This is a genomic window from Kumtagia ephedrae (genome assembly GCF_003012745.1).
GTDB lineage: Bacteria > Pseudomonadota > Alphaproteobacteria > Rhizobiales > Rhizobiaceae > Kumtagia > Kumtagia ephedrae.
In genome coordinates this window covers 57,055-140,496 of the sequence record NZ_PXYK01000020.1, presented here as the reverse complement: position 1 = coordinate 140,496, position 83,442 = coordinate 57,055, and the positions used below count along the sequence as shown (strand labels likewise).

The window sequence follows — 83,442 nt, the reverse complement described above, 5'->3', positions numbered from 1 at the left end:
CGCACCCCTGAAAGAACCTCTAGCCGACGGCGAAAGGCGCGGCCGAAAAGCCTCGAAGGAGACGCGGCGGCAGCAGCTGATCGAGGCGACGATCGATTCGCTCGCCAAGCGCGGCTATTCGGAAACGACGATGGCTGATGTCGCCGACGGCGCCGGCCTGTCGCGCGGCATCGTCAATTTCCATTTCGAGAGCAAGGAAAAGCTGCTCGTCGCCACGCTGCAATACATGGCCGACGAGTATTCGGCGCATTGGCGCGCGGCGCTGGAAAAGGCCGGCGACGATCCGGCACGCCAGCTCGCCGCTCTGGTGGCCGCCGATTTCGACCGTGCGATCTGCAACAAGCGCAAGCTGGCCGCCTGGTGCGCATTCTGGGGCGAGGCGAAGTCGCGCCCGACCTACCAGATGCTGTGCGGCGCCAATGACGAGGCCTATCAGCAGGTCTTCATAGATCTCTGCCGGCGGCTGAAGGAGGACGGCGGCTACGACTTCGATGCGTTTTCCACGGCGCTGGGGCTGAGCGCCATGCTCGAGGGGCTGTGGCTGCGCCTCATGATGGGCACCGAAAACGCCACGCGCGAAAGCGCTCGGCATGCGGCATCCGACTATCTCGCCTCGGCGTTTCCGCGGCATTTCAAGCGCGAGGCGCCGCCGGCGAGAAAGGTCGACTGAACAACAAGAACCACAGAGGATGGAACGACAATGACTTCTACTCGACGCATTATTTTGACGGTCGCACTCGCCGCGACGCTGTCGGCTTCCGCGCCGGCACTCGTTGCCGCCGCGGACTCGGAACTGACCATTTTCGACTGGTCCGGCTACGAAGCCGAACAGTTCCATCCCGACTATGTGGCGAAACACGGCGATTCCCCGACCTTCACCTTCTTCGGCGACGAGGACGAGGCGTTCGAGAAAATCCGCTCCGGCTTCAAGACCGACCTGGCGCATCCCTGCTCGCAGAGCGTGGTGAAGTGGCGCGACGCTGGGCTGATTGAACCCCTCGACACATCCAAGATCGCGGCCTGGAAGGACCTCAACCCCGGCATCATGGCGATGAAGGATCTCGCCACCACGGCCGACGGGACCGCTTGGTTCATGCCGTGGGACTGGGGCAACACGCTGGTGACCTACAATTCGGAGAAGGTCGACGAGAAGGACATCCAGTCGCTGAAGGCCTTCGCCGAACCGAAATTCAAGGATCGCGTGTCGATCGGCGACAATGTCGACGACGCCTACGCGCTGGCCTCGCTGGTCATCGGGCTGAAAGACTGGACGCAGATGACCGACGAGCAGTTCAAGCAGGCGTCGGACTTTTTGCGCGAGGTGCACAAGAACGTGCGGCTCTACTGGACCGACAATACCGACATCGTGCAGGCGATGAGCGGCGGCGAGGTCGACCTCGCCTGGGCCTGGGACGACGCCAGCGTGCAGTCGGCACTGGCCGGCGCGCCGATCAAGGCGAAAAAGGATACAGACGAGGGTCTGTCGACCTGGGTGTGCGGCTATGTCCGACTGAAGGGCGCGCCGGGGAATATCGACAAGACCTACGATTTCCTGAATTCGATCAACACCGATCCGGTCGCGCAGTTCCTGCTGTCGGACTGGGGCTATGGCCACGCCAACGCCAAGGCGATGCAGTCGATCGACCCGAAGGTGCTGGCCGAGAAGGGTTATGACAATGTCGAGAAATTCGTGGACAAGACGCTGTTCCAGTCGCCTGTGCCGGCGGAGCTGAAGCAGAAGATGATCGCCGAGTTCGAGAAGATCAAGGCGGGGTACTGAGCCGACGCGGGGCGTGAGCCGGTTTTTTCCGGCGCTCGGCGGCCCGGTCGCATACCTTTGGAGGCCGGGGTTTTCCCGGCCTTTTCATCGATGGATCAGGCGGCGGCCTCTTGCGCCTCTTCCGCGGCCTCACCGGCGCGCTCGGCTGCCTCTTCGCACTTCTTGCGGATTTCCTCGAGCTCGCTCTCGGTCAGGTGCTCGATGCCGATGAAATGATTCTTTGCCTTGGAACTGCGGATCAGTTCGTCGAGCTTGGTCTGCAGGGCGGCGCTGTCCCGGTTCTGCGTGTTCTGGATCAAAAACACCATCAGGAAGGTGATAATCGTCGTGCCGGTGTTGATGATCAGCTGCCAGGTGTCGGAGAAACCGAACAGCGGCCCGCTCACTGCCCACACTATGATGATCCCGGCGCAGAGGATGAAGGTCCCCGGTTTGCCGGCCGCGTAGGCGATGGCGTTCGCGATTCTCGTAAAATGCTTTTCCACGGCATCCTCCTGTGACCTATTCCGGCCTGCCAGGGAGGTCGGCGCGGCTAAGGCCCTGGAATAACAATCAACATCCTCCCGAAGTTCCCTTCGTGTGGGCCGTGGCCGCTGGAACGACGGCCGCTCCGGTGCGTTTTGCCGCGACCAATTGGAGAGCCGATCGATGGTTACGTTCAGGGAAATGAAGGTGCGGGAGATCGTCGAGGACGGGTCGCTCAACACCCGCCAGAAGATCGAGAGGTTGAGGGAGATCGAATCGGAGGCGCGCGGGCTGCAGCGGGCCGCCAGCGAAAGCCCGATGAATCCCGGCGATGGGTGGGACAACGAGCTGCGTGAAGTGCGGAAGGCATTGGCCAAACTCGGCGCGAAGCGACTGCGGAAGGGCGCCGCGACGCTGTGACGACAATGGCTCCGATTTGGCCGGCCGGCTGGAATGGCTGCGTTGGCCACATCGGCGCCGCGGAATCACCAGGTCGGCAAAATCCCGATGCGCCAGCACCATGGCCATGGACATTAACCATGCGTCATCGGAAAATGACAAGGGGGAGCGGCCCGGGAGTGGCCGCTCGGGAATGGCAGGTCGGGCTGCCGGAATGGCCAGGCAGGGGGCAGGCAATTGAGTGCGAGGGTCGTTCGGTCGCAGGTGATCGTCATCGGAGCCGGGTTCACCGGCCTGTCGGCAGCGCATGTCCTCAAAGCGGCTGGGATCGACGTCGTTGTCCTCGAGGCACGGGATCGGGTCGGCGGACGGGTGGAATCGATGTCGAACGGGCTCGGCGAGCGCGTTGACGTCGGCGGCCAGTATTACTGCGACGACATGCCGGAGATTTCGGCGCTGGCGGATGCCTATGGCAAGACGCGGGTGAACGGGCTGTTTCCTGGAAAGTGGCTGATCGAGCCGGCGACGATCGTCGGCACGGTCGAAGACCTTTACCGCCGTTCCGCGAGGATCCGTGACCGGGCGAACGCTCTCGACCCCGACGATCCTGCCATCGCCAACCTCTCGGTGCGCGGCTGGGCGGAGGCGCAGCCCGACGCGCATGACGCGCAATGGGCCTTCCTCGGTTCGATCGAGGGCCTGTGGTGCCAGCCGGCGGACCTTCTGCCGCTCTGGTATTTCGTTTCCAACGACCGGCGCATCACCAACGAGGCGCCTGAGTTGCAATATTTCCTGAAGGAGACGATGCATTCGCTGGCCGAGGATCTCGGGCACCAACTCGGCTCAGGGCTGCGCCTCGGCGAGGCGGTACGCAGCATCCGGCACGGTCCGGGGAAAGTCAGCCTCCGCACGGACGCGGGGCTCTACGAGGCCGAACACGCCATCCTCGCCGTGCCGCCGGTGATGGCGCGCCGGCTCACCTACGATCCGCCGCTCCCGGTCGAGCTCTGTCAGGCGACTTCGGTGTGGCGCAGCGGCAAGGTGATTAAGGCGCTGCTGCGCTACGAAAGACCGTTCTGGCGCGACAAGGGGCTGAGCGGCAGTGTGTTCTTCCTCGATCCGCTGGGTCTTTATGCCTGCGACGCAAGCCGCGACGACGATCACGCGGCGATCGTCGTTTTCGCCGGGGGCAGCCTTGCCGAGCGTTGGCGGCGGATGGGGCATGAGGCTGTCAAGCTGGCGATCCTGGAAAAGCTCCGCGCGGCGTTAGGGCACGAGGCGAAGACGCCGCTCGACGTCACGATGCGCGACTGGACGGACGACAAATGGAGCGGCGGCGGCTATTCCGACACGATCATGGATTTTTCGGCGAAGGACGCCGAAGCCATCCTGCGGCGCGGTCTGTCCTCCGTGGCATTCGCCTCGTCGGAACTGTCGCCGTCTTTTCCCGGCTACATCGAGGGCGCCATCGTCGCCGGCAGGGCGGCGGCGATCGGCGTGATCGAATCCCTTCAATCCGCCATGGCGACCAGCGCGTCGGGATCGTAGCCCAGCCGGATCGGCGCGCCGAGCGGCAGGTCGTCGGCGCCGAAATCGTTGGTCTCGGTGACTGACAACGGCTTGTCCATGCCGGGCACCTCGACGACGAGGTGGGTGATCTCGCCGAAATAATGCCGTTCCACGACCGTGCCCGCCACCTCGTGCCTGGCGCTGGCATCGTCCCACAGGACGCGCAGCCGCTCGGGGCGGATGCCGATGGTCGCGGCCGAGCCGTTCTTGACATAGGCGGCCGGTTTGTCAGTCCTGACGCGGCCGAAGCCCAGCGTGTCGACGACGATGGACGTGCCGGCGTCGTCGACGATCTCGGCCTTGATGAAATTCATGCCGCCCAGAAAATCCGCCACCTGGCGGTTGACCGGCCGCTGATAGATTTCCTTTGGGGCCGCCACCTGCGCGATTTTTCCGCCGAACATGACGGCGATGCGGTCTGACATGGCGAGCGCTTCGTACTGGTCGTGGGTGACCAGGATGAAGGTGATGCCGACGGCCTTCTGCAGCCGGCGCAACTCGACCTGCATCTGCTCGCGCAGCTTCTTGTCGAGTGCCGACAGCGGCTCGTCGAGCAGCAGAACCTTTGGCCGCATCACCAGGGCTCGCGCCAGCGCGACGCGCTGCCTTTGGCCGCCGGAGAGTTCGGTGGCGCCCCGCTTGCCCAGCCCGGCGAGCGACACCATGGCCAGCGCTTCCTCGACGCGGCGCTTTTCTTCCGCGGCCTCGAGCTTCATGCGCTTGAGCCCATAGGCGACGTTCTGCTCGACGTTCAAATGCGGGAAGATGGCATAGCTCTGGAACACCATGTTGGTGGGGCGGCGGTTGGCCGGAATGCCATCCATCGGCTGGCCGTCGACGAGGATCGAGCCGCCGGTCGGGGTATCGAAGCCGGCGATCATCCTGAGCAGCGTGGTCTTGCCGCAGCCGGATGGGCCGAGCAGCGAAAAGAACTCGCCCTCGCGAATGGCGAGATTGGCGTCGTCCAGGGCCTTGAACGTCCCGTAGCTGCGGGTGACGTTCCTGATTTCGATCATGGTACGGTCAGGCAAGGGACACCCCCGGCGCTTGGGTGCGCCGCTCGGCGCGGCGGCGCAGGATTTCGGCAATGGTGAGCAGGGCGAAGGAACCAACCAGCAGCAGCGTGCCGAGCGCCAGCACGCTGGGCAGTTTTGCGGCGAAACGCAACTGGCCCCAGATGTAGATCGGCAAGGTCGCATCCGTGCCGCCGAGGAAGAAGGCGATGATGAAATCGTCGAGCGAGATGGTGAAGGAGACCAGCAGCGACGAGATGATGGCCGGCGCCACCATGGGCAGCGTCACGCGCCGGAACGTGCCCCACGCCGTCTCGCCGAGATCCGCCGAGGCCTCCTCCAGGCTCGCGTCGAAACCCTCGAAGGCCGCCGTCAGCACGCTGACGGAATAGGGAATGCAGATCAGGATGTGCCCCAGCACGACGGTGAACAGCGACAGGCTGAGGCCAAGCCGCAGAAGCACCAGCAGCATCGAGACTGCGACGATGATCTCCGGCAGGACCAGCGGCGCCATGATCAGGCCATGGGCCGTCCCGCGTCCGGGAAAACGGTAGCGGGTGATGGCGCGCGCCGCGCAGATGCCGAGCACCGTTGCCAGCATGGCGGAGGCGACGCCGACGACGAGGCTGTTCCACGCCGCGTCGAGCAGAGCCTGGGTGCGCGGCAGTTCCTCGTACCATTTGAGCGTATAGCCGGTGAGCGGAAATTTCGGCACCGCCGACGCGTTGATCGAGAAGACCGGCAGCAGAAGTACCGGCAGATAGAGGAAGATCACGTAAAGAATGGCATAGGCCGGCAGCCATCGTTCGAGCAGGCGTTTCATCGGGCACGCCTCGCCGCCAGCTTGAGCAGGAGGACCGAGGCCGCCGCCATCGCGGTCACCACCACCATCGTGGTGACCGACAGCGCCGCGCCGAGCGGCCAGTTCAGCGCCTTGCCGAATTGCGCCTGGATGGCGTTGGAGATCATCACGCCGTCCTTGCCGCCGACGAGCTTCGGCGTGACGTAGTCACCGACGGTCGGGATCATGACGATCAGCAGTGCCGAAATGACGCCGGGCATCGACAGCGGCAGCGTTACCCGCAGGAAGCTGCGGATGGGGCCGTCGCCGAGGTCGGTGGCGGCCTCGATCAGCGTGCGGTCGACCTTCTCCAGCGACACGAAGATCGGCAGGATGGCGAAGGCGGCCCAGGCATGGGTCAGCGTGATGATCACGGCACTTGAATTGTAGAGCAGCGCCGTCGACGGTTCGTCGATGATGCCGAGGCCGAGCAGGCCGGAATTCAGCACGCCGTTGTAGCCGAGGATCACCTTCCACGACATGACGCGCAGCAGGTAGCTGGTCCAGAACGGGATGGTGATCAGGAACAGCCAGAGGCTCTTGTACCGGCCACCGCGGAAGGAGATGTAGTAGGCGATCGGATAGGCGAGCGCGACCGTGAGAACGCTGACCGAGAAGGAGATGAACAGCGAGCGCAGCAGCAGGTCACGATAGATCGGCTCGGTCAGAGCGATGCGGTACTGTTCGAGCGTGAAGGTCCGGTCGATGGTGAGATAGTTCTGGGTCCAGAAGCTGTGGGCGATCACCACTAGGATCGGCACGACCAGCAGCACGAGCGCGTAGAGCAGGGGTGGACTGACCAGCGCCAGGCCGCGGGCAGTTTCCGATTGCAGAAGGGGTTTCGAGCCGGGCCGCGCCTTGCGGTACGCGATTTCCCCTTCCGCGGCAGCCGTCATTGCAACGGCTCGCCTGTCGCGGATCGCGTGAACTCACGTTCCATGGCTGCTCTCATGCCGGCCGGGCGTTCCCTTGTTTCCGGGCTTTCCGTCATCATGAGCGCAAGAGCGGATTGAAATCAAGCCGCATTTCTGGAATATTGATTGAACGGATATTCAGAAAGAATTCGATAACGTATTTTTTACGGCTATTTAAATGCGTCGCCGGTCCGGATGCCGGAGAAAAGGAGATCGATATGGCGGCGGTCAGGGACAGCAGCTTCGAGCGACAGGCCCCGGAGGCGGACGCGGAAGAACTGGCGAGGCGCCATCTCGTGCAGCCGTGGCCTTATGCCGGCTCCATCGGCAGCGAGGCACGCGGCCTGATCGGCAGCGGCGACGGCATCTACGTCACCGATGGCGAGGGCAGGCGGCTGATCGACGGGCCGGCCGGCATGTGGTGCGTCAATGCCGGTCATCGCCGCGAGGAACTGGCTGGGGTGATGTACGAGCAGGCGATGCGGCTCTCCTACAACACGCCCTGGTACACGATGAACGAGCCGTCGGCGGTGCTTGCCGAGCGCATCGCGGCTCACGCGCCGGGCGACCTCAGTCATGTGTTCTTTACGACCGGGGGATCGTCGGCGGTGGAAAGCGCGCTGCGCTTCATGCAGTTCTACAACAACGTGCGCGGTTGGCCGGAGAAGAAGCTGCTGCTGTCGCGCGGCGGCGCCTATCACGGCTCGACCTATCTGTCGGCCTCGCTCAACGGCCGCCCGCGCGATCGCGACTGGATGGATGTCGCCGACGGGCTGGTGGTAAAGCTGTCGTCGCCGGACCCATTCCGTCGCCCCGAGGGCATGACAGTGGAGGCGTTCGCCGACCAGCTCGTCGACGAGTTCGCCGAAACGGTGGCGCGGATCGGCGCCGACAAGATCGGCGCTTTTGTCGGCGAACCGGTGCAGGCATCCGGCGGAGTGATCGTGCCGCCGCCGGGCTACCTGCCGCGTATCCGTGAAATCTGCCGCGACAACGACATTCTTTACGTGTCGGACGAGGTGGTGACGGGTTTCGGCCGGCTCGGCGAGATATTCGCCTCGCAGGACGTGTTCGGCATCGATCCCGACATCATCACCTTCGCCAAGGGCGTGACTTCCGGCTATTTTCCGCTCGGCGGGATGCTGGTGTCGGAACGGCTGCTCGCCGACCTGCGCCGTTCCAACCACCCGGATGCCATGTATGCGCACGGGCTGACCTACACCAGCCACCCGGTCGGCTGCGCGGTGGCGCTCGCCAATCTCGACCTGCTCGAAGGCGGCATCCTCGACCATGCGCGTGCCGTTGCGCCGTATTTTCAGGAGCGGCTGAAGACTTTGGAGGAACTGCCGCTGGTCGGCGAGGTGCGCGGCGTAGGCCTGATGGCCTGCGTTGAATGCGTCGCCGATCGGGAGAGCAACGATCCGCTGAAGCTCGACTACGAAGTGGGAAAACGCATCGACGCGCACTGCCACTCGCTCGGCCTGCTGGTGCGGCCGCTCATCCACATGTGCGTGATGTCGCCGCCGCTGATCATTTCGCGCAGCCAGATCGACGACATGGTGGCGATCCTGCGCGAGGGCATTTCGCGGACCATGGACGATCTCGCCACGGAAGGTGTCTGGCAAGGGTGATCATGCCCGCGCCGCCCGCCGGGCGCTCCTCCCCTATCAATGAAAGTTGCCGCGCTCCCTTCGGCCTGAGCTTGCGAAGGGAGCGCGGCGCGGCGCCATTGGGGCCGGGCGCCGATCACGGGTCTGCGGGTCCGCCGCGCCTGCGCACGCAGGGCGTTCCGAATCGGCACGCCGAAAATCTACTTGCCTGCGCGACGCATTGCTGATGGCAATGCGGGGCATATCGGGGCATCTGGGTGGACATGGCGGCGCTGGACGGGCGCAACGGGGCGGAAAGGCCGCTGAAGAGCTGGAAGGAGATCGCCAGCTTCTTCGGCCGCGACGAGCGGACGGTGAAGCGCTGGGAGGCAGAACGCGGCCTGCCGGTGCATCGCGTGCCGGGCCAGACGCGGGCGTCGGTCTATGCCTATCCCTCCGAGCTGGAAGCTCGACCAGAACCTTGCCGCGGCGCATGCGGCGCTAGGCTTCACGGTCTTCTACTGGGACCGCGACTTCGTTCGCTCGCGGGCGCTGTTCGACCGCGCCCTCGAACTGGATCCCGGCTCGCCCGACAACAATCACTGGCTGGCGTTGACGACCATGCAGACGGGTGCCTTTGACGTGGCGCTCGACGCCATTCGCCGGGCCCAGGAACGCGATCCGAACTCACGGCCATCCTCGCCAACAAGGCGCTCATCCTGTATCACGCCGGTCAAGTGGAGGAATCCGGCAGGCTACTGAGGGAATTCGCTGAAAGCGCCCCGGACTATCCGGCGCCGCATTTCTATCTCGCCGACATCTATTTCGACCAGGGCCGCTACCGGGAGTCGCTCGCTGAATCACTGGAAGCGGCGCGGATCGTCGGGGAGGAGGGCATGGCGAAGATCTACCGGGCGGCGCAGCAGGGCTATGCCGCCGATGGCCGGGAAGGCCTGCTGGAGGCGATGCTGGCCGAACAGCTTGGGCAGCATGCGCAGGGCAAGGTATCGGCCTACAAGGTCGCGCGCACGCTGGCGTTTCTCGACCGGACCGAGCCGGCCCTCACCCATCTCGCGCTCGCCGTCGCCGAGCGCGAGCCGGACAGCCTAGGTATAAAGATCGATTCGGCGTTCCGCAGCCTGCACGGCAATGCCCGCTTCCGCGGGATACTCGCGCAGGCGGGACACGCAATGTCCTTTTCCGGAGAAGCCGTCGAAATGGCGGTCGATGCGGTCAGGAGCGGGACCGAAGCGCCTCGTTGAGCCCCCACATATCCTTCTCCTCCGGCGCCGTCTCCAGTTCCAGCACCGGCAGGAGCCCGCGCAAATGGTCGTGGTGGCTGCGCACGCCGTATTCGAGATCGGACAGATAGAAGCCGGAGAAAGCATCCGACAGCATGGATTCGTTCGACCACACGGTGAGCTGGATGTCCTCGGCGGTGGTCTCGCGGTCGATGCGCCAGGCCAGATAGCGCGCCGCCGCCTGCTGGCGCGTCTCGTCGGCATAGCGGTATATGGCGCCGCGCAGCAGCGTCTGACCGGTGGAGAGCGGGAATTCCTGGTAGAACTGCGCCGTCTCCGGCGTGACGGCGATCACCGCGTTGGGGAAGAGGCCGTAATAGATCCAGGCCTTGCGCAGAGTCTCAGGCAGGCGCTCCGGCTGGGGCGCGATGCGGACATAGTTGCGCACGCTCCAACGCCGCCCGGCATGCGGATTGTAGGTGGCGAAGGAGCGCGAAACGCCGTTGGCGAAGGGCTCGTCGAAATAGGTCGCGCCGTAGAGATCCTGCAGGGCCGGGTGCGCCATGGCGACATGGTAGCCCTCGTTGTCGACGTCACGCACCGACTTCCAGTTGACCGGTGTCTTCTGCGTCCACACGCCATAGGCCGGCACCATGCCGGCAATACCGTAAGGGGCGATCTCCGCCTCGACCGGACTGAGGAGTTCGGCGACCGAGGGTTGCGGCCCTTGTCGGAAGCGTACGAAGATGAAGCCCATCCAGATCTCAAGCTCGAGCGGCGACAGCCCGAACTCGGCCTTGTCGAGATCCGGAAAGGAGCCCGGCCGCGCCGCGCCGCGCAGGGTGCCGTCGAGATTATAGACCCAGCCGTGGAAGGGGCAGACCAGCGCATTGCGGCAGGTGCCCTTGTCCTCGGCGACGACGCGGGAGCCGCGATGCCGGCACATGTTGTGGAAGGCCCGCACCACGCCGTCCTTGCCGCGCACGACCAGGGCGCGTTCGCCGACGACGTCCATGGCGAGGTAGTCGCCGGCATTGGGCACGTCGGAGACGTGGCCGACGATCTGCCAGTGATTGCGGAAGACGTGTTCCTTCTCCAGGTCGAGAAGAGCGGGGCTATGATAGCTCCAGCCCGGCAACCCCCGGCGGTCCCAATCGTTGGGGATGGCCACGTCACGGCTGTGCAGGTTCATAATAGGCTCTGTTTTGTTTGAACGCTCATTCAATATAATCATGTTTTTCTATTTTTTGCAATGTGTTGCGGGTTGCGTTCGTGTCTTTGTTGGTGGACAGGATGCCTCGCTCCCTACCCGGAAGCGCCGGCGAGGCAAGTGAAAGCTGGGCATTCCCAGCGGCTTAGCCGACCACACGCGCGGGAGCCCTGCCTCGGAATCGCGAACTCGATCCGACGGCAAATGATCCGTCTTCGGACGAGTCATGCATGGTAGGTCAGGGCTAACGAGCGGACTTCCGCGATTTTTGGCGACGAACCGCTCGCGCTGCTCAATCAATCGGATCGGCTGCAGCGCCGGCGGTGGCCAGCCCTCATGTCAGCCTGATGGCCGACGTCCGCCAATGCCTGCCGCCGCTACTTCGCGTGGAGCGAAGGCAAGGCCTGCCCATCCTGGCGGAAGAGGTGGCAGGACGCCGGGGCGATATCCAGGGCGATCGGACTATGGAGAGGCGTCGCGTCGCCGCCGTCTGCCTGCACGACCAGCGTAACCTCAGGTGCGACCTTCACATGCAGGATGGTCAGGCTGCCCAGTCTTTCGGCGAGCATGGCCTCGCCCCTGAACTGCCCGTCCGGCGCCACGCGCAGATGTTCCGGGCGGATGCCGAGCAGCACCTCGTCGCCGACACTGACCGTATCGGCGGTGGCGGGAACGGTAATCGTGTGGCCGCCGGGCAACGTGACCGACACGCCGTCGGGGCCGGTCGAAGCCACCGCCGTCGTCAAGAAATTCATCTTGGGCGAGCCGATGAAGCCGGCGACGAAAATGTTCGCTGGCCGGTGGTAGAGGTCGAGCGGCGAGCCGACCTGCTCGATCTGGCCGCCGTTCAGCACCACGATCTTGTCGGCCATGGTCATCGCCTCGATCTGGTCGTGGGTGACGTAGATCATGGTGGCGGCCAGTTGCTCGTGCAGGCGCATCAGCTCGAGCCGCATGCTGACGCGCAAGGCGGCGTCGAGGTTGGACAGCGGCTCGTCGAACAGGAACACTTTCGGATTGCGCACGATGGCGCGGCCGATGGCGACGCGCTGGCGCTGGCCGCCCGACAGTTCCTTGGGCCGGCGGTCGAGCAGTTGCGAAAGCTGCAGAGCTTCGGCTGCCTCCAGCACCTTGCGGCTCCGCTCCTCCAGGGACACGCCGGCGATCTTCAGGGCAAAGCCCATGTTCTCGGCCACCGTCATATGCGGATAGAGCGCGTAGGACTGGAACACCATGGCGAGCCCGCGCTCGGACGGATCGATGTCGTTGGCGCGCTCGCCGTCGATGACGAGATCCCCGGCGGTGATCTTTTCCAGACCGGCTATCATGCGCAGCAGCGTCGATTTTCCGCAGCCTGACGGGCCGACGAAGACCACGAACTCGCGGTCTTCGACGTCAAGGTCGACGCCCTTGATGATCTCGACGGCGCCGTACGACTTGCGCGCGCCGCGCAGCTTGAGTTCAGCCATGGTGTGCCTCGCCGGAAACGGGGTTTTCGGATGCGTCCTCGTCCTGCACGATCGCGATCGGTGCGCCGGGCTCGCCTTCCCACAGGATCAGGCTGGCGGCGCCCACCAACCCGGCATTGCCGCCGAGCTGCGCAGGCATGATGGGGACATCGCGATAGGCGGGCATCGCACGCCGGCTGACGGTCCGCCGGAGAGTGCCGATCAGCAGGTCGAAGCCGTTGGCAAGACCGCCGCCCATCACCAGCACGTCCGGCGAATAGAGATGCAGCAGGTTGGTGAAGCCGATGCCGAGCCACTGCGCCTCGTCCTCGATCAGCGCCAGCGCCGCATGGTCGCCGGCGCGCGCCGCCTCGACCACATGCCGCGCCGTGACGTCGCCGTTCGCCGATAGCCGCCGCATAGGCGAGCCGTCGCCGGATGCGGACAGCGCCGTGGCGCGGCGACCGAGCGCCGTGCCGGAGGCGACGGCCTCGAAGCAGCCTACGGCGCCGCAGAAGCAGCGCTCGCCCTCGCCGGTGATGGTCATGTGGCCGATCTCGGCGGCGAGCCCGCGCCGGCCATGGTAGAGACGGCCTTCGGCGATGACGCCGCCGCCGATGCCGGTCGATACGGTGACGAAGACCAGCGACTCCGCTCCGCGCCCGGCGCCGAAGCGCAATTCGCCCAGCGCGGCGGCGTTGGCATCGTTTTCGAGCCGCACCGGCAGGCCGAACCGGCTGATGAGGATGTCCATCAGCGGCACCTCGTGCCAGCCCGCCAGCGTCGGCGGGCCGATGACGATGCCGGCCTTTGGATCGAGCGGACCCGGCGCGCCGAGCCCGATGCCCGCCACCTCCGCATCCGGCCGCATCGCCCGCAACTCGCCGGCGAGCCCGACGATCTGGCCGATCACCGCTTCCGATCCGGCCAGCGCCAGTGTCGGCGCCGAGGCGGAAGCGAGGATGCGCCCGCCGCTCTCGACGAGCGCGCCGCGCAGCTCAGTGCCGCCGAGGTCGAAGGCGAGGGCGACCTTTGGCATCAGGCGGCGACCTTCAGCCTGTGCAGCCAGGCCATCCGTTGCGCGAGGTCGGGGGCGCCGAAGGCGAGCGATCCCAGCACGACCGTCTCGGCACCGGCGGCGCGCAGCCGCGGCACCGTCTCGTCACGGATGCCGCCGTCGGCAGCGAGCACGACCTCGGCTTCGCGGCCGGCTTCCCGTAGCAGCTTGCGCGCGGCGATCAGCCGGTCGCAGGCATTGTCGGCAAGGCCGACGCCCTTTATGCCGATGGAGGTGCCGAGCAAGGTGACGAACTCGACCTCGGAGAGGAACGGTTTGACCGCCTCGACCGGCGTCTCCAGCTTGAGCACGACGCCGGCCGCGGCGCCACGCTCGCGCGCCAGCCGCACCGCGCGCAGCCCAGCCTCGCCGTTTTCGGCATGCACGCTGACCAGATCGGCGCCAGCCTCGATGAACTGGCGGGTTTGCTCCTCGACGATGTCCGCTTCGACCATGAGATGAACATGGACCGGCTTCGCCGTCAGGTTCGCGATGCGCGCGACGAAGTCGGGGAAGAACAGCAGGCCTGGCGTGAAGCGGGCGTCGGCGACGTCGATATGCTGGAGATCGACATGCGCCTCGATGCGGTTGAGGTCGCGCTCCATGTTGGCGAGGTCGGCCGACCACAGCGAGAACTCGCCGATGAGCCGGTTGCGGGGCAGGGCGGCGATGGCGGCGCGGCCGGAAAGGGTTTTGGTCGTCATGAGGATGCACCGTTGGGGATGTCGAAATGGCTGCGCAGGAAGGCTGCGATCGCCGCCTGCACCTCCGCGAAATGGCGGTTCTTGTCACTCGCCTTGGGCGTGACGATTCGGATGGCGGCGCCGGGGATGGCGGCGGCAAGTGTTTGAGCCATCGGCAGCGGATGGATCGCGTCCAGCTCGTTGCCGATCACCAGCGTGGGGATGGCAAGTGCGGCCGCATCCTGTTCCGAGACGTCGGGCCCGTCGCTGGAAATATCCTCCAGCACCTCGGCGAACCGAAGGATGTCCGGACGGTCGAAATAGCCGAGCAGCGAGTTCAGATTGTCGGGAGCCTCAACCTTCAGCCGCACCGCCGTCTGCGACCGCTCGAAGTTGGCGCGGGCCTCGGCGAGCGGGTGGCTGCGCACCAGCCGCGCGACTTCGGCGATCGGCGCGAGGTTTTCGGGAGCGGCGGAAAATGCCCAGGCGGGGCGCACCAGGAGGAGCCCGCTCACGCGATCCGGATGACGGATGGCGAGGCGCAGCGCCAAGCCCGCGCCCATGGAAATGCCGCCGGCGACGAAGCGCTCGATACCCGCTTGCTCGGCGGCGGCGACGATGTCGTCGGCGAACATGGCGAAGGAGAAAGGACGCTTGCCGCCGAGGCTGGAGCCGCCATGGCCCCGGCACTCCAGCGTCAGCCGCCGGCAGGAGAGCGATCCCGGAAAAGTCTGCGCCACCTGCGCCTCGTCGCCGCCAAGACCGTGCTGGAGCAGCACGGCCGGACCTCGCCCAAGGTCGAAGATTTTTAGCAGCGCGCCGCCGCGTTCGAGCGTGGTGACGGTCATCGCACCAGCTCCTTCAGGAAGCAGGCGACGCCGGGCGCCTCCCCGGCGGAGAGGCCGTGGGTGACCAGCGGGCCGTCGAAGCCGGTTGCTTTCAGCCGGGCGACGAAATCGGAGAAGTCGACGATTCCATGCCCGGCGGTGGCGAAGCGGCCGTCGGCAAAGCGGTCTTTCGCATGGGCCACGGCGACATGGCCGGCGCTGCGCTCCACGGCATCCGCCACGACGGCGCGGGCCTGGCCAGGTGTCGCGCGTTCGAACAGGTTCGCGGGGTCGAGCACGATCTTCAGCCTGCGGGAGCCCATATTGGCGATCAGGCGCATGGCCTCGGCGGCCGACGTGACTATGTTCGCCTGCTCCGGCTCGATGCCGAGGTCGACGCCGTGCCGCTCTGCAAGCGCCAGCGCCTTTTCCATCTCGCGCGCCATGTCGACCCAGGCGGAGGAATCGGCGTTGTCCGGATGGTGCGCCCACTGATCATGGGGATCGCGGGTGCCGGTGCACAGCGTGACCAGCGGTATGGACAGCGTCGCCGCCGCCTCGATCACCACGGCCAGCCGGCGTAGGCCGTCTTCACGCACCGCCGTGTCGGGATGGGCCATGTTGTAGGTGCCGGAGAGCGCCGCCAGCGACACGCCCGTCGTCTCGGCCGCTCTTGCTATCGCGGCTATCGTTTCCGCCGGTACCACGTCCGGCATGGAGGACAGGCCGGCGCAGGCGAGATTGAACTGCGTGGTCGCATAACCCGCCCCACTCACGGCTGCCAGCACGCTGGCAGGATCGGTGCCGGGAAAGGTCTTCGCGAAAATCCCGACCTGCATCAGACTGCGCCCGTCACCGAGGCGAGCTCGACGCGCTCGCCGCTTTCCACCGAGCGGGCGATCGCCACCATGGCGCGGATCGAGGCGATACCGTCCTCGACGTCGGCGCCGCGCATCGGCGTCCCGGTGAGCACCGTGTCGGCAAGACCCTCGAGCTGGCGGCGATAGAAATGTCCGTCGGCGCCGAGCGGTTTTCTGATCGTCGCGTCTTTCTCGTGAAAAATTTCCACCTCGCTGGAGCGGAAGAACCAGGGGTTGAAGGTTTTGGCGATCACCGAGCCGTTCTGGCCGTAGAGCTGGAAACCCTCGTGCCAGTCCATGCGCACGGCGACGGTGAGGTCGAGATGGCCGAGCGCGCCGCTGGCGAATTCCGTCTCGACGAACCAGCAATAGGCGCCGAAACGCTCGTGAAGGCGGGCGCGCACGGCGACGATGTCGCCGCACAGGAAGCGCGCCGTATCGACCAGATGCGAGCCGTGCGCCAGCATGAAATATTGCCGCAGATCGGCCTTCGGGTTGCCGGACGGTTTTCTGGCCAGCTTGCTGGTGACCGGAAGCGGCTGCACGGCGTCCGTGTTGGTGTAGCGGTGGGTGGAATCGCAGTACCATGCCTTCAGCGCCAGCACCTCGCCGATCTCGTCGCGGATGAAATCGCGCGCCACCTCGATCGGCTGGTCGAAACGTTTCATATGGCCGACCTGGAGGATTTTGCCCGTCCGCCTCACTGCCTCCGCGAGTTGTTCGCCTTCCTCGACGGAGACGCCGATCGGTTTTTCGCACAGCACATGCTTGCCGGCCTCCAGCGCCTTGATCGACATCGGCACGTGATAAGCGTCGGAGGTGGCGACGATCACCGCTTCCAGCTCGGGATCGGCGAGCATCCGGTCGTAATCGTCATAGAGCTTTTGCGGCTCCCAGGTACCGCCCATGCGCTGGAGAAGATCGGGCGCGACATCGCAGATGGCGTAGAGCTCGGCGTTCCTGGCCTTGGCGCAGGATTCGAAATGCGCGAACTGGGCGATCGGCCCGGCGCCCAGCACCCCGACGCGAAGACGACGTTCGTCCTTCCTGATCATCGCCGGTCCTCAGTAGCCATAGCTGCGCATGGTTTCGCGGTTGGTCTTCACCGCGCCCGCGGGGTCGGCGGCGGCAGTTTCGGATTCCTCCTCCAGCACCAGCCAGCCGTTGAAGTTCGGCGCCGCGGTGACGATGTCGATGACCGCCGGCGTGTCGCAGATACCCTTGCCGAGCATGGCCCAGGTGCCGGCCGCGTCGACGTCCTTCAGATGCAGGTAGCGGATGCGGTCCCGGTAGGTGCGCAGCGTGTCCAGCATGTCGGCATGGCCGCGCAGGATGTGGCCGGTGTCGGGCACCCAGCCAACGAGAGAGGGATCGAGCAGGCCGAAGATGCGGTCGTAGTCGGGACGATCGTAGAGCAGCGTGTTGTGGTGCGAGCTTGGATGCACGGCTACCTGCACGCCGGCCTTGCGGCCGAGCTCGCCGGCGCGGTTATAAGCCTCCGCGGCTATGGCGAACTTTTCCTCGCGCGGTCCGTCGGAAACCACTGTCGCCGATCCCATGGACACCAGCGCGCCCGGGAAATTGGCGGCGAAATCGATCCAGCGCCGGGCGCTTTCGAGATCGGCGTCGATCTCTTCCCTGACGGTAAAGCCGCTGTCCGAGCCGAAGGCGAAGGAGACCAGCGTCAGCCCCGCCTGCTTCAGCGTTGTGGCGAACTCCACCGGCTTGCCGGCATAGCGGCCGATCATCGTGTCGGTGATCTCGATGCCGGAATAGCCGCCGTCCGAGATCGCCCGGACCAGATCGTCCGGGCCGCCGGCAAAGCGATCCCCGAGCATTTCCCAGGTAAAGGTCTGGCAGCCGACCTTGAGGCTTCTGGCAGTCATTTCATCATTCCTTGATGCCGCCCTGGGTCAGGCCTTCGATGATGTGGCGCTGGAAGAACAGCACCAGCACGATCAGCGGCACGGTCACCACGGCGGAGGCCGCGGCGATGTCGCCCCAGGGCACGTAATATTGGTTGGTGAAGTTGGCGATGCCGACCGGAATCGTCTGGCGGTCGATATTGGAGGTGAAGGCGAGCGCGAACAGGAATTCGTTCCACGCGGTGATGAAGGCAAGCAGGCCGGTGGTGACGAGGCTGGGCAGCGACATCGGCAGGATGATGTGCCAGAGCAGGCCGAGCACGCCGACCCCATCCATGCGCGCCGCCTCGTCGATCTCGCGCGGCAGCGTCTCGAAATAGCCGAACAGCACCCAGGTTACGAGCGGCAGACCGAGCGCCAGGTAGGTGATGATCAGCGCCGTGTAGGTGTCGAGCAGGCCGAGATTGCTCGCCACCAGATAGAGCGGCCCGACCAGCGCGATCTGCGGAAACATCGACACCGACAGGATGACCATCAATATGCCGAACCGGCCCCTGACGTTCAGCCGCGACAGCGCGAAGGCGGCGAGCGAGCCGACGAACAGGCAGAGGAAGGTGGTGGCGAGCGACACGACCAGCGAGTTCCAGACATAACGGTGAAGCTGCTTTTCGACAAAGGCGTTGTAGTAGTGCTCGAAGGTCAGCGGATCGGGGATCAGCGACGGTGTGCCGGAGGTCAGCGCCTTGTCGAGCTGGAACGATGTCGAGAACTGCCAGATGAAGGGCCCGGCCGACCACAGCAGGATCAGGGCCGCGCCGAGATAGAGGACGAAGCTGCGCAGGGGCGACGAGAGGCCGGTCATCGCGCCCTCCTGATCTGCCGCATCAGATAGAGGCAGAAGGCCACCGCTATGGCGAGCTCGGTAACAAACATGGCCGTCGACACGGCCGAGCCGTAGCCGAATTCCAGCGTGGAGAAGAGCACCTTGTAGGACAGCGTCGACAGCGTCTCGGTCGAATCGGCCGGACCGCCGCCGGTGAGCACATAGACCAGATCGAAGACCCGAAAGGCGTCGAGCGCCCGGAACAGGCCGGCGATCAGCAAGGTCGGCATGAGCAGAGGCAGGCGGATGTGCCAGAAGGTGGTCCACGCCTTCGCGCCGTCCATGCGGGCGGCTTCGAGCAGCGATGTCGGCACGGTCTGCAAGCCTGTAAGCAAAAGCAGCGCCATGAAGGGCGTGGTCTTCCACACATCGGCGATGATGATGGTGGTCATGGCGGTGTCGGGAGAGCCGTACCAGTTGACGTTCTGGTCGATCAGGCCGGCATGCAGCAGGATGTAGTTGATGATGCCGTGCTGGCCGTCGAACAGCCAGCCGAACATTTTTGACGTCACCACGGTCGGCATCGCCCAGGGAACCAGCATGGCGGCGCGCACCAGCCCCCGTCCCTTGAACGCCTCGCACAGGATGAGCGCCATGCCGAGCCCGATCACCGTCTCCAGCACCGTCGACGCGAAGGTGAACCACATGGTGTGCCACCAGGCGTTCCAGAACTGCGCGTCGCTCCAGAGCCGCAGGAAATTGGAAAAACCGGTGAACTCCTGCTCCTGGGTGATCAGGGAGGTGTTGGTGAATGAAAGATAGAAGCCGTTGACGATCGGGTAGAAGGAAACCGACGCCAGCGAGACGATCGCTGGCGTCAGGAGGATCAGCGGCCAGAGCGCGGCCGGCAGCAGCTTCGAACGTCGGCGCGGCCAGCCGCTTGCTGATGAACTGACCGCCGCCGACATCGGATCAGCCGACGATGCCGTCGATCTGGGTCGCCAGCGCATCCATCTCTTCCTGGACCTTGCCGGAAACCAGCGCCTTGGAGATGCCGGACTGCAGGGCGAGCGTCACCTTGGCATATTCCGGCGTGATCGGGCGCGCCGTGGCGCCGGTGAACACTTTTTCCAGGCTCGCCATGAACGGCTGCTCGGTCTTGATCTTCTCGTCCTGGAACAGCGCAGGCCGCGTCGGCGCGAGGCCGAAATTCAGTGCGATGCGGTGCTGGGTTTCCGGCGATGACAGCCAGGTGAGCAGCTCGATCGCGGCTTCGCGCTGCTTCGAGTTGGCGTTGACGCCGAGCTGGTAGCCGCCGAGGCAGGCCGAGCTCTTGCCGCCCGGGAAGGACGGAAGCGGCGCGACGCCGACCTTGTCGACCACCTGCGAGGCCTTCGGATCCTGGGCGATCGGATAGACGTAGGACCAGTTGCGCATGAACATCGCCTTGCCCGAGGTGAAGGGCTGGCGCGACGGCTCCTCGTCCCAGGACAGCACGTCCTGCGGGCTGATCTTGGTGGTGTTGATGGTGTCGTGGAGGAACTGGATGGCCTCGACGGCTTCCTTCTTGTTGATCAGCGACGACTTGCCGTCCGGCGCCAGGATCGAGCCGTTGTTGGAGGTGATGATCTCGACCGCGTCGCAGACCAGCACTTCGGCCTGCTTGCCCTGCCAGAGATAGCCGAAGTCGACGTCGCCGCCCTTCTGCGCGGCGGCGGCGATGGTCGCCATGTCGGCCCAGGTCTCCGGAACCTTGCCGCCATGCTTCTCCAGCACGTCCTTGCGGTAATAGAACATGCCCGAATCCATGAACCAGGGCAGGGCGGTCAGCTTGCCGTCATAGGTACAGGCGCTGAGGGTGCCGGAGAAGTAGGCGTCGCGCTTGTCGGCGGGGAAATATTCGTCGAGCGGCAGCGCCCAGCCCGCGGATGCGAAGCCGGCGATCCAGATCACGTCCTGGCTGAACACGTCCGGCGTGCCGTTGCGGCGGGCGAGCTGCTGGACGAGACCCTGATAGACCTCGGTCGACGAGCTCGGGGGCGGCAGCTCGATGTTCTTGACCAGCACCCGGTCCTGGGATTCGTTGAAGGTCTTGATCAGGTCGCCGAACGTCTCCTTGCCGAAGAAGGCGGCGCTGGCGAAGCTGATTTCGGCGCGTCCCTGGGCTCGGGCCGGGCGAGTACCAAGCCCGGTGCCAATGCCGAGCGCGGCGGCGCCGAGCAGCCCGGCGCTTCCGATGAGAAATTGCCGGCGGTCGGCCTTGGTCACATGAGCGACGAGTTTCGAGCCGGAGCGCGGCCCCTTTCCGGTGTCAGACATTGCTTCCTCCCTGAAAGCTGGCGGCGTCACCAGCATTGCCGCATGTTCGATAAAAAATTAACGCGCGTCAATATTTAAAGTGTTCCATAGTGATTTTTAGCTGTTCGCCGCCGGGCAAAAGGAGTATCGGACAGAGCGTCCGCGACGTCGGGAGGAGCTTGGAATGCATGGAAAATCAGTGGCGGCGCTGGGAATAGGCGTCGTCGGATGCGGCAACATCTCGATGACCTATCTGCGCAACGCGGCGCTGTTCGATGGCGTGGAACTGCGGGCCTGCGCCGATATCTCCGCCGACATGGCGGCCCGGCGCGCCGGCGAGTACGGCATTCGCGCAATGAGCGTCGACGCACTGCTGGCCGATCCGGAAGTCGACCTCGTGCTCAACCTGACCATCCCCGCCGCGCATTTCGACGTGACGCTGTCGGCGCTTTCCGCCGGGAAACATGTTTTTACCGAAAAGCCGCTGGCGACCTCAGCCGCCGACGGCCGGCGCCTGGTCGCGGAGGCGGAGAAGCGCGGCCTGCTGATCGGCTCGGCCCCGGACACGTTCCTGGGTGCGGCCGGCCGCCGCGCCCGCCGGCTGATCGACGAGGGCGCCATCGGCCGCCCGGTCACCGGCACCGCCTTCATGATGGGGCGCGGCATGGAGCACTGGCACCCCAATCCGCAATTCTACTACCAGCCGGGCGGCGGCCCGGTGTTCGACATGGGACCGTATTACCTGACCATGCTGGTCAATCTGCTAGGCCCGGTCGCCGGCGTCATGGCGATGGCGACCAGCGGCCAGGAGGAGCGGCTGATCACCGCCGACGGGCCGTTCAGGAACACCACCTTCAAGGTCGGCACGCCCACCACCGTGCAGTCGCTGCTCGAATTCCGCTCCGGCGCGACGGTGACTTTCGGCGCGTCGTGGGACGTGTTCCGGCACTCCAGCCACCCGATCGAGCTGCACGGCACCGAAGGGTCGCTGCGCCTGCCCGATCCCGATACGTTCGGCGGTACCGTGTCGCTGTCGGAGCGCGGCGCCGAGTGGAAGGATTTCCACAGCGAGGAAGAACTCTACGGCGCGCGCAACTGGCCTTTCGCCGCACCGGACCGCGCCAACTACCGCATGCTCGGCGTTGCCGACCTGGCACGGGCCTTGACCACCGGCGCCGCCCCGCGCGCTTCGGGCAGGCTGGCTCTGCATGTGCTGGAGATCATGGAGGCTATTCTCGTGTCGGGTGAAAGCCGCGAGGCCGTTGCCATTGTCGAGGGGCCGACCGTCCAGCCGCCACTGCTCGGCGAGGAAGAGGCTGGTAGTCTGCTTGCGTGACCTGCCGGCCGGAGGAGCCAGCCATGTCGATATTGCCTTCTGTTGACCTCGATCCGGGTGCCCGGCACGTGCTGGAACTCGGAAGGGAGGCCGCCCTCCCACCCTTCGAGACCGGAACGCCAGCCGAAGCCAGGCGCGCCTACGATGCCGGCGTTCCGACGCTGCAAGGCGAGCGCGAGCCTGTCGCCTCTGTCGGGGAGCGCGTCTTCGCCGGACCCGGCGGAGCGCTGACCGTCAGGCTCTATCGCGGGCAGGGCGCGCCGGAGACAGATGCGTCGGCGCTGCTTTATCTGCATGGCGGCGGCTGGGTGATCGGCAATCTCGAGTCGCATGACGAGGTCTGCCGCTGGTTCGCCAACATCGCCGGATGCGTCGTCGTCTGCCCGGATTATCGGCTGGCGCCCGAGCACAAGTTTCCGGCCGCCGTCGAGGACTGTCTTGCGGCGCTCTCCTTCATGCGCGATTCCGCCGATGCGCTCGGCATCGATAGGCGACGCATTGCGGTTGCCGGCGACAGCGCCGGCGGCAATCTTGCCGCGATCGTCGCGCTGACGGCGCGCGATACACGGGACGCTCCGCTGACGGCGCAACTGCTCCTCTACCCCAATACGGATGCCTCGCAGACGGCCGACAGCTATCGCCGCTTCGCCGAGGGTTTCGGCCTGACGGCCGCGACCATGGCCTGGTTCCGCGACCACTACATCCGCGACAAGGCGGACATCGACGACTGGCGCGTGTCGCCGCTGAAGGTGAAAAGCCTCGTCGGAGCGGCGCCGGCCTTCGTCGCCATCGCCGGTCACGACATATTGGCCGACGAGGGTGAGGCCTATGCGCGGCGGCTTGCCGAAGACGGTGTGGAGACCGTCCTGCGCCACTGGCCGGATCAAATCCATGGTTTTGTGTCCATGGGCCGCCATATCCCGGCGGCGCGTGAAGCTGTCGAGGCCGCCGTCGATGCCTGGCGCGGCTTCGATCGGGGTTTCGCGCGAGAATAGGCGCCGCCCCGCCGCGATTCACGCGGACTGGCGCATCACCAGAGTGGCGTCGAGAGCGAGCTTGCCGGCGGCCTTGCCATTGTCATCCTCCAGCAGCGACAGCAGCGTCTCGACGCCGCGGCCGGCCATGGCCGCAAAATCCTGCGCCATGGTGGTCAGCGCCGGGCAGGTGTAGCGGCTGAGCGGGTGGTCGTCATGCGCGGCGACACGCAGGTCGCAATCGCCCTTCCGCCCGACCTTGAGCCCGTGCGAGAAGGCGGCGGCCATGACGCCGAAGGCCAGCCGGTCATTGGCGCAGAGTAGGGTCTTCGGCAGCCCGCCTTTGGACAGCATCGCCTGCGTCTGCTCGTGGCCGATCCGCTCGAAATCCCAGGTGTAATCGCGTGTATTGCCGATCACTACAGGCTCGTGCCCCAGCCTTTCCATCGTGCCGACATAGCTTTGCAGCCGTTCCGGGGAGTTGTGGTTGACGTGCGGTATATCGAAATAGACGGGAGCGTCGCCGGACCGGCAGAGATAGTCGACCATGGTCGACACGCTTTGCGTGTTGTTGTTGCCGACGAAGGGCGTGTCGCCTTCGACAAAAGTGTCGAAATAGACGGTCGGTATCGTCCTGGTCAGCTTCTCGAGCACGCGTTGATCCGACCGCAGCCCCAGAGGGGCGACCAGCGCGCCCGAGACTTTCAGCGACAGCATGGTGCGGGTCGCCTCGACCTCCAGTTCGCGCGAGCCATGCGAAGAAATGACGATGGGCCAATAGCCATCGCCGCGCAAGCGCAGTTCGATGCGATTGACCATCTCGGAATAGAACGGGTCGGCGATGGTCGGCACGACGATGCCGATATTGCGGGTCTTCTTGCGGTTGAGGTTCCGGGCATAGAGATTGGGCTGGTAGTCCGACGAACGCAGCGCGGCCTCGATCCGCTCTCTGGTCGCCGGCTTGACGCTGGTCGGATCGTCGAAATATTTCGACAGCGTCGGCCGCGATACGCCGCAGGATTTCGCGAAATCCTCCATCGTCTTGTGCGTCATTGTTCGATAGCCCTGGACGCCCGCGTTGCCGAAACCATGGCGCTTAGATAGAGCGCGGTGACGAGAGGCCGCAAGGCAAAATTTTACACAAAACGTCGACGTCTTTGGTGCGTAGCCTAAAATCTTGTCATGCGTAAATTTGCTGAGTGCCACGGCCGCAAGTCGTACGACTCATACGAGTGTCGGTCGAGCGTCTCGTCCGTCCGCCGCGAGATGGAGTTCGCAGCCGATCGCAGCAGCGTTCCGAACTCTAACTTTACGCACGTTGGTTTCAATATTGACACGAGTAAATTTGTGACTGATTGTGCAGCCACTGCGCGGGGCCGCAAAGCCCCAAGCGTCCTTTCAAGCGAAACCGGGAAGTCGCCATGTCCGAAATGACCACCTCCGAACGCCGCGGCTACCAGCAGATATGCGGGGCGAACGGCGTGATCATGGCGATCGCCTGCGACCAGCGCGGCGGCATCCGCAAGCTGCTCGCCGCGACGCCCGAGGAAGAAGCGAAAATCACTGACGGCATGCTGGGCGACACCAAGGCCGACGTGGTGCGATATCTCGCCAGCCACGCGCCCTGCATATTGCTCGACGCGGTCTGCGCGGTGCCGCGCGTCGTCGACGAGGGCGTGCTGCCGCGCGACGTGGCGCTGCTCATCGGCCTCGACGCTTCCGGCTACGACACCGACGCAAACGGTTATTGGCTGTCGCGGCTTACGCCTGGCCTGACCGCGCGGCGTGTCCGCGAGCTGGGCGGCACGGGCGGCAAGATCATGGTTTATCTGCGCTCCGACCGGCCGGAGGCCAATCGCCACAACATGGCGATCATCGAGCAGTGCATCGCTGATTTCGCCCGCGAGGATCTGCTGCTGGTGGTGGAATTCCTGACCTACGCGCTGCCCGGCGAGGACAAGGCGGCCTATGCGGAAAAGTTTCCGTCGCTGATCGAGGGCGGCACGCGGCTTTGCCTCGATGCCGGTGCAAAAGTGCTGAAGCTGCCCTATCCCGGCAGTGAAGAGTCCTGCGCGGCGATCACCGCCATGTGCGGGTCGGTGCCCTGGTCGGTCCTGTCGGCCGGGGTAGATCACGAGACGTTTCTCGGCCAGGTCGAGATCGCCATGGCGAACGGCGCCGCGGGCGTCATCGCCGGACGCGCGCTGTGGAAGGACTGCGTCTCGCTCGACCGCGATCGCCAGCGCGAGCTGCTGGTGAGCCGGGCGGTGCCGCGGCTCAGGCAGATCCAGGCGGTGCTGGATCGCTATCCCCGCACCGGCGCGGCCGCCTGATCCCATGGCCACCGCGGTCGGCGTCGATGTCGGCGGAACCCGCATCCGCGCCGCGCGGATCGACGCGGCCGGTGCGGTGCTGGCCCGGCTGGAACAGCCGACGGCGGGCGCGCCGGAGCTGGTCTGCGCGCAGATAGAAGACCTCGTGCGCGCCCTCGACGATGCGACGGTGGACGCGGTCGGCATCGGCGTGCCGGGACGCGTCGACATCAGGCATAATCGCATGATGTCCGGCGGCTACGTCGATCTCTCCGGCATCGATCTCGGCAACATCCTCGGCAAAACCTTCGGTCGGCCGGTCGTGCTCGACAACGACGGCAACATGGCGCTTTTGGCCGAGCATGCCGTAGGTTCCGCCCGGTCGGCCGGAACGGCTGTCATGTTCACCATCGGCACCGGCATCGGCGGCGCCGTGCTTGCCGAGGGCAGGATCTTGCGGGGCAAGGCGGCGGCCGGCCAGCTCGGCCATCTGACCGTAGACAAGAACGGCGCGCGCTGCCTGTGCGGGCGGCGCGGCTGCGTCGAAACCACCAGCTCGGGCACGGCGCTGGCCGATCATCTGGCCGCCGCGGGGTTGCCGACGGCGACGTCCGTGGACCGGCTGCTCGAAGAGGCCCGCAAAGGATCGGAAGCAGCCAGGTCGGTGCTGGACGCCTGGGCCGGGCCGATGCGTTTCGCCGTTGACACGGCGATCGCCGCCCTCGACCCCGACGTGGTCGTGCTCGGCGGCGGGCTGGGAGCTGCCATGCACGAAGCCCTCGCGGAAATTCCGGTCGAGGCCGTATGGTATCGATGCCCGGTCGCGCCGGCCATGCTGGGCGACCGCGCCGGCGTCATCGGCGCCGGCCTGGCGGCCTTGAGCCGGCAAGGATAGCCCGATGAAGCGCGTGCTTCTGGTCAACGGCGTGCCGGCATCGGGAAAGAGCACCGTCGCCCGCGCGCTGGCCGACGCCGGCGGCTGGCCGCTGCTGACGCTCGACACGGTCAAGGAGGCGTTCTTCGCCCATCTCGGCACCGGCGACCGCGACTACAACCGCCTGCTCGGCAAGGCGAGCTACCAGGCGATTTTCGCGCTGATCGGCGATTTTCCGGAAGGCAGCACTACCGTCATCGACGCCTGGTTCGGCTTCCAGCCTGCTGCCGTGCTGAACACCCATCTGGAGAACGCGAAAGTCTCCCGCACCGCCGAAATATGGTGCCACGCGCCGCCTGCCGCGATCGGAAAACGCTACCGGTCGAGGCTGTCGTCGCGCCATGCCGGCCATCTTGGCGAGGCCTACGTGCCCGAGTTGATCGAGCTTGCCTGCCATGCGACGCCGCTCGGCACCTGGCCGCTGTTCAGCGTCGACACGACGCTGCCGCTGGACCTTGCGGCGCTGATGGACTGGGTCGCATCCCTCGACTGACCGCTACAGCCGCGCGCTGCTCTGGCGATCGAAGATGTGCACGCGGCTGGGGTCGATCCTCAGCCGGATCTCCTCGCCCGGACGAACCTTCAGCCTGGCCTTGACCACCGCGTCGATCGGATCCTCGCCGATCCTGGCGAAGATCTGGGTCTCCGAGCCGGTCGGCTCGAGCACGGAGACGGTCGCCGGCAATCCGTCGCCGTCGAGGTCGATGTGCTCGGGCCTGATGCCGTAGACGACCGGCCGGCCGCTTTCGGCGTTGACCCCGCTTACCGGCAGCACCGCGCCCGCGTCCGACACGAAGATCTGCCCGCCGTCGCGCGCATCGATCCGGCCCTTGATGAAGTTCATCGCCGGCGAGCCGATGAAGCCGGCGACGAAGACGTTGCCGGGGTTGTCGTAGAGGTCGAGCGGCGCGCCGACCTGCTCGACATGGCCGTCGCGCATCACCACGATCTTGTCGGCCATGGTCATCGCCTCGATCTGGTCGTGGGTGACGTAGACGATGGTCGTCCCGAGCCGCTGGTGCAGTTCCTTGATCTCGACGCGCATGGCGACCCTGAGCTTGGCGTCGAGGTTGGACAGCGGCTCGTCGAACAGGAACACCTGCGGGTCGCGCACGATGGCGCGGCCCATCGCCACGCGCTGCCGCTGCCCGCCGGAAAGCTGCCGCGGAAAACGGTCGAGCAGCTTGGTCAGGTCGAGGATCTCCGCCGCCTTGCGCACCTTGGCATCGATCTCCGCCCTTGGCCGGCCCTTGATCTTGAGGGAAAAGCCCATGTTGTCGGCGACGTTCTTGTGCGGGTAGAGCGCATAGTTCTGGAACACCATGGCGATGTCGCGGTCTTTCGGCGCGACATCGTTGACCACCTTGCCGCCGATGGCGATCTCGCCGTCCGAGATCGCCTCCAGCCCGGCGATCATGCGCAGCAGGGTGGACTTGCCGCAGCCGGACGGGCCGACGAGGATGACGAACTCCCCGTCGGCGATCTCGACGTCGACGCCGTGGATAACCTGCACGCTTCCGTAGCGCTTGACGACGTTTCTGACGCTGACACCGGCCATGTGGCTTCCTCTATTGCGGTAGTTCGATCTGCATCTTTACCTCGCCCTTCGGTGCCGACGCGGCGATCTCGAAGGCGCGAACGCTCTCCTCGAAGCCGAAGGTGCGGGTGATCAGCGGCTTCACGTCGATCGCGCCGGACGACAGCATGGCGACGCAGCGCGGGAAGACGTGGGCGTAGCGGAACACGTGCTCGACACGCGCCTCGCGCACCATCGCCTTGCCGACGTCGTAGGCGATCGGGTGCATCTGCACGCCGATGAAGACCACCCGGCCCGCCGGGCAGAGCGCGTCGAAGACCGCCTCGGCGGCGCGCGGGCTGCCGGCGCATTCGAAGACGATCTCGACGCCCCAGCCGTCGGTCGCGGTCAGGATCTCCTGGGTCAGATCCTGCCTTGAGACGTTGACCGGCGTGATCGTACCGAGCTTCGCCGCCAGCTCGAGCTTGCTGTCGTCGATGTCGGACACGAACACCTTGGCGCAGCCGGCGGCGAGCGCCGCCAGCGCAGTGACCAGGCCGATGGGCCCTGCGCCGATCACCAGGGCGACGTCGCCGGGCTTCACCTGAGCCTTGGTGGCGGCATGCACGCCGACGGCCAGCGGCTCGACCATCGCTGCCTCGGCGAAGGAGACGTTGTCGGGAAGCTTGAAGGTGAAGTTTTCCGGATGCACGACGGTCGGCCGCAGCACGCCGTGCACCGGCGGCGTCGCCCAGAAGCGCACGGCGGGATCGACATTGTAGAGGCCGAGGCGCGTCGCGCGGCTGTTGGGGTCGGGAATGCCGGGTTCCATGCAGACGCGGTCGCCGACCTTGAGGGTCGAAACCTCGCTTCCGGCTTCGATCACCGTGCCGGACGCCTCGTGGCCGAGGATCATCGGTGCCCGCACCTGGAAGATGCCGGCGCCGCCATGGGTATAGTAGTGGACGTCCGAGCCGCAGATGCCGACGGTGTGCAGCTTTATGCGCACGTCGCGCGGACCCAGCGTCTCCTCGCGCTCGATCGGGAAATCCCGCAGCGACAGTTTCAGCTTCTCTTCGAGGACCAGCGATTTCATGGTCGGGTATCCCTGCTTGTTCGGGGCGCGGCGCGCCCCGGTTTCCGTTTGCTATCCACGCCAGACGATCAGCGCTCCGAGCGCCAGCGCCAGAACATGGCAGACCGTGAGCGGTATGGCCTGCTCCAGAAAGCGCATCCACAACAATTCGAGCGCGACGAACAGGTAAATGCCTATGAACACGCGGTCGAACCAGTTGGTGACGATCGGCAGGAAGCCGGTGCGCTCCGGCGTGGCGGCGAGCGTACCGGCCTCTTCGTCGGCCTGGTCGAGGTCGGCGGCGTGCTTCATTATCCTACTCCTTGACCGCGCCGAAAGTCAGGCCGGCGACGATCTGGCGCTGCACCACCGAAAAGACGATCAGGGCCGGCACCAGGGTAATGATGGCGATCGACGCCATGGTGCCCCATTCGGTTCCGGTGGTGGTGACGTATTCCGACAGGCCGGTGGTGATGGTGCGGGCGTTGAAACTCGTCAGCGTCGCCGCCAACAGGAACTCGTTCCAGGCGAACACCCAGGTGAGGATGAGGGTGACGGCCAGGCCCGGCCGGGCCAGCGGGAAGATGACCTCGCGGATGACCTGCCAGGTCGAGGCGCCGTCGACCGTCGCCGCCTCGTCCAGCTCCTTCGGAATGGCGTCGATGGTCGGCCTCAGCGTCCAGATGGCGAAGGGCAGGTTGAAGGTGCAGTAGAGCAGGATCATGCCGATCTTGGTGTCGTAGAGCTTCCAGTCGCCGATCACGAAGACCTGCGTGAACAAGAGGAAGAACGGCAGCAGGAACACGGCGGCCGGCGCCATGCGGTTGGTGATCGTCCAGAAGAAGATGTTCTCCTTGCCGGCGAGATCGAAGCGCGACAGCGCGTAGCACGCCATGAAGGCGAGCGTGGTCACAAGCAGCGCGTTGCCGGACGAGATGACGATCGAGTTGTACATGTAGCGGCGCAGCGTGCTGTCGTTGAGCACCTTGACGTAGTTGTTCCAGTAGACCGTATCGAGCAGCACGCTCGGGGTGGTAAACAGCTCGACCGCCGGCTTCACCGAGATGACGAACAGCCAGTAGATCGGGAACAGCGTCAGCAGGCTGAGCAGGGTCCAGAGGAGGACGGTGAGATAAGGGCGGTCGGCGCGCATCAGCTTGGCCTCTTCCGGTCGCGGCGGGCGACAAGCCCGACATAGAGCAGCCAGCACATCACCAGGGTGAGATAGAGCACGATCACCGAGATGGCCGAGCCGTAGCCGTAGTCGGTCTTGGGGAAGACGAGCTTCCAGATGTGCAACCCGACATAGCGGGTTGCCGCGCCGGGGCCGCCGCCGGTCAGCATCCACACTTCGTCGACGGTGCGCAGCGCGTCCATGAGACGGATGAACACGGTCGCCAGGATCGCCGGGCGGATCATCGGCAGGGTGACGTGCCAGAAGATCTGCCAGCGGTTGGCGCCGTCGATCTGCGCCTGCTCGAAAGGCTCCTTGGGCAGCGACACCAGCGCGGCCAGCAGCGTCAGCGTCACCAGCGGAGTCCAGTGCCAGATATCCATGATGACGGTGATGACGAAGGCCGAGGTGGCGTCGCGGCCGATGTTGAGGTCGTAGCCGAACCAGTCGTTCAGCAGGTAGGGGATGATGCCGATGCTGGGCGTCGTCATCAGCCGCCACACCGATCCCACCACGATCGGCGCCACGATCAGCGGCAGCGTGTGGATGGTGCGGAAGAAACCCTTGCCGGGGGAATCCTTCATGAAGAGCTGCGCGAGCAGATAGCCGAGCGCGACCTCGCTGGCCACGGCGAAGAAGGCGAACTTCAGCGTGAACCAGACGGAGGTGAGAAATTCCGCGTCGAAGACCAGACGGCGGAAATTGTCGGCGCCGTTATAGATCATGTTCGGATTGGCACCGAACGGATTCCACTGGTGGAACGCGACGTAGAGGACGTAGAGAAAGGGCACGATGCCGAACACGGCCAGGATGAGAATCGTCGGGGCGAGGAGCAGCCAGCCCACCCTGTTTGATCGCATGAAACCACTCTCCTGGCGCCGGTCTGCCCGGCAGTTCCGCACGCCGCGTGGCGTCGGATGCGCATTCGGGCCGCCGCGCCCGGCGGCGGCCCGTGGAGTCCTTGGGAGGTTGGACTACTTGCGGTAACCGAGATTCTTCAGTTCGGCCTCGGCGGCCGCGGCCATCTGGTCGAGACCTTCGTCAGGCCCGACCTCGCCGGTCAGGATCCTGTAGAAGATCGGTGCGGTGGCCTCGCGCACTTGGGCGTGGAACGGATAGGGCGGAGCGCCGGCGAACAGCTTTCCCTGGTCCTTGAGCATGGTGTAGTAGCCGCCGAGCGTCTTATCCATTTCGATGACCTTTGGATCATCGTAGGTCGCCGTGTTGGTGATGCGTGGTGCCGCGACCGCCCAGTCGCCTTGGACGGAGTCCTGGCCGATATATTGCAGGAAGAGCAGGGCTGCTTCCTTGTTCTTGGAGGTGACCGGCAGGCCGAAGGCGCCGCCGTCATAGTAGCCGATATAACCCTTGCCGGCCTCGGCCTCCTCCATCACGCCTGGTTCCACCGGCGGCAGGGCCACGCCGACATTGCCGACCACCTTCGACTTCTCGGCGTCGGACGCGATCCAGGCGGCGTTCTCGCCGTAGACGAAACCTTGGGCGGCGCGCCCGGCGGCGAAGGTCGTGCCGACTTCGGTCCAGGTGCTGGCGGCCGATTCCGGCGGCGCGATGTCGCGCAGGTGCAGCCACCATTTCAGCGCGGTCTTGGCCTTGTCGCTGTTCATGGAGCCGCCCTCGGCGACGGAGGCGGCGTAGTTCTTCGATGCGTCGATGCCCCAATTGTAGACGCCGAAGGTCGGCGCGACGGATTCGAAGAACTCGTACCAGGACGCGGGGTGGCCGGTATGCGCCTGGGCGGTCGAGCCCCAGATTTCCTTGCCGTTGTCCTTGCCCCACTTGGTGAAGAACTCGGCGATCTGCGTGTAGTCCTCATGGGTCTTGGCGGGGGCCAGGTCCTTGCCGGTCTCCTTCTTGAAGGCCTCCTTGATCGCCGGATCGTTGAACAGGTCCGTGCGGTAGAGGTAGAGCTTGATGAAGGCTTCCATCGGGATGCCGAACAGGTCGCCGTCGGCATTCTTGAAGTAGTTGGCGAAGGTGGTGAAGCGGCTTTCGTCGAAGTCCGGCGCCTTGAGCGACGGGTCGTCCTTCAGCGACTTCGTGATGTCGACGAGGAAGTCGCGGGCAAGATAGGCGTAGATGATGTCCTGCTCGATATAGACCATGTCATAGATGCCGGTCTTGGCTTCCATGTCCTTGATGGCCTTATCGTACATCTGGTCCCAGGACGTCGTTTCGATCTCGACCTTGATGCCGGTCGCCTTCTCGAAGGCGGGGGCAAGCACGTCCTTGATGTAGTTGGACGGCGGCGTGCTCTCGGTCACGCCGTGCAGCGTCACGCCCTGGTATTTCGCGCCGGCGTCCGACCAGAAGTCGGCCATGGCCGGTGCCGCGGTCGCGAGCAGGCCCGCCGCCAGTGCGGCGACAATCGTTCCACTTCGTCTGAACATACACTCCTCCTGTGTTTTCCAGCGCTCGCGGCGGGTCGCCGCCAAGCTCATTCCCCACGCCGGATTGTTCTTCAGCGTCTTGGAAAGCCCGGCCGCACGGCTCCTCCCGGCGTTCGAGCATTCGTTCCGCATTTACCCGATCGTTGCGGCGGTCTTCCGTCGCGCCGATCCGGTAGCGTCCATCGAGCTTATGGACCGGCGGCCGGCGCCGCTACGCGCGGTTTGAAGCCGATCTATACTTTTCCGCCGGCTGCCGTTCTTCCAGGCGATAGGCGCCGATGTCTCGGAAGGGGTCGGCGCGGGCCAGCGTTCCGATCATATGGGCGTTGCGGCGGTAGTCGGACGGCGTGCGGCCGCAGATCTTGAAGAACTGCCTGTTGAAATTGGCGACGTTGTTGAAGCCGACGGCGAAGCAGATGTCGGTAATCGGCTGGTAGGTCTGGATCAGCAGCGAGCAGGCGGCGTAGATGCGCGCAAGGATCACGTAGCGCGCGAAGGTGTGCCCGGTGTGTCGCTTGAAGAAGCGGGAGAAGGCCTGCGGTTCCAGCCCGCACAGCCTGGCCACGGAGGCGAGGTCGATCGCCTCGCTGTAGTGCTCCAGCACATGCCGCATGGCGACATCGAGTTCCGGAGGAAGCTCGAGCCGCGCCGCCGCCGGCGCGAGCCGCGAAAGCCGCCGCCGTTCGGCGGGATTGCGGGAAAGCGCGATCATGAGCTGGAGGAACAGGACCACGCGGTCCGCACCGCGCGCCGAGCCGATCTGGGCCAGGAGCCGCTGCCCTGCCACCGCCGTCGCGCCGGTGAACTCCACCCCATGGACGGCGTCGTCATACAGCTCCCGGATGGAGCCGAGCTCCGGGCAGAAGCCGGTGACGCGATTTGCCCATTCGGCGCTGAACTGGATGAGCATGTCGCGGTTGCGGATCAGCGTGCCCGGCTCGATGTCGCTGACCCAGTTATGCGGGACGTTGGGCCCGGTCAGGACCAGGCAGCCCGGCTCGAACTCGCCGATGTGATCGCCGACCATCATGACGCCGGACGTGGCGCGGGTCAGATGCAGTTCGTATTCCGGGTGATAGTGCCATTTCGCCTTGTGGAACGGGTAGTCGTGCATGTTCCACCGGAAGGATTCGGCGGGCGGGCATATGATCATCTCGAAATCCGGAACGATCCTCGGATCGGCCTTCATGAAACGGCTCCTCTCCCCGTAACACAGCCATCGGGCTCACTCTGCTCCGTATTCTCTGCTGCAGGCACTGGCGAAGGCTCCTCTTCCTTTCGCGAGGCCTAGTGCAATCCCGGGCGCGTCCTTCCTATATGTTGTTTAACAGGACAAATTAGAGCTTCTCTCGGGCATGTCAATTGAAAACATGGCTCGCCAGCACGAGGCGTCGGAGCCCTCTGTCGGAAGTAGGTAGCCCGCAATTGCGCTCCTGGCGTCATCGGGACGTCATGCTCCCACGAGGACCGAGTTCGTGCCGATGCGGTTCCGCGAGGCCTTGACATCGGGCTGCTTCGGCTATTTTGTCGCGTAACCCAACATATATAGGCAGACTTACCCGGGAGGGGATCATGCGCAGACTGGGGATTCATTCGTTCGTCTGGACGGGCGGCGGCACGCAGGCGATGCTCGAGGAGGCCATGGAGAACTCGGCGGCCTGCGGCTACCGCCTTATCGAGTTCGCCTATCTGCGGCCCGAGAAATTCGACCTGGACAGGCTGGCGAAACGCGCCCAAGCCCTCGATCTGGAGATCGCGGTGACCATGGGACTCCCCCCGAGCGCCGACGTCTCCAGCGAGGACAAGGCGGTGGTTCAGGCGGGCGAGCGGCTTCTGGCCGATGCCGTCGCTGCGGTCAGGGATGTGGGCGGCACAAAACTCGGCGGCATTCTCTATTCGGCGCATACGAAATATTCGACCATGCCGACCGACCGCGGGCGCAAGAACAGCGTCGCGGCTATCGCCGGGACGTCCGATGTGGCCAAGGCCGCCGGCGTCGACCTGGTGCTCGAGGTGGTCAACCGGTTCGAGACCAATCTCCTCAATACCACCGCGCAGGGCCTCGACTTCATCGCCGCGACAGGGTCCGATCATGTCAGGCTGCACCTCGACACCTTCCACATGAACATCGAGGAGGCCAATCCTGCGGCGGCGATCCGCCTGGCCGGCGACAAGATCGGTTATTTCCACATCGGCGAGAGCAATCGCGGCTATCTCGGCGACGGCACCATCGATTTCGACCGCATCTTCGACGCGCTGCTGGACATCGGCTACGCCCGCGACATCACCTTCGAATCCTTCTCCAGCAAGGTGGTGGACGAAGCCCTGTCGCTCGCCTGCGCGATCTGGCGCGATACCTGGACCGACAACATGCCGCTCGCCCGGCACGCCAAATCCTTCATCGACTTGAAGATGGACGAGGCGGTGCGGCGGCGGGCAACCAATGCCCGCCCGTAGATGGCAGTCATGCCGGCCCCGGCGAGGACGCGCATAGCCGGCGAAGTCGGCTGGTCGGGCGCCGGTTGCTGGCGTCGGATACGGCGTGTATCCCGAGCCGGCCCGCCATGGCCTCGCCGGAGCGGCGCGGGCAGCCTGGGGAGCCTTCCGTGAACGATCCGGCGCTGACCGCCAACTCGCCGCGCAGAATCCGGCAGAGCAACGAAGTCGCCGTGCTTCGGGCGCTTCACCAGTCGGGGCGCCTCAGCCGCGCCGATCTGGCGCGTCGGCTTCACCTCAACCGCTCCTCGTCGGGCCACATCATCGCCGGTCTGACCGCCGACGGCCTCGTCCGCGAGGCGGACGAGGCCGCGCCGGGCGAGGCAGGCCGCGCCAGGGCAGGCCGGCCCGGCATCATGCTCGAACTGGTGCCCGAGGCAATCTGTTTCCTCGGCGTCGAGATCGGCGTCGAGCATATCAGCACCGTGGAGATCGATCTCGGCGCGAGGATCGTTTCGACCGGCTTCGAGCCATTCGACGGGCCGAACACCAGCGTCGAGGCGGCGGTGGAGCGCGCCGTGGCGCTAGCGCTCAACTCCATACCGTCCGAGAGACTGGCACGCTGCGAAGGTTTCGGCGTGTCCATTCCCGCGCATATGGACAAGAGCGGCTTCGTTCGTCTCGCGCCGCTGCTTGGCTGGCGTGATGTCAATGTCGCGGCGATGGTGCGCGAGATGCTGCCTATCCGCGTCCCGGTCATGGCCGAGAATGATGCCAACGCCTTTGCCCTCGGGGCCACTCACGGCCGCAACGAGGCGCATGCCGGCGTCACCCTCTTCCTTGTCATGGAAAGCGGTGTCGGCGGCGGCATCGTCATCGACGGCAGCGTCTTCCGGGGCGGCGGCGGATTGGCCGGCGAGATCGGGCATCTGCCGATGAACGGTCCTCAGGAACCACGGCGCACCCTCGAACAGATGATCGGCCTGAAGCAGATCATGACCGAGTACCGCAAGGCGAGCGGCCGGGCCGATCCGAGCTTCGCGACCTTCCTCGACGACGTCCGCGACCGGCTGCCGAGCGCCGTGGCGATCGCCGAGGATTGGGCGCGCGCCCTTGCGGTCGGCGTCGTCCATGCATGCCGCATCATCGACCCCAGCCATATCGTGCTCGGCGGCTCGGTGGCGGCGCTCTACCCGCTGATGGCGGCGCGGGTGGCGGCACACATACAGGCAATCCAGGAGCCCAGCTTCCCGATGCCGTCGATCGTTGTGAACGACGAGGGCACCGTCGGCTCGGCTTTCGGCGCCGCCTGCATGCTGCACCAACGCTATCTGTCGATGGAAAGCCGTCGCTTCAGCGAAGGCGGCGCGGAGGACAGCGACTGAGCGTGTTCGCAGCGCCAGGCAATATGTTGTGCAATGCTGCAATCTCAACTATCGTGACTTCCGGAGGAGTGTCAGAGGCATCGCTGATGTGACCGCGCCGGCCCGTGCATGCCGATCGCAGCATCGGGCGCCGAGGCCGGGTCGCGCATGGCACGCGCTCCCGAAGTCCAACCAGAGTACCGTGCAATGCCCGTAGCTTCGATCGAAACCCGGACCAGACTGGCGCCCGATGCGCTGGGGCCCACCATCGTGGTCGGCGAGATCCTGGTCGAGATCATGGCGCGCACGCGTGGCGTCGGCTTTCTCGAGCCGATCGACCTGATCGGCCCCTTTCCCAGCGGGGCGCCGGCGATCTTCATCGACCAGTGCGCCAAAATCGGTGGCGCTGCCGGCATCATCGCCTCGGTCGGCGACGATGATTTCGGCCGCCTCAACGTCGAGCGGCTGCGCCGCGACGGCGCCGACGTGTCGGCCATCTCGGTCAGCCCCGATTACCCGACCGGCAGCGCCTTCGTCCGTTACCGTGCCGACGGCTCGCGCGACTTCGTCTACAACATAGCCAAGTCCGCGGCGGGGCTGCTGGCGTTGACGGCGGACGCCAAAGCCATGATCGCGCGCGCCGGCCATCTGCATGTGATGGGCACGGCGCTCGCCATTCCCGAGGTCTGGGCGATCCTCGATCATGCGATAGGCATCATCAAGGGGCGCGGCGGCAGCATCTCGCTCGATCCGAACCTGCGCAAGGAACTGCTCGGCGGTCAGACCGAGGAGCGTTTCGCAAGGCTGATCGACGTGGCCGATCTGCTGCTGCCCTCCGGCGACGAGTTGTTCGTCGCGGGCAAGGCCGACGGCGAGGCTGCGGCGACGGCGGCGCTGTTCGGCCGCGCCGTCACCGAAATAGCGCTGAAGCGCGGCGAGGGCGGCTCCACCTTCTTCGGCGCCGACGGCTCGCGCATCGATTGCCAGGCTTTCGCGGTTGACGAGGTCGATCCGACGGGGGCCGGCGACTGTTTCGGCGGTGCCTATGTCGCCTCCCGGCGGCTCGGCATGCCGGCTGCCATGGCGCTGGAATACGCGAACGCCGCCGGCGCCCGCAACGTCGCGGTGCTAGGCCCCATGGAGGGCGCCGGCTCGCGCCGGGAACTCGATGCCTTCATCGCGACCACGCCGAGGCATGGAGTATGACGCTGCTCATGGACCTGGCTGCGGCGCGCCGCGGCAACTCACCGCGGGGGATCACCTCGGTCTGCTCGGCGCATCCGCTGGTGATCCGCGCCGCGGCGCGTAATGCGGCAAAGCATGGCGACACGCTGCTGATCGAGGCGACCTGCAACCAGGTCAACCAGTTCGGCGGCTATACCGGCATGCAGCCGGCGGATTTCGTCGCGCTGGTAGACCGCATCGCCAGGGAAGAGCGGCTTCCCGGCGAGCGCATCATCTTCGGCGGCGACCATCTCGGTCCCAATCCCTGGCGCAAGGAAAGCGCCGATGTCGCCATGCACAAGGCCGAGGCCATGGTCGCCGCCTATGTCGCGGCCGGCTTCCGAAAATTCCATCTCGACGCCTCGATGGGCTGCGCCGGCGAGCCGGCCGCACTCGATGACGCCACGACGGCGGCGCGCGCCGCGCGCCTGGCCCGGGCAGCCGAGGCAGCCGCGATTTCGGCGGGAGGTCCGGCACCCGTCTACATCATCGGCACCGAGGTGCCACCACCCGGCGGCGCCGACCATGCGATCGCCAAGCTCGAGCCGACCGATCCTGCCGCGGCGCGCCAGACGATCGAAATCCATCACAAGGTGTTCGTCGAGAACGGTCTGGAGCAGGCGTTTTCCCGCGTCATCGCGCTGGTGGTGCAGCCCGGCGTCGAGTTCGGCAACGAGAACGTCGTGCTCTACGACCGCGCGAAGGCCGCGGGCCTGACACGCCTGCTCGACGAGGTTACGCAATTCGTCTACGAGGCGCATTCCACCGACTACCAGGGGCGCACCGCCCTGCGGCAACTGGTCGAAGACGGCTTTCCCATTCTCAAGGTCGGTCCGGAATTGACGTTCGTGCTGCGCGAGGCGCTGTACGGGCTCGACCTCGTCGCCACCGATCTGCTGCCGGACTATGGCGACCGGCCGCTCTGCCAAGCCATGGAGCGGCTGATGCTTGCCCAGCCGGGCTATTGGCAGGGGCACTATCACGGCTCGCCGGCCGAGCAGCGGCTGCAGCGCCACTACTCATTCTCGGATCGTATCCGCTACTACTGGAACCAGCCCGAGGCGGAAGCCGCGGTCGCGCGCCTGCTGGAGGCCTTGCGTGGAAAGAGTGTGCCGGCGACGCTGATGCGGCAGCATCTTGCCTCGTTCGAAGTTTTTGCCGGTGTGGCGCTCGATCCGGAAAAGCTGCTGGTCGCCGCCGTTCAGCGCTCGCTCGATGACTACCGCTTCGCCGCGACCGGCGAGGCGGAGGCGGCCTGACGCGCCGCCGGGATGCACGAACAAGAGGAGGAAAAAATGTCGCTCAACCAATTTCGGCTGGATGGAAAAGTCGCCCTGATCACCGGCGGCAACAGAGGCATCGGCCTGGCGGTCGCGGAGATATTCGGGGAGGCTGGTGCGAAATCGGTCCTCACGGCGCGTCGCGACAATCCCGATGCGGACGAGATACTGACGAAGAAGGGTTACGACTACGATTTCGTGTCCGGCGACGCGACTGACCCGGAAACGCCGGAAAGGCTCGTCCGGCATACCATCGCAAAATACGGACGCATCGACATCTTGGTCAACAATGCGGGCGTCGCCGTTCATGGCGATACGCCCGAATTCAGCGACGAGAAGCTGGAAAAGATCATTTCGACCAATGTCGTCCAGGTGTTCCGGTTCTCGCGCGCGGCGCTGCCGGCTATGCGCGAGCAGGGTGGCGGGGTCATCCTCAACGTCGGGTCGATGTCGGGGCTGGCGTCCAATGTTCCGCAGAACCAGGTCGCGTATAACAGCTCGAAGGCGGCCGTGCACATGATGACCAAGAGCCTTGCCAGCGAATTTGCCGCCGAGGGCATCCGCGTGAATGCCGTGGCGCCCGGCTACATCGACACCGACATGTCGCGCGGCGGCTTCAGCAATCCCGATTGGGACCCGGTCTGGCGGCGCATGACCCCGATGGGACGCTATGGCCAGCCCGAGGAAGTGGCCAACTGCGTGCTGTTCCTGTGCTCGCCCGCGTCGAGCTACGTCACCGGCGCGGTGCTGCTCATCGATGGCGGTTATCTCACCCGCTAGGGCAGCCCGCTCGCCAAGTGCAGCAAGGTAGATCCGGCAGGGTCGATCATGAGTGGAGGACGAAGATGAGCGGACAACTTTCGGGAAAGGTCGTGGCAATCACCGGCGCGGCTTCGGGCATCGGCTTGGCCTGCGTGCGTGGCTGCCTCGATGCCGGCGCCAAAGTGGTGTTGGTCGACTATGCCGAGGACAAGCTGCGCGACCTGGCTGCCGAACTCGGCCCCGACGCGATCCCGCTCAGGATCGATCTCACCGATCCGGCGAGCGTGGCCACTATGCTGCCGGGCATCCTGCAGAAGGCCGGGCGCCTTGACGCGTTTCACGCCAATGCCGGCGCCTATATCGGCGGCGACGTCGTCGACGGTGATCCCGATGCCTGGGACCGCATGCTGACACTCAACGTCAATGCGGTGTTCCGCACCATCCACGCCGTGCTTCCGCACATGATTGAAAGAGGAGAGGGCGACATCGTGGTCACCAGCTCGGTCGCCGGCCATACCGCGGTCCCCTGGGAGCCGATCTACACCGCCTCCAAGCACGCGGTCCAGGCGTTCGTCCATGCGCTGCGGCGGCAGGTCGCCAAGCACAACATCCGCGTCGGCGCCATCGCGCCAGGGCCGGTGCTGACCCCGCTGGTCGCCAATTGGCCCAAGGAAAACCTCGACCGGGCGATCGCGGCCGGCAACCTGTTCGACCCGAAGGAGATCGCGGAGGTGCTGGTGTTCATGCTGACGCGCTCGCGCACGGTGACGATCCGCGACATCGTCATTCTTCCACGAAACTTCGACATCTGAACGGCATCGGAATCAGGGAGGACGGCATGTATCAGAAGCGTTTCAGGACGGAGGGCGACGTCGCGGTGGTGACGGGCGGCGGGCGCGGCATTGGCCTGTGCAGCGCCGAGGCACTGGCCGAATCCGGGGCGCGGGTGGTCATCGTCGAGCGCGACGAAACGGTCGGTCGGGCAGGCCTCGAGGCGCTGCTTGCGGCCGGCCATCAGGCCGAGCTGATCGTCGGCGACGTCACCTCCTCGGCGCGGATGACCGAGATCGCCGACGAACTGGCGGCGCGCGGCAAGGCCGCCTCGATCCTCATCAACAATGCCGGCATCGGCCGCGGCGGCGTGCCGTCGCAGGATGTCGGCGATGCCGAATGGCTCGAGACGATGGACGTCAACGTCAACGGCGTGTTCTGGTGCTCGCGCGCCTTCGGCCGCCACATGATCGCGGCCGGCCGTGGCTCGATCGTCAATCTCGGCTCGATGTCTGGCACCATCGCCAACCGGCCGCAGCCGCAGACCCCCTACAACGTATCGAAGGCGGCGGTGCACCACATGACGCGGTCGATGGCGGCGGAATGGGCGCCGCACGGCGTGCGCGTCAACGCGGTCGCGCCCACCTATATCGAGACGCTGATGGTCACGGCCAATCCGGAAAACGCCAAGCGCATGGAAGCGTGGCTGCACGACACGCCCATGGGGCGGATGGGCCAGGCCTTCGAAGTCGCCAGCGCTGTGCTTTTCCTGGCGTCCGAGGCGTCGAGCCTGATGACTGGCGCCATCGTTCCCGTCGACGCGGGCTATACCTGCTGGTGACAGGGGAAACTTCAATCGGCGAGCATCAAAGTTTACACCCGTAAACTAATTCCGACCGTTGTAAACTTACGACCCGGCTGTTAGTCAAGTGAGACAGCCGGAATCGCCGCATTGCAGTCGAAGAAGATCGGTACGATGGAAGAATTCGCGCGGGCGGTCGGCCTGTCGCGGCCGACCGTTTCGAAATTCTTCCACGACCCGATGTCCGTCCGCCCCAAGACACGGGCGAGGATCGAGGCAGTCCTGCAGAAGTCGGGCTTCCGACCCAACCTGTTTGCCGTGAACCTCAACCGGCGCAGGTCCAAGATCATCGGACTGATCATCCCCGATCCGACCGACCCGTTCTACATGACGCTGGCGCAGCGCGTGGAGACCGAGGCGACCGACGCAGGCTATCTGGCGCTGGTGCTGAGTTCCAACGGACGCCCGGAGATCGAGGCGCGCGCCATCGAGACGATCACCGCGCTCAACGTCGCCGGCGCGCTGATCGCGCCGCTGGGCGAGACGTCGCACCATGCCCGGCTGAAGAGCCTGGCGCGGGAGACGCCGCTGATCTTCGTCGACGCTCCGCTCGATGAGGATGGCCCGTTCGTCGGCACCAACAACCACCAGACCATTCCGCTCATCACCGAATATCTGTGCCGGTCGGGCGAGCCGCCGACCTATCTCGAAATGCCGCGCACCAACAGGAACTCCTCGGACCGGCGGGCCGCCTATACGGCGACGATGGAGCGGCTCGGGCTGCAGCCGCGCTATGCCGGCCTGTCGCCGTCGGACTGGGACTTCGAGAAGGTGGCCTTCGAGGAGACGGCGCGCATCCTGCGCGAGGGCGGTTTCGCGACCCGCACCGTGCTCTGCCCTAACGACCGGATGGCGCTCGGGGTGATGGCCGCCATGTACGAGGCGGGGCTGAAGGTCGGCTACGGTCCGGACTGCGACTACCGTGTCGCCGGCCACGACAACCAGCGTTTTAGCGCCTACACCTCGCCGCCGCTGACGACCGTCGCGCAGGATTGCGACGAGATGGGGCGAGTGGCCGTGCGCATGCTGCTCGACCATATCGCCGGCGACGGTGCGGCCGCCGGCGACAGGATTCTGCTGACCGGCGCCCTGGTGCTGCGCAAGTCGGCCTGACGGAACTATTTGCCCACCATCAGCCTGACGATCTCATCGCCCGTGGTCTCGCCCGGGATGCGCTCGCCGGCGTTCTCGCCGCGCCGGAACACGACGATCCGGTCGGCAACCTCGAAGATGTCGCGCAGATTGTGCGAGATGAAGATGATGCCCTTGCCCTGCGCCTTCAGCGACTGGATCAGCGAGATCACCTTGCGCTGCTCCGGGACACCCAGCGCCGCCGTCGGCTCGTCCATGATCACCAGCCGCGCGTTCCAGTACATGGCCCGGCCGATCGCCACCGCCTGCCGCTGGCCGCCGGAAAAAGCCGAAACCGGCGCATCGAGGCGGCTGACGTGGAAATCCAGCTTTTCCATCGTTACCCTCGCTGCCTCGGCCATCATCTTGCGGTCGATGACGGGGAGGAAGCCGAACAGCCGGGTCATCGGCTCGCGGCCGAGGAAGATGTTGGCGCCGATCGACAGATTGTCGGCGAGCGCGAGGTCCTGGTAGATCGTCTCGATGCCGTTTTCGCGGGCCTCCTGCGGGCTGGAGAAGGCGATGCGCCGGCCGTCCAGCTCTATGTCGCCCTCGTCGTAGCGGAACACGCCCGAAATCGCCTTGATCACCGTCGACTTGCCGGCGCCGTTGTCGCCGGCGAGCGCCACCACCTCGCCCGGATGGATGTCGAACGAGACCTTGTTGAGGGCCTGCACGCCGCCGAAATGTTTCGAGACGTTGCGGACGGAAAGGATGGTTTCACTCAACCTGGCGTCCTCCGGTGAAGCGGCGCTGCGTCTGGTCGACCAGCACGGAGATGATGATGACGGTGCCGACGGCGATGAACTGCCAGAACGGCTCGACGTTGATGAAGACCAGGCCGTACTGGATGACGGCGATGACCAGCGCACCGGCGACGGTGCCCAGGATGGTGCCGGAGCCGCCGAACAGGCTTGCGCCGCCGATCACCACGGCGGCGATCGAATCGAGCAGCAGCGGCTCGCCGGCCTGCGCCGCACCTGCCGAGAAGCGCCCGGTGTAGAGCACGCCCGCCACCCCTGCCATGATGCCGGACAGCAGGTAGATCTTCATCGTCAGCTTCTTGACGTTGATGCCGGCCCGCCGCGCCGCAGCCTGGCTGGCGCCCATGGCGTAGGTGTGCTGGCCGAAGCGCGTCTGCGACAGCAGGTAGTGCATGATCAGGCAGGCGATCGCCACCAGGATCACCAGAACGGGTATGCCCAGCACCCGGCCGTTGCCGATGGTGCTGTACCACGAGTTGCTGACCGAGATGGTCATGCCGCCCGCGAAGAGGTAGGCGGCGCCGCGCGCCACGCCGTACATGCCGAGCGTGCCGATGAAGGGCGGCACCTTGAGATGCGCGATCAGCCAGCCGTTGACGAGGCCGGGGATGATCGTCATGGCGATGCCTGTGAGCATGCCGACGAGCATGGCCGCCAGCGGCGGCAGGCCGAGCTGCAGGGCGGCATAGTTGGCGACATGCGCGGCGATCACCGACGCCAGGCCCATGACGAAGCCGAGCGACAGGTCGATGCCGGCCGAGATGATGACGAAGGTCTGGCCGAGCGCCAGCAGCAGCGGCGCGGTCGCGAACACCGAGATCGACTGCAGATTGTAGGTGTTGAGGATGAAGCTCACGCCGTAGGCGGAGCGTGACCAGACTTCGAAGAAGGCGATGAGGACGACGAGGAACAGCCATGCCCGCATATCGGCGATGCGCATGAGCAGCGAGCGTCTGGGCATGTAGATGCCGGACTTGCCGGTGGGGACGACGGTTTCGGGAGCGGTCATTTCACTTTCCCTGGAGCGCGGATGGAACGACCGCCGCGCACCGGCGGCGGTCGTTCGGCGAAGGGAAGGTTATGAGCTCTTGTAGAGGTATCTGCTGACGTTCGGATCGTCGATATTGGCGGCTGTCATTACGGTGAAGCCGGTTCCGATATGGGTCGGGACGGGATTTCCGGTGGCGTGGGCATAGGCGGCCATGAAGCCGAAATAGCCGATTTCCGCCGGATGCTGGGCAATCGTCAGCTCGAAGGTTCCGTCCTTGAGCTGGGCGACGATGGATTCCGGCGCGTCGAAGCCGGCCATCTTCACCTTGCCGGCGACGCCGGCCTGCTTGGCGCCGTTGGCGGTGCCGCCCGCCGAGAACAGGTTGGCGCCGAAGACGCCGGCGAGATCCGGCACGCGGCCGAGCACCGCCTGGAACTGTGCCGCCGCCTTGTTGGCGTCGTCGTCGTTGAACTGCGTCTCCAGCACCTCGATGTCCTTGTGCTGGGCGATCTCGAGCTTGAAGCCCTCTTCGCGCTGGTCGGTGGTCGAGATGCCCGGCTTCACGTTGGAGACGTAGACCTTGCCCTTCTCGCCGATCGCCGCGGCCAGCGCGCGCGCCGCCATGCGGCCGCCGAGCACGTTGTCGGAGGCGACGTAGGAGATCGGGAAATCCGCATCGCCGGCGCCGGTCTGGAAGACGCCGCTGCCGATGAAGGTATCGACGCAGACCACCGCGATGCCGGCGTCATGCGCCTTGCGCAGCGGCTCGATCATCTGGGTCTTGTCGTTGGGCGCGATCAGGATGGCGGCCGGCTTCTTGGCGATGACGGCGTCCAGGATCGGCACCTGCAGCGACACGTTCCATTCCGCCGCGCCCTGGTAGATCAGTTGCGCGCCGACCGCCTCGGCCGCCGCCTGCGCCCCCTTGTGCATGGTCACGTAGAAGCCGTCGGCGGTGAGGCCGGGGATCAGCGCGATGGTCGGCTTGTCCTGGGCCGCGGCGCGGCCGGTGGTCAGGATCGCCGGCGCGGCAAGGCCGGCGGCTCCCATGAATTTGACGAATGAACGACGTTCCATTTGCAGGTTCTCCTCCCTGATGCAAACGATCGGGACAAGGCCAAGGCAGGCCGTCCCGTGAACGAGGATTGCAATATTCTTGATCCTCGTCAACTCTGTTTTTTACATGCGTAAACTATCGGTCGCCGGGCCTGACGCCCGTCGCGACGGCCCGGCGTGCCTTCCTCGTCTGCCCCCGTCTTCCGGAGGCCGCTACTTTTTCCGCCGCAGCGTCTCGACAGGCGTCTCCCCATAGCGCCGCCGATAGGCGATCGCCGCCCGGCCGAGATGCCCGAGACCCGCCGCGTAGGCGGCCTCGGTCACCGTCTGCCGGCCCGACGGATCGGTGAGCGCCGCACGGAACCGGTCGAGGCGGATTGTCTCGACCATACGCATCAGCGTCGTGGCCTTTTGCCTGCGCAGCCCCTCCTGCAGCGAACGCAGGCTGGTGCCGGCCGCCTCGGCCACGTCGGCGGCGGTGAAAGGCCGGTCGACATTGTCCCGGATCCACTCCTCGGCGCGCGCCACGGCATTACGCCCGAGCGCGGCGGGGGGCGGCCCGTCGAGTGCTGCTCGCTGCGAATGAGGCAGGGACGACAGCAGCAGGTAGCCCAGGCTTTCACCCAGCCGCGCCAGATAGTTCGCCGCCATCGGCCCGCCCGCCGCGACGCTTTCAGCCATCAGCCCGACATGGTCCACGATCAGCCGTCCCGGCGCGGCTGCGATGTCGATCGCGGTGGCGAACTCGATGTCGCCGATGCCGCGCTCCGCCAGTGCCGCCCCTTGCAGTTGCAGTGCCTCGCGCTCGATGAGCACGATCAGCTTGTCGCATCCGTCCGACCATCGCATCACCGTCGGCAGGGTCGGCGACAGCAGCGAGGCGACGCGCCGCGGACTGGCCAATGCCGTCTCCTTGCCGCAGCGCACGCTGGCCGTCCCCGACAACGGCATCTGCAGCAGGAAGAAGCGCGACAGCTCGCCGGGATCGATGTCGACTGCGCAGCCGTAGCTGACGAAGTTGAGTGAGAAGCCTCGCTGCCGCGACGATCGATGGACGGCGTGAAAACCTTCGCGGCCGACCGGCGACAGGAAATGCGGACAGAAGATGCGGCCGATCTCCTGGCGCGCTTCCTCGGGCGAGCGCGTGTCGACCAGCGTGTGCGCCGCGAGCATGCCGCTGTGACTGACCGCCTCCACTCCGGCAACCCTCCAACGATACCTCGTCGATCGTTCGGACTGCGCAATCCGGATAGTGGCCGCGCAATCCGGATTGCGGGCCGGCCCATCCGACTGTCAGACTAGTTGAAGTCTAAAAGAAATGCGAGCCCGGTCTTCGGCCCTGCGCCGCCGCTCATCGCATCGGACGGGAACGGATGATGGAGGGTTCCGATGTCGATGGACCTATTCCTTGCGGGCATGCGCAAGGTGGCGGGCGCCGTTACGGTCGTCACGACGATCGGCAGTGATGGTGAACGCCGCGGCCTGACGGCGACGGCGATCTGCTCGCTCTCGGCCGAGCCGCCCTCGCTGATCGCATGCGTCAACCGCAAGACCTGGGTGGCGCAGTTCGTGCCGGCCTCCGGCGTCTTCGCCGTGAACGTGCTGTCGCATGCACAGGAGGACGTCGCGCGTGCCTTCGCCGGCCAGACGGCGCTCGCCGCAGGCGAGCGGTTCTCGATCGGCGAATGGCAAGCGGGCGCTACCGGAGCGCCGGTCGTCAGGGATGGTCTCGCCACCTTCGAGTGCAGGCTGGAGCGGCTGGTGCACCATGCCACCCATGTCATCCTGATTGGCCATGTGGTGGCGACCGTTCTCGGCGAGGGGCATTCGCTGGTCTATGTCGACGGCGGCTTCTCCCCGGTCCTGCGCCAGCTTTCGGCGGCCTGAGCAACACATGACGATAAGGAGGTCCCGATGAAGGGATTGGATGGGAAGACGGCGATCATCTCCGGCGGCGCGACGCTGATCGGCGAGAAATGCGCCGAGATATTGGCAGGCTACGGCGTCGACGTGGTGATCGCCGACATCGATGCGGAAGCGGGTGCGCGAGCTGCCGCCGGTGTCGGCCCCAAGGCGAGCTTCGTGCGCGCCGACGTTACCAGCGACGCCGACATCGCCGCCCTGGTGGCGGCGACCGTCGAGCGCCACGGCCGTCTCGATTTCCTCGTCAACGTCGCCTGCACCTATCTGGACAATGGCGCGGAGACGGTCCGTGCCGACTGGCTGAAGGCGCTCGACGTCAACATCGTCGGCTCGGTGATGCTGATGCAGGCGGCGCGGCCGCATCTGGCGAAAGCGGGCGGCGCCATCGTCAACTTCGGCTCCATCTCGGCACGCGTCGCGCAGGTCGGGCGCTGGGTCTATCCGGTGTCCAAGGCGGCAATCCTGCAACTCACCCGCAACCAGGCGCTCGACCTTGCGCCCGACGGCATCCGCGTCAACGCCGTGTCTCCCGGCTGGACGTGGAGCAACATCATGAAGCAGCTGACCAATGACGACCGCGCCAAGACCGACGGTGTGGCCGCGCCCTTCCACCTGCTGAAGCGCACCGGCGACCCGTCCGAAGTGGCGGAGGCCGTCGCCTTCCTGCTCTCCGATTCTGCGAGCTTCATCACCGGCACGGACCTGCGCGTCGACGGTGGCTACACGGCCATCGGCCCCGAACGGGTCGCCCCGGCGATTCCGCTGCTGATGCAGTGACGGCAACGACGGAAGAAAGGGGACCATCGATGACCGGCAAACGAAAGATCACCATTTTGGGCGGCGGCCAGGCCGGCCTGCAGCTCGGCTGCGGCCTGCTTCGGCATGGCTACGACGTGACCATCGTGCAGAACCGCACCGCCGACGACGTGCGCTCCGGCAGGGTGATGTCCAGCCAGTGCATGTTCGACTCCGCCCTGCGGAACGAGCGCGACGTCGGTCTCGACTTCTGGGGCGCCGAATGCCCGACGGTCGATTCGATCAACTTCGTCGTACCCTCGCCGGAAAGGGCGAGCGAAAAGCTGATCGCATGGAACGGGCTGCTCGAACGCCCGGCCCAGAGCGTCGACCAGCGGATGAAGATCCCCGTCTGGATGGGCGAGTTCGAGCGCCGTGGCGGCATCCTCGAGATCCGCGACGCCGGCATCGGGGACCTGGAAATACACGCGGCCGCCTCCGACCTCACCATCGTCGCGGCCGGCAAGGGCGACATCGGCAGGCTGTTCGAGCGCGATGCGGAGAAGTCGCCATTCGACAAGCCGCAGCGGGCGCTGGCGCTGACCTATGTCCACGGCATGACGCCGCGTCCCGACCATTCGGCGGTCAATTTCAACCTGATCCCAGGCGTCGGCGAGTATTTCGTCTTTCCGGCGCTCACCCATTCGGGCCCGTGCGAGATCATGGTGTTCGAGGGCATTCCGGGCGGCCCGATGGACTGCTGGAAGGATGTCGCCACCCCGTCGGAACACCTCGCCCGCTCGAAATGGATTCTCGACACCTTCCTGCCGTGGGAGGCGGAACGCTGCCGCGCCGTCGAACTCACCGACGCCAACGGCATCCTTGCCGGCGCCTTCCCGCCGACGGTGCGCAAGCCGATCGGCCGGCTGCCGTCCGGCCGGCTGGTGCTCGGGCTGGGCGACGCCGTCTGCCTCAACGACCCGATCACCGGGCAGGGTTCGAACAACGCCTCGAAAGCCGCCCGCATCACCATGGACGCGATCCTCGCCCATGGCGACAGACCATTCGACGGGAACTTCATGCAGGCGACGTTCGGCGCCTATTGGAACTATGCCCGGTTCGTCGTCGGCTGGACGAATGCGCTGCTGCAGCCGCCCCCGCCGCATGTGCTGTCCCTCATGGGGTCGGCGCAGGCCTTTCCGGCGCTGGCGAAGCGCATCGCCAACGGCTTCGACAACCCGCCGGACCTGTTCCCATGGTTCGCGGTGCCGGAGGAAGCCGAACGCTACCTGCAGCAGCTCGCGGCTTGATCCGACGCCCTCGGCATATTGACCTTTGCCTGGCGGCGCCGCAGATTTTCGGTGTCATCAGCGATTGGCAGCGGGAGGGGAATGATGCCGGACGCGCCGTCCGCCGGGCAGGACTGCCGTGCCGCCGGAACCACCGTGCATCGCAAGCGGGCGACGGATCTGTCCGACGCCGCGGCCTACATGTCGCAACGCTATTGCGGCCACAGGCTGGACGTCATGTCCGGCAGCCAAGCGCTGGATTTCCGCCACATCGCCATGGAGGGCGGTAATTCCGCCTTCAACATCCTTCAATACGGCGCGGAAGTCTCCATCGCCTCGAGCTTCGAGGATTTTTACATGCTCGAACTGCCGCTCGACGGCGGCGTGGACATCGATTTCGGCAGCGACAGCTTTCGCACCGGCCGCGGCCTTGCCCTGTTGCTCTCTCCCGGCCCGCGTTTCGTGTCCCACTGGCGCGGCGGCACGCGGCAGTTGATGCTGCAGATCCGCCGCGAGCTGGTGGAGGCCAGGATCGAGCGCTTTGCGCGGCGCTCGCCGAGCAGCCCGCCGGTGTTCAACCCGGTGATCGATCTGCGCAGCGCCTGCGGCCGCCACATCGAGCAGGTGCTCGGCCACCTCGCCGATGCGGTCACCAACGGGCAGCCCGCGGCTGACCGGGAACTCGATGCCGTGGTGCCCAGCCTGATCGACGACCTGCTGCGCAACATCGCCTTCCGCCAGGCCGGCTCCATCGTCCTGGAGCGCCTGCACGCCACCCCGCGCCAGGTCAAGCTGGTCATCGACCTGTTTAGGGGGCGATACGGCGAACGTCTGTCCATGCCGGACGTGGCGCGCGCCGTAGGCATCTCCGAACGGTCGCTGTTCGACGGGTTCCAGCGCTATTACCAGCGCTCGCCGCTGGCTGTTCTCACCGACATCCGCATGGAGCAGGCGCGCCGCTTCATCCGCGAAGGCTTTTCGGCGGCCGAAGCGGCGAGGCGTGCGGGCGTCCATCATCCCGGCCGGTTCTCGTCGGCCTACAGACGTGCGTTCGGCGTGCTGCCGTCGGAAGACCGGGCCTGACCTGTCCATATCCTGCAGATTTCGAGCGCTATCCCGGCGGTCCACCTGACGGCGACGAAAAAAGCCGGCTAGACAACGTCCTCGTTACCCGACGAGGCGTTGAGCGTGCCGGAAATGGTCAAACACGGAGCAGTTGCCGCCGGCAAAACGCCGGTGCTCTCCTGCTATTTTCCGCTCGGCGATCCGCTCGTTCCGGTCGAACTCATCGACGTCTACGCCGGAGAGGGCGTCGACGTGATCGAGATCGGCCTTGCTTCCCCCGATCCTTATCTGGACGGACCCGCCGTGCGGCAGTCGATGGCGCGTGCCGACCGCAGCCGTGCCCGACGCGACCTCGACCTGCTGCTGGCGCGGCTCTCCCGGCACCGTCTGCGCCCCGCCGCGCTGCTGATGACCTATGCGGACGAAGATCATCCGGGCCTGGTGGATGAGGATTTCTGGAACGGGCTCGACAGCCTGCTGGTGGTCGCGCTGGAAGCCGATCCGCTCCGCCAAACTCTCGAAGCCACTGCCGGGCTGGCGGGACTCGAACGCTCGGCCTTCGTCGCCCTGCCGATCGGCAAGGACGCCGTCGAAGCAGCGCGCCGTGCCGAGTTCTATGTGATGCTCCAGGCCGCGGCCGGCGTCACCGGACCCCGCGCCGCGGTGGATCCCGGCAACGCCGAACGCATCGCGGGCTTGCGCCGTGCCGGCGTGGCGGCGCCGATCCTGCCCGGCTTCGGCATCTCCAGCGGCGAGCAGGCGCGCGCCATGGTCGAGCTCGGTGGCAGCGGCGTCGTCGTCGGTTCGGAAGCGCTGCGGGCCGCCCTGTCGGGTCCGACGCGCCTTGCCGGACTGCTCGGTGACCTGCGGAGGGGGCTGGATGGCTGAGCTGTTCGTCGGGTTCGACATCGGCACCACCCAGGTCAAGGGCGGCCTGTTCCGCGCCGACGGCGCCGCCGTCGCCAGCTGGAGCCGCGCCTACCCCACCGAGCGGCCGGGCTTCGGCGTGGTCGAGCAGGACCCGCGCCATTGGCTGGACGGCGTCCGCGACGGCATCGCCGCGCTTGCCGCCCACGCCGATCCTGCCGACATCGCCGCGGTCGGGCTTTGCAGTCAGGTCAACACCGACGTCTTCACCGACCGGAATGGCGTGCCGCTGGCGCCGGCGATCGTCTGGCAGGACGTGCGCGCCTTTGACGAGGCCGCCGCTCTCGGCGCCTCGATCGGCGCGGCGGACAAGGCCGAGTGGTGGGGGGAGGGCGTCGACGTCCCCATCGGCGCCAGCCATGTGCTCGCCAAGATGGCCTGGTTCGCCAGACATGATCCCGCGCTGTGGGCGCAGACGGCCTACGTCTTCTCGCCCAAGGACTACTGCATCTTCCATCTGACCGGCGTGGCGGTGACCGACCCGATGTCGGCCTGGGGGCAGGTCGGGCCGGACCACCGCTATGTCGCCGGGCTTCTCGCACGCGTGGCCGGGGCGGCCGAGCGTCTGCCGCCAGTGCGTCCGATGACCGAGATTGTCGGCGGCATGCGCGTCGGGGGCCGCACCGTCCCTTTGGTCGCCGGCACCATGGACGCCTGGGGCAACCTGTTCGGCTGCGGCGTCTTCCGACCCGGACAGGGCATGTACATGAGCGGCACCAGCGAGATCCTGGCGATGGCTGGGGACCGCCGTGTCGGCGCGCAGGGCGGCGTGGTCACGTTCCCGGAACTGGAGGGCATGGTGGTGCATGCCGGCCCCACCCAGAGCGGCGGCGACAGCCTGCGCTGGTGGGCGGGCGTCGCCAATGTCGAGCCGCTCGACGTGCCGCGGCTGGCCGGGCAGGCGGACCGCTGCGGCCGGCCGGTGCTTTTCCTGCCGCATCTGGAGGGCGAGCGGGCGCCGCTCTGGGATGCCGATATCCGCGGCGCCTTCATCGGCCTCGACAGCCGCGCCTCGGCGCCCGAATTTGCACTGGCCGTGCTCGAAGGCGTTTCGCTCTCGGGACGGCTGCTGTTCGAGGCACTGACCGCCGCCGCCGGGTTCCGCCCCGGTCACCTGCTCTATGGCGGCGGCGGGTCGCGCTCGGATCTGTGGAGCCAGATCCGTGCCGACTGCCTGGGTGTGCCGATGCATCGCCTCGCCCATCCCGACATCGGCTGCCTCGGCGCGGCGATCATGGGCGCCGTCGGTGTCGGGCGCTTCGCCCGTATGGCCGATGCCGTTCCGGCCATGACGGTGGTCGAGCGCGTGTTCGAACCGGACCCGGCCATGCAGCCGCGCTACGACGCCCTGTTTTATGCCTACCGCGGCGCCATCGAGGCGTTGCGTCCGATTCAGCTCTTCGGTCAGCCAGGCAGCAAGGGAACGGCCTGATGCGAACCGCTTTGCCAGCAAGGAGGACTAGCCCATGAAACTGACAGCGATCCCGATCGCCTTGGCGGCCATGATGACGGCCACCGCCGCCTTCGCCGCCGACGTGACCATCCTGACGCCCTACATCAGCTCCATCCCCACCAACGAAATGGCGCAGGCCTTCAAGGCCGAGGGCGACAAGCGCGGCTGGAACACGACCATCATCGACACGCGCAACGACTTCGGCCAGCTCGCCTCGCGCATCGAGGACACGGTCAACGCCAGGCCGGACGCCATCGTCCTGATCTCGGTGGACCACGCCCAGGTCGGCGACCAGGTGGCAGCCGCCGCAGCGGCCGGCATCCCGGTGGTGTCGCTCGACGGCACCGCCGGAAAGGACGTGACGGTCAACGTTACCTCCAACAATTTCGATCTCGGCGTGATGTTGTCGGAGGAGCTGTTCAAGGCCATCGGCGGCAAGGGCAAGATCGTCAAGTTCTACCACTCCGCCCATCCCGGCGTGCACCAGCGCGAACTCGGCCTCGACGAGGTGCTGAAGAAGTACCCCGACGTGCGGATCGCCGCCGCCCACTTCGTCAAGGTGCCCGGTCCCATCGACGACGGCCGCATCGCCATGGAGAATTTCCTGCGCCAGTTCGGGGACGACATCGACGCCGTCTGGGCAGCCTTCGACGATCCGGGCATCGGCGCCGAGCTTGCGGCCGAATCCGAGCGCCCCGACGCGAAATTCATCATCATGGGCATCGACGGCAATGCGCAGGCCGTGGACATGATCAAGTCGTGCACGCACTTCAAGGCGACGCTCCGACAGGACTTCGGCAAGATGGCGGCCATCGGGGCCGAGCAACTCGACGAGGTTTTGGGCGGCGGCAAGGTCGACAGCGGCGAGATCTACGTGCCGGCGGTCATGATCACGCCGCAGACCCTCGGCGTCACCTGCAACTAGCCATGCTGCTGGAAGTCCGCCATCTCGGCAAACGGTTCGACGGCGTCCGGGCGCTCGACGGCGTTGATCTCTCCGTCGTGGCGGGGTCGGTGCATGGCCTTCTCGGCGAGAACGGCGCCGGCAAGTCGACGCTGATCAAGACGCTGTCGGGTCTCGTCACGCCCGATTCTGGCGAGATCAGGGTCGACGGCGCGCTGCGCGGCATCGCCGGCGTGCGCGAAGCGGAAGCCTTAGGCTTCCGCTTCATCCACCAGGAGCTCAGCCTGGTGCCGCATTTCACCGCGGTCGAGAACTGCTTCGTCGGCAGGCCCTATCCCAGGCGCGGCCCGGTCATTGATCGGGCGGCCATGCGCGCTCGGGTCGAGCCCGCCGCCCGGCTCGTCGCCCCCGATCTGCCGCTCGATCTGCCGGCCGGCCGCATGACGACCGGCCAGAAGCAACTGGTAGAAATCGTGCGCGCGCTGATGACCGACGGCGCCCGGCTGATCGTCATGGACGAGCCGACCGCCTCGCTCTCCGACGGCGAGGCGGAGCGCCTCCACCGGGCGGTGCGGGCGTTGGCGGCGCAGGGGGTTGCCGTCATCTTCATTTCGCATCGGCTCGACGAGGTCCTTGCCATCTGCGACCGCTACACGGTCCTTCGCAACGGCCGCACGACGGGCACCGGTGGCATCGTGGGCACGACCCGGGCGGACCTCATTCGCCTGATGTCCGGCCATGAGGAGCGCCGGCCAGCGCCATCCGCGCCCGTCGCTCCGGGCAGACCGGTGCTGGAGCTTTCGGACCTGCCTTTCGGCCCTTCGGGCGGGAGCGTTTCGCTGACCGTCCGCGAAGGCGAGATCGTCGGCCTCTATGGCCTGGTGGGAGCCGGCCGATCCTCGCTGCTCAAGCTCGTCTGGGGTGCGCGGCACCATGCCGGCGGCCGCATCCGTATCGACGACGTCGAACTCGCGCCCGGCCGGATCGACCGGCGCATCGCCGCCGGCGCCGCCTACGTGCCGGAGGACCGGCGCGGCGAGGGTTTGGTCACACAGCGCAGCATTGCCGACAATCTCGCCATCGCCGACCTTTCCGCCGTCCGGACCCACGCCCGTCTGCCGGTTGCGAGCGCGCGCATGCTTTCGGCCCGCGCCATGGCGATCCGGGACCAGCTTTCGATAAAGATGGCGTCGCCATGGGCGAAACCGCTGACACTGTCGGGCGGAAACCAGCAGAAGCTGCTTTTCGGCCGCTGGTCCGGCCGAAAAATCCGCCTGCTCATCCTCGACGAGCCGTCGCGAGGTGTCGACGTAGGCGCCAAGGCGGAGATCCACGCGATTGTCCGGCAACTGGCCGCGCAGGGCGCGGCGGTGCTGATGGCGACCAGCGACATGGACGAATTGCTGGCCCTGTCGAGCCGCGTGCTGGTCATGGCCGGCGGCGTCATGACCGCGGAACTCGCCGGCGACGACATCGTGCCCAAGACGATCGTTGCCGCGGCTTTCGCCCATTCGGACCGCAAGGAGCAACGATGATGAGCGACCTATTCGGCAAATACGGTACGCTCTTCGCGCTGATCCTCATCGTCGCGGCCTTCGCCGTCGCCTCTCCGGGCGCTTTCGGCACGCCCGGCAACCTGATCAACATCACTCAGCAGATGTCGCTGCTGGCCATCGTCTCCGTCGGCGTCACGCTCGTCATGGCCGCCGGCGAGTTCGACCTGGCCACGGCCTCGCTGGTCTCCTTCGGCGGCATTCTGGTCATGGTCCTGTTCGCCGCCGGCGTTCCGGCCCCACTGGCTTTCGTCATAGTCCTGATGGCCGCCGGCTGCTTCGGTGCCTTCTCCGGCTTCATCGTCTCGCATTTCCAGGTGCTCTCCTTCGTCGCCACGCTGGCCGTGGGCACCATCGTCGGCGGCGTCACCTTCATGCTGTCCGACGGCGCCACCCTGTTCGGCGGCATGCCGCCCGGCGTGCGCGACATCGCCCGCGGCTGGACGTTCGGCCTGCCGACGCTCACCTGGTGGATGATCGGCGTTTCGGTGGCGGCCTGGCTGCTGCTCGACAAGATCGAGTTCGGCAGGCGCCTCTACGCCATCGGCGGCAACCGCGAGGCGGCGCGGCTTGCGGGCGTCCGCATAGTGCCCAACACCATGGCGGCCTTCGCGCTCTCGGCCATGCTGGCGGCGCTGGTGGGCATGCTCCTGACCGGCCGCATCGGCAGCGCAAATCCGACGGGAGGCGGCGGCTACCTGCTCACCGCCTATGCCGCCGTCTTCCTCGGCATGACCGTCTTCCGCGACGGCGAGGCCAACGTCCCCGGAACCCTGGTCGGCGCCACCATCATCGCCGTCATTAGCAACGGACTGACCATTCTCGGGGTCTCGACGTTCCTGCAGGACATCATCACCGGCAGCATCATCCTTGCCGCCGTGCTGGTCCGCCGCATCGGCAAGGCGAAATGACCATGGCTCTCGCACAGCCTCTCGCGCCGGACCGTCCCGGCCGCTATGGCAGGTTCGGCGGTCAGTTCGTGGCGCCGGTGCTGCTACCCGTCCTCGACCGCCTGGAGGCTGCCTTCGAGGAGGCCTGGATCGATCGAGGCTTCCGCATGCGGCTGGACGGCCTGCTGCACGACTTCGTCGGGCGTCCCACGCCGCTGTCCGAGGCAGTGGCCAGGCTGCTGCCGACTGCGGGCGCCCGCATCCTGCTCAAGCGCGACGATCTCACCTTCAACGGCGGCAACTACGCCAATTCGGCCCTCGGTCAGTGCCTGCTCGCCGGCCGCATGGGGCTTTCCTGCGTCGTCACCGACACCGGTTCGGGCCAGAACGGCATCGCCACGGCGGCCGTGGCAGCCCATCTCGGCATGGCCAGCATCATCTACATGGGTGCGCGCGACGCCGCGCGACATCCCGGCGCGGTCAAGAAGATGCGGGCCTTCGGCGCCGACCTCAGGATCGTCCAGGATGCCGACGGCACGCTGCACGCGGCCACCAGCGCGGCGGTGCGCCATTGGATGGGGTCGAGCGACACAACCGCCTATGTCGCTGGCGCGCCCATCGGCGCGCATCCTTTTCCGCGTATCGTCGGCGCCTTCCAGGCGGTGATCGGCAGCGAGACCAGGCTGCAGCTGATCGCCGCCGGGCTGATGCCCGGCGCGGTGGTCTCGGCGGTCGGCGGCGGGTCCTCGACCGTCGGCATCTTCTCGGCCTTCGTCACCGACCCTGGCATCCGCCTGATCGCCGTTGAGGCCGGGGGAAGCGGCGAGGGGCAGCCGCATTCGGCGCGGCTGGCCTCGGGGCGCACGGGCATTCTGCATGGCGCCGAGACTTTCGTGCTGAGCGACGAGAACGGGCACATCCTGCCTGCCGGTTCGATCGCCTCCGGCCTGGCCTATCCAGGCTCGCCGCCGGAACTGGCCGATCTGGTGGCGGGCGGCCGTGTCGAGACGGTACGAATCATGGACGAGCAGGCCCGTGACGCGGTGCGCCGCCTGGCGTCAGGAGAGGGCATCCTGATCTCGCTGGAGGCCGGCCATGCGCTGGCCGCCGCGGAGGCTTTGGCGCAGACCCTGTCGCCGTCGCAAGCGGTGGTGGTCATGGTGCCCGCCGCCGGCGACAAGGATCTCGACATCGTCTGGCCGGAGAGCTGACCATGGCCGCCTCGATCTGTCCCTATCGGTCCATCTCCCGTGTCGATGCCATGTTCGACCGCCTCCGCGCGGCGGGCCGCAGGGCATTCGCCACCTACGCGGTCGCCAGCGACCCCAGTTTCGAGGAAAGCCTGGCGGAACTGCACGGTTTCGTCGCGGCAGGCATCGACCTCATCGAACTGGGCTATCCGTTCTCCGATCCCATCCTGGACGGTGCCACCATCCAGAAGGCCAACCGGCGCGGCATGGCGGCCGGCGGCAATCTCGCCCGCACCCTCGACCTCGTCGCCGCCTTCCGCGAGACCGACGGCGCGACCCCGATCGTTCTGATGGGCTACGCCAATCCGCTCGCCGTCATGGGCTATGAGGCGTTCGCGGCGCGGGCGGCGGCCAGCGGCGTCGACGGCATCATCGTCGCCGATATGCCGCTGCGCGAGGCCGGGGCGCTGCTGGCGGCGCTGGCAATGCATGGCATGGTGATGATCCCGCTCTTTGCCATGACGCTGGAGGAAAAGGATGTCGCGCCGCGTCCGGGCGTCGGCGGTTTCCTGTACTGCATTCCGGTGGTCGGACCGACCGGCGGCCCGTCCGCCACCATCGAAACCATCGGGACGGCCGTCGCGTGCTGCCGACGCTCGACCACCCTGCCGGTGATGGTGGGTTTCGGCATCAAGACCCCGGAGGCGGCGGCGGCAGTGGCCGCCATCGCCGACGGCGTTATCGTCGCGAGCGCCCTGATCGACCTCGTCGACGCCGAAGCCGGACCAGCCGCCGGCGTGCAACGCCTGTCCCGCTATTCCCGCCACATCTGGGCGTTCAGACAGGCGATCGACCTGGCGCCGGCGAGTTGAACCTGGCGGTCGCCCGATCGGGATGAACGGATAGCTTCATGAGCGGCCGCAGCTTCTTGCAAGGTGGAGCGTGCGTCCCATGCTGCCCGGTTCGGGTGTTTCCCTTGCGTTACAATCCACAAAATCGGGCAACACCGGTCGGAAACAAAGTTGGGCTAATTTCGTAGTCACAGGGAAGATACAATAAGAACCAACAGGCTGACGACGATGACCGCGCTTTCCGACCGCGCCGACCTCGGTTCCCGTTTCCAACATCGGGAACGCCACCGTTTCGTGCCGTCGCTAGCGTTGCGCCGGCGCTCTGCGGACCATCCGATCATGATGTTCTCGCTGGCCGTGAGCGCGGCCTTCCTGTCGATGGCCTTTGTTCCGAGCGCGGGTGGACCGGCTTTCGCGTCGTTCGCCGCGCCGGCCAAACTCGACGAAGGTGTGCGGACCACGGCGAAGACATCGCGCCTGCGGTTCCGCGAAGCCGATCCGGCCTGCTTCGGGCTGCCCTCCGGAATGGTCGACCTCGAATGCCTGGTCCGGGTGGTGAGGAGCGAGCAACTTGAACCGCAATGGGCCGCTGCCGCCACCTCCACCGGCATCGCCCAGATCCTCTGACATCCTCCCACGCCGTCTCAGGCGTAGAGCGGGGGCTCCTGTCGTCAACGGCGGCAGGGGCCCTTTGCCTGAGGGCTACAGCATGATCCTGAAAAGTCGCAGAAGTTGCAGCCTTTCGGACAAAAATCATGCGACAAAATAAAGAGACAGAGCGGAATGTCGATTAATCTTGGTCGTATTCCGCGCTACCGTTTCAGCTGGTCGTTGACGACCGCGAGAACGCCGCGCACGTCGAGCGTGCTGAACGGCTTTTCCAGGATCTGCGGACGATGGTCGGCCGGCAGCTCGTCGACTTCCGCGCGTGCCCCGATCATGTCGCCGGTCACCAGAACGAAGCGGTCGGCGAGGTCGGGACGTTTGGTGATCAGCTCGCGGAAGATGGCGAGGCCGTTGGCACCGGGCATTCTGAGGTCGCTGAAGACGATGTCGATCTCCTCCTCGCCAAGCACCTCCTCCGCGGTCGTCCAGGTCAGGACGCAGCGGGATTTGATGCCCATCAGCAGCAGCAGGTCCGACAGCGACGCGGCGACGTCCGGCTCGTCGTCGACGATGAGCGCATGGCTGATGCCGCTCGCCGAAGCCGGGCCAACGGCGAAGGAGTCGGCACCGCCGTTCACCGCCGGCAGCTCGACCACGAAACGGGCGCCGGTCGGGAATGCCGATTCATACCAGATGCGGCCCTTGTGGCGCTCGACGATCGACTTCGAGATGGACAGCCCGATGCCGGTGCCGACGCCCACCGGCTTGGTGGTGAAGTAGGATTCGAAGATGCGGTGGCGGATGTTGATCGGGATGCCGGGACCGTTGTCCTCGACCAGGAAGCCGCATTTGCCGTTGTCGCGGCGGAAGGTCCGCACCTTGATTCGCTTGTCGCCGGTCGAGGCGGCGAGGGCGTGCTGGCTGTTGACCAGCAGGTTGGCGGCGACCTGTGTGAGGTGGTCGGAATCGGCCATGACCGACAGCGCGCCGCGGATCAGGTCGGTTTCGATCATGATGCCGCTCGAGCGAGCGCCATAGGCCGTCACCTCCAGCGCGGCGCGGACCGCGTTGTTCAGGTCGACCTCGCCCTGGCTCGGCGGGTGCAGGCGCACCATGCCGAGGAAGCTCTTGACGATGCGGCCGCAGCGCTCCGCCGCCGCGCGCACCTTCTCGGCCCGCAGCTTGGTCTGCGGATCGGGCGCGAATTCGTGCAGCAGGGTCGATTGCGCCACCACCACGGCGAGCGGATTGTTCAGTTCGTGCGAGACGCCGGCCAGCAGCGAGCCCATCGCCGCCATCTTCTCGTTCTGGTGCAGCCGGTCGCGCTGGCGGTTGATCTCCTCCTCGGCGCGATGCTTGTCGCGCAGGTCGCGGATCGAACCGAAGATCAGGCGGCGGTCGGCGACCTGGATCTCGGTGGCGGTGAGCTCGATCGGAAAGACCTCGCCGGAGGCGTTCTGCGTCACCGTCTCCATGCGCTGGCCGATCATCGGCGCGCCGCGCCCGGCCATGTATTCGGCGCCGTTGGCGTAGCCCTCGCGGTAATATTGCGGGATCACGGTTTCCAGTAGGTCGCGGCCGAGAATTTCGTTGCGGCTGTAGCCGAACATCTTCTCGGCGGCGGGGTTGAACTCCATGATGCTGCCGGTCTCGTCGATGACGATGATGGCGTCGAGCGACGCCTTGACCATGGTCCGGCGGATGATCTCGCTCACATGCGCTTCCGAGAAGGAGCGCTCGATGGCGTCGCCGACGGCCATGGCGATGATCTCGATCGTTGCCACCTCGTCGTCCGACCATGCGCGCTCGCGCACGCAGTCGTTGACGGCGAGCGTGCCCCACAGATGGCCGTGCGCGAAGACCGACACGGACAGGAACGACTTGATGTGCTGCTCCTCGAAATCCCGGCGAAGGAAACCTTCGATGTCGCGGGTCAGGCCGGTAAAGATCTTGCCCTGCCTCACCTCGGTCGACAGGCGGTGCAGCAGTGGATCGGCTTCGGCAATCTCCTGGCTGATCGTCGTCGGGGAGCCGGCGATGCCCTCGAGCGATTCGTCGGCCCAGTATGCCGCGATCGACTGGGAAAAGCCCTTGTCGGGCAGTTCGCGCAGCCGGAACAGGATACCGCGATGGCTGTTCGTCCCGCGGGCGAGCGCCTCTAGCACCTCCGGTACGACCCGCTGCCAGTCAGGCGCCTGCCGCAGCAGACGGGTCAGCCGGAGCGCCGCCACGGTAGTGCCGTCGGCCCCGGGCCTTGCAGCCTCTCGGATGTCCCGTTCATGCATCGGTGCAGTCTCCGGCGGGCTTTCGTCCGCCTCAGTGCGTGTCTTCCGGCAGCGCGAATATGTAACCCTCGCCGCGTACCGTGCGCAGGTAGCGCGGATTGGCCGGATCGGCCTCGATCTTCTTGCGCAGCCGCATGACGCGGATGTCGACGGCGCGGGACGTCTCCGGCTCCTCGCCAAGGCCGATGGCCTCGGACAGGGCGGCGCGCGTAAGCAGGCGGTTCGGGCGCGACAGGAAAACCTCCAGCACGTCGAATTCGCTCTTGGCCATCTCGATCACGGTGCCGCCGCTGCCGGTGAGCACCCGGCCGTCGAGATCGGCGCTGAAGTCACCGAAGGCAACCGCGCGCCGCGCCGGCTCTTCGCCGGCGGTTCGGTGCGGCGGAATCTCCTCGGGCGGCGGGACCCGGCGCAGCACGCTGCGCACGCGCGCCAGCAGTTCCCTGAGCTCGTACGGCTTCACCATGTAGTCGTCTGCGCCCAGCTCCAGGCCGACGATGCGGTCGATCGCGGTGCCGGCGGCGGTCGCATAGATGATGCCCACCGGCATCCTCGAGCGTAGCCAGCGGCCGAGCGACAGGCCATCCTCGCCGGGCATGGCGATGTCGAGGATCGCCAGATGGAAGGAAGAGGTCTCGACGGCGGCGCGCATGGCGTCGGCGCTTTCCAGCGCGGTCACGTCATAGCCGTTGGCGCCGAGATATTCGGCTACCGCCTCCCGCAGGTCGGGCTCGTCCTCGACGATGGCTATTCTGGCGCGCAGGTCCGTCTGGCCTCCAAATTTGCCGGAAACTAGATTAGGTTGCAACATGATGTCCAGTCGGGTTCGCGTTGCGGACAGAATATCGGGATAAAGATGACGCGAAGACCAACGGTTGCACTTGCTTGTCTCCCGGAAGCATTTGCCGAACAGTTCGGCGATTATCTCGATCGGCGCGGCTATGACGTGCGTCGCGCCGACGAGGAATGGGAACTTCGGCCGCTGCTGGCATCACCGCGGATCGACGTGCTCGTGCTCGGCGACGAACTGCCGTCGGCGGCGGTTTTAAGCCTGCTGCGCCGGCTGCAGGGCGAGTCCGATCCCTGCGTCGTGCTGTTGCGCACCAGGACCGAACTGGTCGAGACGGTGCTCGCGCTCGAACTCGGCGCGGCGGACGTCATCGATGCGCCGGCCGACATGCGCGAGCTGGCGGCTCGCATCGCCGGGCTGCTCGTCCGCCGCGGCAGGCCGGGACCGGAACTGGTCTCGCTGGAGAACGCCACCGTCGACGTGCGTTCGGCCCTGGTCATGCATCGCTCCGGGGAGGAGGAGCAGCTGTCGCCCGGACAGGTGGCGCTGCTCAAGCTGTTCCTCGCCAATCCGCGCAAGGTGCTGAGCCGCGACGACATTATCGCGGCGGCGCCGGCCGAGAGCACCGAGGCGTTCGACCGGTCGATCGATTCGCGCATCGTGCGGCTACGCCGCAAGCTCGACACCGACACGATCGTCACGATCCGCGGAACCGGATACCGGTTCGATCCGCCGGCCGACTGGCCGGAATGATCGGCGTGCGCTTCTACAGGCGGACGGCGTCCGCCGGCACGACCGTCTCGGCGGCGACATTCTGCGCGCTGACGCGATCCCGCAGCAGGACGGTGGCCGCGCCCGCGAAACACAGCACGACCTGAACATAGATCAGGGCGGTCAGGACGCCCGAGGCGAGTTTGGAGTTCATGTCCAATTTCCCAAAACCGGCGCATCGCTCCGCGACGATCCGATGAGCCGAGTGCATTTGAAACCGTGTCGGCGCAGGTGTGTCGGATCGTCGACGCCGCCTTAACGCGCGGTGCCGCGGAAGGTTCAACGCCGAACCTCCACCGGCCGTCTTTTCTCAAGCGGCGGGAATTTCCCCGACCTGGGTTGCCGGCTCGGCCGGCAACCGGCTTGCGCCGCCGTCTTCCGTCCGCGCTGCCCGGCCCGCATCGGCCAGAAGGCCGATCACAGCCAGGGCTGCCGTCGCGATGACGACCCGCTTCAGCCACAGGTAAGTGCTCCCCCGCATGCGTTCTTCAGTCCACTTTCGTTACTGAGCACAATCATGTCCGGATGTATCGGGACGATGCCGCAACGATGAGGCATTGTTGCATTCGCGTTACCAAGCCTCTTGGCCCTGGAATGCGGCACCTTGCCGGGCGACCGGATAGTGGCTTGGAAACCGAAGTGCAGCCTTCTATGACCACATGTGACCGAACTTGTCCAGACTATTTATTCATTTCGGGCAAATTCGGGCGAAATCGGATACAAAATCGAAACGTAGCGACAAACAAGCGAAATAGAATCGAAACATGACGTTGCGATAAGCCCGCCCGGAAAGACGAGGGGAGGGACCCGGACATGAGCAGGATTCTTTCGGCGAAACTCATCAACATCGCCGCCGCCGGAACGATGGCGGCCATGGCGCTGCTTCTCGATGCCGGCGCGGCCGAAGCGTCGAGCGGAAAGCTCGTCGCGCAGGTGTCGCTGTCAACGCAGACGATGCACGTGTCGATCGACGGCCGGCCCACCTTCGCCTGGAAGGTGTCCACGGCGGGGAAGGGCTACGTGACCCCGACGGGTTCGTTCAGGCCAACGCGCATGCACCGGATGTGGTACTCGCGCAAATACGACAACGCGCCGATGCCGCACTCGGTGTTTTTTCACGGCGGTTATGCCGTGCATGCGACCGACGCCATAAAACGGCTCGGCCGCCCCGCCTCGCACGGCTGCATAAGGCTGCACCCCAGCGACGCCGCCGATTTCTACGGCCTGGTCGAGACGTTCGGGCCGACCAACACCAGCATCGTGATCACGCAGTAGGGCAGTAGGGCAGTAGGGCAGTAGGGCAGTAGGGCAGTAGGGCAGTAGGGCAGTAGGGCAGTAGGAGTCTCCCTCTCGGGAACAGCGGGTTAAGCGCGCATCGATAAATACCGGTTATCCCGCCGGGATAAAGGTTGACGTCTGCGTGAACTCGCGTTCCCTTCTACTGCCCTACTGCCCTACTGCCCTACTGCCCTACTGCCCTACTGCCCTACTGCCCTAAACAGTCCAAAAATACCGCACGATGTGAAAGAACACCGGCGCGGCGAAGACCAGGCTGTCGGCGCGGTCGAGCATGCCGCCGTGGCCTTCGATCATGTGGCCCCAGTCCTTCACGCCCTGGTCGCGCTTGATCGCCGAGGCGACCAGCCCGCCGAGAAAGCCCATCAGGCAGACGGCGAAGGCGACGACCGCCGCCTGCAGCGCCGTGAACGGCGTGAGGAAGGACAGTCCGGCGCCGAGCAGGCATGCGGACGCCACTCCCCCGACCAGGCCTTCCCAGGTCTTCGACGGCGACACCGCCGGGGCCACGCTGCGGCGGCCGAGCAGCTTTCCGAAGACATATTGCAGCACGTCGCTGCCCTGCACGGTGATGATCAGGAAGGCCACGAGCAGGAGATGGCGTCCCTCGAAGCCCGGGATCTCCAGCGTCAGCAGCGCCGGCACGTGGCTGACGCAGTAGACCACCAGCATCACTGCCCATTGCTGGGCGGCCACCCGTTCGAGGAAACGCTCGGTATCCCCCTGCAGCGCGGTCACCGCGGGCATCAGCAGGAAGCAGTAGACCGGGATGAAGATGGTGAAGAGGCCGTACCAGGCGGTCCATACCAGCCAGTACTGGAACGGTATAATCGCCAGGAACATGGCGAGCAGCACCCAGTGGTCGCCGCGGCGGGTGTGCGTCAGCGTCACGAACTCGCGCAGCGCCGCAAACGAGATCAGCGCGAACAGCACGGTCATGCCGGTCATGCCGAAGATGAAGGCGACGCCGATCAGCGCCACCATAACCCACCAGGCCTGGATACGCTGGTTGAGATTGACGAGCACGGGGCCGACCGGGTCGCCCGAGCGCCAGGCGAGCAGCGCCGAGACGAGGCTCGCGGCCACGAGCACGCCGCCCAGGCCGAGAAAGAGCAGGGTGGTCTCGCGCATCATCTCCTGTCCCCCCGCCGGTGCGGTCTCAGCGCAAGCAGCGCGGCGTGCGCGCGGTTGAGGAAATCCAAACGATCCTCGCCGTCGCCGATCGCGATCGGCGGCCCGAAGACGACGCGGCAGAGCAGCGGCACGGGCAGGAACTGGCCTTTCGGCAGCACGCGCGACATGTTCTCGATCCAGCACGGCACCAGTTCGACCCGCGGCCGCGCCATGGCCAGATTGTAGAGGCCGGAGCGGAAGCGCAGCAGCGGTTCGTCCTCCGTCATGTTGCGCGTGCCCTCGGGAAAGAGGATCAGCGAATAGCCCTGGTCGAGCACGCCGAGCATGGCGTTGACCGGATTGTCCGCCGGCTCCTTCCAGTCGCGACGGATGAGCACGGACGACAGCATGTCCTCGGCGATGAAGCGGCGCAGACGCGACTTGCCCCAGTAGTCGGCCGCGGCCACCGCGCGGGTGCGCTGGCGCTCCTGTTCAGGCAGGCAGGCGGACAGCAGGATGAAGTCGCCGTGGCTGGCATGGTTGGCGAAATAGATGCGCTGGCGTTCCGACGACGCGCTGCCGATCCAGATCGGCCTGACCCCGGTGATCGCCCGCGCCAGCGCCGACAGGCCGATGGAACTCGTCCGGTGCAACTGGCGGGAGAGGAAGCTTCGCAACCCGTTCATGGTCTTCTGCCGTGTGGAGGGGTTGTCACGCAGTCGGCCGCAGGCCGGCGCGGACGCGGTTGACAATGGTGGCGAGCGACAGCAGCGCCAGGATCGGGAACACGTAGGGCGCTATCGCGGCAATCCGCAGGTCGGCGGCGAGCAACACGGCGAGCAGCCCGAGCGCGAAAGCGCGGTCGCTCTTGCCGAACGGCCCGGCATAGTTGCGGCCGATCCCGGCGGGGATGCCGAGCACGCCGGCGAATTCGACGGCCACCGCCGCGACGGCGAAGGCGACGACGCCCCAGGCGGGGAAGGCCGGGACGGCGGCGAAGCACAGGATCAGGGCGATATCCGATGCGACGTCGCATAACTCGTTGAGGTACATGCCGAAGGTCGAAGCCTGGCCGTGCTCGCGCGCCAGCATGCCGTCGACGGCGTTCAGCGCCATGCGCAGAAACAGGGCCAACGGGATGAGCAGGAAGATTTCGCGCCCCTGCGGGAACGCCACGACCATCGCGGCGGCGGCGAACGACAGCAGCGCGGCCGCGACGGTCACCTGATTGGCCGTCACGCCGGCCCCGGCCAGCCGCCTCACCAGCGGCCGCAGCCTCGCCTGGAAAGCCGGCTTCAGCGTGTAGAGCGTCGCCATTGCCCGATGATCCCTTGACTTGAACCCCGTTCACGTTATCTCTGCCACAATTATGAACAGCGTTCAAGGATTATTTGAACGCTGTTCATGGCCGGATGAAGGAAGAGCAATTGACCGGGAAGACCCAGCAGCGACGCGAAAGGCTGCGCCAGGCGCTGATCGAGGCGGCCGAGCGCAGGATCGCGCAAACCGGCTATCGCTCGCTGACGGCTCGCGACATGGCGGCGGAGGCGGGCTGCGCGGTGGGCGCCATCTACAACATCTTCGCCGACATGGATGCGCTGGCGGCGGCCGTCAACTCGCGCACCGCCGAGCGGCTAGAAGCAGCGGTCACCGGGGCGCTTGCGGCGGAGGCCGGCGGCGATCCCAAGCGCCAGCTCGTCCAGCTCGGCCGCACCTATCTCGCCTTCGTCATCGACAACCCGCTGCTGTGGTCGGCCATCTTCGAGCTCGGCGCGCGTGCCGGCCCCGACTTCGCGGCGCGCCGGGAGGCGGAGAACGCCCGGCTGATCGGCCACGTCGTCAGGCCGCTCCGGCTGCTCCTGCCGGCCGAGACGGAGGAGCGCCTGGCGCTGGTGGCGCGCGCCCTGTTCGCGGCCGTGCACGGCATCGTCAGCCTCGGGCAGCAGCGGCGCTTCCTCGGCGTGCCGCCCTCGGAAGTCGCGGCGCAGATCACCTTCATCGTCGAGGCCTTCTGCGACGGCGTCGCGGCGCATCGCGATATTGCGCCGCACAAGGCGTGAACCGCCTCCAAACGTGGCACAATCTGCCTTAAACGCTGGCATACAGCCTTGCATTTGTGCATTGCAACCATGCAAAGGCATCCATTCAAATTCGAAGGGCGGTCTCTTATCTCAGCGTCGCAACGAGAACATCGGCACGCAAGAAAAAAGAGAGACCAACCATGAACATCATCCGCAACTACCGCAACTGGCGCCGTTATCGCGACACCGTCAACGAGCTGAGCCGCCTTTCCAATCGCGAGCTCGCCGACCTCGGCATCAGCCGCGCCGACATCACCGTGGTGGCCGCCAAGGGCCGCCAGTAAACATCGGTTTTCGCTGCGGTTTTCTCCTCCCAGCCGCGGCGACAAGGACCGGCATTCGTTCCCCTCCTCCTCCCCCAGAATGCCGGTTTTCTCGAGCCCGTCGGTTCCCACCGACGGGCTTTTTTCTTGTCGGCATCGCTGAAAAAGGGGATGAATTTCCTGCGTGCCGGAGTCGCGGCGCGCAATCGTCCAGCAAAATCAACGGTCTGCCTCCGGAAACCGGCCTGCGAGGCGCGGAATTTGCTCACAACCGCTGAAACCGGCTCTTCCCGGGGCATTTTGCTTGCCAAAAGCGCGAAGCCGGCGCCGGATGGCTGCTGGCCGAAGCGTCCGCCCAGCAACGCTAATCGTCGTTGGAGGCGTCGAGCTCCTCGGGGCGCTTGCCGGTGTCGCCGGCACCGCCGAGGCCGGCCGCCTCCCGCAGTGCAGCATTGATGCGCTCCTGCCAGCCCGGCCCGTCCGCCTGGAAATGGTCGAGCACGTCGCGCTCGAGCCGCAGCGTCACCGTTTCGCGGGCGGCGCTGCGGACGGGCGCTTGCGCCTGCACGGCCGGTGCCGGTTTTCGCTTGAAGACTGCCTCCGCCGCGGCGAGAGGGTCGCCGGGCCGCCGGGTCCGCGTTGCCATGATCATTCTCCGTGTTGCCTGCATTTTTCCGCCATTCCAACCGTAACGTCGCTTCCAGTCAAACGCACGGGTTCTTGCGAGGTTTCCGTGCGGGGCCGCCCGGTGCGGCGATCGGCCGACTGGCGCAACGGTCCCGCGGCGGGTAGGCGGGGCATAGGGCAGGGGTCGGCGCCCAGCAGGGCAAGCGTCCATCGTCCCGATCCCTGCCGGACAGCAGCCGCGGTGTGCCCGGAGCCTTTGCAGATGACCGACACTGCCGACCGCATACTGATCCTGCTCGCCGGCCTGGCGGGCGCGCTGGGCGTCGCCCTGTCGGCCGCCGCGGCACATCGGGGCGGAGCGAACCTGCAGACCGCCGCGACCTTCCTGCTGGTGCATGCCCCGGCGCTGATCGGGCTGTCGCTGCTGGCTTTCAGGACGGCGCGCCTGGGTGGCTACGTGCTGGCCGTCGCCCTGGTGCTGTTCTGCGGCGACCTGGCTGCCCGCGACTTTCTCGGCGAGCGGCTGTTCGCCTACGCCGCACCGGCCGGCGGCACGCTGCTGATCGCCGGCTGGGTTCTGGTGGCGGTGTCGGCGCTTTTGCGACGCTGAGGCTGAGCCGGCTTCTTATATCCCGACGGTTCCGACCCCGCATTTGCCTGTGACGAGGCCCCCCTTCTCCGGCCCTTCGGGCCACCTCTCCCCCACTATGTGGGGGCGAGGAACCCAGGCTGGAGAGGCGCCGGCATCGCGGCAGCGGTTCCTCGCCCCCACATAGTGGGGGAGAGGTGGCCCGAAAGGCCGGAGAGGGGGTTTCGATCAGAACCCGCGACCGGCGGTATGGCTTCCAGCCCGGGCGGCGTTGCCAACCCGAACTCTTGCTCATAATATGAGCGCTCATCAGCGCCGTATGACCAGCGGCGGGACGAACCTGGGAGGAAAACCATGACCGTTCACACGGCCGCGGCCGCCATCGACGTTTCGGCCGACATCGCGACGCTGACGGCGGACGGCATCGTCGGCAGGAAAGGCGCCTTCAGCCGCGACTTCGCCGAGGCGATGCGCGAGGACATGATGACGGCGTTTTGGAAGGCGATCCAGCGCCCGGGCGGTGCGGTCGGGCGTGGGCCGCGCCGCTGGTATGTGGAAATCCACCCGCAGGAGTTTTCCGGCTTCGTCGAGCTGACCACCCATCCCTGGGTGGTGGCGATGTGCGAGGCGGCACTCGGGCCGGACTACAAAATCGTCGAGATCGGCTTCGACACGCCGTTCCAGGGCGCCAAGAACCAACCCTGGCACCGCGACTTCCCGTCGCCTCAAGACACCTATCGCGACCGCCGCATCACCTCGCTCGCCTTCAACCTGACCGGCGTCGACGTCACCGAGGACATGGGGCCGTTCGAGGTGGCGCCGGGCACGCAGTATGTCGACGGCCGCGACTGGAAGCACGAAATGTTCCCGCCCGAGGAAATTTGGGGGCAGTTTTCGGCAAAAGGCGTGAAGAAATACCCGAAAATGGGCGACATCTCCTGCCGTTCGGCGCTGACCATCCACCGCGGCACGGCGCATCCCTCGCCGATCGCCCGGCCGGTGATGGTGCTCGGCGTCGACGCGCCGGGTGCGGGCCACGACAAGCTGCACGACCTGATGGTGACGCAGGATTATTACGACGTCCTGCCGGCAAGGGTGCGCGAGCATCTCGTCTGCCGGGTGGTCGAGGAACTCGTGCCGGTGACGCAGAAGCACGACATCGAGGGGCTGGTGATGGGGGTGGAATAGGATTGGAACGCCGCATGCGCGGCGTATGTCAGCGGAAATCGGCGGCGGTCAGGGTGTAGGAGGGACGGCGGCCCTGGGTATAAGCCTTGCGGGCGACCTCATGGATCGAACTGCGGGCCGCGTCGAAGGCGGCGAGACAATCGGCTTCGCCCGGCCCGGTCCTGCCCGGCGCTCGAAGCGGTCCCGCGAGCGCGCCGGCCTCAATGAAGAACGGCACTTCGAACATGCCGTCATGGCCGATGAAGCGAACCGCGTTCCTCGTCTCGTCGAAGCTGCGGCTCGGATTGGGAAAGCCCAGGGTCATGACCGCGCCGCTCCGATCTCGCCGGACATCCGGGCATACCCTTCGACCCGCTGCCTGCGGCGGTGCTCGTTGCGAAGGTTGAGAGACGTCATGCCCGTGGTGGCGGCGGACCGGCTGAGGCCGGTCATCGAACCGCCGCCGATGTCGGCCGGGACGCCCGTGAAGACGTGATAGATGCTCCAGGTGCCGTCCGCTTCGACCCGGCGACCATAATGATGATCCATGGAATCGCGGCCGGAGGTTCCGCCTTCATTTTCCCAGATGTCGATTGCCAGCGCGTGCCGTCCGTTGTCGGTTCCATTGTCATGAACGTGCATGATGGTGGCCTTTCTTTAAAAACTGGCGGCGTCGAGCCTGCCTGAATAGATCTCGTTGCCGTCGATATCGGCGATCGACACGGCATCTGGCCGCTGGGGCATGCTGAGCGTGCGCGACAGAGAGCGCGCGATCCTGATCGCGCCCTCGACATCGGCCGCCTCGTCCATTTCGCGCCCGAGGATCGCGCGAGCGTCGTCCTGCCAGCGGGTGCGGTAGAACTCGATCACGATCTTCATCGGCGCGCCCGCCCTCCGCGTTGTGGCGGCTCAGCCCTTTGTCTTGCCGCGGATCCCGTTGGCGTTCGCGGCGAGCTTGATCTGGTTGCCGACCGTGTTTTCCGCTTTCGGCGGCGCCTTTTCCTGCTTCGGTTTGCGGATCTCGCGGTTGCCGCGCTTTTGTTCCTTAGCCATCGCCGAACGTCCTTTCGATGAGGCCTGCGCCCTCCGACGACGTGTCCGCCGGCTGCAGGCTGTCTTCCGTCGTCACCCGTTCGTGACGCTCGCCGTCGCTATGAATGCGGTATTGCGGTGCGTTTCCGCTCGGCGGGAGCGTCGCGGTGATGCGATAGATTTCCGAATCCTTCGGAAAGCTCCCAAAGTCGTTCCTCAGCCGGACGGTTTGCCCGACCGCGAAACGATGGGACGCGGCCTCATGCCGGATCGGTCGCCCTGTACGCCGGGTCGTGGCGGTCATGATCCTGTCCGATCCTGTGCCAGTGCGGCATCGAGGAAGGCCGGGTCGAGCGGCACCAGATGCCGCGTCGAAGCCCGGCTCGCGATCGCCGGCAGGTGGATGAAGGCGGCTACGCGCCGCCATGCGATCCGCGAGTTGCCGTCGACGACTTCCTCGTCATGGTCGACGAGATAGTCTCCGGGCGGTTGCGGCGTATCGAAACCCGGTAGCGAGAAGGCCGACGGGAAGTGGACGACCGTCTGCGTGGTACGAGCGTTCATGGTCGGCAGTCCTCCGCAGGACCGCGCGGAGGGCGCATCCTGCATCGCTCCAATCCGAACCGGAACCATGCCGCCAGTACATCCGTGGTCGGCGCGCGTTCCAAGGTTCGAACGGAGCGGCATGCGGCGCCAGGATCGGCGCTGCAATTCGCTTTCGAGAATTCGGTAGTCAGTGGCGGGTCTGAGGTCTCTGACACCGCGAGAGCCAAGGCGGCCAAATCAACGAACTCCATACATAGGCGAAAGCGTCGATTAAAACAAGGAAAAATCCCGTATAGAGCGGCGCCCAGACGTAATGAAAAAATAAAAATCCAAGAATTTTGTGCGAAAAGAGGCGTGTCATCCTCTCGTGTGGATGTAGTTTTTCTCTGGCCTTCTCGAATTATTTTTTTAGGATTTTGGGTTTTTCAAGAAAATTTCAGTAATCCTATCATTCAAGCGCAAAAGGCGCTATGGAGGGAAGCGGTCGCCCTATGCGCCGGCTGCGGAAAGAATCCTCATCGGAATTCCGGCGACTCCACGACCGCATCGTCATTCGACGCGCGCGCAAGGCGTGGGCGTAACCTGTCCTCGATCCAGACGCCCGAATGCCTGCCGGCAACAGCCAAAGCGGGCAGGGCCGGGATATCACCACAACGGAGCAGTTCCATGGCCATGCAGAGCAGCAGCAAGACATCGCTCGCCCAGCGTTGGGAAGACTACAAGCCGTCGAAATCGGCCCTCGTATGGGCTTGCGCCGCCACCGCGGTTGCCACGATGATCGTCGGATTCACCTGGGGCGGCTGGGTTACCGGCGGCACGTCGCGCATGGCGGCCACTGCGGCCGGGGATGTCGCCCGCGGGGACCTGGCGTCGGTCGTGTGTGCCGAGCGCTTCAAGGCCGCTCCGGATTCGGCGGCGCGCCTCGTCGAACTCAACGCCATCACCGATACCTATAAGAGACGGCAGTTCGTCGAAGCCGGCGGCTGGGCAACGATGCCGGGACAGACATCGCCCGACAGGCGCGGCGCCGAAGGCTGTGCCGTGGCGCTCGCGACCTGAGCCCCGGAATGCCGTTGCGAGCGGATTGAGCCGCGGACATTTCCCAAGGAGCCACATCCAATGATCTCTTATAAAAAGACGGTCGAAGCGCCGCCCTTGTCCAAGGAACCCGAAGACCAGGGCTCTGAGCAGATCCAGGACGCCGCTGTGGAGCGAAACCGCAAGGCCGATACCGACGGCACGCGCCGTCGCGCCCGGCAAACGGCGGCGGACAACAAGCTTATCTGATCGCCGTCCTGCCCTGTCGTCAAACGGCGGGGAGGCCGGCCGCCGGCGGCGCAGGTCGAGACGAGATGCGTTCCGCCGAGCTGTGCCGGGTTCGAGGAAGAATTCACCGCCCCAGCAGATTCCGCGCCACCGTGCCGAGATGCGCCGTCATGGCGGCCCGCGCCGCTTCGGGGTCGCGGCGCAGCAGCGCGTCGACGATCTTTTCGTGCTCGTCGCAATAGGCGAGGCGGCGCTCTTCCGAGAAGGAGCGTTTCTTCATCTCGAACCAGGGCGACTGGTTGCGCAATATGCGCATGAGATTGTGCAACTCTTTCAAGAACTCGTTGCGCGAGCAGGCGAAGATGCGGTGGTGGAATTCCGCGTCCCAATGCTCGAAGCCGGGCATGTCGGTGGCCTCGCAGGCGGTGCGGTAGGCGTCGCGCACGGCGTTCAGCTCGCCAATGGTGGCGTTGGTGGCGGCGAAGGCGGCGGCGGCGGGCTCCAGCAGGTGGCGCACCTCCATCATGTCGGCCGGGCTGGTGCCCTCCATGCGCGCCACCACCGCGGCCAGCGAATTGGGATCGGGGGCGGCGAGGAAGGTGCCGCGGCCGACCTGGCGCACCACCGTGCCGTCCTCCTCAAGCAGGCCGACGGCGCGCCGGACCGTGTTGCGCGCGACCTTGAACTCGTCGGCGAGATCGCGCTCCGGCGGCATGCGGCCGTTCTCCCACTCGCCGTCGGAGATCCGCTTCTTCAGCGCGAGCGCGATGTCGCCGGCAACGAGTTTTGGCATCGGAGTCTCTATCTGAACCGATAATGGACCAATCTAGCCGGCTCCGGCGTGCCGGTCCACTGGAATTCCGCATTTTTGGTGGTGATTTACAAGAAAATCAGCCGGATTGGTAAGCGGCGGGCTTGCGAAAGGAACCAATCGACGCTAGCCTGATCAAAATAGCCTTTGATTGGTTCATTAAAGGCGCAAATAGATAGGGAGGAGCATCGGGTGAGGGTGGCCACGTTTTCGATCGCCGGCGAGCGCCGGGTCGGCCTCGTCGATGCCGGCGGCGCCAGCGTCGCGCCGTTCGACCTGCCGGTGGAGCGGGCCGAAGCCGGCGTGCTGGCGCTGATCGATCTCAACGGCGCCGGGCTGCCGCGCACGCTGTCGCCGCTGCCGCTCGCCCAGGTGACGCTGGAGGCGCCGATCCCCAAGCCGCGGCGCAACATCTTCTGCGTCGGCAAGAATTATCACGAGCACGCGCACGAATTCGCCAGGAGCGGCTTCGATTCGAGTGCGGCGGCCGGCGCGGTGCCGAAAAATCCGATCATCTTTTCCAAGGTGCCGGAGAGCGTGATCGCGACGCAGGCGAATGTGGTGATCGACCCGGCGGTGTCGGCGGCGATCGACTACGAGGCGGAGCTCGCCGTCATCATCGGCAAGGAGGGGCGGGGGATTTCGCGGGAAAACGCGTTCGACCATGTGTGGGGCTACACCATCGTCAACGACGTGACGGCGCGCGACCTGCAGGGAAAATACAGCCAGTGGCTGATCGGCAAGTCGCAGGACACGTTCTGCCCGATGGGGCCGTGGGCGGTGACCCGGGACGAGATCGACCTGGAACGGACCGGCATACGCTGCTTCGTCAACGGTGAATTGAGGCAGGATTCGCGGCTGCCGCTGCTCATCTTCGACATCCCGACCATCATCGCGACGCTGTCGCAGGGCATCACGCTGAAGCCCGGCGACATCATTGCCACCGGCACGCCGGCCGGCGTCGGCATCGGCTTCTCGCCGCCGAAATATCTCAAGGCCGGCGACACGGTGCGGGTCGAGATCGACGGCATCGGCGTCTTGGAGAATTTCGTGACGGAGCGGGCGCAATGACGACGGTTTCGGTCGGTCCGGCCGTCGCCGAGGTTTTTGGCGAAGGCTTTCCGGTGGTGATGATCCACGGGCTCGGCGGCACGTCCAACATGTTCGAGCCGCAGATGCGGGCGCTTTCCGGCTGCCGGGTGGTGCGGGTCGACCTGCCGGGATCGGGGCGCTCGCCGCGGCCGGTCGAGCCGCTGACGATCGAAGGCATGGCGCAGGCGGTGCTGAAGGTGATGGAGGCGACCGGCGTCGGGAAGGCGCATGTCGTCGGCCATTCGATGGGCACGATCGTGGCGCAGCAGATCGCAGCGGAGAGGCCGGAGAAGGTGGCCTCGCTCACGCTGTTCGGCGCGCTGGCGGAGCCGACGGAGGCGACGCGCAACGGCCTGCAGGCGCGGGCGAGGCTGGCGCGCTCGGGCGGGATGTCGGACATCGCCGACCAGATCGTCGCCAACGCCGTCTCGGCGCATACGCGCGAGCATTCTGCGGCGGCGGCGGCCTTCGTGCGGGAATCGATCACGCGACAGGACGCGGAATCCTATGCGCTGAGCTGCGAGGCGCTGGCCAGGGCGCAGGCGGTGGACGCCGGGCGCATCAAGGCGCCGGCGCTGCTCGTCACCGGCGATGCCGACACGGTGAACCCGCCGGGCGTGGCGCAGGCGCTTGCCGACAAGATCAAGGGGGCCGTATTCTCCTCGCTCGACCGCTGCGGCCACTGGGCCACGGTGGAGGCGCCGGGCGAATGCGGCCGCAGGCTGGCCGATTTTATCAGGCGGTTCGGGTGAGGATCGAGCCTTGAGGAAACTGCCCGGCATCATACCCCCACCCCTGACCCCTCCCCTCAAGGGGGAGGGGAACTCCGCCGCTGCCGTTTGGACCGAAAATGTCGAGGTTCGGCGCGAGACGGCGATGCCGCAAAATCCCCCTCCCCCTTGAGGGGAGGGGTCAGGGGTGGGGGTATGATGCCGGGCTGATGAGGGCGGCGCGACTGTAGACGCGACGAATCTGGCGCAGCCATCGGGAGGAAGACATGGCGGACGACTGGAACAACGGCTGGAGCGGCAACGGCTCCGCCAGCACGCTTTTCACCAATGTGCGCATCCTCGACGCGACGGGGGAGTATCCCTACACCGGCGAGGTGCTGGTGCAGGGCAACCGCATCAAGCAGATCACCCGCGGCTCGTCGCGCTTCGGCTCGTCGTCGGGCTATGGCGGCGGGATGTCGGGCGGCGCCACCGTGATCGACGGCATGGGCGCGACGCTGATGCCGGGCATGATCGACGCGCATCTGCATCTCTCCTGGAACAACGCGCCCGGCATCGACCCGATCCAGATGATGGAGCTGGAAGAGCACATGCTGGTCACCATGGAGATGGCCAAGCTGGTGCTGGATGCCGGTTTTACCGCCGGGCGCGGTGCCGCGGCGGCGAAGCCCAGGCTTGACGTGGTGGCGAAGAAATTCATCAACCAGGGGCGGTTCCCCGGGCCGCGCTACCTCGCCGCCGGGCCGGAGATCACCACGGTGGGCGGGCTGGGCGACGCCGCGCCCTCGCACATCCCGCATGAGGGGCTGAATCTCGGCCTCGTCGTGTCGGGGCCGGAGGAGATCCGCCGTACGGTGCGCCAGCTCATCAAATACGGCGTCGATTCGATCAAACTCAACCTCTCCGGCGAGGCGCTGACCGGCATGGGCGCGGAAGAGACGCCGATGTCGGAGGAGGAGGTGGCGATGGCCGCTTCCGAGGCGCGCTGCCGCAACAAGGTCCTGTCGGCGCATGCCCGCTCCTCCGGGTCGGTCAAGCAGTGCATCCGCCACGGCATCCAGAACATCTATCACGCCTCCTTCGCCGACGAGGAGGCACTCGACATGCTGGAGGCGGCGAAGGACCGGCATTTCGTCGCGCCCGGCATCGCCTGGCTGATCAACACGGCGCGCTATGCCGAGCCGTGGGGCATCAAGCCCGGATCGCCGGTGGCGATGGAATATGAGCGCGAGCTGGAGATGTGCGTCGACACGATGAAGAAGATGCACCGGCGCGGCATCAGGATCTGCATCGGCGGCGATTACGGTTTCGCCTGGACGCCGCAGGGGACGAACGCCAAGGACATCGAGACTTTCGTCACCATGCTCGGCTTCTCGCCGATGGAGGCGATCCTGGCGGCGACCAAATATGGCGGGCAGATCATGGGCATGAGCGACGAGCTCGGCATGGTCAAGGAGGGTTATCTCGCCGACCTGCTGCTGGTCGACGGCGACCCGATCGCCGACGTGCGCATCCTTCAGGACAGGAACCGGATTCTTGCGATCATGAAGGACGGGAAATTCCACCGGGCGCCGAAGATGAACGAGGCGCGGCGCAGGCTGACGGCGTAGGTGGTCGACTCGATGGCCGCACTCCGTCGCACCCCCCTCTGTCCTGCCGGACATCTCCCCCTCAAGGGGGGAGATTGGCCGGCCGCTTTGGGTTCGCCAATCGCCATTGCAGGGCAAGCGATAGCGGCGAAGCTGCCAATCTCCCCCTTTGAGGGGGAGATGTTCGGCCCATTCGACAAGCTCAGGACAGAGGGGGGTGGGACGGAGTGCGGCCGGGGACAGTTTACTTTCTTTCGGCAGAAACGCCGCGGCAGTTCAGACGTCGCGCGGGCCGAAAAAAGTAAACTGTCCCCCAGTTCCCCGAGGCACCCCGCATGAGCCTGTTCGAGCAACCGCGCACCTCGGTCGAAGGCGGCGGCATCACGCGAAGGCAGGCGTGGGGTTTCTTCTGGCTGATCGTCGCGGCGGTCGTCGCCTGGATGATCTTCGCCGTCTGGCCGGCCTGGCTGAACGCGGTGCTGATCTCGAAGAAGGCGTTCGTCAGCGCCGTGCTCAACGGACTGACGCTGGCGGGGCTGTATTTCCTCGTCGCCAGCGGGTTCACGCTGGTGTTCGGGCTGATGCGCAACGTCAACCTGGCGCATGGTTCGCTCTATCTGCTCGGCGCCTATATCGGCTACGAGGTCGGAGCGCGCACCGGCTATTGGCTGCTCGGGGTGGCCGCGGGCTTCCTTGTGCTGGCGGCGGTCGGCGTGGTGATGCAGGTGCTGGTGTTCCGCAGGCTGGAGGGCGACGACCTGCGGCAGACGCTGGTGACCATCGGCATCTCCATCGTCGCGGCCGACCTGATGCTGGCCGTGTGGGGCGGGCAGACCTACCAGCTGGCGACGCCGGCATGGCTGGACGGCGCGGTGACGATGCCGGTCATCACCGCCGTGCGCTCCAACGGCGCGTCGGTGTTCCTCACCTATCCGTTCTATCGCATCGTCGTGCTCGTCGCCGCTGTGGTCATCGGCGTCGGGCTGTGGCTGATGCTGAACCGCACGCGCGTCGGCATGATGATCCGCGCCGGGGTGGACGACCGCGCCATGCTGTCGGCATCGGGCGTCAACGTGCATGCCGTGTTCGCCATCGTCTTCGCGGTCGGCGCCGGGCTGGCGGGTTTCGCCGGCGTGGTCGGCGGCTCGGCCCTGTCGGTGGCGCCGGGCGAGGACGTGCGCTACCTGCTGGCGTCGCTGGTGGTCGTGATCGTCGGAGGCATGGGCTCGATCACCGGAGCGGCGATCGGCGCGCTGCTGATCGGGCTCGCCGAGCAGATCGGGCTGGTCTACTTCCCGACCTACGGCGTGGTGCTGACCTTCATCATCATGGTGGTGACGCTGGCGATCCGGCCGCAAGGCATCATGGGGAAGGCGCGATGACGGCCGTCGTCTCCGCCCCCGGCGCCCCGGCGCGGCCGACGGTGATCGACCGGATCGGCGCCGCGCACATCCCGCTGGCTGCCGTCCTGCTGCTCTATCCCGCTTTCGCCTCCGACTTCTTCCTCACGCAGATCGGCGGCTACTCGCTGATCTTCGGCATGATCGGCCTGTCGCTGATGGTGCTGGCCGGCTATGGCGGCATGGTCAGCCTGGCGCAGATCACGGTCGCCGGCATCGCCGGCTACGCGGTGGCCATCCTCGGGCTCAACAATTCGGGCGTGCACGGCTTCGGCTGGCCGTGGTGGATCGTCGTGCCCTTCGCCGTCCTGCTCGCGGCGACGGCCTCGGCGCTGATCGGCTGGATCGCGGTCAGGACCGAGGGCATCTACACGATCATGATCACGCTGGCGATCGCCACGGCGGCCTTCTATTTCGCCCAGCAGAATTACACCATCTTCAACGGCTTTCCAGGTTTCAACGGCCTGCGCGCGCCGGAATTCTGGGGCGTCAACTGGCGCGATCCGGTGCCGTTCTACTATCTCTGCCTGGGGTGCGCAGCGCTCGCCTATGCGGCGGTGCTCTACTGCTCGCGCTCGACCTTCGGCCTGACGCTGCAGGCGATCCGCGACAACCCGCGGCGCATGCGCGCCATCGGCTACCACGTCACCGCGCACAAGGTGTTCGCCTGGTTCCTGGCGGGCCTGATCGCCGGACTGGCCGGCGTGCTGCTGATCTGGTTCAACGGCCGCGTCTCGCCGGGCACGATCAACGTGGCGGCCGCCATCAACGTGCTGGTGATCGCGGTGATCGGCGGGCTGAAGCATCCGGTCGGACCGTTCCTCGGCGCGGTGGTGGTGGTGCTGATGCAGACCTTCGCCATCGACATCGTCGGGGCCGAGCGCTTCAACACGCTGATCGGGCTGGTCTTCCTGGCGATCGTCTTCGTCTCGCCGGACGGCCTGCTCGGGCTCTGGAGCCGTCTCAAGCCGCATCTGGCGCAGCAGCCGCTGCGCTCCGGGCCGTGAGGTCCAAATCGTCGACATCCATGGTCAACAAGGGAGGAAAAACCATGAAACTTCACAGACGCAGCCTGCTTGCACTGGCGCTGGCGACGGGGCTGACGGCGCCGTCGCTGGCACTCGCCCAGGACGACACGATCAAGATCGGCCTGCTCGCCACCTTCGAGGGGCCGTTCACGGTGCTCGGCGAGGACGGCGAGCGCGGTGCCATGACGGCGGTCGAGGAACTCGGCGGCACCGCCGGCGGCAAGAAGATCGAGATCGTAAAAGGCTCGTCCGACGCCTCGCCCGACAGCGCGGTGCGGGCGGCGCGAAAACTGGTCGAGCAGGACGGCGTGAAGGTGCTGGTCGGGCCGCTGTCGGGCGACGAGGGCATCGCGGTCAAGGACTATGCCAAGACGCAGCCCGGCGTGACCTTCCTGAACGGTGCCTCGGCGGCGCAGGACACCACCTTCCGCGACCCGGCGGAGAATTTCTTCCGCTTCGGCACCGACGGCGCGCAGTGGATGGCCGGGCTCGGCACCTATGCCTTCAACGACAAGGGCTACAAGACCGTGGCGGTCGTGGCGGAGGACTATTCCTTCCCCTACACGCAGGTGTTCGGCTTCATGGCCGAGTTCTGCAAGGCCGGCGGCAAGGTGCCGTCGAAGTCCTGGGTGCCGATCGGCAACAAGGACTATTCCTCGGTCATCGCGGCGCTGCCGGACGACGTCGACGCCATCTATGTGGCGCTGGGCGGCGCCGACGCCGTCAACTTCCTGACGCAGTACCAGCAGTCCGGCGGCTCGGCGCCGCTGGTGGGCGGCTCGATCACCGTCGACCAGACGGTGCTGACCTCGCAGGGCAAGACCCGCGAGGTGCTGATCGGCACGCCGGCCGCCGGCCCGACGGCGGACACCAACGACGCGCCGGCCTGGCTTGCCTTCACCGAGGCCTACAAGAAGCAGCCCAACGCCTTCCCGTCGCCGTCGCTGTTCGCACATGCTTATTACATCAACATGAAGGCGGCGATCCTCGGCCTGAACGAGGTGAACGGCGACGTGTCGGACGGCGGCGCGAAGCTGCGCGAGGCGCTGGCGAAGCTCTCCTTCGACACGCCGACCGGAAAGGTGTCGCTCGACAAGAACCGCAATGCGATCGCCGACATCTACCTGACCGAAGTGGTCGAGGGGCCGGACGGCAATCTGCTCAACAAGCTGATCAAGGTGGTGCCGCAGGTCAACCAGACGCTCGGCATCGAGGAGGCCGAGTTCAAGGCGCTCGGCGCGGTCAGCCGCGACAATCCGAGCTGCGAGTGAGCGATTAGCTTAGAAAATGATCGTGGCGCTCCTTCGCACCCCCCTCTGTCCTGCCGGACATCTCCCCCGCAAGGGGGGAGATTGGCAGCTTCACTCTCCGCGCTTCTTCAGCAACGCCTGCGATCGGCGAAACCAAAGCGGCCGGCCAATCTCCCCCCTTGCGGGGGAGATGTCCGGCCCATTCGACAAGCTCAGGACAGAGGGGGGTGCGAAGGAGCGCCACGATCGGTGGGTCGAAAGCGGCCATGTCTGAATCCGTCGCAGCACGTTTGCAAGGCACCGGAGCCAATGCGCTGGAGCTGGACGGCGTGGCGCGTCATTTCGGGGCGCTGGTGGCGCTGACCGGCATATCGATGCGGATCGCCGCGGGCGAACGGCGCGCCGTGCTCGGCTCCAACGGCGCCGGCAAGACGACGCTGTTCAACGCCATCACCGGCGATTTCATGCCGACGGCGGGGCGGATAAAATTCTTCGGCGAGGACATCACGGACTTGCCGCCGCATGAGCGGATACGGCGGGGGCTCAGGCGCACCTACCAGATATCGCAGCTGTTCAAGGGATTGAGCGTGCTGGACTCGATCTTCCTCGCCTGCCGCGGCGTGTCGCGGCGGCGCTTTTCGCTGCTGCGCCCGGCTGTGACCGACGTCAGCATGGCGCAGGCGGAATCGATTTTGAATGCCGTGCATCTGGAGGGTGACCGCGATACGCTGGTGGCGACGTTGTCGCACGGCCAGCAGCGGCAGCTGGAGATCGCGCTGGCGCTGGCCGGGGCGCCGCGCTTCATCCTGTTCGACGAGCCGGCGGCGGGGCTGTCGCCGACCGAGCGGCGCGACCTCGTCGCCATTTTGAACGCGCTACCGAAGCATATCGGCTACATCATCATCGAGCACGATCTCGACGTGGCGCTGCGCGTGTCCGATTATGTGTCGATGATGCACAATGGCCGCCTGTTCAAGGAAGGCACGCCGCGCGAGATCGAGGCCGATCCGCAGGTGCAGGAGATATACCTGGGAGGCCGGCATGGCTGAGCGCTCCGCCCCCGCCGGAAAAGCGGCGCTGAGGATCGACGATTTGCAGGTCTATTACGGCGAGAGCCATGCGCTGCAGGGCGTGTCGCTGACGCTGGAAAGCGGCGTGCTGTCGGTAGTCGGCCGCAACGGCATGGGCAAGACCACGCTGTGCAACACCATCACCGGGCTGAAGCGTGCGCGCTCCGGCTCGATCCGGGTGAACGGCCGCGAGGTGTCGGCGCTGGAGCCGCACGAAATCCACCGGCTCGGCGTCGGCTACGTGCCGCAGGGCCGCCGCGTCTGGCCGAGCCTGACGGTGGACGAGCATCTGCGGCTGGCGGCGGGAAGCCGGCGCGACTCCGCCTGGACGGTCGAGCGCGTCTACCAGACCTTTCCACGGCTGGCGGAGCGCCGCGGCAATGGCGGCTCGCAGCTTTCCGGCGGCGAGCAGCAGATGCTGGCGATCTCGCGGGCGCTGCTGTCGGACCCGAAGCTGCTGGTGATGGACGAGCCGACGGAGGGTCTTGCCCCCGTCATCGTCGACCAGGTCGAAAAAATGCTGGTCGAGCTCGGCCGGGAAGGCGAGATGGCGATCCTCGTCATCGAGCAGAACATCGGCGTGGCGACGGCGGTGTCGGACCGCGTGGCGATCATGGTCAACGGCCGCGTCAACCGGGTGATGGACGCCAAGGCGCTGGCCGCCGACCGCGAGCTGCAGCAGCGGCTGCTCGGCGTCGGGCGGCATGCCGAGGAGGAGCCGGTGACGCCGGCGGCGGCCGCGCAGGCAGCCTCGCAGCTCGCGGACGTCTATCGGATCGAGCGGGCGGGGGTGCAGCCGGCGGCGGTACCGGTCCAGGGCGCGGGCGGCGTCTACCGGCCGGTCACCGACCTGCCCAACCGCTGGAACGTGCCGGTGACGGCGATGCGGCAGGCGGCGGTGGACAAGACGCAGCCGGCGGAGGATTTCCGCCAGGTGTTCGCCATCCCCTTCGCCGAGCGGATCGGGCGGACCGTGCTGGTCGCCGGCACCTTCGACACCAAGGGGCGCGAGCTGCGCTTCGTCGCCAAGCGGCTGAAGGCGCTGAAGATACCGGTCAGGACCGTCGACCTGTCGACTTCGGGAAAGCCTTCGAGCGCCGACGTGCCGGCGGGCCAGGTGGCGGCGATGCACCGCGGCGGACCCTCCGCGGTGATGTCGGGCGACCGCGGCGGCTCGGTGGCGGCAATGGCCGAAGCCTTCGCCCGCTGGATCGAACGGGAGCCGGGCATCGGCGGCGTCATCTCGGCCGGCGGCTCGGGCGGCACGACGCTGGCCACCGCCGGCATGCGCGCGCTGCCGGTCGGCGTGCCGAAGATCATGGTTTCGACCGTGGCGGCCGGCGACGTCGGCAAATATGTCGGCGGCGCCGACATCATGATGTTCCACTCGGTTGCCGATGTGCAGGGGCTGAATTCGATCACCGAAGCCGTGCTTTCCAACGCGGCGCACGCCATGGCCGGCATGGTGGCGCAGCTTCCGACCGGTGAGCAGTGGGAAGCGAGGCGGAAACTGGCGCGGCCGGCGGTCGGCATCACCATGTTCGGCGTGACCACGCCGGCGGTGCAGGCGGTGACCAGGCGGCTGGAGAGCGACTACGACTGCCTGGTCTTCCACGCCACCGGCATCGGCGGGCGGGCGATGGAGAATCTCGGCGACTCGCGGCTGCTTTCGGGTTTCATCGACCTGACCACGACCGAAGTCGCCGACATGATCGTCGGCGGCGTGTTCCCGGCGACGGAGGACCGGTTCGGGGCGGCGATCCGTACCGGCCTGCCCTATGTCGGCTCGGTGGGGGCGCTCGACATGGTGAATTTCGGGCCGCGCGACACGGTTCCGGAACGGTTTCGCAGCCGCAAGTTCGTGATCCACAATCCGAACGTGACGCTGATGCGCACGACGCGCGACGAGAACCGCGCGTTCGGCGCGTGGATCGGCGAAAGGCTCAACCGGATGAACGGGCCGGTGCGGTTTCTCTTGCCCGAGGGCGGAGTGTCGCTGCTCGATGC

Annotated in this window: 90 protein-coding genes (1 of these 90 only partly in view); 48 read left to right on the top strand and 42 right to left on the bottom strand. The window is 66.3% G+C overall.

Annotation, left to right across the window (positions count from 1 at the left end; all coding sequences use genetic code 11):
* Nucleotides 1–7: 7 nt before the first annotated feature.
* Together betI and C7I84_RS20155 are read left to right on the top strand one after the other, a co-directional pair.
* Nucleotides 8–670, top strand: a complete 663-nt coding sequence (betI, locus tag C7I84_RS20160; protein WP_106774020.1) for a transcriptional regulator BetI — start codon at nt 8–10, stop codon at nt 668–670.
* A 30-nt stretch (nt 671–700) separates the two neighbouring features.
* On the top strand, nt 701–1,780 hold the full coding sequence (locus C7I84_RS20155) for a type 2 periplasmic-binding domain-containing protein (protein ID WP_106774013.1): 1,080 nt from the start codon (nt 701–703) through the stop codon (nt 1,778–1,780).
* Nucleotides 1,781–1,875: 95 nt separating this feature from the next.
* On the opposite strand, the gene C7I84_RS20150 is transcribed toward C7I84_RS20155, so the two are convergent.
* Complete coding sequence (locus C7I84_RS20150) at nt 1,876–2,265, bottom strand: low affinity iron permease family protein (RefSeq protein ID WP_106774012.1); 390 nt, start codon at nt 2,263–2,265, stop codon at nt 1,876–1,878.
* A gap of 163 nt (nt 2,266–2,428) precedes the next feature.
* Between C7I84_RS20150 and C7I84_RS20145 the strand changes: the two genes are divergently transcribed.
* Both C7I84_RS20145 and C7I84_RS20140 read left to right on the top strand, forming a co-directional pair.
* Nucleotides 2,429–2,665 carry a hypothetical protein gene (locus tag C7I84_RS20145; RefSeq protein ID WP_106774011.1) on the top strand — a complete coding sequence of 79 codons (237 nt, stop codon included), beginning with the start codon at nt 2,429–2,431 and terminating at the stop codon, nt 2,663–2,665.
* Between the two features lie 216 nt (nt 2,666–2,881).
* Nucleotides 2,882–4,192: a flavin monoamine oxidase family protein gene (locus tag C7I84_RS20140; RefSeq protein WP_106774010.1), complete on the top strand. Its 1,311-nt coding sequence runs from the start codon at nt 2,882–2,884 to the stop codon at nt 4,190–4,192.
* Here C7I84_RS20140 and C7I84_RS20135 read toward each other — a convergent pair.
* The 3 genes from C7I84_RS20135 to C7I84_RS20125 are packed head-to-tail and all read right to left on the bottom strand — an operon-like array spanning nt 4,156 to nt 6,963.
* Complete coding sequence (locus tag C7I84_RS20135) at nt 4,156–5,229, bottom strand: ABC transporter ATP-binding protein (RefSeq protein WP_106774009.1); 1,074 nt, start codon at nt 5,227–5,229, stop codon at nt 4,156–4,158. The two genes, C7I84_RS20140 and C7I84_RS20135, sit on opposite strands and share 37 nt — an antisense overlap.
* A gap of 7 nt (nt 5,230–5,236) precedes the next feature.
* Nucleotides 5,237–6,049, bottom strand: coding sequence for an ABC transporter permease (locus C7I84_RS20130; protein ID WP_106774008.1), 813 nt, complete (start codon nt 6,047–6,049; stop codon nt 5,237–5,239).
* Nucleotides 6,046–6,963 (bottom strand): ABC transporter permease, encoded by a 918-nt coding sequence (locus tag C7I84_RS20125; RefSeq protein ID WP_106774007.1) that lies wholly within the window; start codon nt 6,961–6,963, stop codon nt 6,046–6,048. The genes C7I84_RS20130 and C7I84_RS20125 overlap by 4 nt, the downstream gene beginning before the upstream one ends.
* 236 nt (nt 6,964–7,199) lie before the next feature.
* Here C7I84_RS20125 and C7I84_RS20120 point away from each other — a divergent pair, with 236 nt between their 5' ends.
* From C7I84_RS20120 to C7I84_RS20110, 3 genes are all read left to right on the top strand, one after another.
* Complete coding sequence (locus tag C7I84_RS20120) at nt 7,200–8,612, top strand: aminotransferase (RefSeq protein WP_106774006.1); 1,413 nt, start codon at nt 7,200–7,202, stop codon at nt 8,610–8,612.
* 402 nt (nt 8,613–9,014) lie between these two features.
* Nucleotides 9,015–9,332 (top strand): tetratricopeptide repeat protein, encoded by a 318-nt coding sequence (locus tag C7I84_RS20115; protein ID WP_106774005.1) that lies wholly within the window; start codon nt 9,015–9,017, stop codon nt 9,330–9,332.
* Nucleotides 9,308–9,832: a hypothetical protein gene (locus C7I84_RS20110; protein WP_106774004.1), complete on the top strand. Its 525-nt coding sequence runs from the start codon at nt 9,308–9,310 to the stop codon at nt 9,830–9,832. The genes C7I84_RS20115 and C7I84_RS20110 overlap by 25 nt, the downstream gene beginning before the upstream one ends.
* Here C7I84_RS20110 and C7I84_RS20105 read toward each other — a convergent pair.
* The 11 genes from C7I84_RS20105 to C7I84_RS20055 all read right to left on the bottom strand — a co-directional run bounded on the left by C7I84_RS20105 (nt 9,804) and on the right by C7I84_RS20055 (nt 20,903).
* Complete coding sequence (locus C7I84_RS20105; RefSeq protein WP_106774003.1) at nt 9,804–11,003, bottom strand: aromatic ring-hydroxylating oxygenase subunit alpha; 1,200 nt, start codon at nt 11,001–11,003, stop codon at nt 9,804–9,806. The two genes, C7I84_RS20110 and C7I84_RS20105, sit on opposite strands and share 29 nt — an antisense overlap.
* A 395-nt stretch (nt 11,004–11,398) precedes the next feature.
* On the bottom strand, nt 11,399–12,490 hold the full coding sequence (locus C7I84_RS20100; RefSeq protein ID WP_106774002.1) for an ABC transporter ATP-binding protein: 1,092 nt from the start codon (nt 12,488–12,490) through the stop codon (nt 11,399–11,401).
* On the bottom strand, nt 12,483–13,508 hold the full coding sequence (locus tag C7I84_RS20095) for an ROK family protein (RefSeq protein ID WP_106774001.1): 1,026 nt from the start codon (nt 13,506–13,508) through the stop codon (nt 12,483–12,485). The genes C7I84_RS20100 and C7I84_RS20095 overlap by 8 nt, the downstream gene beginning before the upstream one ends.
* Entirely contained in the window at nt 13,508–14,230 is a 723-nt protein-coding gene (locus C7I84_RS20090) for a ribulose-phosphate 3-epimerase (RefSeq protein WP_106774000.1), read from the bottom strand. The genes C7I84_RS20095 and C7I84_RS20090 overlap by 1 nt, the downstream gene beginning before the upstream one ends.
* Entirely contained in the window at nt 14,227–15,057 is an 831-nt protein-coding gene (locus tag C7I84_RS20085) for an alpha/beta fold hydrolase (RefSeq protein WP_106773999.1), read from the bottom strand. The genes C7I84_RS20090 and C7I84_RS20085 overlap by 4 nt, the downstream gene beginning before the upstream one ends.
* On the bottom strand, nt 15,054–15,875 hold the full coding sequence (locus C7I84_RS20080; RefSeq protein WP_106773998.1) for a sugar phosphate isomerase/epimerase family protein: 822 nt from the start codon (nt 15,873–15,875) through the stop codon (nt 15,054–15,056). Before C7I84_RS20080 ends, C7I84_RS20085 begins: the two co-directional genes overlap by 4 nt.
* Nucleotides 15,875–16,951, bottom strand: a complete 1,077-nt coding sequence (locus C7I84_RS20075; RefSeq protein WP_106773997.1) for a Gfo/Idh/MocA family protein — start codon at nt 16,949–16,951, stop codon at nt 15,875–15,877. Before C7I84_RS20075 ends, C7I84_RS20080 begins: the two co-directional genes overlap by 1 nt.
* Nucleotides 16,952–16,960: 9 nt before the next feature.
* Nucleotides 16,961–17,782 (bottom strand): sugar phosphate isomerase/epimerase family protein, encoded by an 822-nt coding sequence (locus C7I84_RS20070; RefSeq protein ID WP_106773996.1) that lies wholly within the window; start codon nt 17,780–17,782, stop codon nt 16,961–16,963.
* Between the two features lie 4 nt (nt 17,783–17,786).
* Nucleotides 17,787–18,623: a carbohydrate ABC transporter permease gene (locus C7I84_RS20065; RefSeq protein ID WP_106773995.1), complete on the bottom strand. Its 837-nt coding sequence runs from the start codon at nt 18,621–18,623 to the stop codon at nt 17,787–17,789.
* Complete coding sequence (locus C7I84_RS20060) at nt 18,620–19,594, bottom strand: carbohydrate ABC transporter permease (protein ID WP_245428512.1); 975 nt, start codon at nt 19,592–19,594, stop codon at nt 18,620–18,622. Before C7I84_RS20060 ends, C7I84_RS20065 begins: the two co-directional genes overlap by 4 nt.
* On the bottom strand, nt 19,557–20,903 hold the full coding sequence (locus tag C7I84_RS20055) for an ABC transporter substrate-binding protein (protein ID WP_106773993.1): 1,347 nt from the start codon (nt 20,901–20,903) through the stop codon (nt 19,557–19,559). The genes C7I84_RS20060 and C7I84_RS20055 overlap by 38 nt, the downstream gene beginning before the upstream one ends.
* 163 nt (nt 20,904–21,066) lie before the next feature.
* Between C7I84_RS20055 and C7I84_RS20050 the strand changes: the two genes are divergently transcribed.
* Nucleotides 21,067–22,218: a Gfo/Idh/MocA family protein gene (locus C7I84_RS20050; protein ID WP_106773992.1), complete on the top strand. Its 1,152-nt coding sequence runs from the start codon at nt 21,067–21,069 to the stop codon at nt 22,216–22,218.
* 23 nt (nt 22,219–22,241) lie between these two features.
* Nucleotides 22,242–23,213, top strand: coding sequence for an alpha/beta hydrolase (locus C7I84_RS20045; protein WP_106773991.1), 972 nt, complete (start codon nt 22,242–22,244; stop codon nt 23,211–23,213).
* 18 nt (nt 23,214–23,231) lie between these two features.
* Here the strand turns inward: C7I84_RS20045 and C7I84_RS20040 are convergent, their stop codons facing one another.
* On the bottom strand, nt 23,232–24,245 hold the full coding sequence (locus C7I84_RS20040) for a LacI family DNA-binding transcriptional regulator (protein WP_106773990.1): 1,014 nt from the start codon (nt 24,243–24,245) through the stop codon (nt 23,232–23,234).
* A 368-nt stretch (nt 24,246–24,613) separates the two neighbouring features.
* On the opposite strand from C7I84_RS20040, the gene C7I84_RS20035 reads away from it, so the two are divergent.
* The 3 genes from C7I84_RS20035 to C7I84_RS30965 are packed head-to-tail and all read left to right on the top strand — an operon-like array spanning nt 24,614 to nt 26,931.
* On the top strand, nt 24,614–25,525 hold the full coding sequence (locus tag C7I84_RS20035) for a tagatose-bisphosphate aldolase (RefSeq protein ID WP_106773989.1): 912 nt from the start codon (nt 24,614–24,616) through the stop codon (nt 25,523–25,525).
* 4 nt (nt 25,526–25,529) lie between these two features.
* Complete coding sequence (locus C7I84_RS30970) at nt 25,530–26,399, top strand: ROK family protein (protein ID WP_342587172.1); 870 nt, start codon at nt 25,530–25,532, stop codon at nt 26,397–26,399.
* 4 nt (nt 26,400–26,403) lie between these two features.
* Nucleotides 26,404–26,931: a P-loop nucleotide/nucleoside kinase family protein gene (locus C7I84_RS30965; protein ID WP_342587171.1), complete on the top strand. Its 528-nt coding sequence runs from the start codon at nt 26,404–26,406 to the stop codon at nt 26,929–26,931.
* A gap of 3 nt (nt 26,932–26,934) precedes the next feature.
* Here C7I84_RS30965 and C7I84_RS20025 read toward each other — a convergent pair whose 3' ends face one another.
* The 7 genes from C7I84_RS20025 to C7I84_RS19995 form a co-directional block, all read right to left on the bottom strand.
* Nucleotides 26,935–27,996, bottom strand: a complete 1,062-nt coding sequence (locus C7I84_RS20025) for an ABC transporter ATP-binding protein (RefSeq protein ID WP_106773988.1) — start codon at nt 27,994–27,996, stop codon at nt 26,935–26,937.
* 10 nt (nt 27,997–28,006) lie between these two features.
* Nucleotides 28,007–29,050, bottom strand: a complete 1,044-nt coding sequence (locus C7I84_RS20020) for an NAD(P)-dependent alcohol dehydrogenase (RefSeq protein ID WP_106773987.1) — start codon at nt 29,048–29,050, stop codon at nt 28,007–28,009.
* 51 nt (nt 29,051–29,101) lie between these two features.
* Nucleotides 29,102–29,341 carry a DUF2160 family membrane protein gene (locus C7I84_RS20015; RefSeq protein ID WP_106773986.1) on the bottom strand — a complete coding sequence of 80 codons (240 nt, stop codon included), beginning with the start codon at nt 29,339–29,341 and terminating at the stop codon, nt 29,102–29,104.
* A gap of 4 nt (nt 29,342–29,345) precedes the next feature.
* Nucleotides 29,346–30,182 (bottom strand): carbohydrate ABC transporter permease, encoded by an 837-nt coding sequence (locus tag C7I84_RS20010; protein WP_106773985.1) that lies wholly within the window; start codon nt 30,180–30,182, stop codon nt 29,346–29,348.
* Entirely contained in the window at nt 30,182–31,063 is an 882-nt protein-coding gene (locus tag C7I84_RS20005; RefSeq protein WP_106773984.1) for a carbohydrate ABC transporter permease, read from the bottom strand. Before C7I84_RS20005 ends, C7I84_RS20010 begins: the two co-directional genes overlap by 1 nt.
* 114 nt (nt 31,064–31,177) lie before the next feature.
* Nucleotides 31,178–32,611: an extracellular solute-binding protein gene (locus C7I84_RS20000; RefSeq protein ID WP_106773983.1), complete on the bottom strand. Its 1,434-nt coding sequence runs from the start codon at nt 32,609–32,611 to the stop codon at nt 31,178–31,180.
* Nucleotides 32,612–32,822: 211 nt separating this feature from the next.
* Nucleotides 32,823–33,800 (bottom strand): helix-turn-helix domain-containing protein, encoded by a 978-nt coding sequence (locus C7I84_RS19995; protein ID WP_106773982.1) that lies wholly within the window; start codon nt 33,798–33,800, stop codon nt 32,823–32,825.
* A gap of 383 nt (nt 33,801–34,183) precedes the next feature.
* On the opposite strand from C7I84_RS19995, the gene C7I84_RS19990 reads away from it, so the two are divergent.
* The 8 genes from C7I84_RS19990 (at nt 34,184) to C7I84_RS19955 (ending at nt 42,423) form a co-directional block, all read left to right on the top strand.
* A complete protein-coding gene (locus C7I84_RS19990) occupies nt 34,184–35,068 on the top strand; it encodes a sugar phosphate isomerase/epimerase family protein (protein ID WP_106773981.1) in 885 nt (294 codons plus the stop codon).
* 149 nt (nt 35,069–35,217) lie between these two features.
* Nucleotides 35,218–36,432 (top strand): ROK family transcriptional regulator, encoded by a 1,215-nt coding sequence (locus C7I84_RS19985; protein WP_106773980.1) that lies wholly within the window; start codon nt 35,218–35,220, stop codon nt 36,430–36,432.
* A gap of 186 nt (nt 36,433–36,618) precedes the next feature.
* The gene (locus C7I84_RS19980; RefSeq protein ID WP_106773979.1) at nt 36,619–37,617 is read left to right on the top strand and encodes a tagatose kinase; all 999 of its coding nucleotides are present in this window, start codon (nt 36,619–36,621) and stop codon (nt 37,615–37,617) included.
* Nucleotides 37,614–38,894 carry a D-tagatose-bisphosphate aldolase, class II, non-catalytic subunit gene (locus C7I84_RS19975; RefSeq protein WP_106773978.1) on the top strand — a complete coding sequence of 427 codons (1,281 nt, stop codon included), beginning with the start codon at nt 37,614–37,616 and terminating at the stop codon, nt 38,892–38,894. Before C7I84_RS19980 ends, C7I84_RS19975 begins: the two co-directional genes overlap by 4 nt.
* Before the next feature lie 36 nt (nt 38,895–38,930).
* On the top strand, nt 38,931–39,695 hold the full coding sequence (locus tag C7I84_RS19970) for an SDR family NAD(P)-dependent oxidoreductase (protein WP_106773977.1): 765 nt from the start codon (nt 38,931–38,933) through the stop codon (nt 39,693–39,695).
* Between the two features lie 65 nt (nt 39,696–39,760).
* The gene (locus tag C7I84_RS19965) at nt 39,761–40,489 is read left to right on the top strand and encodes an SDR family oxidoreductase (protein WP_106773976.1); all 729 of its coding nucleotides are present in this window, start codon (nt 39,761–39,763) and stop codon (nt 40,487–40,489) included.
* A gap of 26 nt (nt 40,490–40,515) precedes the next feature.
* On the top strand, nt 40,516–41,289 hold the full coding sequence (locus tag C7I84_RS19960; protein ID WP_106773975.1) for an SDR family NAD(P)-dependent oxidoreductase: 774 nt from the start codon (nt 40,516–40,518) through the stop codon (nt 41,287–41,289).
* A gap of 135 nt (nt 41,290–41,424) precedes the next feature.
* Nucleotides 41,425–42,423 (top strand): LacI family DNA-binding transcriptional regulator, encoded by a 999-nt coding sequence (locus C7I84_RS19955; RefSeq protein WP_106773974.1) that lies wholly within the window; start codon nt 41,425–41,427, stop codon nt 42,421–42,423.
* Nucleotides 42,424–42,428: 5 nt separating this feature from the next.
* On the opposite strand, the gene C7I84_RS19950 is transcribed toward C7I84_RS19955, so the two are convergent.
* The 4 genes from C7I84_RS19950 to C7I84_RS19935 form a co-directional block, all read right to left on the bottom strand.
* Nucleotides 42,429–43,169, bottom strand: a complete 741-nt coding sequence (locus C7I84_RS19950; protein ID WP_106773973.1) for an ATP-binding cassette domain-containing protein — start codon at nt 43,167–43,169, stop codon at nt 42,429–42,431.
* Nucleotides 43,162–44,214 (bottom strand): ABC transporter permease subunit, encoded by a 1,053-nt coding sequence (locus C7I84_RS19945; protein ID WP_207771044.1) that lies wholly within the window; start codon nt 44,212–44,214, stop codon nt 43,162–43,164. The genes C7I84_RS19950 and C7I84_RS19945 overlap by 8 nt, the downstream gene beginning before the upstream one ends.
* A 69-nt stretch (nt 44,215–44,283) precedes the next feature.
* Nucleotides 44,284–45,273 carry an ABC transporter substrate-binding protein gene (locus C7I84_RS19940; protein WP_106773972.1) on the bottom strand — a complete coding sequence of 330 codons (990 nt, stop codon included), beginning with the start codon at nt 45,271–45,273 and terminating at the stop codon, nt 44,284–44,286.
* Between the two features lie 192 nt (nt 45,274–45,465).
* Nucleotides 45,466–46,449 carry an AraC-like ligand-binding domain-containing protein gene (locus C7I84_RS19935; RefSeq protein ID WP_133170124.1) on the bottom strand — a complete coding sequence of 328 codons (984 nt, stop codon included), beginning with the start codon at nt 46,447–46,449 and terminating at the stop codon, nt 45,466–45,468.
* 192 nt (nt 46,450–46,641) lie between these two features.
* Here C7I84_RS19935 and C7I84_RS19930 point away from each other — a divergent pair, with 192 nt between their 5' ends.
* The 12 genes from C7I84_RS19930 to C7I84_RS19875 all read left to right on the top strand — a co-directional run bounded on the left by C7I84_RS19930 (nt 46,642) and on the right by C7I84_RS19875 (nt 58,659).
* Nucleotides 46,642–47,139, top strand: a complete 498-nt coding sequence (locus tag C7I84_RS19930) for a flavin reductase family protein (RefSeq protein WP_106773970.1) — start codon at nt 46,642–46,644, stop codon at nt 47,137–47,139.
* Between the two features lie 27 nt (nt 47,140–47,166).
* A complete protein-coding gene (locus C7I84_RS19925) occupies nt 47,167–47,952 on the top strand; it encodes an SDR family oxidoreductase (RefSeq protein ID WP_106773969.1) in 786 nt (261 codons plus the stop codon).
* A 29-nt stretch (nt 47,953–47,981) separates the two neighbouring features.
* Nucleotides 47,982–49,220: a styrene monooxygenase/indole monooxygenase family protein gene (locus C7I84_RS19920; RefSeq protein WP_106773968.1), complete on the top strand. Its 1,239-nt coding sequence runs from the start codon at nt 47,982–47,984 to the stop codon at nt 49,218–49,220.
* An 84-nt stretch (nt 49,221–49,304) separates the two neighbouring features.
* Nucleotides 49,305–50,282 (top strand): AraC family transcriptional regulator, encoded by a 978-nt coding sequence (locus tag C7I84_RS19915; protein WP_165816147.1) that lies wholly within the window; start codon nt 49,305–49,307, stop codon nt 50,280–50,282.
* Nucleotides 50,283–50,396: 114 nt separating this feature from the next.
* Nucleotides 50,397–51,152, top strand: coding sequence for a tryptophan synthase subunit alpha (locus C7I84_RS19910; RefSeq protein WP_106773966.1), 756 nt, complete (start codon nt 50,397–50,399; stop codon nt 51,150–51,152).
* Nucleotides 51,145–52,623: a xylulokinase gene (locus C7I84_RS19905; RefSeq protein WP_106773965.1), complete on the top strand. Its 1,479-nt coding sequence runs from the start codon at nt 51,145–51,147 to the stop codon at nt 52,621–52,623. Before C7I84_RS19910 ends, C7I84_RS19905 begins: the two co-directional genes overlap by 8 nt.
* Before the next feature lie 34 nt (nt 52,624–52,657).
* On the top strand, nt 52,658–53,569 hold the full coding sequence (locus tag C7I84_RS19900) for a sugar ABC transporter substrate-binding protein (protein ID WP_245428511.1): 912 nt from the start codon (nt 52,658–52,660) through the stop codon (nt 53,567–53,569).
* A gap of 2 nt (nt 53,570–53,571) precedes the next feature.
* Nucleotides 53,572–55,083 (top strand): sugar ABC transporter ATP-binding protein, encoded by a 1,512-nt coding sequence (locus C7I84_RS19895; protein ID WP_106773964.1) that lies wholly within the window; start codon nt 53,572–53,574, stop codon nt 55,081–55,083.
* A complete protein-coding gene (locus C7I84_RS19890) occupies nt 55,083–56,012 on the top strand; it encodes an ABC transporter permease (RefSeq protein WP_106773963.1) in 930 nt (309 codons plus the stop codon). The genes C7I84_RS19895 and C7I84_RS19890 overlap by 1 nt, the downstream gene beginning before the upstream one ends.
* A gap of 2 nt (nt 56,013–56,014) precedes the next feature.
* Entirely contained in the window at nt 56,015–57,202 is a 1,188-nt protein-coding gene (locus C7I84_RS19885) for a pyridoxal-phosphate dependent enzyme (protein ID WP_165816146.1), read from the top strand.
* Between the two features lie 2 nt (nt 57,203–57,204).
* Entirely contained in the window at nt 57,205–58,053 is an 849-nt protein-coding gene (gene trpA, locus C7I84_RS19880) for a tryptophan synthase subunit alpha (RefSeq protein WP_106773961.1), read from the top strand.
* Between the two features lie 207 nt (nt 58,054–58,260).
* Nucleotides 58,261–58,659: a hypothetical protein gene (locus C7I84_RS19875; RefSeq protein WP_106773960.1), complete on the top strand. Its 399-nt coding sequence runs from the start codon at nt 58,261–58,263 to the stop codon at nt 58,657–58,659.
* A gap of 185 nt (nt 58,660–58,844) precedes the next feature.
* On the opposite strand, the gene C7I84_RS19870 is transcribed toward C7I84_RS19875, so the two are convergent.
* Nucleotides 58,845–60,923: an ATP-binding protein gene (locus C7I84_RS19870; protein ID WP_106773959.1), complete on the bottom strand. Its 2,079-nt coding sequence runs from the start codon at nt 60,921–60,923 to the stop codon at nt 58,845–58,847.
* Between the two features lie 31 nt (nt 60,924–60,954).
* Nucleotides 60,955–61,734: a response regulator gene (locus tag C7I84_RS19865; RefSeq protein ID WP_207771043.1), complete on the bottom strand. Its 780-nt coding sequence runs from the start codon at nt 61,732–61,734 to the stop codon at nt 60,955–60,957.
* A gap of 45 nt (nt 61,735–61,779) precedes the next feature.
* Between C7I84_RS19865 and C7I84_RS19860 the strand changes: the two genes are divergently transcribed.
* The gene (locus tag C7I84_RS19860; RefSeq protein WP_106773957.1) at nt 61,780–62,466 is read left to right on the top strand and encodes a winged helix-turn-helix domain-containing protein; all 687 of its coding nucleotides are present in this window, start codon (nt 61,780–61,782) and stop codon (nt 62,464–62,466) included.
* 13 nt (nt 62,467–62,479) lie between these two features.
* Here C7I84_RS19860 and C7I84_RS30125 read toward each other — a convergent pair whose 3' ends face one another.
* Nucleotides 62,480–62,638 (bottom strand): hypothetical protein, encoded by a 159-nt coding sequence (locus C7I84_RS30125; RefSeq protein WP_165816145.1) that lies wholly within the window; start codon nt 62,636–62,638, stop codon nt 62,480–62,482.
* A 156-nt stretch (nt 62,639–62,794) separates the two neighbouring features.
* Nucleotides 62,795–62,965: a hypothetical protein gene (locus C7I84_RS30385; protein ID WP_207771042.1), complete on the bottom strand. Its 171-nt coding sequence runs from the start codon at nt 62,963–62,965 to the stop codon at nt 62,795–62,797.
* 332 nt (nt 62,966–63,297) lie between these two features.
* Here C7I84_RS30385 and C7I84_RS19855 point away from each other — a divergent pair, with 332 nt between their 5' ends.
* A complete protein-coding gene (locus C7I84_RS19855) occupies nt 63,298–63,759 on the top strand; it encodes a L,D-transpeptidase (protein WP_106773956.1) in 462 nt (153 codons plus the stop codon).
* A gap of 219 nt (nt 63,760–63,978) precedes the next feature.
* On the opposite strand, the gene C7I84_RS19850 is transcribed toward C7I84_RS19855, so the two are convergent.
* Genes C7I84_RS19850 through C7I84_RS19840 form a run of 3 tightly spaced genes read right to left on the bottom strand, consistent with a single transcriptional unit; the run spans nt 63,979 to nt 66,210 of the window.
* A complete protein-coding gene (locus tag C7I84_RS19850) occupies nt 63,979–64,911 on the bottom strand; it encodes a phosphatidate cytidylyltransferase (protein WP_207771041.1) in 933 nt (310 codons plus the stop codon).
* On the bottom strand, nt 64,911–65,579 hold the full coding sequence (locus C7I84_RS19845) for a lysophospholipid acyltransferase family protein (protein WP_106773954.1): 669 nt from the start codon (nt 65,577–65,579) through the stop codon (nt 64,911–64,913). Before C7I84_RS19845 ends, C7I84_RS19850 begins: the two co-directional genes overlap by 1 nt.
* A 25-nt stretch (nt 65,580–65,604) precedes the next feature.
* A complete protein-coding gene (locus C7I84_RS19840; protein ID WP_106773953.1) occupies nt 65,605–66,210 on the bottom strand; it encodes a CDP-alcohol phosphatidyltransferase family protein in 606 nt (201 codons plus the stop codon).
* A gap of 110 nt (nt 66,211–66,320) precedes the next feature.
* Here C7I84_RS19840 and C7I84_RS19835 point away from each other — a divergent pair, with 110 nt between their 5' ends.
* Both C7I84_RS19835 and C7I84_RS19830 read left to right on the top strand, forming a co-directional pair.
* Entirely contained in the window at nt 66,321–66,953 is a 633-nt protein-coding gene (locus C7I84_RS19835) for a TetR/AcrR family transcriptional regulator (protein WP_165816144.1), read from the top strand.
* Between the two features lie 161 nt (nt 66,954–67,114).
* A complete protein-coding gene (locus C7I84_RS19830; protein ID WP_106773951.1) occupies nt 67,115–67,258 on the top strand; it encodes a DUF1127 domain-containing protein in 144 nt (47 codons plus the stop codon).
* A 343-nt stretch (nt 67,259–67,601) separates the two neighbouring features.
* Here the strand turns inward: C7I84_RS19830 and C7I84_RS19825 are convergent, their stop codons facing one another.
* Nucleotides 67,602–67,883: a BrnA antitoxin family protein gene (locus C7I84_RS19825; protein ID WP_207771040.1), complete on the bottom strand. Its 282-nt coding sequence runs from the start codon at nt 67,881–67,883 to the stop codon at nt 67,602–67,604.
* Between the two features lie 243 nt (nt 67,884–68,126).
* Here C7I84_RS19825 and C7I84_RS19820 point away from each other — a divergent pair, with 243 nt between their 5' ends.
* The gene (locus tag C7I84_RS19820) at nt 68,127–68,474 is read left to right on the top strand and encodes a DUF423 domain-containing protein (protein WP_106773950.1); all 348 of its coding nucleotides are present in this window, start codon (nt 68,127–68,129) and stop codon (nt 68,472–68,474) included.
* Between the two features lie 333 nt (nt 68,475–68,807).
* Entirely contained in the window at nt 68,808–69,641 is an 834-nt protein-coding gene (locus C7I84_RS19815; protein ID WP_106773949.1) for a phytanoyl-CoA dioxygenase family protein, read from the top strand.
* A gap of 28 nt (nt 69,642–69,669) precedes the next feature.
* On the opposite strand, the gene C7I84_RS19810 is transcribed toward C7I84_RS19815, so the two are convergent.
* Genes C7I84_RS19810 through C7I84_RS19790 form a run of 6 tightly spaced genes read right to left on the bottom strand, consistent with a single transcriptional unit; the run spans nt 69,670 to nt 71,216 of the window.
* On the bottom strand, nt 69,670–69,945 hold the full coding sequence (locus C7I84_RS19810) for a DUF1488 family protein (RefSeq protein ID WP_106773948.1): 276 nt from the start codon (nt 69,943–69,945) through the stop codon (nt 69,670–69,672).
* Nucleotides 69,942–70,262: a hypothetical protein gene (locus C7I84_RS19805; protein WP_106773947.1), complete on the bottom strand. Its 321-nt coding sequence runs from the start codon at nt 70,260–70,262 to the stop codon at nt 69,942–69,944. The genes C7I84_RS19810 and C7I84_RS19805 overlap by 4 nt, the downstream gene beginning before the upstream one ends.
* 15 nt (nt 70,263–70,277) lie before the next feature.
* A complete protein-coding gene (locus tag C7I84_RS19800) occupies nt 70,278–70,499 on the bottom strand; it encodes a hypothetical protein (RefSeq protein ID WP_106773946.1) in 222 nt (73 codons plus the stop codon).
* Between the two features lie 30 nt (nt 70,500–70,529).
* Nucleotides 70,530–70,673: a hypothetical protein gene (locus C7I84_RS30120; RefSeq protein WP_165816143.1), complete on the bottom strand. Its 144-nt coding sequence runs from the start codon at nt 70,671–70,673 to the stop codon at nt 70,530–70,532.
* Entirely contained in the window at nt 70,666–70,956 is a 291-nt protein-coding gene (locus C7I84_RS19795; RefSeq protein WP_106773945.1) for a hypothetical protein, read from the bottom strand. The genes C7I84_RS30120 and C7I84_RS19795 overlap by 8 nt, the downstream gene beginning before the upstream one ends.
* Nucleotides 70,953–71,216, bottom strand: coding sequence for a hypothetical protein (locus tag C7I84_RS19790; RefSeq protein ID WP_106773944.1), 264 nt, complete (start codon nt 71,214–71,216; stop codon nt 70,953–70,955). Before C7I84_RS19790 ends, C7I84_RS19795 begins: the two co-directional genes overlap by 4 nt.
* Before the next feature lie 648 nt (nt 71,217–71,864).
* Between C7I84_RS19790 and C7I84_RS19785 the strand changes: the two genes are divergently transcribed.
* Both C7I84_RS19785 and C7I84_RS30115 read left to right on the top strand, forming a co-directional pair.
* Nucleotides 71,865–72,257 (top strand): hypothetical protein, encoded by a 393-nt coding sequence (locus C7I84_RS19785; RefSeq protein WP_106773943.1) that lies wholly within the window; start codon nt 71,865–71,867, stop codon nt 72,255–72,257.
* A 60-nt stretch (nt 72,258–72,317) separates the two neighbouring features.
* Nucleotides 72,318–72,485 carry a hypothetical protein gene (locus tag C7I84_RS30115; RefSeq protein WP_165816142.1) on the top strand — a complete coding sequence of 56 codons (168 nt, stop codon included), beginning with the start codon at nt 72,318–72,320 and terminating at the stop codon, nt 72,483–72,485.
* Between the two features lie 103 nt (nt 72,486–72,588).
* Here the strand turns inward: C7I84_RS30115 and C7I84_RS19780 are convergent, their stop codons facing one another.
* Entirely contained in the window at nt 72,589–73,257 is a 669-nt protein-coding gene (locus C7I84_RS19780; RefSeq protein WP_106773942.1) for a FadR/GntR family transcriptional regulator, read from the bottom strand.
* A gap of 216 nt (nt 73,258–73,473) precedes the next feature.
* On the opposite strand from C7I84_RS19780, the gene C7I84_RS19775 reads away from it, so the two are divergent.
* The 8 genes from C7I84_RS19775 to C7I84_RS19730 all read left to right on the top strand — a co-directional run.
* The gene (locus C7I84_RS19775; protein WP_245428510.1) at nt 73,474–74,346 is read left to right on the top strand and encodes a fumarylacetoacetate hydrolase family protein; all 873 of its coding nucleotides are present in this window, start codon (nt 73,474–73,476) and stop codon (nt 74,344–74,346) included.
* Nucleotides 74,343–75,119: an alpha/beta fold hydrolase gene (locus C7I84_RS19770; protein ID WP_106773940.1), complete on the top strand. Its 777-nt coding sequence runs from the start codon at nt 74,343–74,345 to the stop codon at nt 75,117–75,119. Before C7I84_RS19775 ends, C7I84_RS19770 begins: the two co-directional genes overlap by 4 nt.
* Before the next feature lie 245 nt (nt 75,120–75,364).
* Nucleotides 75,365–76,708: a metal-dependent hydrolase family protein gene (locus tag C7I84_RS19765; RefSeq protein WP_106773939.1), complete on the top strand. Its 1,344-nt coding sequence runs from the start codon at nt 75,365–75,367 to the stop codon at nt 76,706–76,708.
* A gap of 314 nt (nt 76,709–77,022) precedes the next feature.
* Nucleotides 77,023–78,069, top strand: coding sequence for a branched-chain amino acid ABC transporter permease (locus C7I84_RS19755; protein WP_106773938.1), 1,047 nt, complete (start codon nt 77,023–77,025; stop codon nt 78,067–78,069).
* Complete coding sequence (locus C7I84_RS19750) at nt 78,066–79,094, top strand: branched-chain amino acid ABC transporter permease (RefSeq protein WP_106773937.1); 1,029 nt, start codon at nt 78,066–78,068, stop codon at nt 79,092–79,094. The genes C7I84_RS19755 and C7I84_RS19750 overlap by 4 nt, the downstream gene beginning before the upstream one ends.
* Before the next feature lie 44 nt (nt 79,095–79,138).
* Complete coding sequence (locus C7I84_RS19745; protein ID WP_106773936.1) at nt 79,139–80,386, top strand: ABC transporter substrate-binding protein; 1,248 nt, start codon at nt 79,139–79,141, stop codon at nt 80,384–80,386.
* 245 nt (nt 80,387–80,631) lie between these two features.
* Nucleotides 80,632–81,414, top strand: coding sequence for an ABC transporter ATP-binding protein (locus C7I84_RS19735; RefSeq protein WP_106773934.1), 783 nt, complete (start codon nt 80,632–80,634; stop codon nt 81,412–81,414).
* Nucleotides 81,407–83,442: the 5' portion of an ABC transporter permease gene (locus C7I84_RS19730; RefSeq protein ID WP_106773933.1), read on the top strand. It continues 187 nt past the right edge of the window; only the first 2,036 of its 2,223 coding nucleotides appear in the window; it begins with the start codon at nt 81,407–81,409; its stop codon lies off the right edge, out of view. Before C7I84_RS19735 ends, C7I84_RS19730 begins: the two co-directional genes overlap by 8 nt.

Coding starts and splice junctions, on each gene's coding strand:
- C7I84_RS19930 (WP_106773970.1), top strand. CDS start 46,642: ATGTCGATGGACCTATTCCTTGCGGGCATGCGCAAGGTGGCGGGCGCC.
- C7I84_RS19815 (WP_106773949.1), top strand. CDS start 68,808: ATGACCGTTCACACGGCCGCGGCCGCCATCGACGTTTCGGCCGACATC.
- C7I84_RS20115 (WP_106774005.1), top strand. CDS start 9,015: ATGCCTATCCCTCCGAGCTGGAAGCTCGACCAGAACCTTGCCGCGGCG.
- C7I84_RS20075 (WP_106773997.1), bottom strand. CDS start 16,951: ATGATCAGGAAGGACGAACGTCGTCTTCGCGTCGGGGTGCTGGGCGCC.
- C7I84_RS19790 (WP_106773944.1), bottom strand. CDS start 71,216: ATGAACGCTCGTACCACGCAGACGGTCGTCCACTTCCCGTCGGCCTTC.
- C7I84_RS30115 (WP_165816142.1), top strand. CDS start 72,318: ATGATCTCTTATAAAAAGACGGTCGAAGCGCCGCCCTTGTCCAAGGAA.
- C7I84_RS19925 (WP_106773969.1), top strand. CDS start 47,167: ATGAAGGGATTGGATGGGAAGACGGCGATCATCTCCGGCGGCGCGACG.
- C7I84_RS19915 (WP_165816147.1), top strand. CDS start 49,305: ATGCCGGACGCGCCGTCCGCCGGGCAGGACTGCCGTGCCGCCGGAACC.
- C7I84_RS20145 (WP_106774011.1), top strand. CDS start 2,429: ATGGTTACGTTCAGGGAAATGAAGGTGCGGGAGATCGTCGAGGACGGG.
- C7I84_RS19810 (WP_106773948.1), bottom strand. CDS start 69,945: ATGACCCTGGGCTTTCCCAATCCGAGCCGCAGCTTCGACGAGACGAGG.
- C7I84_RS30385 (WP_207771042.1), bottom strand. CDS start 62,965: ATGCGGGGGAGCACTTACCTGTGGCTGAAGCGGGTCGTCATCGCGACG.
- C7I84_RS20025 (WP_106773988.1), bottom strand. CDS start 27,996: ATGGCCGGTGTCAGCGTCAGAAACGTCGTCAAGCGCTACGGAAGCGTG.
- C7I84_RS19970 (WP_106773977.1), top strand. CDS start 38,931: ATGTCGCTCAACCAATTTCGGCTGGATGGAAAAGTCGCCCTGATCACC.
- C7I84_RS19820 (WP_106773950.1), top strand. CDS start 68,127: ATGACCGACACTGCCGACCGCATACTGATCCTGCTCGCCGGCCTGGCG.
- C7I84_RS19845 (WP_106773954.1), bottom strand. CDS start 65,579: ATGAACGGGTTGCGAAGCTTCCTCTCCCGCCAGTTGCACCGGACGAGT.
- C7I84_RS20155 (WP_106774013.1), top strand. CDS start 701: ATGACTTCTACTCGACGCATTATTTTGACGGTCGCACTCGCCGCGACG.
- C7I84_RS19900 (WP_245428511.1), top strand. CDS start 52,658: ATGAAACTGACAGCGATCCCGATCGCCTTGGCGGCCATGATGACGGCC.
- C7I84_RS19770 (WP_106773940.1), top strand. CDS start 74,343: ATGACGACGGTTTCGGTCGGTCCGGCCGTCGCCGAGGTTTTTGGCGAA.
- C7I84_RS19890 (WP_106773963.1), top strand. CDS start 55,083: ATGAGCGACCTATTCGGCAAATACGGTACGCTCTTCGCGCTGATCCTC.
- C7I84_RS20060 (WP_245428512.1), bottom strand. CDS start 19,594: ATGCGCTGGCGACCCAGATCGACGGCATCGTCGGCTGATCCGATGTCG.
- C7I84_RS20105 (WP_106774003.1), bottom strand. CDS start 11,003: ATGAACCTGCACAGCCGTGACGTGGCCATCCCCAACGATTGGGACCGC.
- C7I84_RS19735 (WP_106773934.1), top strand. CDS start 80,632: ATGTCTGAATCCGTCGCAGCACGTTTGCAAGGCACCGGAGCCAATGCG.
- C7I84_RS20015 (WP_106773986.1), bottom strand. CDS start 29,341: ATGAAGCACGCCGCCGACCTCGACCAGGCCGACGAAGAGGCCGGTACG.
- C7I84_RS19840 (WP_106773953.1), bottom strand. CDS start 66,210: ATGGCGACGCTCTACACGCTGAAGCCGGCTTTCCAGGCGAGGCTGCGG.
- C7I84_RS19995 (WP_106773982.1), bottom strand. CDS start 33,800: ATGAAGGCCGATCCGAGGATCGTTCCGGATTTCGAGATGATCATATGC.
- C7I84_RS30965 (WP_342587171.1), top strand. CDS start 26,404: ATGAAGCGCGTGCTTCTGGTCAACGGCGTGCCGGCATCGGGAAAGAGC.
- C7I84_RS20050 (WP_106773992.1), top strand. CDS start 21,067: ATGCATGGAAAATCAGTGGCGGCGCTGGGAATAGGCGTCGTCGGATGC.
- C7I84_RS19780 (WP_106773942.1), bottom strand. CDS start 73,257: ATGCCAAAACTCGTTGCCGGCGACATCGCGCTCGCGCTGAAGAAGCGG.
- C7I84_RS20125 (WP_106774007.1), bottom strand. CDS start 6,963: ATGACGGCTGCCGCGGAAGGGGAAATCGCGTACCGCAAGGCGCGGCCC.
- C7I84_RS19975 (WP_106773978.1), top strand. CDS start 37,614: ATGACGCTGCTCATGGACCTGGCTGCGGCGCGCCGCGGCAACTCACCG.
- C7I84_RS19945 (WP_207771044.1), bottom strand. CDS start 44,214: ATGACCGCTCCCGAAACCGTCGTCCCCACCGGCAAGTCCGGCATCTAC.
- C7I84_RS19990 (WP_106773981.1), top strand. CDS start 34,184: ATGCGCAGACTGGGGATTCATTCGTTCGTCTGGACGGGCGGCGGCACG.
- C7I84_RS20090 (WP_106774000.1), bottom strand. CDS start 14,230: ATGACGACCAAAACCCTTTCCGGCCGCGCCGCCATCGCCGCCCTGCCC.
- C7I84_RS19965 (WP_106773976.1), top strand. CDS start 39,761: ATGAGCGGACAACTTTCGGGAAAGGTCGTGGCAATCACCGGCGCGGCT.
- C7I84_RS19765 (WP_106773939.1), top strand. CDS start 75,365: ATGGCGGACGACTGGAACAACGGCTGGAGCGGCAACGGCTCCGCCAGC.
- C7I84_RS19745 (WP_106773936.1), top strand. CDS start 79,139: ATGAAACTTCACAGACGCAGCCTGCTTGCACTGGCGCTGGCGACGGGG.
- C7I84_RS30970 (WP_342587172.1), top strand. CDS start 25,530: ATGGCCACCGCGGTCGGCGTCGATGTCGGCGGAACCCGCATCCGCGCC.
- C7I84_RS20045 (WP_106773991.1), top strand. CDS start 22,242: ATGTCGATATTGCCTTCTGTTGACCTCGATCCGGGTGCCCGGCACGTG.
- C7I84_RS20035 (WP_106773989.1), top strand. CDS start 24,614: ATGTCCGAAATGACCACCTCCGAACGCCGCGGCTACCAGCAGATATGC.
- C7I84_RS19865 (WP_207771043.1), bottom strand. CDS start 61,734: ATGTTGCAACCTAATCTAGTTTCCGGCAAATTTGGAGGCCAGACGGAC.
- C7I84_RS19860 (WP_106773957.1), top strand. CDS start 61,780: ATGACGCGAAGACCAACGGTTGCACTTGCTTGTCTCCCGGAAGCATTT.
- C7I84_RS20065 (WP_106773995.1), bottom strand. CDS start 18,623: ATGACCGGCCTCTCGTCGCCCCTGCGCAGCTTCGTCCTCTATCTCGGC.
- C7I84_RS19750 (WP_106773937.1), top strand. CDS start 78,066: ATGACGGCCGTCGTCTCCGCCCCCGGCGCCCCGGCGCGGCCGACGGTG.
- C7I84_RS20100 (WP_106774002.1), bottom strand. CDS start 12,490: ATGGCTGAACTCAAGCTGCGCGGCGCGCGCAAGTCGTACGGCGCCGTC.
- C7I84_RS19885 (WP_165816146.1), top strand. CDS start 56,015: ATGGCTCTCGCACAGCCTCTCGCGCCGGACCGTCCCGGCCGCTATGGC.
- C7I84_RS19895 (WP_106773964.1), top strand. CDS start 53,572: ATGCTGCTGGAAGTCCGCCATCTCGGCAAACGGTTCGACGGCGTCCGG.
- C7I84_RS20085 (WP_106773999.1), bottom strand. CDS start 15,057: ATGACCGTCACCACGCTCGAACGCGGCGGCGCGCTGCTAAAAATCTTC.
- C7I84_RS19850 (WP_207771041.1), bottom strand. CDS start 64,911: ATGCGCGAGACCACCCTGCTCTTTCTCGGCCTGGGCGGCGTGCTCGTG.
- C7I84_RS19855 (WP_106773956.1), top strand. CDS start 63,298: ATGAGCAGGATTCTTTCGGCGAAACTCATCAACATCGCCGCCGCCGGA.
- C7I84_RS19800 (WP_106773946.1), bottom strand. CDS start 70,499: ATGAAGATCGTGATCGAGTTCTACCGCACCCGCTGGCAGGACGACGCT.
- C7I84_RS19805 (WP_106773947.1), bottom strand. CDS start 70,262: ATGCACGTTCATGACAATGGAACCGACAACGGACGGCACGCGCTGGCA.
- C7I84_RS19920 (WP_106773968.1), top strand. CDS start 47,982: ATGACCGGCAAACGAAAGATCACCATTTTGGGCGGCGGCCAGGCCGGC.
- trpA (WP_106773961.1), top strand. CDS start 57,205: ATGGCCGCCTCGATCTGTCCCTATCGGTCCATCTCCCGTGTCGATGCC.
- C7I84_RS19955 (WP_106773974.1), top strand. CDS start 41,425: ATGGAAGAATTCGCGCGGGCGGTCGGCCTGTCGCGGCCGACCGTTTCG.
- C7I84_RS20120 (WP_106774006.1), top strand. CDS start 7,200: ATGGCGGCGGTCAGGGACAGCAGCTTCGAGCGACAGGCCCCGGAGGCG.
- C7I84_RS19755 (WP_106773938.1), top strand. CDS start 77,023: ATGAGCCTGTTCGAGCAACCGCGCACCTCGGTCGAAGGCGGCGGCATC.
- C7I84_RS19825 (WP_207771040.1), bottom strand. CDS start 67,883: ATGGCAACGCGGACCCGGCGGCCCGGCGACCCTCTCGCCGCGGCGGAG.
- C7I84_RS19870 (WP_106773959.1), bottom strand. CDS start 60,923: ATGCATGAACGGGACATCCGAGAGGCTGCAAGGCCCGGGGCCGACGGC.
- C7I84_RS20020 (WP_106773987.1), bottom strand. CDS start 29,050: ATGAAATCGCTGGTCCTCGAAGAGAAGCTGAAACTGTCGCTGCGGGAT.
- C7I84_RS19875 (WP_106773960.1), top strand. CDS start 58,261: ATGACCGCGCTTTCCGACCGCGCCGACCTCGGTTCCCGTTTCCAACAT.
- C7I84_RS19960 (WP_106773975.1), top strand. CDS start 40,516: ATGTATCAGAAGCGTTTCAGGACGGAGGGCGACGTCGCGGTGGTGACG.
- C7I84_RS19830 (WP_106773951.1), top strand. CDS start 67,115: ATGAACATCATCCGCAACTACCGCAACTGGCGCCGTTATCGCGACACC.
- C7I84_RS19940 (WP_106773972.1), bottom strand. CDS start 45,273: ATGGAACGTCGTTCATTCGTCAAATTCATGGGAGCCGCCGGCCTTGCC.
- C7I84_RS20000 (WP_106773983.1), bottom strand. CDS start 32,611: ATGTTCAGACGAAGTGGAACGATTGTCGCCGCACTGGCGGCGGGCCTG.
- C7I84_RS19910 (WP_106773966.1), top strand. CDS start 50,397: ATGGTCAAACACGGAGCAGTTGCCGCCGGCAAAACGCCGGTGCTCTCC.
- C7I84_RS30125 (WP_165816145.1), bottom strand. CDS start 62,638: ATGAACTCCAAACTCGCCTCGGGCGTCCTGACCGCCCTGATCTATGTT.
- C7I84_RS19980 (WP_106773979.1), top strand. CDS start 36,619: ATGCCCGTAGCTTCGATCGAAACCCGGACCAGACTGGCGCCCGATGCG.
- C7I84_RS20135 (WP_106774009.1), bottom strand. CDS start 5,229: ATGATCGAAATCAGGAACGTCACCCGCAGCTACGGGACGTTCAAGGCC.
- C7I84_RS30120 (WP_165816143.1), bottom strand. CDS start 70,673: ATGGCTAAGGAACAAAAGCGCGGCAACCGCGAGATCCGCAAACCGAAG.
- C7I84_RS20055 (WP_106773993.1), bottom strand. CDS start 20,903: ATGTCTGACACCGGAAAGGGGCCGCGCTCCGGCTCGAAACTCGTCGCT.
- C7I84_RS20130 (WP_106774008.1), bottom strand. CDS start 6,049: ATGAAACGCCTGCTCGAACGATGGCTGCCGGCCTATGCCATTCTTTAC.
- C7I84_RS20070 (WP_106773996.1), bottom strand. CDS start 17,782: ATGACTGCCAGAAGCCTCAAGGTCGGCTGCCAGACCTTTACCTGGGAA.
- C7I84_RS20040 (WP_106773990.1), bottom strand. CDS start 24,245: ATGACGCACAAGACGATGGAGGATTTCGCGAAATCCTGCGGCGTATCG.
- C7I84_RS19905 (WP_106773965.1), top strand. CDS start 51,145: ATGGCTGAGCTGTTCGTCGGGTTCGACATCGGCACCACCCAGGTCAAG.
- C7I84_RS20080 (WP_106773998.1), bottom strand. CDS start 15,875: ATGCAGGTCGGGATTTTCGCGAAGACCTTTCCCGGCACCGATCCTGCC.
- C7I84_RS20095 (WP_106774001.1), bottom strand. CDS start 13,508: ATGCCAAAGGTCGCCCTCGCCTTCGACCTCGGCGGCACTGAGCTGCGC.
- C7I84_RS20005 (WP_106773984.1), bottom strand. CDS start 31,063: ATGCGATCAAACAGGGTGGGCTGGCTGCTCCTCGCCCCGACGATTCTC.
- C7I84_RS19795 (WP_106773945.1), bottom strand. CDS start 70,956: ATGACCGCCACGACCCGGCGTACAGGGCGACCGATCCGGCATGAGGCC.
- C7I84_RS19785 (WP_106773943.1), top strand. CDS start 71,865: ATGGCCATGCAGAGCAGCAGCAAGACATCGCTCGCCCAGCGTTGGGAA.
- C7I84_RS20010 (WP_106773985.1), bottom strand. CDS start 30,182: ATGCGCGCCGACCGCCCTTATCTCACCGTCCTCCTCTGGACCCTGCTC.